The following is a 115,343-nucleotide window of genomic DNA, read 5'->3' as shown; positions in this document are numbered from 1 at the left end:
GACTATTTTTTGTTGGTAAAAAAAAGCGACCAGCGGAAGCTCTTTTTTTTCCTTACAAAAAAAGGAAGCCATGAAAAAACTTGTAACGAATAGCTGGAATAGCTCCTGAAAACAATTCAGGCCAATTAAAACAAAAGAGCGTCAAAAAAAAATTTCCTGACGCTCAAATATAAACCTTTTTAATAATTTAATATCAGTAATAAAGGCATAAAATTTAAAAAGCTTTTCGTTATTATAACATTCGGCTTTTAAACTTTTGTCTTTAAATACTAAAATTTATTCTCCGTAAGACGCAGCGATAAATTCTTCGTAAGTCACTTCTTTAGTAGTTGGGTTTGCTTTTTCTTTGAATAAATCCAATAATTTAGCAGCAACTACTTGATCAGAAATTCTTTTTACTTCTTCTTGATTAGACAATACTCTAGCCACAATTCCTTGAACTTCTTCGTCAGTTGGGTTTGTTTGTCCAAATTGAGCCATTTGTTGTTTGATTGCATTGGTTGTAAATGCTTTCAAATCTTCAAAATTAATTTTGATATCGCTTGTAGCCATTGCTTTTCCTTCGATCAATTGGAAACGTAAACCTCTTTCAGATCTAGCGTATTCTACAATTGCTTCTTCTGGAGTTAATTGTTTTTCTCCAACAGTCTGCAACCATTTGATTAAGAATTCAGATGGCAAATCGAATTTAGTATTTTCAACTAAAAAGTTTTGAACGTCAGCCAATAATTTTTGGTCTGCTTGCTGAGCAAATTGTGCTTCAGCATCTTCTTTGATTTTTGCTTTCAAATCTTCCAAAGAAGCTACATTTCCTTCTCCGAATAATTTGTCGAACAATTCTTGGTTCAATTCAGCTGGCTCAGAAACATTGATAGCACTGATAGTGAATTCAACATCAATTGCTAAATCATGTACATTATCGTGACCAACTTTTAGGTAATCCATCAATTGGTGATCGTCTTGGAACAAACCTTTTGTATTTACAGTAACCACATCTCCAACTTCTTTTCCAATGAACAAATCAGCAGTAGCTTTATCTTTAAATACGTCTAAAGAGAAAGTTGTTTGGTTATCAATTCCGTTTTCTGCATTTACAAAAGTTCCAGCGATATCAGCATCAGCAGTAACTTTTTCAACTGGATTTGCTACACCAAATTGTTTTTGGATACGTGTTACTTGTCCGTCAATTAATTTATCATCAGCAGTAACAACATATTTTACGATATCATTTTTAGCTTCAAGATCCAACTCAAAAGAAGGAACTAAACCGATTTCATATTCGAAAACTAATTCTTCAGCATCCCAATCCAATTCTTCATTTTCTTTAGCAAGAGGAGTTCCCAAAAGGTTCAATCTTTCAGACTGTACAAAACGCTCCAAAGCCAAATCCACTACTTTCTTAACTTCTTCCTTCTTGATAGCTTTACCGTATTGTTTTTCAACAAGGTCTTTTGGTACTTGTCCTTTTCTAAAACCTTTTACAGTCGCCAAAGGCATTTTTTCGTTTATTCTTTTCGCTACTTGTCCTTTGTAATCCATGTGAACAACTGTCATCACAATCGTTTCATTCACAGCGTCTATTGCTACTCTTTTGATATCCATCTTCTTCTTTAATTTACATTATAAAATTGGGTCGCAAAATTACAAAACTTTTGCAACCCAAACAAGTATTTTAAAATTTTGAATTTTAGCCGATTATTTCAAGAAATCAGGAGCTTAAATCCAATTCTAAATAACCAAATAAATACAAGTCATTTACTTCGTCAGTTCGCAAAAGATCGTGTGGGCGAGACCACATCCCGATAAAAGGGCTATTCTCTTTGCGGGTACACGCCCTTTTATCGGGATGCGGTCGGGCTATCCATGCTACTTCGGTAGCTTATTCCTATCCCTCTCGCAGATTCAGCAGACAAAAGATAGTTATGCTGTTATAAAAACTTCATCCTAAAAAATGCTTTTATTGAATTCTAAACAATTGTTCCTATATTCGCTTAACAAATCACTCAAATTAAAAAATTGACAAAGTATTTAAAATATCTCCTTTCACTCTTTCTGGCTTTTGGTCTGATAGTGAATGACGGTATTTTACATTCTGAATCAAATTCTGCGGAGTATTATCAGGTTTCGTATTTTAAGAGTAGAAATGAATTTGGTCAAAAAGATTCCAAATCATACGTTTTCCATCAAATACGTTCATCCGAAAGAATTGCATTACCGATTCTTTTTGCACACTTCAAGCTTCAGGATGTTTACACTATTCAAACCAGAATACTTTTAAAACTACAAAATTCACTTTATCAAAACATAAGCGCAACCAAAGCGCAAATTGCTTTTTTGAGCAAAGTCATCACTTCCAGCAATCACTTTTCTAATTTATACATAGCGTAGAAAATCCTTTCTAAGCATATTTATGCGGTTCAGCGCATAACGATGATAAAAAATGTATAATCATTTATCATTTACAAAATGTATAAAAACAATAACAAAACACATTTGGAGAAATCCAAACAGCCAAATCATTGGCTAAAAAGAAAACTCATGATGATTATTACCGCATTCATGATTGGAATGGCAAACGGCATGAATACTGGAGAGAATATGATTCTTAAAAATCAAAATCATACCGAACAGCATAAAAAAGATTGATTTTAAATTTAAACGCAAGGCTAACAAAAAATTTGTCAGCCTTGCGTTATATTTTTCATTAATTGAGAATTATATTATTCTGCCATTTGGCAATGAAAAATGGAATGTAGTCCCTATTCCTACCTCACTTTCAACCCAAATTTCCCCACCGTGTTTTCCAATAAATTCCTGACATAGTTTGAGACCAAAACCAGTTCCTTTTTCCTCATTAGTTCCTATTGAAGTGAACAGCTGTGCCTTGTCAAAAATTCTGCTAATATCTTTGGACGCAATTCCTACTCCGTCATCAGCAATGGAAATAACCGTTGCATCTGGATTTTTTTTACCAGATATCGTGATTTTGCCTCCCACATGAGTGAATTTTATAGCGTTCGAAATCAAGTTTCTTAATATAGTATCCAGCATGCTTTTATCTGCAAAAACCTCCAATGAATCCTCACAAAGCAATTGTATTTCAATATTTTTTGCAATTGCCGTAAATTGAAGTAAATCCACTATATCCTGGCAGTCTTTCGTAAAATTAATTTTTTGGGGATTAAATTCCATTTTGCCGGACTTTGCTGTTGCCCATAATAATACATCATCCAATAATCTAGAAGTATTCGTAGTGGATTGATAAACTAAAAGCAGTATTTCTCTGATTTCATCCATTGGCATACTACTGATATTACTATTTACAATATCCAGCAGACCAACGATTGAGTTAACCGGACCTCTTAAATCATGCCCAAGAATAAATATAAAACGGTCTTTATCTAGATTTAATTTTTGCAGCTCCAATTCCACCTTTCTACGTTCGGTGACATCTTGTACATTAATATATAAAAAGGGCTTATTGTCAATATAACGCCGTACTACTGTAAGCAGTAAATTCAAATCCATTCCCAATTTGTGACGGCCGATGATTTCCATATCTTCAATATCGACATTCTTCAAGGCTTCAATCACTTCTTTACGAACAGACACATCTTTGTACAAATTCAGTTCCACAGGCGTTTTACCAAGAAATTCCTCTTTGCTATATCCAAAAACATTTGTGGCAGAAGCGTTAACTCCTAGATATTTTCCTGTTTCTTCATCTTGTATCAAAATTGCATTAGGACTAGAATCAAAAGCAAACTCAAACTTTTCCTGCGAAACTCTCAAAGCTTCCTCTTCTCTTTTTTGATGCGTTATATCCCTGCCTATGCCAAACAACCCGACAATATTACCTTCCCCATCCATAATAGGTCCTTTGGTAGTTAAATAGACAGCTTTTCCTGTCACTGTCGTTTTTTCTTCTTCATAAGTCTGAATCTTACCAGATTTCATTATCTCGAAATCTTTCTCCAAAGTTTTATTTGCCTCATCAGGTAAAAAAAGAACATTAGTATCTTTTCCTAAAAAATCCTCAGGTTTTTTATTTACCCGTTTTGCTAGTGCAGAATTTACAAACAAGAAACATCCGTTAAGGTCTTTTGCAAAAATACTATCTGGCAGCCCTTCGGTTATACTTTCCAGTAAGAACTGATTTTGCTTTAAATCGGCCTGAGCCTTTTTTAAATCAGTAATATCAAGTTCAATTCCGTCCCAGTTTATCGAACCATCCTCCATAAGTGTTGGAGTTGAGACAAATCTGGAAACTCGGATAGTACCATCGGGATTAATCATGCGGACTTCACATCTATAAGTAGACAGGTTTGTTTTGGCTGCTGTTTCAGCATCCAATAAAAACTGAATATCTTCTTTTACCACACTGCCAAATATAATTAAAGGGTCAGCAATCCCTTCTTCTGGCGAAAATCCATATAATTTCTGGAATGAACCGCTTAAATAGGTAAACTTTCTTAAACCATTATCACGAGTAGTAAGTCGAAAAATCATTCCTCCAGTCAGATTAGTTCCTATCGCTGTAATTAGTGATTCCTTTTCCTGTATTTGCTTATTTTTACTAATATTCTCCTTAAGCATAGAAGTCATGCGATCTGCCAATTGGGAAATAGAATCGATAACAATATCTATTTCAGTACTGTGAAATAATTTTGGTTCAGTAATTTTTTCATCAGTATTAATGGATGATACCCAATCCTTCAAAGACATCAGCGGATTGATAACTACTTTTTTTAATATAAAAAACTGTATAACAGCAAGTACTAAAAAAAACATTCCTAATTCTAGAAAAAAGAGCAGTCTTAACTCTCTAATATATTGTTCCAAAGGATTTCTATTTGGATAAAGAACTACTTTTCCAATCATTTTACCTTGGTGCAAAACTGGCCTGACAACTGAATCCTGATCCAAATCCAGCAGCTGATTATGCTGCATTGGTCGGACTTTATTATCTGTACGAAGCACACCACCGTAAAGGCGGTTATTTTTATCCAAAATTTTTATGCAGCGAATGTTCTCATCCAATGCTTCAATATTAATATAAGAATGAATAGATGCATAATCATTCTTTAAAATCGGCCTTACAGAAAAACTAGCCAAACGTTCGCATACGAGAATACTATTTCGCTCTAATCTTTCTGTTTCAAATTGTGTTCTAAAATGGATACCGTAAAAATAGCGTCCAATAAAAACAACACACAAAGAGATGGAAATATAGGTTAAGATTTGATTTGAAATTGATTTCATTTAAGGGCAATTAATTATACAAACTATACTTTATTTCAAATTCTAACAGATGAAATACTAAGTTTTACTATCTGTCCTAAAGTATTTTACAAAAATTAATAAAAAAATCTGCTTTAAATATTTAAATTACCTTATCACGAATTACAGCAAACAGTATAAGGGGCTAAACCAAACATACACCATAAACATTGACATTCTAACCAAAAAAGGTTTAAAAAGGTTTAATCCTTCTTTAATAAAAAGGTTCGAAAATTAAACTTATTCCAAAAAAGGTTTAATTTTTGGACTTTATAAGGGATTTAATATGATCGATTTCCGCTTCTAAGTCGCCCACACGATCATATAATACAGTCGGGTCGGGTAACTCAAAGGAAAGATGCATTTTGACCGCCCAAATCTCTTTTATTTGTGAAGGTTCTAAAGTTGTATTCGGGTGTTCTTTTCTGTTGTCTGACTTTAAATATAAGTTTTCGTATTTTTTTAAACGATTTAAAACACGTTTAACTAGAACACCTTTATCGCTGACAACTACATATATACGGTTATCTTTCACATCTTTAATCCAGTTCTCCACCCATTCTCCAACAACATAACATCCATCACATAACGTTGGATACATCGAATGTCCTGAAACTTGAAACATTCTAAAAGTTCCGTTTTGGATATTTGGCAAACTAAACGTTGGTAACGTTTGTATAAACTCGTTATCGCCATACCCTGCTAAATATCCAGCGGCTGCTTTAACTGGAACTAAAACAACATTGTCTTTTCCGCTAGTATCTACAGTAACAACTTTTGGCATCTTGCTGTAAAGAGGCGATTGTCCCTCATTTACTGAAAGTGATACATTTTCTTTACTTTTCGTTTCTTCCGAAAATGTGACAGTTTTTGTGACATTTTCAGACTGTGACATATCCTTTACATTTGGTTTTAGCATTTCGCCATCTCCCAAAACAAACCAAATAGGATTTATATCTATATAAGCATGTAGAATTTTCTCTATAGTATCAGAGTTTAAACCAGCCGAATTCTTAATTGCTTTACCAATTAAGCCTACAGATAGACCCGCATCTACAGTAACATTATTAGGATTCAAACCTTTGAATTCCATGTATTTGCATAGTCTATGTGTAATTTTTTCTATACTCATATTGAAATAAGTCTATGTTTTTGTTTGTTCGTATTGAAAAATATCTATATTTGTATCACTCTAACGATACAAATGTATAATAATTTTTAAGATATGAGCATATTAATAACACAAGCGAGAAAATTTAAAACGTGGGAACTGCTTCATAGTATGACAGGTAAGAGCAAAGTTTATTGCAAAAAAGTGGTGATAAATGAAAGAAAGCAAGATTCAACTGCAGCCAAACTAATCATGGAAAAGTTTGCTGAGCTAGAAAAAATTCTAATCAACTAGTTCTAAAAGATGCAACTTTTACCTAACGACATCCTAATTCGTAATTATAAAGACGGTGAAACCTTATGGGTATCACAACGCCTTGTATTACAAGTTTGTCAGGTAACTGAGGAGTATTTAAGAACTAGAGCTAGAGCATTATTCAAAAAATCAATTCAAAAAGGTTACAAATACGGTGACTTTTTACCCAATACAGGAAGCGCATGGCGCTGGGGCAAAGCAAACGGAACGTTCTACTACGACTACGAATGTTTACCCGACCGAAAACCTACGCATTACCGTTCAAAATTTGGTACAAAGCACGAGCTTCTACAAGCGTATGAAGCTCTGCAAAGTTCCGATAAATCAAACAAGCAAAACCAAATTACTAACGCCATTCAGGCACAAGTAAAAACGTTCCTTGACAATACTGACATACACCATTATATGTATAAAGCTATTGTAGCATTCAATCAAAATCAGGCACAAGAAATGGCAACCGCTAAAGCTTGGTGCGTGTGGATGAATCAACAATTAGAAAACGACAATTTCAAGGCTTTAGGCATCAACAAAAAACAAGACTTCTATCAAGTTTGCACGGATATAGTTGCACCAATGAAACTAGAAGGTTTCAAAATCAATTCAGCCGCTTATTTGCGTAACAAACTAAATGATTTCGCCTTAACGGATGGCTTGGAACAATTGAACTTCTTTATTTCTAGCAAATACGGAAACGACAACGCTCTAGTTGTGGGTAAATACCCTTTACTAGACGAATCAACAGGGCAAATATTCCAGTTCGATATACACCAAGCAATGATGTTCAATTTGTATATGAATCCGGGTGCATCATCAAAAGAGTACATCCGTACACTTTGGGAGCGTGATTATTGCGAGGATGTGCAAGAATTCGACTTACAGCCTGTGGCTTATCGTACTTTTTGCCACCATTTAACACGCTTCAATAACCAAATTTTGACAGCAAAAGCACGTCACGGTGAGGAATACTATAAAAAACACGTACAGACTTATGTTACTTCCGAACCTTTAAAATTCGCTCACTCATTATTTGCTGGCGATGGTTCGGGAACTATCAATTATAAATACCAAAAAGCAGACGGCAAATGGGCCACAATGAAACTATATGTTATTCTGATTACCGATGTAGCAAGCAAATTCATAGCGGGATGGTCACACGCCCCAATGGGTTCACACAAAGAGACTGAAAAAATGACCAAAGATGCTGTAAAAATGGCAATTCAAAACGGTGGCAATCAAACGATGTTCGAATTCATATCCGATAATCACGGGGCTTTCACATCAGCAGAAAGTAAAGCATTTTTAAACCTTGCTTTCAATAAAAGACGAACTATTGAAGCGGGTAACTCACAAGCGAATCCAGCAGAAACCCAATTCCGATTGTTTAAACGTAGTTTAAAAGACATTAAAAACTTCCTTTCAACTTCGTGGGATGCAGGAATAGAAGGTCAAGTAAATCCCGATCATTTAGATATTAAAGATTTACCAACTTTTGAAGATGCCGTAATTCAAATGCACGAATTAATCAAACGTTGGAATCAAACTCCACTTCGTGATAAGGTAACACCAACCGAAAGATTTTTAAACAAAAACCCACAATGTCAACCATTAGAACCTGTAGTACTACGCTATTTGTTCGCTAAACATACCAAAGTCGATGTAAGCTATATGCGTGGTTATGTAAATGTGTATCGTACCAAAGGATATTCAGATAGTCAATTATTCCAATTCGAAATACCAAGCTATAGCGGTGCTGGAACTGAACTTATTGCTAAAGCAACTGGTTACACCACAGGAGCGGAATTAAAAGTGGTTTGGGATGAAGAAATGGCAGACCTCTACACGCTAGACGGTAAGTTTATAATGAGTTGCCCTCGTGTTATTGGTGCAAGCCAATCACATGCCGAATCTTCGGAATCTGGAACTAATGCATTAGGTAGATTGTTGAATAGAAAAAAAGAGCAAACTCAATTTGTAGATGATTTTGCAACGAGTTTAAATGAAGTTACAGAAGGATTGAACTACGTGCATTCTATGGCACTTGGTGGAAATAAAGAAACTTATAATTCAGAAAAATTAAATAACGAGAATACTAACCTTAAAAAAGCTACCAAACAGAGAGTAAATAGAGACTTTAACGACTCTGAATGGTAACATTAAATTTCAAATCTATGGCAAAGTTAACACAAATTCAGAAACTTGAACAAATACCTACAGCAATCGAGGTGTATTTGTCCGAAAACAACGCTAATCAAGTAGCATTAGCAAAATTGGCAGGCATTGATAAAGCCTATGTGAATCACATTTTAAAAGGAAATGAAAACATTGGCAAAGCAAAAATTGCCGATAAGTATTATGAAGCTATTGCTCTAGCAATTGGTTTCAAATTAGAAAAAACCTATTGGCAACACTTCAACACGTTCAATTTCAAACAATCAATTATCACTTTTGAAAATGCACGTGAAAAGAAAATTAGATTAGGAGTTGATGGCGATACAGGACTTGGAAAAAGCTACGCAGCTGCTAAATACAAACAAAAGTTTCCTTCACAAGTATTCCTAGTTAAATGTTCAGGAATCGAAAACTCCAAAGAGTTCGCAATCAATTTAGCTACCGAAGTAGGTGTGACTACTACAGGAACTAAAGGCGCAATTATCAAAAGAGTGTGCGAGAAAATCAAAAATCTAGGCAATAACCCGATGTTAATTATTGACGAATTCGAAAACTCCAAAGCAGGAAACATCCCAACCGTTAAAACCATTGCAGACGAATTACAAGGTTATGCTGCAGTAGTTGTTATTGGTATTGATGTTCAAAAAATGCTCGAAAAAGGGTCTGAAAGTCGCAAAAACGGATTTATCCAAACTAACCGTCGCTGGTCATTTGGCTGGACAAATTTAGACCCATCCATTGAGGAGGATATCACGCTTATCTGCCACGAATTGGGAATAAATAATAAACCCACAATCAACTGGCTTTTAAAAAGAGTAAAAGACTTTGATTCGCTTAAAAACATTTGTACCACGGCACTCGAAGAAGCCGAAATAACAGGTCAAGAAGTAACTATCTCATTGTTAAACGAATTATACCCATTATGATAACATTCTATCCCTCCAGCAATCTATTAATCATCAGAAATGATTTAAGCAAAATAATAAAAGCCTACAGCGGTGCAATTGCAAGAACAATGTGGCAAAGTGAAACAAAGAATGATATAACTCCTAAAATTCAAGCTATGACAGTAACTAAACAATGGTTAGAAAACAAAATTAAGGAACTCAATGATTGGCTTTTTGATAATGAAAAAGGCAATCATTTTGAATATGCTCCCAACAAACATAAACGAGATTATTATGTACGAAAGCTGATAGAACTCGAAGAAAACCAACTGGGAACGATAAAAGTTTAGTCTATGAGAGAATCATTTGTAAAAAAATCATCCAACGCCTTTTTTGAAGGCAAAAAAGCCAAAGTTTTAAATGACATCAGCAACATTGGCAAAGAAACTATCAAAGCAGGAACTACGGTAATTATTGAAGGTAAAAATTGCCGAAACCGTCTTTATCTAAACGTAAAACAAGGCGCAATACACATAAACGGAGTTGCTCCTTCAGATTTAGAACTCCTGAAAGAATCAGAAACCGAATGGCCGATAGAAGCCGATACCCTAGACTTGAGAGAATACGAATTTAACATCATAAAATAACAAAAATGGAAGCAACAAAACCAATATCAGAGTACACAGCAGCCGAATTAAAAGAACTGGCAAAACAAAAAGAAGCTGTAGAGCAAGAAAAACAAATTAAGCGTAAAAAAGCCTACGATACGGACAAAGAGAACTTTTTAAACGAGGTTGCCACAAAATTTACAGAGGTAAAAGGAATCCTTTTATCACTTAAAAACGATACCATTAGCCACTCCGAAAACTTCAATGCATTGAAGTACCAACTAGAAGATAAAGCGGTTAAAGAAGCCAAAAGTTTCGAACTTAAAAACGACAATGTAAAAATTGTAGTCGAAAATCAAGATAAGTTTGATTTCAATGACACCGCAATCGTTCATATCAATGCCATCAAGGACATTTTTAGAGAAAAATTCGAATCTAGAAACAAAGGCTTTTACAATCTTTTAGATTCAATTCTAATGAAAAATTCAAAAGGAGAATACGATGCCAAACTATTAAACAAAGCCCGCCGTCAAGCCAAAGAATTAGGAGATGAGGCATTAATGGAGGAATTCGACAAACTGAACGATTGTCTTGTAGTGGTCGGAACTGCAAAGTATGTGAGAGTTTATACCAAGGATGATAAAAACCGCTGGAAAGATGTTTCCTTGAGTTTCTCTAGCCTGTAATTTAAAAAATAATAAAGATGGGAACAACAGTTTTTTTACACCTAATGAAGCATCATATAGATTTTTTAGCTCCTGTTATAGAAGCTAGAATGAAGCTTTTAAAAAATAGAATAGTTAAACAAAATGCTGATGATTGGTACGACCTTGATGAGAGTCAAATTCATAGTAAATGTATTGATAAAAGCCTTGAGTTTGAACGGCTAAATCAAGTTTTAAACGAAATATACAAGTAAGATTAAAACAATCCCGAAGGGCATACACTTACGTTCGAGTCGTAAGCGGGAGCGAAAAATGAAAAATTAATACAAATGAAAGCAATCGGAATCACACAATTTCTGGAAAAGTCCTTCGATGTTTATGAATTGGAAGGCGAATGGTTAGACAGTTTCGGGCAAATTGAAAAAAATTTCAAGATGTCTGTAACTGGTGAATCAGGTGGCGGTAAAACCGAGTTGGTTGTCAAACTTATCAAGGAATTATGCTTAAAATTCAAAACCAAAGCAGATTATTTCTCTTATGAGCAAGGGCATTCCAAGTCGTTGCAATCCGCTATCCAACGCAATAACATGGAGGATGTAAAAGGAAAAGTAATGTTTATTACAGGCGGTACTTTTGATGAACTTCTAACAAGGTTAAAGCGTAGAGCTTCGGCAAAAATTGTAATAATTGATAGTCAGGATTATTCTGAATTATCAACCAAACAGTACAAAGAGCTTATCAAAATCTTTCCTAAAAAATCATTCATTGTAGTGAGTTGGGCAAAGAACGAAAAACCAAAGAACCAAGCAGCTAGAGACATTGAATATATGTCTTGTATCAAAGTGTTTGTAAAGGATTATAAAGCGTATCCTCGTAGCCGTTTTGGAGGCAACAAAACCTTTGTGATTTGGGATAAAAAAGACAATACACCAGTACAAGGAAAACTTTTTTAAGATGAGAGCAAAAAAACAAACATTCAACACTTTTACAGATTCAGATAGTCCTGTAAATAACTATTTCAACAACAAAAAAAGGGTTGTTGAAGCTCCAAAAAAGGAAAGCGAGCAATCTCTTTCTGCCGAAATGGAACTGATAATGAAACGTAAGCGTAGTGTTATTCTAACGATTGCAACTCATACAGGTATAAAAGAGGCTGACAGCTGGACAAAGTTTAATAACTGGATGCTGAACTCATCAGTTCACAAAAAAACCCTTAATGCTTACGATTATGACGAACTGGATGATTTAACAAAACAGTTTCAGGCATTGAAGGTAAACTTTGAAAATAGTGCCGAAAAGATGGGTACAAAAGCGTGGCATCACGCTACAGGAATCCCGAAACCATCTACTAATTAGGCATAAAAAAAGCCCTAAATAATACTATCTAGAGCCTTATCAACTTGGCGGTTGTAAGCTTCAAAGATAGTATTAAATGGCTTATACCAAAGAAAATTTTTTAAAAAGAGTTCTTGAAATTCAGACTATTGTCTTGCATCATCGCAAGCAAGAACTGTTTTTCAAAGAAATTTTCCATAAGCATATTGAAAATCAGTACCACATCTGTAAAAGAACCTTCGATTCTTATATGGGGATCAATGCCAAAAAAGAACTGCGGGAACTGCGGGAAAAGAAGCAAAATACGAACCAATTAACCCTTTTTTAAATGACACACGAACTCAAAATACATCCTGAATATTACAAAGATGTTCTATTAGGATTAAAGAAAGTAGAAATCCGATTTAATGATCGTAATTACCAAGAAGGCGACCTCTTAATTCTCAATGAATTTGACCCAAAAACAGAAAAATATTCAGGCAGTTTTGAAATTAGAAAAGTGGATTACATCATTCGTGATGTGGCGGGTTTAGCTTCTAGTTATGTGATTATGCAAATTTCAAAACCTTTGTAAGATGAGAAAAATATTAAAAGTAATAGATACATGCCATGATTGTTTTCATTGCAAAGCATTTTTAGCACAAAAAGACAACTATACGGCTACTAAAATTTGTGATTTTGCGAGTGATACTGATAGTAAAGTTCATTCACCTTTTTTATTAGAATTGACAACTTCAAAGGTTTCTACTGCATTACTCATACCTGAAAATTGCCCTCTTGAAGATTATAAAAGTGAAGCATTATGAAAATAAAATTAAACCTAACAGCCGATCAAGTTTTTGCCGTTGCAAAACTTTTACAGCAAGTGTACGACTTGTTTCCTTCTGTTAATTGTGAACAATTATCAGTACGCTCAATAGCTTTTGATTTAGATGAGAAATTCACAGCTAAACGTAAAGTATTGCTAAAGAAAAATACTCTTTTTGATGTAGGTAAAGAGTATGAATTGAGCCTAAAATATCATGAAGCGGTTGCTTTGCGAAAAATCATTTCCAACTTAATAGAAACTGTAAACGATGTTAAAGCAACCAATGATTTAAGAATGTTATATCACTTTTTACATCAAAAAACAGCCTAATGCATACTAAAAAAATAAGGTCAAAACCTCTCGACAAATCAGAATCAATATTCGAATACGAGGCACGACTCAAGAAAGAAGCAATTGAAATAGCAAAGAATTTCGTTCACACCAAACCAGTAAAGTATTTATTAAAATAGCGAGAAAATGGATTTAATCACTTACAAAGTAATCTTTAAAGAGACAGCAGACGAATGGTTATTTCAGTACCGAAAATCAGACGGTATAATTTACAATTTCATTAATCTAAAAGGGAATAGAATTATATCATTATTGGCAAATAACCAATTTCCTGAAAGTACTAAAATGATGGAAGAATGGACTAAATACAAAAAAAAGATAGACATCAAGCTTGTGCTGGATGATTATAAGTTTGAAACTTTTTGGGACAAATATGACCTCAAGCAAAAGAAAGAATTTGCAGAAAAGGCATACGACAAACTAACATTAGTCGAAAAAATAGCCTGCTTCGATAAACTAACCAGTTATGATGCTTATGTCAAAGCAAAAGGCATTAACAAACAGTTATTAGTCACTTGGATTAATCAAAAACGATACAACGATGAATTTAAAATTTAAAACTAAATACTATGTCAAAACTCACTTTTAAAACCAAGCCACCAAGAAAAGGATGTGTGAATCATCAGAGCTTTATGACTCATGAAACTGTCAATTTAAGAGATAAATATCCACCTTCTGAAGTACAGAACAAAGCTCACAAAATTGTTTCTGAAACAATGTGGGAGCTAATAAGAAATCTTAAAGAGCTTGGGTATGATGAAACAAAAGTTGGGTTTTATATACATTATTTAAACAACATTTAAACAAATGGAACAACATACTCAACTTTTGATAAAAGCAGAAAAAAAAGAATCTTTTTCGAAAGGATTATTAATCGGTTTTAGCCTTTCAGGATTTCTTTTCTCACTATTCTTACTTTTTTTGTTTTATAAATAGTTTAAAACCGCTTGTAATTCAAGCGGTTTATTTATTTTTGATAACCTTTAAAATATATTCAAATGAAAAAATTACTAATACTTCCATTAATGGCATTCTTTTTGTTCTGTAATTCAGAACCAAAATATACTAATTGCATCGAAACATCTTTCAATTTAAACAAAGAAGCTATCAATAAAGTAGTTGAAATTGATACCACAAAAGGCAATTACACCATTGAAATAGCAAACGAAATCAAGATTAACGGCTTTGATGAACAAATAATTTTGAATGATGAAGGAAGTTACCAAGCTACCAATAAAATGAGTGGCGACACTTTAATAATTCAACATTTACCGACCGAAAACACACCATCAAACGTGCTTAAATATGGTTCGGAATATAAATTTTATAACTAATGAAAAAATTACTACTCGTATTACTACTCCTTCCAACGCTTTTAATAGCGCAAAACCGCCCTGATTGGGATTATGATGTACAACAGCCAATAAGTGCTGATTTTCCGCAAAAACTCCCTTTTTACAATGAGTATTTGCCATTGCAAAATACCTATTATGAGCTAAATGTTACTCTGAATAACGTTAGAAAGCTGGTAACGGATCAGTTAAAAATGTACTCAAAACAAAACGCACCATCGGGACTAGGATTTCAATATGAAATTTACACCAACCCAACGCATAGAGAACCGCTAAAAGTGAAGTATAATACATTTACGGCTTATGGCTTGGAGGTTGTAAAATCTATCGAAATAACAGGCGATTTTAAAGATGTGGCGAAGTTGTTTGTTTATATGTACGACACTAATTATTCAGTTAATGAAATGCCAATAAATCAAGCTTCAAAACCGTACAAACAAGATTATGCAGTATTCACGGTACTGAACACTTTGAAAGCTTCAATGGTAATCACAAATACCAAATACAAAGGCGATACTGCCAGTTTTATAAAGGATTTTAACAAAGCAAAAGAAGCTTTAAAAACGCCAAACTAATCAAATTCATACGTTAGATTTTTATTTAAATCCAGTTTATCATAATCACCCGCTTGGTACTTATCAAGCGGGTTTTTTCTGCCCTTAAATGAGCATTCATAAGTCAATAAATAAATATCAACAATGCTATCCATTTTATTAAACCCCTCCGAAACAATTTCGAGTTTTCCAGTAGTTTCACTTTCGATGGTGCTGGCTATTGCATCTATAGTGGCAATGAAATCTAGGAACTTCAAACCAAGATCACGATTAAGCGAAATATTAGACGTATCACGCAATTGCTCATAACAGCAATAGAGCGTTACGGTGGCGGTTGGCGGTTGTGATTTATAATCTATATCCCAATCGGCTAACAAAGCGGGTTGGCTAAAGAGTTCAAAGTTTTCTTCAAACTGATCCTGTCCTGCATAAATGTCGATATAAAGGTTTGGTGCGATGCCAATAGCCGTAAACTTATCCTTGTTTTCTTGTTTGCCAAATTCGGCTATGAGTTTTTTGTAAAATGTATTCATTACTTTAAAATTTCAGTTATTTCACGTTGTATCAATCGTTCTAATCGTCTTCCTAATACGGCTGATTCGCCTATAAATCGCCTTTCAGGAAGCGTTATTTTACGTTTACGTCTAAAGGCTTTTACTTGATGTTCCCGCCCTTTTCGCTTACGGCTGTGGGCTTTTACATTGACAGTTGTATTGATAACAGCGCCTTCGTTGTGAGCTTCAGCATACGGAACATCAGTGCCAATGGTAACGCTATTGCGGGTTACTTTTATCTTTCGAATGGAACGTTTCAAACGCCCGGACTTTACCATTAATGAGCCTCGTGAAGCGGCTCTTTTTTGCTCTTCGCTATGCCATTCAGGCGATGGTTTACGAGCTTTCCAACGAGTAACACTTTTGTCAACCCAATTTTTACGGACAAATCTTTCCTTAGTGAAATTGACGGCTTCGATAGCGGCCATTTCAGGAAACTTTCGATACAGTTTTGAAAGGAGGTTTAATTTTCTTAAAAAATCTGGACTAATCATAATTAAGCGTTTTCTGCATTAATAATAAGTCGTATAAACATTTCTTTCATAAACGCTTCTACATCATCCTTGGTCATTCCAGCATAAGCACTTTGAGCTACATTGATACCGCCTTTATTGAACGAATCTACGTTTATAGTAATATTACGCACTTGGTTGGCTTGACCTGCTACCTTACTGATGTTTTCGCCTGTTTTTTTGTCTTTTTTCCCCGATGGCGTTAGTTTACCATCAAGAACTGGAGCTTTTAAAAGCGGACTTGCAGGAGCATTACTTACTGGTGATGTTGGTCTAGTTTTTGGGTCGGTTTCTCCTGGCGCAATTAAGTCTAAACTTTTGCGCAGGTCTTCTATTTTTTTTGCTCCAAAATTAGCAATAGTTCCCATACCCGGTATTTTAGACACAAGTTCTAAAAGCTGTTGCATAGGCATTAATAAAGCATCTAGTAATACAACGCCTATACGCTTCAATCCTCCTAAAATACCTTCAGTTTGAAAAGCTTTTTTAATACTTTCCCAATGGTCGTAGAGTGATTTGAAAGCACTTATTACCATACCCACAGGCCCTAAAAATAACATTAATGATGCACCCCAATCATCCCAATGTTTTATTGCTACAACCACAATTCCAATTAAAGCGGCAATTCCAACTATAATTAATCCGATTGGGTTCATAGTCATAGCTGTATTCCAAAGCCATTGTGCTGCAGTTACAATTTTGGTTGTTAATCCAATTCTAGTCAGCATTGGAATCATTGAAGCTCCTAAACTGATTATACCGCTTATAGCCATACTACTCATGCCTAAAGCCTGAATTAATGGCATCCAACCGCCCACGCTTCCAGCAATAGAGCTTTGTAAGTTTGCTACCCAAGTTTTAAACCCTTCATCAGCTGATTTAAATGATTGTAATTTATTCGGGTCTAGTTCCATCGTTCCTAAGCCTAAAATAAATGACATACCTGCGTCTTCTCCAGCTCCTTTGAAGATATCCGTTAGAGCTAATTGTTTAGCTTGTGCAGTTGCTCCGTTCATTGCTTTGGTAATCATTTGTACAGCTTCAAAAGAGGTTTTGCCTGCTAAATCTTTTACACCTAAACCGATGCCTTTTAATGCATCGAGCTGGGCGGGTCCCATTTCTTTTAAACTCAAATTCGCCTCTTTTATCGAATCGATGGCCTTATCCGAAAATATGCCTTGTTTGCCTGCATTTGCCATAATAGCGAGCATTTGTGAGGCATCTAAACCGAGTTCTTTTATTTGTGGACCATATTCTTTGAACTGGTCAAGCATATCGCCGTTAAGGTTTGCGCCCTTTTCATAACCCGCCTGAAGCAATGCCAAATTACTTTCAAAACTGCCTCCAATTTGTTTAGTCATCGCATTGGCCGCTTTGGCAATTTCAATACTGTCTTCATTATAAATTTTGCTTATTTCATGGATTTTAGCCCCCATTTCTTCAATATTAGAAACATCCATTTGCGACAATGCTGTTTGAGTGTTGCTGATATCATTAGTGAAATCAAGTTTTTCAGAAACGCTATCAAACAACTCCGTCATTTGATTGATTTTAACAGGGTCAAAAGCTTCTCCAATATTGGAAAACACTCTGATTTGTTGCATATTGAAGCTTTGGAGTTTTCCTTCCATCTTATCAGTTGCAGCGGATAACTTCGCCTGTACTTGTGACAGCTTGTTGTTAAAGAGCTTGTCGCTCAATTCCATCAATAGCTCTAATTTTGATTGTTTTGCCATTGTATTTTAATTTTTTTATATCTTTGTGTCAGCAAGTAAAATTATGCCTCTAACATTAGCGCTCACTGAGATAAGGAATGCAAAGCGTGAAGAGTTCAATTTAATTGAGGGTGTTATTTTACCGCTTTCCTTAAAAGCAGACCTTTACGTAAGTTTAGGTCTTCTTTTTTTGCTTCATACCAAGTTTTTACTTCCAATCCTTTTGCGTTCATTTCGCAATCAATTACTAAAATTTTATCGTTGTAAAACTTCAAGTACCTGGACTGAAATTTCCCGTCTACTTTATCTTGAGTATTATACCAAACTTCGTCAGGTTTGTTAAGAGCATCTTTGATATGCGGGAATAACTGGTGTCTGTTCTCATTCGGTTTTACATACTTCCCTTTTGTGTGAAAATCAAAGTTCTTTTCAGTTAAGATCATCTTACGTCCGTAGTAATCTTTAAAGCCCATAAAAGCCCCTGTTTTGTCCTTTTTAAACAATTCCTTTACATTGTCTGCAGTAATGCTTTCGTCAAGTGAAATAGGGTTTAAATCTGATTTAAACGAGTCCCATTTTTTTAGATCATACTTGTCAAAAGTCATGTCATTTAGCTTTTCGGGTAAACCTTTAATATCGCTGTAAAACTGTTTTTTCGTAAAAACTTCTTTTATATCACCCCGATTAATATTGAATTGACTTTCTGACCATTTCGCATTTTCAGCGTTCAGCATTTCTTGTGCGGTCTTTCCGCTCATGACTTCGCCTTCCTTTGGTGTGCGATTGTATTGCAAAAACTCACAACGGCAGCCATGACCGTTTGGCGGGAATAACTTCATAGCTTCACGGTCGCTTAAATTGAATATTTTGCCATCTAACTTGCGGTGTTCGTCTCTTACTTTGGAATCTCCTGCATCCTGATATATAACAAATGATGTTACAGTGTCCTTTTCGGATAAAAAGCGGTGATACGCTGCGGAATTTTGACCTACTGCAATGGAAAGATTGTATTCCGTAGTTAGATAGTTTTGGTTTAAATTGGCTGTTCGTTCATTGGCCAGTTTCTTAAAATCGGATTCTGATCGGATTTCGTTTTTCTCCTGGTCTATTAGCAAGTCAGTCATTGCTGCCAAACGTGCTTCCGTCTTCGATGCAGAAAATTCAAAAAGATTGTATTCCATCAATTGATATGCTAGACTATCGGGTGTATTAAACCCTGCAATAGTGCCGTAACCCGATTTTAAACCGCCTACCAGTTCCAAAGCTTCAGCAACAATTAATTGTCCTTCTGTTCCTATGGTTTTCTTTTTATTCCATATTTGACCAATCAATTGATTCGTTAAATCATCAATTATTTTTGAACTGGCTGATGCTGTAGGTACGCTAGAACCACAACAGCTATGATGAGTAATCTTTTTTCCAAGGTTTATTGGCTGGATTGTTAATTTCTTTGTTGGTATCTGATATTTCATGTTCTTTTAGTTTTGAAACGGCTTCTAAAATTGGCGTAAGCATTGCCATAAATTTGCCGTTTTCGAGTTTTGCTTTTATTTCTGATTGGGATAATCCTTCAAATTCTGACATTTGCTTTTTACCCACAATTGGAATATTGAAAGTTTCAGAAATCCAATCCTGTTCTACTTCATAATTTTGCATCAATCCCTGAACAATAGTCCAGTATTGGATTAAGTCTATTTCTTCCTTGCTTTCAATCCATTCAAAAACATCATCATCGGATAAATAGTTATAACCTTGCAATTTCAATAACGGAATCAATTCATCGTTAACTGTAAACGTAATATCACGTCTATCAGCCTGACTGATTTTATAATCTAAGGAACGTTCGTGTACTTCAGTATTCGAGCGGTTGGACTCATTAGAACCAAGTGTATTTGAACCTACAAGCACACCCGCAATTTCATTGCTATTATGTTCAATGAATTTTGAATAAACATTAAACGCATCGGTTCTGTTGGCTTCGTCAAACTTGATTGTTGTTCCTTCAGGGAATACTCCGACTGAAGCTTCAGCTAATGCCAGTAATTGTTTTTCAACATTGTCAATGTGTGTAGAGTTGTTATTATTAGTGGTTGCTGAAATTAATGGCATACCAAACTTTTCGCAAAATTCCGCCCACGATTGTGCTACGTTTCGCTTCCAAATCAAGTTAGGAATGATATCATTGATTAATCCCAAATGATTGTCGGGATTCAATTCTATAACCCACGGTTTGTAAATTGGATCATCATACTGAATGAAGTTTTTGTCTTTACCCAAATCAGGATAAATCCGCTTTTGGCTCGGTACGGTGTTACGAGGTGGTACAACTGCAAATTTGATACTATGACCATTGAACTCTAAAAACTCAATAATTCGAGTTCCTAAAATGATAGAATCAAGTTCCGTGTTTAAGTATTTGTAAAACCATTTTTGCTGAAATAGTTCAGAACCCAGTTCGTTAATTTCGCCGGTCTTTCTATTTCTAATTTGAAAGTTGATACTCAAAGTAGCCGATTTACGCAAAAGCACTTGTGTTTTGTATGTGCCATCAGTAACCAAATCATCCTGTAAATCAAAATAACGATTATAACGAGGCGTTTCGATATGCTCGATAGCCGTCAATGACATTCGCCAGGACTGAATTTGTTTTCGGCTTCGGTCTTTATAGGCTTTCGCAACCTGCATAATGATGCCGTTGGTGTTTTGCTTACCTGATTTTAGCGGTTGGGTATCGGCTTTTGCTACAGGCGCAAAATTTAGCCGTTGGTTGTTCTTAATTTTATTCAATGCGTTTCTTTTCATAAAATGTATTTTGATGTCTTACAATCGAGTTTAAACGTGTTTTAAATCGCTTTATCTACCATTTGTTATCGTTGTATGTGTTTTTGCTGGATAATCTAAAATTGTCTTTGACTTCGCCTGTAGTTTCGTCTTTCATTAATGGAAGGTCAGCGTAGCCTTTACCTTCTGCCATCATTTTGAGCCATTCGATAACATCTTGGTATCGGTTCGAGCGATGCTCTGGAATCTTGTTTGGAGCAATCGAGCAATACAAATGATATAAAGCGCAATCAATAGTTATCATTACGACATAGGCGTTACGGCTGTCCAGTTGTTCGCTGTTGTCGTCTTCAATTGGTTCTGGAAGCGGTGTAAAAATCAAAGCCACATCATAACGCCCGGCTAAATAGTTTTTGATTTGAGCAATTGCCATTTGTTCGGCACTCAATAGCTTGGTTTCGCTGTAATTTTCCAGCAATATGTTTTTGATTTCGGTTCGAATCAAAACGGCATAATCGGTGTCTTTTAAAAATCTGCTCATTAGTATCTATTTGGTTTGTCTTTTAATAATTCCTGTCTGCTTTTGGTTTTGGGTTCAAATTTGGTTACGAAAGTGATTTGATTTACTTCTACTATTGCAGATTGTAACGCATCGGGACCATCATCATTTGCACCACTTCCTTTTTCAAAAGCATACAATTGCTCGAGTAGCATATCAAAGTCAACTGATTCTTTGCATTCTTCATTAAACCAAATATTAGCACGTTCAAAATAGCCCATCATACTTTCGATACGGTCAAATTTGCCGTCTTTACTTTTTTTATCCGCTGCAACTGGAATGTACCAGCCACGCTCATCGCCTTCAAGGTCGAAATCATTGACAAACTCGTCTTGAGCAAATAAACCCTCAATTCGGTATCGGCAATTGTATTTTAAAAAGTCGTTTTGTTGTACAAAATCATACAGCCATTTAGCTACATTCATTCTCGAAGTTTTACGAACATAAGCGGCTAAAACGTGAAATTCACGCCCAATTTTACCCACTAGAATCATAGCTTTATAATCTCCAGCATCTTTATAACTTAAATCGCCATAGAAACACATTCCTTCGTATTTATCCCATTCTAATCTCCTTTTCCATTGGATTTGTTCAGGTTTAAACATTTCTCCATCTTGAATATGGACGTGCATATATTCACGCATAAAGGAGCGATAAGGAGTTTCTTCGTATTTATCACGCCAATACTGGGAGTTTGTTTTTTCTGGCCAAGTAGGTTCGAAAGTGTGTAAATCTTTTACGGCTTTGGCAGTAACTATAAAGTGTTTTATTTTTCGTTTTGCCTTTAATGCCTTTTCATTAATTTTTTCAAACTCCTTTTTTAATTGATTAATGATGGTGTTTTTATGAAAGTTATTATTAGCCACAATAAAGCGTTGTCTTTCACCTCCTTCGTCAAAACAACCTCTTAAATCCTCCCACGCCCATTCGTAAGCTTCACGAGAAAGCTTATCGTTTTTAACTCTTTTACGAGTGTCAACATCATCCATTAAGATGTAATCGGGACGGTTTTCTTCTTCACTTTCTCCACGAGGTGATTGTCCGATACTCATTGCTTTGAACTTTACACCGTCTGTTGTGGTAAAATCGCCTGATGTCCAATCGCCATAATTAAAACGCTTACCATAATCGTTGATTAATCGGGTATTCGATTTTAATTGTGCCTGAATTTTACCAATCAGTTTTTTTGCTTTTGTGTCAGTTTGACCTATAAGCATCATATAAAACAAATCTTTTGTGTAGTATAAAAACAAAGGAATTCCCATCCCTAAATGCACACTTTTTGCACCTGATCTAAATATTTCGCCAAGAAGGCTAATAATTTTATTAAATATGATTAAGAACGCCATTTCTTTATGATAAGGCGCACACGGACTTTTTGCATAGTTGGGAAAGTAATATTCAAACCACGCTATATAATCGCCTTCAAGTCTTTTGATACGGTCTAGTTTATCCTTAGGCTTTTCATTGATGTCGATGGTTGTGGCTTTCTTGATCCTAACACAATGCGCATCGTATTCCTTTATCAGTTTTTCCCATTTTGGACTCATTGCCATTATCCTTCCTGATTAATTTTAAACAAAATGAACTGTTTGTGATATTCTGTAAATAACACGGCTGTTTTTGGGTCTTGGTCTGCCATCCAGTTATCAAACTCTTTGAATACAGAAAAGACAATTTGCACACTTGTGCTACTGGATAATGTTTCGATTACCTTGTTAATCTTTGCTAGTGCATCAGCATCTATAAGCGAAACGCCGCCTTCAGCAACTGTTTTTAATTCTTTAATTAGTATTTCCCGAATTTTATGGGGCGATGCTAACATTTCGGCACGCTTGTCTTCCCAACGGCCGTCTTTTCTCCATTTTGACAAAGTTTGTTCCGATACGTCAAGTTGTTCGGAAATGGCTTTTGCCGTCATTCCGTCTTCAACAAACATCTTTTCGGCCATAACTTTTTTAGCCTGATTGGTAAGCAAATTTGACATGTTTTTATAGTGATTTAAATGCAAAAATCCCATTAAATAAAGGGTTAAGCCTTAATTGTTGCAACCCTTGCGAACAATTTTTTATGCCCTGTTTTATCCTTACATCTTTGCTGAAAAGTTTTAGAAAATGATTTTTAGAGTCCAAGAAAATACTATCACAGCTTACGGTACAATATGGTCTGGAAATGGGATGGAATTTGTTTCATTACTTTCTCTAGTAGAAGCCAAACATAAAGAGATCACTATAAAGCTTCATACTTATGGAGGTTCAGTTTTTGATGGTAACCTAATGGCAAATGCACTAAGAGATTCTAAGTCTAAAATAAGACTGGAAATTGTTGGTATTGCTGCATCAATGGGTTTTGTAATATCATTATATCTCAAAGATGTTTACATGGTTTCTAATGGTTATTTAATGGCACATGCTCCCTCTGGATATACAGAAGGAACAGCATTAGATCATGAAAACAATGCTAAGTTGTTGCGTTCCATTGAAAAAAACTTCATCAAAATTCTTATTGAGAAAACAGGGAAAACAGAAAGCTATGTAAAGAAATGGCTTGTAGGTGACAACTGGATGGATGCTGAAGAAGCTAAAAAAGAAGGCTTAATTAAAGACTTCTTAGACCCTGAAACTGAAACGGAAGATTTTAATCCTGAACAATTAGGAATGACCGAAACCTATAACCGTTTTTCTGCTTTACTAAATCCAAAAAATGATTTACATAATAATTTATCAGATACTATGAAAAAACCAATAATTGAAGCTCTAGGCCTAATAGGTGTAGATGCTAACAGTTCAGATACAGCAGTTATTGATGCTGTACGAAATCACTACGATGCAAAAATCACAAAAGCAGAAGCTGATTTGAGAATTGCCAATGAAAAAGTTGTAGTTGCTGAAGCTGCATTAAAAGAACAAAGCAAAACAGCTATTACTGCAGTAATTGAAGCAGCTAAAAAAGCGGGTAAAATTACTCAAGACCAAGTGGCTACTTATGAAAGTATTGCTGAAGCTTCAGGTATTGATGCTTTGAATACGGTTCTTGGTGCCATTCCAGCACGCAATCCTATCACTTCGCAAATACAAAATCAAGGAGGTGCTAATAACGCTCCAGTAGGTCGTGATGACTGGGATTTTGACAAATGGCAGAAAGAAGATCCAAAAGCCTTAGAAGCTATGGCCGGAAAAGAACCGGAAAAATTCAAAGAATTGTTTAACGCAAAATATAAAAAATAATGGCAGATTTAGTTGATGGATTATGGCTTGAGCAATTTGTAGAGCCTCAGCTTTTAGAAGAATTTAGAAACTATAAGGATGACTTTATAGGGACTTTCAAAGCGCCTTCTGAGGATGCAATTGATAAAGATGGTATCAAGTTCAATAAGTTAATTAATGAAATAAAATTTCATGTTAACAAGGATACTGCTTTTGAACCAGTTGACATCCCTAATAAAAAGGGTTTAGTTGAATGGGATAAATTAGATACAGACTTAACTGTAGTATCTGATAAATCAATGCGAGCTTTAGCTTTTGATAAAGAAAGTGAATTAAGAAGATTGCATAATGAAGCCTTTAGAATGGGTGTTCGAGATTATGCGTTGAGAAAAATTGCTCCAAAAGCGAATACTTCAGGAACTCCAATTTTAAGAACAACTGGAGTAGATGATGGGACTGGTAGAAAAAGAATGACGTATTCTGATATGATTAAATATTACAGCGTCCTTGAAGGTTTGAATCTTACAGATTGGGCTCAAGCCTTTATGATTCTTTGCGCTGAGCACCGTCAAGATTTGATCGAAGACAGAGGAAGTACAAATAACATTCGTGATATTGAAATTGACAAGAATACAGGAGAATTAAAGCGATTTTTCAAACTAAAGTTTTTTGAAAATAATAGCTCTGTGAAATTTACTGCGGGTGATGCTCCTGTTTCTGTAGGTGCTGTTTCTCAAACCACACATAGAAATGGTTCTTTGTTCTATTACGCTCCAAATATTGTGCATCACATCGAAGCGGTCAAAGTGCTTTACAAACCGATGATTCAAGATACGAGAAATCCTGACCCGCAATCTGAATTACGTTTGCATTGCTACGGTCTTACAGACAAAAAGCAGGAATATGGTGTGGGTGCGTTAGTTTCTGGTATTGTTGTTTAAATTTTCATGTAAGTAAGATGATAGATAAAACTACATTGAAGCAAGAAGCTGATAAGCTTTTTGCTTCTACATCCTACGAAGTGTTGTGGGGAAGTCCAGCAGGCGAATTTTTTACTTCTGAAAAAATTGGAAGTTTGAGCCTAAAGGAAGGTCAAAAGCTTATTAAGTTTGAAAAAACAGAAACAAAAGAGTTGAACGCAAACGACACTATTGCTAAAATTAAAGCAGTGACTTCATTAGAAGCTTTGAAAGAGTTTGAAGGCGATGAGCGTAAATCTGTTAAATCAGTTTATGACTGGAAACAAAAACAACTTACTGAAGCTATTAACGTAGTTGGTGCAAAAACGGTAGGAACTGCACCTGCAGTTGCAGGGAACGGAAACACAGACACCGACACCAAAAAGTAAATTTAAAACCAATTTAAACAATGTCAAATTTAGACGGTGTAAATATAGGAAAGGGCAAAGTAGGTGCTAATAGACTAAACAATGATAGACGGGTTTCGGCTATCATTGTGGGGTCTCCTGCTATTCCGGGTTTAGCATTCAAAGAGACTATTCAATTTTTTGGTTTATACGATGCTGAACAAAATGGAATTACTCCTGCCTTTGATGAAGAAAACAACGTAAACGTGTATCGACACGTGCGTGAGTTTTATAGAAACGCAGGCGAAGGTGTTCCGTTAAACTTTATGGCAGTTGCGCAAACGGAAACGTTGAAAACAATTGCTCAAGATACTGCAGGCGATAAACTGAAACGTTTGCTTATCGATTCGGATTACAAAGTACGTCAATTGGCGATTGCTTTTAATCCTATCGAGGATGAAGAAAATCCAATCGTTCACGTTGACGGTTTAGTTCCTGAAGTATTCGATAGCATTCCATTGGCACAAGGAACTGCAGAATGGGCTTATGATCAGTTTATGCCTACTCACATTTTTATTGAGGGTTATAACCTTAACGGGTTAGCTTCTGTAGTTCCTGATTTGCGAGATATTGAAAATGTTGAAGCAACAAAAGTAACCTTGGTAATTGGTCAGGACTGGCAATATGCAGAAACCAAAACAGGCGATGCTCAAAAGTTTGCCGATGTAGGTACAATTTTAGGAGTTTGCGCAGCTGCTGCTATTAATCAAAATATCGGTGACAATGAAGCTTTCAATTTAACCGATGCAACCAAACAAGCTTGGTTGGTCCCTGGACTATCAAATCACAAAACCAATAAAGAGGTGTATGCCGAATTACAGACTTTTGAAAACAAAGGTTATGTATTCGGGGTTACTTATCCTGGTCTAGCGGGTGTGAGAATTAACAATGATCACGTTTGCGCTCCTGTAAAAATTGACAGCGAAGGCAATATGAATGAGCATACCATTGCTTACGGTCGTGTGATGGATGATTGTGCTAGACAGTTGAGAACGGCTTATTTGCCAAAAATCAAAAAGACTTATCCAGTAAACGCTGCGGGAAAATTGCCTACTGGTGTACGTGTTACATTGGAAACCATTGGCGATGATATTTTTGCTGATATGGTTAACGCTGTAGAATTGTCTGCAGGAAAAACAACCGTTGATCCTGAAAGTGATTTGCTGGTAGCTAAAGAGTTGAAAGTAGCTTTCAATATACAGCCTACTGGTGTTCTTGGCTACTTAAACGGAACTATTAACCTTAAAGCGAAACAATAATGGCTACAATTACAAGAAACGGAAAAGCCTACGATAGTGCCGATTGTGAATGTTTTATGAATGCTGTACCAATTGAAATCACTACAGCTACTTACGGAAACGAGCAAGAACATCAATTAAACCACGGTTTAGGGTCTAACGCATCCAGCTGGAGTAGAGGCAAAATAACACCAAGTTGTACGATAGGAATTATGATGCACGACATCACGCCTATTGAGTTAGCGGCTAAAGGTGGCAGTATCTTGAATATTGCGCCTTTCTACATGGTTTTCACATTTACCAACGAATTCAACATCATTGTTACCGATCGTGTTTTGGTCAAGTTCCAAAACGAAGGTCGTGAAGTTACTGGCGAAATGGGGCTTAAAAAAGAATACACAATGTTCGCTCTAAAAGTAGAATTGAACGTAGCAGCATAATTACACATTCATTTTCATTTTTCACTCGAAGCCCTCTTGAATTATGGGAGGGCTTTTTTTAAATCAAATTTAAACACAATAATATAATGGCAAATTTAGAAGCTAAAAAAGATACAAAAAAGCAAGTCAGTCAAGAAGTGATTGAGAGAGTAGGCGGCGTTGAAAGATTACAGCGTATTGAACTTCCATTAGATGATGATGGTAATGATTTCATTGAGGTTATTGTTTGTATTCCAACCCGTGCGACTATGGGAGAATATCTAAAGTACAATAATGTCAATCCTGCCAAAGCTCAAGATATTTTGGTTAAAAACTGCCTGCTTACAGATAAAGAGCAAGTGCTGGCAGATGATGCTTTATTCTTGACTTGTGTAAGTGCATTGGCAGAACTGATTCCAATTAGACAGAAGGTAATAAAAAAGTACTAGCCGACTGTACAGGACTTATACAGGATGATGGCTTTGACAACTCTTTCAAAATTGATGCTATGATTAGCCACATTCTGCACATTCCATTTCCTGAACAGTTGGATGATGTTGTTTGGGCTCAAAAATGGGCTCAAGTAAAATGGTTAATTGAAAACAAGATGGTCGCTCCTAAACAACCCGTGTAATGCCTATAACTGATGCTTATAAACACGTCTTTGATGATGTGACGGCTTTTCCTAAAAATATCACTATTGATTTAGTAGCTCGCTATGCTGCTGCCTTCGGGATGATGGCAGCGGGCAAAGCGATTGAAAAGGTTTTTATTGAGAAAAAGGAAAACAGAGATTACAATTTCAAGTATTTGCCTTTGCAAGATGGAGGAATAGAATATGTAAAGTTTTATGTTCCTGGACTCGAACCTTTAGAATTTAATGCACTGTTACACGGTGCTAGAGGGACAATTTTTGCTCCTCCTTTATTGATGGGTTTTGACCAAGAAAAATCACTAATCGAAACCGAGGTCAATGATGATGATCCAATAGTAGTGGAACTCTGGGGTACAAAGCCTTGGAATATCACAATAAACGGTTTGTTGATTGATTTAGATCATCGGATTTATCCAACGGATGAAGTACGAAGGTTAAATCAAAACTGGAAAGTTAATGGAGTGATTAAAGTGGTTGGACTTCAATTTGAAGAGAGAGATATTGATAGTATCTATTTCCGTTCCATAAGTTTTACTTCAGTAGAAGGTTATCAAGACACGGTACAATTTTCGATAAATGCAAGTTCAATAAAAGCCGTGAATTTCACGCTTTTGAAACCGAATAGTTAATGAATTATCTGTATTACAACATCAGTTTGAGAATTACGATTGCTGATAAATTACAGTTTACGGTTTGCCAGTCTATTCACATCGAATCCAGCGTACAAGTGCTGGCTAATAATGCTAAACTGGAATTGCCTAGGGAATTTAGAAATGCAGTTGACAAAGTGGGTAAATCTATAAATATTTCGGGAAAATCTATTTTGGATTTTATGAAACGTGGCGATGCTGTTAAAATTGAATTGGGTTATGATGGAAAGCTTGAGACAGAATTCGAGGGCTATATTACGAAAATTGGGGCAGAAATGCCTTTGCTTTTAGAATGCGAAGATGAAATGTTTCAACTCAAGAAAGCTCCTAGAGTTACAAAGTTTATAAAGTCCGGAAAGCTAATTGACATCTTGAAAGCCGTAGTACCCGATACATATAAAATTGAGTGTAACGGAGATTACAGTATAGGAAAATGGCTTATCGAAGATGCAACTCCTTACAACGTTCTGGAGGAGCTTCGGGACAAAGCAGGAATCAGAGCCTACTTCAAAAATCCTACTACTTTGTGTGTTGGGATGATTGTAGATTTTAAAGCCGAAACGGTTCATAAATACAATTTTAGCGAAAATGTGAGACGTGGCAGTAGTTTGAAATTCGAGCAAAAAGAGAGTAAACCTATCTTTTTGACAGTCGAAAGCAAACAAGCCAATGGTTCGGTTCTAACGGTATCGGTTGGCGAAAAAGGAGGCGATGAAAAGAAAATGAAGCTTTGGCCTAATATGACTAAATCGGAGCTTGAACTTTGGGCAAACAAGCAACAAACGAGCGTTTCTTATAGTGGTTTCGAAGGAAGTTTAGACGGTTGGTGTGAGCCAAGAACCAAGCCCGGACACGCAGCGCAATTGTACAGACCTTTTTATAAAGACAGACATCAAGATGGCAGGTATTTTATTGAAAGTGTAACCATTGATGTGAATGGTAGTGACGGCATAAAACGGACTAATAAATTGAGTTATAAGCTATGAGTGAATTTGACGAATTATTTAAACTAGCCGTAAATGGCTCAAGGAATAATAAACGAAAAGGCAAATTTACCTTAACTGTTGGAACTGTTAAAGCAGTCGAAGGTGATACTTGTACAGTCGATAATTATGAGGATGTTCGATTGAATGCCATAATTGAAGATACAAATAGCCAATTTACAGTTTATCCAAAATTAGGCTCGAAAGTGATTATTGGGCGTTTAGAAAATGAAGATAACGCCTTTGTTGTTGGGGTTTCGGAGATTGAAAAACTGATTATTAAAATTGATAATCAGGTATTCGAAATGAAGGATGGAAAGTTTACGATTAAAAGCGGAAACATTAGTCTTAAATCGATTTTAAACGATGGTTTTGACCAACTGGGTAAAGCTATAATAATGACACCATCCGGACCAGGGAAATTTTCAGCTGCAGACAAATTAGTATTTGCTGATTTAAAGGATAAAACAAATCAATTACTAAGCTAATGGCATTAAACGATATCGCATTTAAAAACAAAATAATCGCTCTGCAAGATGAAATGATTCAGGCTGATGATTATGACACCGCAAAGGTTGTATATGCTGAAAAATTGATGCTAGCAATAAAAGAATACATAATGTCAGGAACTGTTAGCGTAACTGTAACCACTACAGGAACGGCAACCAATCATACAGGAACAGGAACTGGAGCAATAAGCTAAAAATGAGACAGGATATATTGAGAGACGAAAACGGAGCTTTGGCTTTTGCTAATGGCGATTTTGCTACTGGCCAAAGCGATCAGCAACACGTTATGGACATTCTGGACTTACAGCCAGGGGAATTAAAAGAATTTCCTCTAGCGGGTTTTGGAGCTATCAATTATATCAAAAGAACAATTACTGCAGATGAGTTTAAACGTGATTTAAAACTTCAGTTAAACTATGATGGTTATAACAATGCAACCATTGACACCAGTAAAGGAATTGAAAATTTAAACATTGAAATATGAGAATGATAAATTATTTTTTAAAAGGATTCGGTTTTGTCTCCTTGGATGAGTTTCTAAAGAGTGCATTCGGGTTCATTTACACATCAACTTCAATCATTAAAATCGATTTAATAGTGGCTTTTATCTTCTCAACTGTTAGTTTCTTGTTTGGTTTCAATCATTTGTTTTTAATCGCTTATGTAGTCTTATTAATTTCCGAATGGTACACAGGAGTTCAGGCTTCAATGAAAAGAGGCGAACGCCACGAAAGCAGAAAGTTTGGCAGAATGATTTTGAAAATAGCGACCTATTTAGTCCCGATTTACATCCTGAACACTTTTGCTAAAAATGCCGATTTTATCAAAATAGTGGATATTGAATTAGATCCGTTTGCGTGGTTGTATTGGGCTGTTTTACTGGGTATTATTTGGCAGTTGTTGGTTAGTTTATTGGAAAATTTAGACAGTTTAGGAGTTCGTTATGCGAAGACATTAATTCGAATAATCAATAAAAAGTTTTACAAACAATTTGAATTAGATGAGCAAGATAACAGTATTACATAATCAGTCATTACAAGACATAGCATTACAGCGTTGTGGCACAATCGAAGCTATGTCCGATATAGTGAAACTAAACAATTTAAGTTGGACACCTGATTTAGTTCCTGGACAAATCATACAGATTCCTTCCAAAGATTATGGCTTTCAGGAAGTGATTAATTTTTTTAGTGCAAATAAAATAGACCCCGCTAACGCATTAACAGATGAAAACAAAGCCTTAATAGAAGGTAATTCAGGTATTGGGTTTTGGGAAATAGAAAACAATTTTATAGTACAATAATGGCTAGAACGGTAACACAAATACATGACGGAATGCTTACTGATATTACTTCAAACGAGGTTTTGTCAGAGTATTTAAACTCAAATAGCATCTATGCCATTTATAGGCTATTTACGTTCATTATTGCTTATGCTCTTTGGGTTTTTGAAAACATTTTAGATAATCATTTTTTTGAAATCAATGACAAATTAGCCAATCAAAAAGCTGGTACATTGCCTTGGTATCGTGCTATGGCTTTACGATTTCAATATGGTTTTGATTTAGTCCAGGACAAAGATTATTTTGATAATGATTATGCTAATACAGAACAAATTGAAAATTCTAAAATTATCAAATATTGTGCTGTGAATGAAGCCACAGACAGCAGTCGTGTAATTATTAAAATTGCTGGTGAAGTTGACGGAGTTCTTTCAGATTTTACAGACCCAGCACAAGTAGAAGCAATTGAAGCCTATTTCGAAGAAATTAAAGTGGCTGGTACTAAAATAACGATTATCAATTATAAAGCTGACAAGCTATTTTTAAACCTGAGAATTAAACGGGATGCCTTAATTCTTACGGATACTGGCATGAGTAAATTAAACGGAAACTATCCAATTAATGAAGCCTTGCAGGAGTTTATGAAGGAATTGAAATTTAATGGCGAATTACAGCTGTCGGCATTGATAGACAAAATACAATTGGTACCAGGCGTTTTAGATGCCACCATATTAAGTGCAGAAAGTTCTTGGATTGAGCCCGAACTAGATGGTTATGGAATCCCTCAGCCTATTTTCATTTCAAAGGTAGCCGAAAGCGGTTATTTCAAAATAGTAACATTTGACAATATAAGCTATGTGGTTTGAAATTAACTGGAACGTATTTGGAGTGCAAAACCTTCCTAATAAATGGCGTGATGTTCATTCTATATCTTTTTTAAAAATACTGCTTCGTCCTATTGATGAACTTTATTACAAGTGGTACAATTGGCGAATAGACAACATTTACAAATTAGATCATACAAACCAAATATGCTATTTAAGAGGTTCATTGAATGACAGATTTGACCCGATAGAAAGGCGGATTTATATAGGTGATGGTCTGTTTTATGAAACGCTGTACATTTTTACTGAAGCTGAAGAAAAAACGGTTTGGTTGCATACAGAATCTGAAAACGAAACGCTATGGTTAAGAACCGAATCTGAAACGGCTGATACGGGTTTAGACTTCATTGTCTATGTTCCTGAAGAATTATATAATGATGTTTATATAATGGAAGGTTTAAAGGCTCATATCAAATTTTACAAAGCTGGCGGAAAACGCTTTAATATTTTTATAGATGAATAGTACAAATTTTATACAAACTGGGGGTTGGCCACTAGATGCCGAAAGATTGCAGGAAATGCAAACGGCTTACTCAATTTTCAATTCGTTGGGAGCATTGGCGGGTAACTTGACCATTATTTCGGGTTGTGAAACCGTTGGTACTACTGTAGGAAACGGTTTTGTTTATATAAATGGGGAACTACTAGAATTTCGGGAGGCTACTGTAGCAGTAGGTTCTACTGTTATCATAATTGAAGAAGCTGTTAATAGAGCTTTTAAAAATGGTATCTCCAAGCAGGTGCATGCAATTCGTTATGCCACATTTGGCACGGCGGGAACGTCTTGGCTGTGGACTAATTTTAAAAAAGTAGATCCACTTACTGTGATGATGGGTAAAATTGCATTGCTTGAAAAAAAGACAGCAATTTTTACGGCGGGCGGTGCAGCTTTTCCGTGGTTTAGACCTATTAGTGAAATTCCTGCAGGATTTCAGGAAATAATCGATATCCGTGGTAGAACCATCATTGGATATGACCCTACTCAAACTGAATTTAATTCAATTGGTAAAGCGGCGGGGCAAAAAAACAAAACTCTTAGTATAGCAGAAATACCTGAACATGATCATGGATTGTCAAAAATAAAAAATTACACTTCAAACTTTGGTACTCATGGATTTTATGACCGATCGAATGGTGCTGGAGATGGCGCATTAAAAACAGACAAAACGGGTGGCGGTCAGTCTTTCTCAATTCTTAACCCCTACAAAGTAGCAGCATATATTGAATTTATAGGTTAAAAAATTATGGCAACAATATCAGAAATATACAACTGGTTTATGACCGGAAAGAAACCTACACAAGCACAATTTTGGGCTTCGTGGGGTAGTTTTTGGAATAAGAGCGAACCAATACCACAAAGTGCGGTTTCAAATCTTACAACTGTTTTGAATGCAAAATCAGAAAAGACACAGTTTGATGCTCATAAAATAGACCCAAATGCACACGCTGAGTCTATAGGAATGAAAACCGATAAAGGGGATTATGAAGGCACATCGGGAGATTTAGACAGCCGAATAGCAGCTATTGAAAACCCTGACCGTGTTTTGAAATTTGGAACAATTACCGTTACAGGACTTAACGTTGATATTGCCAGCAATGCTTTTTCTTGGGTCTTGAATAAGCAAGAGTTTTTAACTCCTGCTGTTTTTAACGACACTTTAGACGCTGCAACTACTGGAATGTATCGCTCCGATGTAGTTGTCGGTACACAAACAGGAGGTTATGATATTATCACAGGAGATGAAGCCGCAACGGGTGCGGGTGCTACTGAAAAAGCACCTCCTGCAGGAACTATTAGGCTAGGTTATATATTTCTGCAGGGCAATACGGTTCTAGGTTCTGGAAGTGCTCCAGCTGAAGAAAAATCAACTATTATTGATACTGATAGAATTGTTTTTGATAATTCACAAAACAGTTACGCAAAGGCTTCTATCAAATTATCGAATTTTAAAACGGTCTTAAAAGTGTGGCTTGATTCTTTTTTTAAAGATCGATATGTAACTATTGTTGATAATGTAACTACTGCTTACACGCTTCAACTTTCGGATGGAACAAAAAACACATTGATTCGGCACAATAACGCCTCAGCAATTACCGAAACAATTCCCGCTAATGCTACAGTAGCCCTCCCTATTGGAACTGAAATAAAGTCTATTTCTATAGGTGTTGGATTAAGAACTGTTACACCCGCAGCTGGTGTAACTATTCTAAATCATGTTTCGCTGACATCAGCTCAAAATCAAATGATGCGGTTTATTAAAACAGCAACAAATACATGGGTTGTTACTGGCGATGTTGGTTTTGAAAAAGATATAAAGTTGACAAATTACCCATCGACTAGGAATGATGGCACTTTGCCGACTAATAAGACTTTTTCTGTCGATAGCACCGGCAATTTGAAATTATATTCGATGGCTATTTTGCCTGCTCCATATATTGCAGAATTAATACCTGATTCATATTTACCCTCTACAACTGGTAATATTCAATTGCTAGGTGAGTTTTTCATTCCTGCAATGTGCTTGTCTGTTAATTTGAATAACGGAAATGGCATTCAAATAACAGGTCAAACGATAAACTATGCCACATTTGTAAATTCTCAAAAAATACTTTTGAATGTAACGACTGGTTCGGCAGAGGGAAGCTTTTCGGTTACGTGTAATAATGGTCTTAGTATTACTAAAGCCAATGCTTTATTGATAGTTTTGGGAACTGTTTTTACTCCAAAATTTAGTGATTGGACCAGTCAAATTAATATAGATGTTTCTGATACTGGAGTAGCAAAAATAGCTACTTATAATTCATTAGGTACTGCAAAAGCTACAAATATAACGATTAATCATTTGAAGAATTGGGAAGTTAGATTTTCATTTCAAAGAAGTCCTTTAGGTGATGTGCAAACTGCGTACGGGATTTATGAGTTTACGTTTAATTTACAAAATAGCGTTGGTAACAATATTATTCGCCATACTTTTTATGTAAATCATGTCGCTGGAAATATATATGTAACAGGTGCAACTGCAACAGAATCTAATTCAATTATAAAACAATTTGCCGTACCCGGAGCTGACATTGATAGATTAATCGCTTTTGAAGCTAAAACAATTCAAATACGTTTTATAAGTGGTATTTTATATACATACATTGATAATACTCTAGTTAAAACATGGACACAAACAGTAATCGATGATTTATTTATTACTGTTAGCTTAAAGCAATTTGATATTAAGGGAATAAAATACATTGAACTAGCAACTTAAAACCATGAGCGCACAATTAGTTATAGAATATATAGTAGAGCAACACGGAATTAATTTAAATACTTTGACCGATCAGGATTTTGGTAATTTTTCTTGGCTTAACGAACGTGAGCCTGTCTCAAACATGAAAGGCGAAAAGGTCTCCAAGTCTTATTATTACAAGAACACAAAAGAAGCTATCAGAATTGAGTATTCTAAGATTGTTGGAGATCACGAATACAACGGAGTAACTTATCCTGACACTTATCTAGGCTGGAAAAAATTTATGTGCTGGATAGATTGGGCGGGCGAAATTGCAGTTCGAAAAGAAATGCAGCCGTATTTCTTCAATTTAGAGCCTGTTTTTATTGGCGATGGCACAGAAACGATTATCGGATTTTCAAGCCAAAAAATGCGTAAATCAATGAAAGAGGAACGTTTTGCTGCAGATGATTATTTGCAGTCAAAAAATCCAATGTTGTATGATCTATTGTATAACAGGTACACCGATGAATACAACAGATATTTGAGAACTGGTAATAAAACCAGTTTGGTAACTGCTTTGAACGCTGAAAGTGATTCGGCTATTAATGCAGTTTTCAACAATGAAGTTTTTGGCTATGAGCCAATGACAATAAAAGAATTAATAATTATGAATTTACAGTAATGAAAAAATTATTTATTGAAATCTTGTTTTTAGTTGTTGCAGCAGTGGTTTTTCCTTTGCTGTTTGTAGTTGGCTTACTATATACATTGGGTAAGCATTTCTACTATTTAGATTATTCTTTATCTAAACAACTTGTGCCAATAATCAGAAGTATCAATCTTATCCTTGACGGCTTAGCCAATGCAGGAGCTGGAGAATTAATGAACGATGTTTACAAAGTAAGTGGATCAATAAAGTATGGTAAATGGTATCAAACTATTTCGGCTGTTACTGGCTTGCTTTTACTTCATATAAAGGATATAAAGCTTCGGTTATTCCTGGACAAAGTCTTAGGAAAAAACCATTGTATTGAGGCAATTAGTGAGGAGGATAAATATTATTATTATAAAAATCATATAGAATGAAACCAGAATTATTTGTAAAAATGAATCTTCCACACGCAAAGCAAGTGGAAGCAAAAACAGGAATTTTAGCAGTTGCCACTTTAACGCAGGCAGCGCTTGAAAGTGCTTGGGGTGATGTTGCACCAGGGAATATGTTTTTTGGCGTTAAAGACACTGATGGCGTTAACGGAAATGAGCAATTAATTACTACTAGTGAATATACAAGAAGTGCCAAAAACCCGATGCCTTTCCCTATCTCATCAACTCCAATTATTAAAAATGGTGTTAAAATGTTTAAGCATAAAGGGAAGGATTATTTTAGAAAATATGCCACACCTGAAGAATGTTTTAATGATCATGCTCAGTTTTTTTTAAAGAATAAAAGATATGTAAAAGCTTTGACTGTTAAGAACGACTATAACAGGTTTTTCGAAGAAATAGCCAAAGCAGGTTATGCAACTGATCCTAATTATGCAGACACTTTAAAAGCGGTGTCCAAATCGATTGTAAAGCACATTAAATAATATGAAAACATTAAAATATATACTATTAGCATTATTTGTTTTCAGCTGTAAAACTAAAACAGTTACACTTGAAAAAACTAGAGAAAAAGAGATTTCAGAAATGAAACGGCATTTCGATTCTATGTTTCGATTGTCAATAAAACATGAATTAGACTGGAAGAAAAGCCAATTAGCCGTTAACAGCAATATGGTTTTAACAAGTTTTGTGGAACTGGATAGCTCAGGCAATAGAAAGCCTTTCCATTTCAAACATTATGTTGATGGAGATTTAAAAGAAGAAATCTATTTAGAAGGTGGCGAAATCAACACCCAAACTGAAACCAAAGAAACAAAAGCAACCGAAAAAAAGGAGGAATCCAAAGTAGAAAAAGGCAGGATTGAGGTTGATGTCGGTGAGAAAAAAGCAACCGATAAACTTAAATTAGACAAAGCCAAAAAAGCAGAAACAAAAGGTTTTCAATTTGGATTCTATGTATGGTTATTAGTGCTGATTATAGTAATAATAATTCTTTCTTGGATTGCAAAAAAGTTCAAACTTCCTGATAAGTTTGTTTCATTATTCAAGACAATAGGCGGGTTAAAAAAGCCCTCCAACATTTAAAAAAACTTCCGAGGGTAATTTTAAATAGCAACAAAGCCACAGCGTTGGAGGACTAAATAAGTCTTCTAGTGCTGTGGCTTTGCTATTATAATTAATCCCTCGGACTGCAAATATACTACTTATGAAAAGAAGATTAAAACAAAAAGCATTTGTAAATAAAGAAATTTACATTGATAACATTAGAAAAGATTATGAAAAAATTAAATTACGATTGGTCAAAAAGCCATGATTATCCTAAGTTAAATGGACTCAAGGTGTTTGGTACTTTCGTATGTGGAGGTGGCTCTACTATGGGATATAAGTTAGCGGGATTCGAACACTTAGGGGGTGTTGAAATTGATAAAAGAATGGCTTTAGTATATCAAATCAATCATAATCCAAAATACTTTTATCTTGAAGATATTAGAGAATTCAATAATAGAACTGACCTGCCTAGAGTACTTTACGATTTGGATATTCTGGACGGTTCGCCACCTTGCAGTACGTTTTCAATGTGTGGAAAGCGTGAAAAAGGCTGGGGTGTTGAAAAGGTATTTAAAGAAGGGCAAAAACTACAGACATTAGATGATTTGGTATTTGTTTATTGCGAAACGATTGACAAGCTAAAGCCAAAGGTCGCTATACTTGAGAACGTTCCGGGCATTGTAGCTGGAAATGCCAAAGGCTATACCATTGAAATAGTGGAAAGGCTTAATGAATCGGGCTATGATGTTCAGATATTCCAGTTAAATAGTGCTACTATGGGAGTTCCTCAAGCGCGTGAAAGAGTGTTTTTTATTGCTAGACGAAAGGATTTAGGTTTCAGTCCATTGGTGTTGGACTTCCAAGAACCGCCAATACTCTTTAGTGATATTGTTGAAAAGAATTCGACAACTCATAAGCCTTTGTGGCCATCAATTAGCATAAGATGGCCGTATATAGAAAAAGGCGATCAGAATATGAAATTTGCCGATGCTAAATACCGAAACAAAACAACATATAATGCTTTCTTTAGTACAACAATACTTTATGATAATGTTGTAGCACCTACCTTAACGAGTTCGGGAACTACAGTGTATTATGATGAGGTTAGGAACTTAAATGATGAAGAATACAGAAGGATGAGCAGTTTTCCTAAAGATTATGATTTTAACGATATGGACGCTAGATATGTTTTAGGAATGAGTGTACCGCCATTAATGACCGCACATATAGCAAGTGAAATAAAAAATCAGTGGTTTTCTAACTGCTAGAATACTACATAAAGATACAATAAAACAACAGATTACACTAATATTTAATTAATAAAATGACGCTAAAAAGCAAAAGATTTACACAAGCCCCATTACCTTTTATGGGGCAAAAGAGACGGTTTTTAAACCAAGTTAAAACAGTTTTAAGCAATTGCCCGGACAATGCAATTTATGTTGATTTATTTGGTGGTTCGGGGCTATTATCCCATACAATCAAACAGCATTACCCTAATGCAAATGTGGTTTACAATGACTATGATAATTATAGGTTACGGCTTGACAATGTTAGCAATACCAATAAGCTAATAAGTGACATTCGGGCAATTGTTGCTGAATGTCCAAAGGATAAAAGGATTTTAGAACCTCAAAGGAGTTTGATTATTAAAAGAGTACAGCAGGAAGAGCAAACTACTGGCTATGTTGACTACATTACTTTGTCTAGTAATGTGCTTTTTAGTATGAAGTACGTGCAATCATGCGCAGAACTGGAAAAGGAAACGCTGTATAATTGTATTAGAATGAGTGATTACAATGCTGACAATTATCTTGATGGAGTCATTGTCGAATCCCTCGATTACAAAGAACTTTTCTCAAAGTACCAATATCAAAATAATGTGGTGTTTTTAGTTGACCCACCATACCTTAGTACAGAGGTCGGGACGTATAAGAATTACTGGAAACTAAAGGATTACCTAGATGTTCTTGACGTGCTAAACGGCACGAATTACATATATTTTACATCCAACAAATCAAACATAATTGAGTTGTGCGAATGGATGGCTAATAAGCCTGCATTGTACAATCCTTTCGCTGGGTCAACTACCAGTACAGTCAATAACCAAGTTAATTACAGTGCGAGTTATACCGACATTATGCTGCACAAGGTAAATTATGAATTTAAATAGGTTTTAAACCATGTTTAAACTAAAAAAGAAAGCTCTCAAATCGAGAGCTTTCTTTTTGTATTTTTGGAGGGAAACCTGTTTGCGATTTTTGCATTTTTGGTTTTGCCGATTATAACAGTCTATCGCCGTCAATTATTTTATACAAAACGAAGCAAACCAGAATTTATAATTCTCGCAGATAACTACAAGTTACGAAAAAACAAATAATCTGTATTCCTTTTTTGTTTGTTTTAACAACTCTAAATTATTTCTGTTTACTATTAGTCAGCACCTTAACTTCATCTCCAACCGATACAATTCCTACTTCAAGCCCAATTACATTTTGTCCAAACAGCACTTTATTGCCAAAATTTCTATACTTTGCTAAGGTTTTCAAGGGATCTTTTCCAGCTACAATTCCTTTTTCCTGATCCACGGTAGTCATAACGCAGCGATCACAAGGTTTTACTCCAACAAAAGAAAGATTTCCAATAGTAAAATCTCTCCAAAAGTCTTCTTCGAAAGCTTTCCCATTAGTAAAAACAAAATTGGGCCTGAATCGATTCATAGGAACTTTTACTCCCAAACGTTCATTCAAATCCTCCAGCGAACTTTGTCCTATAATTAAAAAAGGATATGCATCCGAAAATGAAGTAATTTCATTTCCAGAAATTGCGTAATCGGGATCCAATTTTCGTTTACTTTCTTCGGGCATATAGACCAATCGAGCCGAAATCTTCAGGAACTTCGAAAACCACTGTGTAATTGAAGGACTTACTTCAAAAGCATCAATAGTATCATCCCAAACAGTTACTAAGATTTTAGCCTCGGAATCATTAAAGACAGGCCGAAGCGGTATATCAATAGATTCTAAAAGCACTTTATGTGTGATTTTTAAATTATCACCAGCAATTTCTGGACGAAAAAGCGCCAGCTCGGGATACTCTCTCTGCGACAAAAACCGGCCATCATCATCTACCAGCAGCCAGCGTCTATCCAATTCTAAACCTCGATCCGTAACTTGAGATTTCTGCAATGAAATACCTCCTAATGATTTTACTGGGTAAACCCAAATTTCCGAAAGTTTCAACATAATTATACTTTTATTCAAATTTACAAATTAACTCCCCTCTATGTCTTTGGCATAACCGACAAAAAAAGCAGCCTTATAAAAAGGCTGCTGTAAAACTTATCGAATTGTGTTTTTTACTTTTTTTCAGGTTTTCTTTCTATCATCGCCATGCCGCATTTAGGGCATTTTCCGGGTTTTTCAGATGTGGAATCATCCATAGTACAAAAATATTTGCTTTTTTTAGCCACAGGCGCTTTCCCTTTGACTGGTACTAAATCCATTCCGCATTTAGAACATTCCCCCTTCTTGTCGCTAATGACCTTAGGATGCATTGGACAAGTGTACATTGTTTTTTGAACTTCTTTTTTAGGAGAAGCAGTTGTTTGGGCAACAATATTTCCCATTGCAAAGAATACCGTTAATATAATAAATACTGTTTTCATTATTTCTGTTTTTTATGATTTATAGTCTTAAAACACTGTTCATGTTACTTTATATTTTCTAAAAAAAGAAAGCTGTATTTGGCATCAATAGAAACCCAATACAGCTAAACTAATAAATTATCTCATTTTGATTTTTCTATTTATACTGATGAATATACAAATACTGCCACTCAAAAAATCTATTTATCGCCTCCAATAATAGAATAAGCAATTGACTGTGTCAAGGATAATACAATACTAAAAAACATTGCTACCCAAAAAGTATCTACAGTAAAACCGCCAACAATTTTGGTACACAGCAGAATCACCAATGCATTCACTACCAATAAGAACAATCCTAAGGTTAGTATTGTAAAAGGCAGCGTCAATAATACCATTATGGGTTTAATAAAAATATTAAGCAATCCCAAAACTACCGCAACAACCATTGCTGTAAAAGGCCCGGCTACATGGACTCCCGGTAAAAAATGAGCAATCCCAAAAACCAGTCCAGCGGTAATAATTATACGTATAATCAAATTCATAACTACGTCTTTTAAAATTTCAATAAATATAATAATTTTTTAATAGCATTATTTATTTTTTTAAAAAAACACTTACTAAATCATAAAACATTTTAGGATTTTCGGCATGCAACCAATGACCGGCATTAGGAATTGTGGCAAATGAAGAATTAGTAAAATGTTCTTTTATACCATCAAAATCTGTATCAAATATATAATTGGAATTCCCGCCACGGATAAAAAGCGAAGGTCTCTCAAAGACTAATCCCGAAGGTAATGCTTTACCAATTTCATCTATCTTTTCATTAAAAACCTTCAAATTAAATCGGAAACCTAATTGTCCCGGCTCTAACCAAAATAAACTTTTCATCAGAAACTGACGTGTTCCAAAATCGGGAATATAACTTTTCAATATTTCTTCCACATCATTGCGGCTAGGTTTTATAGAAAAATCTACTGCATTCAATCCTGCCAAAATATCCTGATGATGAGGCGGATAGAACTTAGTACCAATATCAGCAACTATTAACTTATCAACCAAATTTGGATATAAAGCTGCCAGCAGCATTGCCGTTTTACCTCCCATCGAGTGACCAATAACATCAAGCGATTGCAGATCATTTGCCTGGCAATAGTCATAAACATCCTGAACCATCAGTTCATAACTAAAATCATCCGAATGGAAACTGCGTCCATGATTGCGGAGATCCAGCATATGAACCTCAAAACCATCGGCTGCAAATTGTGTCCCTAATGTTTTCCAATTATCCGACATTCCTAAAAATCCGTGCATTATAAGCAAAGGCTTTCCAGAACCTTCTATTTTTGAGTAGAGCATTTTAATATGTTTAATTTCTGCAAAGGTAAAGAGATATCATTCAATCTTTCATAAAAACAATCATAGAAACAGTTCCTATTGATTACTAAAAAATTATATATAAAATTATTCATTTTTTTACAAAACAACTAGCCAAAATTCCTACCTTTCGCCTCTAAAAAATTAAATAAAAAACTTTAAACTTAAATCATGATTAAAAAAATCGCTTTAATGTCTTTAGTTCTATCTCAATTAGCAATATCATGCTCTAGCGACGATAGCAGTGACGGAAACACAACTGAAACAGAACAATCATTATCAGAGCAAATTGCCAACATTGTGAAGCAGCCGTATTCCAAATTAAGTCCTGCCGATCAAAAAACTAAACTAGAGGCTGAAGCTAATGAAATGTTAGTCCAGTTAGATAAAACAAAAAATTTAAGTGCTCTTGAAACAATAGAGAACTTAAACAGATTACTTGACATAAGTACACCAGACATTTTTAGTGGGCTAAACGATAATGAAGCAGAAGATATCATTAACACTGCAGGTGTTTACGGTATTTATACTTGGAATAACACCGAAGAAACATGGATTAAAACTTCTTCAACATCTGAATTAAAATTTGTTTTCCCTGCTAAAGAATCTCAGACTGCAAATAATGCAAGTTTTTCTACAAACAGTGTTTCTTCTGATATAAAAGTTGCGGTTGAAGACAGTTATAACTGGCAGACTGACACTCAAACAAATGACTATTTCTTTTTACCAACATCTGCAGATGCCGTACTTACTATCGATAATGTAAAAGCAGCGACTTTCTCTCAAAATGCAAAGTACACAAACGGTAATGAAACTCCTAATGAGTTTGGGTACAAAATGAGCCTTAACGATGGATACTCTTGGGAAATCAGCAGCAAAAAAGCCTCTGAAAATACTGCCAAAGCTTTATTCGCTTATAACGGTAAAAATTTAATTGAATTTAATTCTGGAAGTACAGCTAATATCGATGAATTATTACAAGGAGATGCTCTTGCTCAATATAGAGGCAAAGCGAATGGATTAATCACTTTGATGGACAATTTTGTTATTGTTGCTGAAATGGATTTCGCTGCTGAAGCTGCAGATAAAGCTGCATTAAAGACTAGCAATGTTTATCCTGAATATCCTGATAATACAGATCCTAACTCTGATTTCAAAGCTTTCTTCAATGCTGAAAACGCATACCGTAAAAAGCTGTCTGAAGGAACAGTTGCAAATGATAATAAAAACATGAAATTAATTTTAGTTTCTAAAAAAGACGGAACTAAGATTGCAGACATTGTTCAGCGTTCAGAAAGTGATGGTACAGACCAAATCACTTTACCAGTTTGGAGTGCAGATGATAACTTCTGGTATAACTGGACTGACGAAGGAGAAGCTTTTACCAAACAATATTACACAGAAGTTAGCTATTTAAAATTTGGTGATAACACTGAAGTAGAAATGGGCGTTTATTTCTCAACTGGATTCGATACTTTCAAATCAAAATTTGATGATTTCATACAGTCATTTCAAAAATAATATTTTTTAAAAAGTTTTATAAGCCAGTTTGATAATTTTCAAACTGGCTTTATTTTTTTGGAGGAGTTTTTACAACTACGGTACTTTGCCCATAACCAGCCCAAATACCTATTGCTCCTTTAATATTGGATTTCAAGCTAGTACTAGCAGGAAATATGGGGCTTCTGCCATTAACTACTTCATTTTGCCAGCTATTCCAAAAATCAAAACCTGGTTTACTCATAGTCCTTAATTTTACATAAATCAAATCTCCATCTGTAAAATAAGGTTTATATTTAGTTTTAGAAAAAACATAAATTCCACGAGATACCTGTAATGAAACGGATGAAGAAGAAAAATTTTCATCATTTAAATTACCATACAAAGCGGGCACAAAAATGGGTTCAACAGTATCCAGTCGAGTTTCTATTTGATAATAATTCTTTTCATTTACTAGATCGTCGAATTCCAAATAAACAAAGCCAGTTGTATCTGCCGGATTCGCTTTTACGTATTTTGCTGATTTAATTGACACTACAGAAGGTATACTTGTAGCTGCTTCTATGTTTCTATTGAGATACTGTACTTTCAAAACATAGGTCTTTCCTACTTCACCAATCATTTTTGAGCCAGAATACACATAAGGAGGCACTCTGTCTTCATTGCTTTTCACGCTTAAAACCTCTTCCTTTTCACCATCAGACACGGTGACTTTTGCCGAACGAATAAAATAGTCAAAAATAGTTGTCGAATCGATAACAGCATCAATTGGAATACTTCGAGACAATATTACCTGAGGAACATCACCTTGTTCAATCCAGCCCTCAATGACTATTTTCGACTCTCCTTCAGTACTTTCCACATAGTTCTCTCTGCTGCACGAAATCATTACAATCAACAAAGGCAATAATAACAAACAAATTTTCTTCATGACTTAAAATTTAAATCTCCAACTAACTGAAGGCAATATTGAGTACATTTTTTTTTCATCAGTGTCTACACTAATTTTTTTTCCATTCACAGTGACACGCTGAATAACATAAATAGGATTGCTAATATTAAAAGTGTTGAAAATAGAAAAGTTCAAAATACTTTCTTTTTTTTGGGTTTTCAAAAAAGAATAATTAACAGAAACATCTGTACGAATGTAATTTGGCATTTGTGCATTATTATAGCTTCCAAACTCCCTTACTGGAGTATTATTTACAAAATACCAGGAGTCAGGCATTGTAAACCGATTCCCTGAGCTAAAAAGCTGTGTTAAACCAACGTTCCATTTCTCATTAAAATTGTAAGTCCCAACAATAGCAAGATTATGTCTCCTATCATATTTCGAATAAAATGTCTCGCCATTATTAAGTTCATCAAATTGACGTGTTGACCAGCTTAAAGTATAACTTATCCATCCGTTAAATTTTCCATTATCTTTTTTTAACATCCACTCCAGTCCATAAGCTTCGCCGTTTCCAATCAAAATATCGTTTTCTAAAGTAGTCGTTTCATTGAATTGAGTGAGTCCGTAAGGATACTCAATTAAGTTGTTCATAGAACGAAAATATCCATTTAAACAAGTACTAATTTGCCTTGAAATTATTTTGTTGCATCCTACAGAATAATTATTAGACGATTGGCGCGGAATACCATCTGAAGCTGCAATCCAAAAATCGGTTGGAATACCGACAGTTGAAGCCGTTATTAAATTTATATATTGATTTTGCCGTGTATAAGAAGCAAAAAAAGATAAATCGTGCTTTAGCAGATAATTAAGCATTATTCGGGGTTCATAATCTAAATAAGAAACAGCTTTTGAATCGGCAGCATAATAATTCAGTCTTAGCCCAAATTCAGCACCTAGTTTATCAGAAAACTTAGGTTTTAGGCTTGTAAAAAAAGCAATCTTATTGGCATGAACCCCTGATGAATTTATATCATTTACAATAACACTCAGATTATCAGCCTCAATTTTTTGTGGCACCAAATCATGGAATGCAAATTCAAATCCCGACTCGACAGGAACATTTTTTAGAGCATACTGAATTGAACCCGTATAACCAATATCTTTTATATTGGATGAAATTTTCATTTGTATATCTGCCTGATTCATAGACAAAACATTCTCATATCGGGTAAAATAAAAAGAATTTCTTAAAGTCGTTTTTTCGTTAATCAAGTAAGTCCACGCAGGAGATATCACTTGATTACTCCATTTCAAATTGGCATTTAACGAAGATTTTGAATCGATCGCTTCAAATTTATCCCCACTTACGAAAGCATCAATCGTTAAAATGTGTGATTTTGAAATTTCTGTAACAAAAGTCAAATTACTATCAAAAAATCCATATCCGAAATCGTCATTCTCCTTTTCCCCTTCTTTACTGTCCGATTTTAAAAGTGTCCCAACTATCTCATCAATATATGTTTTCCTTCCCGAAATGTACAAACCAGTTTTTTTACCCATGGGTAAAGAAAATGTAAGCTGAGAAGATAATAAACCCAAATTGCCCTGCACAGAAAATTCTTTTGGAGCAACTTGATAAGGCAAAACATATACAGTAGAACTCAAACGCCCTCCATATTTGGAATTTAAATTGTTTCGATCAAACTGAACCTCAGTAACATGATCTGCATTATAAAACGGAAAAACACCTAATAAATGTGACATTCCATAAACTGGAGCATCTGCATACAGCATTAAATTATGGCCTGGATCCCCGCCACGAACATATAAATAACCGTTTGCATCACCAGAATTTTGTACGCCAGGTGTTAACTGCAGTAATTTTACAATATCTGGTGTTCCAGAAAGAGATGGGACGTTGCTCAATTTTTGGGGACTAAAAGATAATTTGCCCCCAATCCCAATAGTAATTGGCTTTTTGTCGTTATTAATTATGACTTCTTTTAATTCTAACTCACTTTTCCTTAAGGTAAAAAAAAGCAATGTATCCTTTTTTATCTCGAACTGTAGAGACTCTTTTGTGTAGCCAATATTTTCAACATCAATTTTTACTTCGCCAGAAGGAATCACAATAGAAAACTTTCCCTGTGCATCAGTAAAAGCATGAAATTTTAAATTCGTGTGTGTCAAAAACGAGACAGCAGCACCAACAATAATTTGCTCAGTATTATCTTTTACAAGACCATTTACCGTAACTTTCGATTGTGCTATTAAATTAGAAAAACAAAATAAAAAAAAAAGAAGAATGGATTTCAAAATATTACATTTATAAAAGAAAAAACATAGACAATCCAAAACCAATCTCTTTAAATATTGACTCCACAATCCTCTAAAACTAATTTAAACTATTTTAATTTCTGCAAATACATATTCACAACATTATCTAAACCAAGATAGATTGCTTCAGAAATAAGTGCATGTCCAATTGAAACTTCCAATAATCCCGGAATATTTTGTTTAAAAAACTTAACATTATCCAAACTTAAATCATGTCCGGCATTTATTCCTAAATCTAATTGGTTAGCCAAAACTGATGCTTTAACATAAGGCTCGATTCCATTTTCATTTCCTAAAGCATATTGATGTGCAAAAGCTTCAGTGTACAATTCGATTCTGTCAGTTCCCGTTTTTTTAGCTCCTTCAATCATTTCATTGATTGGATCAACAAAAATAGAAGTTCTAATTCCGTTTCGCTGAAATTCCTGAATAACTTCTGCCAAATACGATTGGTTTTTTATAGTGTCCCAGCCCGCAGACGAGGTAATTGCTCCAATGGCATCAGGAACCAAAGTAACTTGGTCTGGTTTGCATTCTAAAACTAAATCAATAAAATTATGCTGCGGATTTCCTTCAATATTATATTCTGTAGTGACAATCGATTTTAAATCCCGTGCATCCTGATAGCGAATATGACGCTCATCTGGACGCGGATGGATCGTTATTCCCTGACCTCCAAATTTCTGAATATCTGTAGCAACTTTAAGCAAATCAGGCACATTTCCGCCTCGGGCATTACGCAACGTGGCAATTTTATTTATATTAACGCTAAGTTTTGTCATAAAAACAAGTATTAGTTGAAAGTATTATTATTTTGCGAAGACAAAAATACAAAGTAAAAGGCAGCATATTTTGTATATTTTTGATTATTTTGCGTCGATTATTGATCAATGATTATGACAGATTTAAAAGACTACATCTCAAACGACTACAAAGCAATTGACACCCAAGAAACTATCGAGGCTGTTCAAGATTTTTTTGATGATTTAACCTTTTCTCATTTTCCTATTACAGAAGAAGGAATTTATATTGGAAGCATCTCTGCTGATGATATTGAAACTTTTGACGGTGATAAAAAAGTCACTGATTATAAATATACGCTAGAGCATTTTTTTGCCAGAGCCAATATGATCTGGTTAGATGTTTTAGAAGTCTTTGCCAAAAACCACACTAATTTGGTACCGATATTAGATGAAAACAATACCTATATTGGCTACTATGAAATTGAGGATGTCATTAAATTTTTTCACGAAACAACCTTTTTAAAAGAACAGGGAGCTATTATTATTGTGAGTAAAAATGCAATAGACTACTCGATGAGCCAAATTGCACAGATTGTAGAAAGTAATAACGGCAGACTTTTAGGTCTTTTTATTTCCAATTCAGATTTAAATACTATCGAAGTTACCCTTAAAATAAGTGTTGGTTCATTAAACGAAATTATCCAAACTTTCAGAAGATACAATTACGATATCATTTCGGAGCATAACGAAGACAATTATATTAACAGCCTGAAAGAACGTTCAGATTATTTAGATAAATATTTGAATATGTAGTTATTGAATACAAACCCCAAATCAATAACAAACAAAAAAATATCAAAAAAATGAAAGTAGCTATTTATGGCCAATATTATTTGGTAAGCACAGAACCAATTATAAAAGACATTTTCGTGTTTTTCAACAATAATAATGTAGAAATGGCTATTGAATCCGATTTCTTAAACATGTTATATGAAAAAAAAATCATCCAAAAAGAATACAAAACCTTTTCCTCACAGGATGTATTAGATTCCAGTTTTGACATGCTTATTAGTATTGGCGGCGACGGCACCATGTTAAGGGCGGTTACGCTTGTACGTAATTCCGGAATACCGATTTTAGGAATAAATGCTGGCCGATTAGGCTTTTTGGCAACTGTACAAAAAGAAAATATAGCTGCGTTTATGCAGATTGTTATTGACAAAAAATATAAAATCTCAAAAAGAACACTATTAAGCATAAGCTGTCTGCCCGAAAACACAGCTATTGAGGGACTTAATTTTGCTCTAAACGAAATATCAGTCAGCAGGAAAGATACTACATCGATGATAACTATTGACACGTACCTTGATGAAGAGTTTTTAAATTCATACTGGGCAGACGGACTAATTGTAGCCACTCCCACGGGAACTACCGGTTACTCTTTGAGCTGTGGCGGACCAATATTGACTCCCGATGTAAAAAGCTTAGTCATTACTCCTATAGCTCCGCATAATTTAAATGCAAGACCACTAGTAGTTCCTGACACAACCGAAATCAGGTTAAAAGTCTCTGGCCGAGAAGAACAATATTTAGTTTCCTTAGATTCCAGAATAATGAGTGTTAATAATGATTCTGTTTTATGCATAAAAAAAACTGATTTTGAAATAAACATGGTTGAAATACCGGGAGAAACATTCTTTAAAACTCTGAGAACAAAATTACTTTGGGGAGAAGACAGAAGGAATTAATTACATAATAACTATACAGATTACTGCTTTTTTATCGTTATAACCTCAATGATACCTTTATAAAAAGAATTCATCTTTCAAAAAAAGACAGTATTCTTTATATGCGTATTGAATACTATTGATTATTATTATATTTGCAGGCAATTTAAAAATTTATGAGCAAGATTTTTATTTCATTTTTATGTTTTTTCACATTCAATTCCATTCATGCTCAAATTCATGAAATAGGACTTTTTCTGGGAGGCAGTAACTATATAGGAGACGTAGGTTCGACAACTTATATCTCCCCAAATGAACCTGCGTTTGGAATTTTATATAAATGGAATAAGAGTCCAAGACATGCTTATAGATTTTCGTATACCCAGTCACAAATTTCAGGAAATGACCATGATTCTAAAGAGCCTAGCAGACACAATAGAGGATATAGTTTTACAAATAATATAAAAGAACTATCAGCTGGATTAGAATTTAATTTTTTTGATTTCAATCTGCATGAAGAAAGACCAAAATTTACACCTTATGTATATTCAGGCTTAAGCTATTTCATGTATAACAACCTATATATAAACGCTGGAGAAACCCAAAAAAAAGGCACCAAAAGTGCTATTGCAATTCCGATGACCTTGGGTGTTAAAACAAGTTTTGCAAGAAATTTTGTTTTAGGACTAGAGACAGGAGCCAGATACACGTTTACTGATAATATTGACGGCAGCAACCCAAGCGACAGCAGTCTGCCAAAATTTGGAAATTTAAATAATAATGACTGGTATGTTTTCACGGGTATAACATTAACTTACACTTTTGGAAAAAAACCATGTTACTGCGCAGATTAAAAAGATGTTAAAAGACGAAATAAATAAAAACAATATCCCCAAGCATATAGCCATCATAATGGATGGCAATGGCCGTTGGGCAAAACAGCAGGGATTTCTTAGAGCGATTGGACACAAGAGCGGTTCAAAATCTGTAAAAAAAATTATTAAAGAATGCAACTCTCTCGGAATCGAATACTTAACATTATATACTTTCTCCACAGAAAATTGGAACAGACCAAAATTAGAGGTCGAAACTTTAATGAAAGTATTGATAAGATCATTAAAGAAAGAACTTGTGACAATGCAGGAAGGCAACATCAAAATGAATGCGATTGGCAATTTAGAGCAGTTGCCTAAAAATGCACAGACGCAGTTATTCGATGTTATTGATAAAACAAAAGAAAATACCAAAATGACAATAACTCTTGCCTTAAGCTACGGATCTAGGGAAGAATTAGTAAATGTTGTAAAGAAAATAAGCGATAAAGTTAAAAATAATATAATTTCAATAGACAGTATTGACGATTCAATTATTAATGAGCATCTTTACACGCATAATTTACCAGATGTTGATTTATTAATAAGAACCAGTGGAGAGCATAGAATAAGTAATTTTTTGTTATGGCAGATCGCCTATTCGGAATTATACTTTACTGATGTGCTATGGCCAGACTTTAAAGAACAAGATTTACATGAGGCTATTATTAGTTATCAAAAAAGAGAGCGTCGATTTGGAAAAACAAGTGAACAAATTAAATAATTTTTTAGTGTTACATAAAAGCATAAAACTAGTCCTTACCTTTATAATATTAGGATCTTTTACTCAAATTAAAGCACAAGACAGAGTACCGTTTGACCAAGGTAAAAAATATATCTTAGGAGATGTAAAAGTAGTTGGAGATATCAGTTTCAACCCTCAGACTGTTGTTACATTTGCTGGCTTAGAAAAAGGGCAGGAAATCACTATTCCTGGAGAACAAATAAGTAATTCAATAAAAAAATTAGGAAAACTTGGTCTATTTGATGAAATCTCTTTTTATGTAAACAGAATAGAAAATGACAGCATCTTTCTTGATCTAAACATAAAAGAATTACCTAAAATAAATGAAGTAAGATTCGTAGGAGTATCCAAAAGTAAAACTGAAACTTTTATTAAAGATAATGGTCTTACTAATGGCAAAATTGTAACCGAAAACCTTTTGACAACTACCAAAAACTATATTGAGAAAAAATATAAGAAAGATGGTTTTTTCAACACAAAAGTTCACATAACAACAACCAAAGACACCTTGGCGTCCAACCAAGTTAATATGCTTGTTAAGGTAGACATTGGTAAAAAAATAAAAATATACAAAATTGATTTTGAAGGAAATAAAGAAATCAAAAGTAGTAAGCTTCTGAGTTCAATGAAGAATACAAAAGTTAAAAACTCAATTAACTTTTTAAAGAGATCAAAATATATTGAAGATAAATATCAAGAAGACCTAGAAAAAATAGTTAGCGACTATAAAAAAATAGGATACCGAGATGCGCGTATTGTAAATGATTCAGTTGCTTATAACGAAGAAAAAAATGCAATTTACATTAAAATAAAAGTTGAAGAAGGTTTAAAATATTATTTTGGAAATATCAAATTTATTGGTAACACGGTCTATTCAGATGAATTATTGAAAAGCTTCCTAGGTATTCAGACCGGCGATGTATACAATGGCGTATTACTGCAGGAAAGAATTGCAGATAAATCAAAACCAGATGGTGAAGACATAACCAACTTATATCAAAACAATGGATATTTATTTTCAAACATAAATGCAGTAGAAACCAAAACTATAGATAATAAAATTGATTTTGAAATTCGGGTTACCGAAGGTCCAATTGCTTATTTTAACAAAATTACAGTAGTTGGAAATGACAAAACAAATGACGAAGTTATCTACAGAGAGTTAAGAACAAAACCGGGAGAGAAATACAACAAAGGAGAATTGGTTAGAACAATCAGAGAGATTGGTCAATTAGGCTTTTTTGATCCTGAAAAAATAGAACCAAAATTCAAAAATGTAGATTCTGGTGCTGGTACAGTAGACATTGAATACAATGTTGTAGAAAAAGGAGCTAGTCAGATAGAACTTCAAGGAGGATACGGAGGAGGTGGTTTCGTAGGAACTTTGGGATTGTCTTTTAACAATTTTTCAGCAAGAAATATGTTTAATAAAGACGCTTACCGTCCAGTTCCAATGGGTGATGGTCAAAAAGTAGCATTACGTTTACAAGCAAGTTCATACTATAAAACATATAGTTTATCTTTTTCTGAACCTTGGTTTGGAGGAAAAAAACCTGTTTCATTCAGTACTTCATTTGCTTTTAGTCAGCAATACAGCTCAAATTATCAAACACAAAGAATTGATAAATCAAAATACATTAACATTATATCATTGTCTGTCGGATTGGCAAAAAGGCTGACTGTTCCAGATGATTTTTTCACACTTTCACAATCACTTAGGTTCCAACAGTATGATCTGCATAATTACTATTATGGATTATTTACTTTTGCCAATGGAAGCTCAAAAAATTTATCTTACAATATAGGATTAACCCGTAACAGCAAAGGTCTTAATCCAATATTCCCGACATATGGTGCTGAATTTTCAGTAACGGGTGAATTTACTATTCCATATTCACTTTTCAACGGAATTGATTATGCGACATTAGGGGAACAAGAAAAATATAAATATAAATATACTGGTAACTCATACAGAGACAGCAATTACAGAGTGGTTAATTCAGGTGATTACTTAGACAAACTGCCTTCCTCAACAACTGTAGCAAATAAAGTAGACAATTATCAAGATGCTGTAGCCGATCCCGGAAAAGTAGATCAGGAAAAATACAAATGGCTGGAATACTATAAGGTTCAATTTACTGGCGATTGGTATACCACTTTATATAAAAAACTCGTACTACGAAGTGTGGCACAATTTGGATTTCTAGGAGCATACAATCAAGACCGAGGAGTTATACCTTTTGAAAGATATTATTTAGGAGGAGATGGTATGGCTGGAAGTTCGATCGATGGAAGACAAAATATAGGATTAAGAGGGTATGAAAACGGGTCATTGACGCCGGCAAACACCAATGGTGACTCGTATGGAGCAACTATTTACAACAAATTTTCATTAGAAATGCGTTACCCGATTACATTAAAAGCTTCTGCTTCAATTTACGCGTTAACTTTTGCTGAAGCCGGACAGGCGTATGCAACATTATCAGACTATCAACCTTTTAATTTGAATCGTTCCGTGGGAATAGGACTAAGAGTATTTATGCCTGCCTTTGGTTTATTGGGGATAGATTACGGTTATGGATTTGACGTTGTTCCCGGGCAGAAAAACCCAAGCGGATGGCAACCGCATTTCATAATAGGACAGCAGTTTTAAAAAATTTGGTTTAAAATTTCTAAAATTAAAAATTATGAGAAAAGAATTTTTATTTATAATTTTATCCGCAATTGTTTCAACGGCAATTAACGCACAAACCAGAGGAAATAAGGTCGGCTACATTGACATGGAATACATATTGCAAAATGTACCTAACTATACCGAAGCAAAATCTCAATTAGAGCAAAAAGCCCTAAAATGGAAACAAGAAATAGAAGCTAAAAAACTAGAAATAAACAAACTAACTGAAGCATTAAAAGCTGAAAGACCTTTATTGACAGCTGAATTGATAGAAGAAAGAGAAACCGAAATAAAGTTTCTTGAAACGGAAAAATTAGATTATCAGCAAAAAAGATTTGGTGCGAATGGAGATTTAATAATACAAAAGGCGGGTTTAGTGAAACCCATACAAGACCAAGTATTTACTGCTGTTCAAGATATTGCTGAAGCCAAAAAATATGATTTTATATTTGACAAATCTTCACATTTAACTATCCTATTTGCTGCAAAAAGATTCGATATTAGTGATCAGGTAATTAGAGTATTGAATCGAACTGAAAAAAGAGAACAATTAACTAAAAAACAGTTAAAAGAAGAACAGTTAAAGGAAGAAAAAGAAGATGCTTTAGATGAAAATCCTGAACTGGCAGCAAGAGAAAAAGCACTGTTAGATAAACAAGCATCACGTGAAAAACTAGTAGCTGATAAAAAAGCGGCACAAGAAGAAGCAAAGAGAAAATACGAAGAAAAAAGAAAACAATTATTAGCTGAAAGAGAAGCTAAAAAAAATGGCACAGTTGTTGCACCATCCAGTACAGAAACCAAAACAGCAGATACTGTTACAGATACATCTAAGACAGTAACTGAGGAGGTTAAACCAAATGCACAGGAAGAACGTAAGAAAGCTCTAGAAGAAAAAAGAAAAAAAATACTAGAAGAAAGAGAAGCAAACAAAAAGGCTCTTGAAGAAAAAAGATTAAAAGAAATTCAAGAAAAAGAAGCGCTTAAAAAAACTAATGAAGTAAAATAAAAAAATACAAATACTAATTAATTACTAAATATTTTAAAACAATGAAACAATTCAAAACTTTACTAATTGCTGCAATACTTATTATAGGAGCTACCCAAATTACAAAAGCTCAAACTAAAGTAGCTCATGTTGATGTAAGCGAAATTATGGGGAAAATGCCAGCTATATTAGATGCTCAAAAGCAATTACAAACGTTAAGCACTACTTACGACGCTGATTACAAAAAAATGGTAGATGAATATCAAACAAAATTAAAAAAATACGGAGAAGAATCTGCAAAAGCTGGTGATGCTGTAAACGAAGAACGTTCTAAAGAAGTTCAAGACATGCAGAAGAGAATTACTGACTTTAGAGACAATGCTCAAAAAGAATTACAAAATAAAGAATCTGAAATCATGAAACCAATTATGGAAAAAGTGAAAGCTTCTATCCAAAAAGTTGGTAAAGCAAAAGGATTCCAATATGTACTTGACAGCTCTACACTTTTACTTGCAGACGGAACAAACATTACTGCTGATGTAAAAAAAGATTTAGGTTTTTAATCTAAAAAGAATATTTAAAACTGCTCATTCTAGATTATTTTTAGAATGAGCAGTTTTTTTTTACACTATAAAATGTAGTATATTTAATTTCGGAAATTTCAAATTAAAAAAGCATCGTTTCTTAAAAACACAATCCTTAATAAAGTATCTATAAACAATACTTTATCTTAAACATAAAAGCATGATAAACGATAATCCTATTGGTGTTTTTGACTCTGGAATTGGAGGAACCTCTATCTGGAAAGCTATTCATGATTTATTGCCTAATGAAGATACTATTTATTTAGCGGATAGCAAGAATGCTCCCTATGGACAAAAATCAAAAAACGAAATCATTGCATTAAGCATGAAAAACACGGATTTATTGATTAAAATGGGATGTAAATTAATTGTAGTAGCCTGCAATACTGCGACAACAAATGCTATTCAGGAATTAAGAGCAAAGTATAGTATTCCGTTCATTGGTATAGAACCTGCCATAAAACCAGCTGCGACAAACTCCAGGACTCAAACAATAGGAATTTTGGCCACCAAAGGAACATTAAATAGTGAACTTTTTAATAAAACAACAGAAAAATTTCAAGACACAAAAATTATCGAACAAATAGGTCATGGCTTAGTTCAATTGATTGAAGAAGGCAAAATCGATTCTCTCGAAATGACTCAATTACTGTATTCCTATCTCACCCCAATGATTGAAGCAAATATCGATTATCTAGTATTGGGCTGCAGTCATTATCCATATTTAATTCCGCAGATAAAAAAAATCATTCCCGCGCATATCCAGATTATTGATTCGGGTGAAGCAGTAGCAAAACAAACCCAAAATATACTCAGAGAAAAAACAGGTTTTTCAAGTGGAACAAAAGGAAATTCTATTTTTTACACCAACGCTAATCCTAAAGTTTTAAGCGACATCTTAGAAAATAAATACAAAGTCGAAATAAAAAATTTTTAAACTATTCTAATTTCTTTCTAATAAACCAAATACCATCTAAATTAAGATTTAGTGTCAATTTATGATAATTCTCCTGAATTAGTGAATTGGTAATTTGGCCTTTGCTTCCATAAGTATACGAAATAAATAAAGCTGAAGATAGATGATCCAAAGGCAAAGAAGCGCCTATGGAAAGATTCTTATCGTTTACTTTTTTATTTCCAATATCTAGATAGCCCGTATCATAGTGTGCCCCTACTCCATATTTTATACGATCAAAATAATTTCGGGATACTTTTGTTTTTTGATATGAAAATCCTAGCGAAAATTTTTCCTGATCGGAAAAACCGCCATATAAATCAGATTGATTGACAGCATTCCAAAAACTTTTTTCATAATCAAAAGTCATACTAAATTTGTTCTTAAATGATTTATTGACTCCAAATCCGATATTTAAAGGCAGGTAAAAATCATCTGTATCAGATTGCTCATCGGTTTCTAAAGAAGAAGAATCAGAGGAATTTGAGACAGTAACCGACTGAATTTTTGATGCATTTACTCGTGTGGGAGATTTTACATTCATTCCAAAAGTTAGAGATGGATTCATCTTAAATTGTGAACTTAGGATAGGCCGTATACCGCTATAACTTACTTTTTTATCAATGCTTGCTGATGAACTCCCAATGACGTAAGTTCTCTCATCTGTAGTACTGCCAAAAAGGACTGAAGCTGAAAATCCCAGAGATAATTTATTTCCCAATCTGTAAGCATAGGACAAATCCAAATTATTTAATCCTCCTGTTCCTAATACATCCAAATAATAAAACTCATTATTACTGTCTATAATTGGAATTTTTAACCCTGAAATTTTAAAAGAAGAACTTGAATAAGGCATCAGTGCTAAGCTGAATGCAGATTTCTTATTTATTGGAAAAGCAAAAGCAAAATGAGAAAACTGAAAATTATTTCTATTTTCTTTTTTAAGATTATCTTCAAAAGAGGATTGAATTCCAGTACCGCCAATCTCAAAAAAGAAATTATTTGCAGGAATATCAACTAGCGAAGCCGCATTTTTATTATTAATAAAACTATCCGAAGATAATGCTATTCCAGTCGTACCTATAGCAGCACTAAATCCAAAATTAGATTCATACAAACTTCCCAAGCCGTAAAGAGAATAAGGCGATGTTGCAATGCTTTGGGAATAGGACCAAAAACAAGTAAAAAAAACTAAAACCAAAAACGAAACTCTATTTTTCATTTAATATGTTATATAATAAATTTGTAATTTCATTTTACTCTCCTTTTCTGTTTGATCTCCCAAAACAACTCTATCTACAATTTTGGACAAAGTGGGCAGAGTAAAAAGCAAACCGCTTTCAGAATCAGATTCTTTAAGCATTTCTTTTTGAAGAAAAGCTCCTAAAGACAATTCATAAGTTACATTTTCATCAAATTCATCATTCGCATTAGTAAGTGTCGCTACAGCAGTAGTCCCATCTGCATTTGTCAAGGATGTTTTATATCGATTCAATTTATCAACTACATAGACACTCAACTTTTCTGGTAAAGGAAACATGTCTGAAAACGAATTTTTGACTGGCCTCATTATTAGCTTTGCATCTACAATAGCACCTTTTTCTGTTAGGTACTGTAATTGTTTGATGTTTGGAAAATCTACTCTGCATGCTATACCAGTACCTGACTGAATAAAACTCTTATTACCGGTAGAAACACTCGACAAACTTGTTTTAGACAAGAGTAAATTTTCAATTAAGGTTCCGCCTCTATCAGATGAGACAGCATTAAATTGCTTGCTTAAATCTAAAATTGTAAAATCCTTTGTATAGTTATCATCAGTACCGCCTATCCCCTTTGAATAATACAACCGCAGTACGCTGGATAAATTAAATCCCACAACACTTGAAGACGCATTAGAAGGCGACCTAATCACGAAGCCTTTTAAATAATCCGTAAAATCTGTGGCGTTTTCAATTTGATTATTTTTAAACTTATTAAAAAGTTCCTTTCCAAATTCATTATCTAATCTTATGTTAATACTGTCCCCTCCTTTTGGTTTAGGCCTGTAAGCTATAGTTCCAAGACTAATTTCATCATAGGATAAACTAGAACTGTTATAAAAGCTATTATCATTTACAGTAGGCTTAAAATTCTTTAATACCCTGTGAATATTTAAAGTTTGAACCTTAGTCGTGTCGGCATAATAGTAATTATCATACCTCATAATCATAGCAATGGAATCGAATACATATCCCGTAGCATCAGTATCTGAATTTTGACTATACAGATTAAAATAATCTGTCGCAACTTGAAAATAACTATCAGATTTCACTTTCCCGAAAAGAGGATCATCATAATTTCCAACCAAAATTCTGCTTTCACTAGAAGTAATCAAAGAGTCCAATTTTACAGTTGAAACATCAATAGTAAGTGTATCTATTAAAAGCACTTTATTTTTAAGCGCTAAGTAATCGGATCCAACAGTAAACTCACCTGTATCAATATCAGAATCACATGAAATAATTAATAACCCGGAAAAAATTAAAAACAAAAACTTGTACATAACTATTTTTTCCGCAAATATATAAGCCGCCATTCAAGCAGTCCTAATAACATATACCACTTGGCTTAATTGATCTATAAAAGCAAAAAAACAGTCTACATTTCACAGTTAAGTTTCAAATCGAGACTCAGCCTAAGTAATTGCCAGTTTGTCTATGAAATACCGCCATACATATATATTCTTTTTTATTAATTGACAACACAGCTACTTTTGAACCAATTAATTAAATAATGAGAATAAACAAATTTATTACGCTTTTGATTCTGATTCCAATATTTAGCATGCATGCACAAAATGGATATACATTTGAATTTAATACCAAAACGGAACCAATTGATAATGGCTCTATAAAACAAACCGAAATTGGAATGCAGTTTTTTAAAGATATTAGTAATGCTAATAAACTGGTAAATACTTTTAAATATAAAAGCACAACTATTACTGATGAAATAGAAACCTATTTATTGGCAGATTACAGCTCCAATTACATCAGTACTCATTTTAATAGTTTAGGAAATGCTTTTGAGTTTTCACATCAGCTAACGGAAAAAACAAAATTAAATTTAACCATTGAACCAACCATTAATTTCGTAAATACTATCAGCATTGCTGATGTTACTATTTTGGGAGGAATAGAAGTTAGTCAACAGATAAATAAAAACAGCAGCTTCAATGTGGGATTAAAAAGGATGACAATTTTCGGGAAACCGCAAATACTGCCAACATTCTCACTCAGCCATCAATTTAGCAAAGATGCATATTTGCAATTAGGATTTCCAAATTCCGTTCTATCATATTCCAGTTCCATTCACGATTCCTTTAGTTTAAGAAATGACTTTAGCGGGAGCATTTATAATCTCAATCCTTCCATTATTTCGGATGACAAAAATGCCATGACCAAAGTTGGATTTTCACAGATAGAATCCACATTGCAATATGAGCGAAATATTGATACTTCTTGGTTTGTTACTTTCAAAGGAGGGTATTCGGCCAATAAAGAATTTAAATTTTCAGACGAAAATAAAACAACAGAAATAAATAAGGCTTTAAAAAACGGAAGTGTCTTTTCGATTAGCATTAAATACAAACTTTAATAAACACCATGCACATTATGAAACATTTAAAAAAAGGTCTATTTATTACCACATTACTTATTAGCTTACTATTCATTGGCTGCAGTAATGATGATGACGATGATGATACATTAGGAAATTGGGTAAAAAAATCAGCCTTTGACGGTCCAGCACGATCTGGCGCAGCTAGTTTTGTCATTGACACCTATGCTTATGTAGTTACAGGCTATACTGGAGATGAATACTTAAAGGACTTATGGGCATATAATTCTACAGGCGACTATTGGGAACAAAAAGCAGATTTTATAGGCATAGCGAGAAGTTCTGCATCAGGATTTGAACTGGATGGAAAGGGATATGTAGGCCTTGGCTATGACGGAACCAATAAGTTAAAAGATTTTTATCAATACAATCCAGACTCTAATTCCTGGTCACAAAAAACAGACTTTGCAGGCACTGCACGATATGGTGCAGTAGGCTTTCAAGTTGGCGGTAAAGCTTTTTTTGGAACAGGATATGATGGTAATTATTTAAAAGATTTTTATCAATACAATGCTGCAGATAATACCTGGACACAAGTAAATGGATTTAGCGGTAATAAAAGAAGAAATGCCACAGTATTTGTAATTAACGATATTGCCTATTTGGGAACAGGAATAAACAGCGGCGTGAATCAGGTTGATTTTTGGGCCTTTGACCCGAGTACTGATGTATGGACCAGAAAAAGAGATTTAGATGACGACGAAAGCGATCACGACACTTATTCAATCTCAAGAGCCAATGCTTCGAGTTTTTCAATGGATGGTTTAGGTTACATTGCCTGCGGATCAAGCGGAAATACAATCTGGGAATACAATCCAGCCACCGATATATGGGATTCCAAAACATCTCTGGAAGGATCTGGCAGATCTGATGCTGTCGGGATAACCATAAACGGAAGCAGAGGCTTCATTTTACTTGGAAAATCGGGAACTTCATACTTTGATGATGTCTGGGAATTTAAACCAAAAGAAGAACAAAATGACGATGATAATTAATACCAATAACAAATTCTTCTGGAACAGAATCCAGAAGAATTTGTCTTTTACTTTAAATTTATTTCTAACCATGGTACTGATTCTATTTCTGATCGGGATACTGGCAGAAGCTTTCTGGGCCAAAGAACAAGACTTAAAAATTTATTCTATAAAATGTGGCGATGGCTGGGGCTACATAATTAAAAACGACGATAAAATAATTATAAAACAAACAATTATACCCGTAATCAGTGAATCCAAAAGTTTTAAAACCGAGGATGAAGCTTTATCTGTAGGTCAATTGGTCATCAAAAAACTGGATTCTAATAAATCGCCCTCCATTACAAAAAATGATTTAATTTTATTAAAAATAAAAATGTAGATGAACTTCGTGTCAATAAAAAACAGCGCCTCCAATAAAATACCACTTCATACTATCATCTGGTGCTTTTTTATTAGTACCTCGCTTATTCAATTTTACGAAAGTCCTTACCGCATCAGCACTGATTTTTATGTCCAATGGATAACGGGAATAGTTTTATTTTATCTTAACTATATTTACCTTGTAACACATTTTCTTTTACAAAAAAAATATGCGTATTTTATAGGTATCATACTGCTTTTGATTATAATTTTCATGGTTTTTAGACATGCCTTTTTCATACCTGAATTTAGAGAAATCAGAATTCAAAATGGTGGAAATTTTCCAAAAATACCATATAATAATGGAAATTTTGATCATCGAATCCATAAGAGAGAGCAGCCTTTTTTCTTTAAAATTGTACCCTCTGTTTTTTATTTATTAATTGTTGCTATCAGCACAATCATTAAAATTTTATCAGAGTTTTATAATGACCAGCAAAACAAACTGATCGCTGAAAGCCAAAGAACGGCAACAGAATTGAACTATTTAAGAACTCAGACAAATCCTCACTTTTTATTTAATTCATTAAACAGCATTTATTCATTAGCTCATAAAAAATCAGATTTGGTTCCTGATGCTATTGTTACGTTATCGGAAATGATGCGGTACATGCTTTATGAAACTGATAATAAACATGTTTTACTCGAAAAAGAAATTGACTACATTAAAAACTATATTGAGTTACAAAAATTAAGACTAAACAATATTGAAAATATCAGTATCAATATACACGGCAACACCAAAGACAAGTATATAGAACCTATGCTGTTAATTTCATTCATAGAAAATGCTTTCAAATACGGAACCGATTATAAAGGAACAGCTTATGTCAAAATTGTAATAAAAATCGAAGAAAACATATTTACCTTTTGGATAGAAAACAAAATTGAAAACATCAGGAAGGATCCTGAAAATTCAGGAATTGGCTTGGCGAACATCAAAAATAGACTTACTTTGCTTTATCCAAACACACATCAGCTGGATTTAATAACAGCAAATTCAAATTACACGGTTAATTTAGTTTTGCAATTAGATCAAATTCAGTCGCAGGCAAATTAAGCATTTGTAACAATATTATAAATAAGGAAAACATGAAATGTGTTATTATAGACGATGAGCCATTAGCAGTAGATTTACTGGTAGAATTTGTTGGCAGAGTAGATTCGCTGGAACTAGTGACTACATTTACAAATGCAATAGATGCAATATCAATGATTAATCAATCAGAGATTGATTTAATATTTTTAGACATAGAAATGCCTCATTTTACTGGAATTGATTTTATAAATGCAATCGAAAAAAAACCATTACTAATATTTACAACTGCCTATTCTAATTATGCAGTCGAAGGCTTTAATCTTGGAGCAGTAGATTATCTGGTAAAGCCAATCCCTTTTAACCGATTTTTAAAAGCTGTATTGCGTGCGCAGCAGGCATTTACTCCAAAAAGTCTTCCGCAAACCAATCAAGCAATAAGTTCTCCCGAAATTGAGCATGATTTTATGTTCGTCAGAGCTGAATACGAAAATGTAAAAATTAACTTTTCTGATATTTTATTTATCGAAGGATTGAAAGATTATGTCAAAATATACACTACCGATAATAAATATACCTTAACATTGATAAGTTTAATAAAATTAGAAAATCTCTTATCTTCCAAAGGCTTCGCCAGAATTCACCGATCTTACATTATCAATATTAAACATGTAAAATCTATTCAAAAAAACAAAGTGCTGATTGCAGAAAAAAGAATTCCAATTAGTGAAAGCTATAAGGCTTCCTTTTTTGAAAAAATAAATATTTAGCAAAAAATTAGTTGTCCTCTTTGAACCAGCTCGAATACATCACATAATTATTAGATATGCGTTCTATCTCTCCAGCAAAATTGGATTGATCAATATCCTTAACTTTTTTAGCTGGCACACCAGCCCAAATGGTACCAGATTCCACAACTGTATTTTGTGTAATTACAGATCCTGCTCCAATAATTGAATTACTTTCTACAATACAATTGTCCATAACAATAGCTCCCATACCTATTAACACATTATCATGAATTGTGCATCCATGAACGATTGCATTATGCCCAATAGAAACATTATTTCCGATAATGGTAGGATGTTTTTGATAGGTACAATGAACAACTGCGCCATCTTGGATATTTACTTTATTGCCAATAGTAATAAAATTTACATCTCCTCGAATTACTGCATTAAACCACACACTGCACTCAGTGCCAAAAGTAACATCACCAACAATTGTAGCATTTTCGGCCACATAACAATCCTCGGGTATAGTAGGTGATTTTCCGTTAACAGGTTTTATTATCATTGTGAAAATTGTAATTAATTAATTGCAGGACAGTTACACTCATATTTTTGAGGTTTACACAAAAAGTTGAAACCTAAAGTTAGCTGATGAAATCCCGAACTTTCATATTGTACCTCTCCCAGCAAATGCGTATAAGAGTAAGCGAACATAAAGTTTTTATAATTAAACCCGACAAGAGGATTTATATAGTTTAATTTTTGACTGCCTGTTCCGCTTCCGTTAAGATATTCGGCACCATCAAAACTTTGTCTATAAGACACACCTGCCCACAATTGTCCCAATTCAAGATTTTTATAAGCTTTTAAATTCATATCTAAGGCACTTTCCCTTGTTTTATCTACATATTGATACAGTAAAGAAGGCTCCCATAAAATTTTGTCAGCATTACCAAAAACATAGCCGCCACTAACAATAAATTTTCTTAAATTGTCACTTTCGTATTCAGTATATAGTTTCTGACGAGTTTCTAAAACATTTTTTACAACTGCATTAAAGCTAAAATCAAGCAGATTATATGATGCACCAATATCTAAATTAAAATAAGAAGCACGCTGTTCTATATTCCCTAAAGCCGGATCATAGTCCCCAGAATTCTGGAAATCGGTTTCGTCTAACTGGCTTTGATTAACGCCAACGTTAACACCAAAAGACAACTGATTCAAATCGACTTCATCTCGGGAAAACAAAATATGATGGGCATATGTAGCTTTAAAACCAAACTGCGAATGATATCCATTCACATCGTTAAAAAGTATTGCGCCAACTCCAGACCGCTCGCCTACTTTACCATTATAACTCAATGTCTGAAGAGCCGGAGCATCTTCCTGATCAAACCATTGTTTTCTTGCAGTTAGCCTCAGTTTGCTGCAATTTGACGCACCTGCCATAGATGGAAAAATCAAATAATAATTATCCGATAAATAATCTGAATATACTGGTATTCCTTCTTGCGAAAAAGTACTTAAACTGATAAAAAAGAGAACAATTACTAACTTGATTCTAGTATACATTTATAGAATGATTTATAAAATTAATTGTGCAGGAAAAACATTTTGTTAATTTATTCATTAAAAAGTCAAATATAGTTAATCGTAGAAAATAACTTTAGTAAATTTGCAAAAAATAACAAAACTCATGACTAAAGTTACTATAAAAGACACGCAAAACCCTACTATAATAAAATTTGAATTTCCAGACTTTATCACTCAAAATGAAAGCTTTGAATTTAAAAATATAGACGAAGCTAAAGCCTCTCCATTGGCACAGCAGCTTTTCTATTTACCTTTTGTAAAAACGGTATATATTTCTGGGAATTTTATTGCCGTTGAACGATTCAGCATTGTAGAATGGGATGATGTAAAAGAAGCGGTTGCCGAGCAAATCGAAGCCTATGTAAATAAAGGCGGTGTTATCATTATTGCTGATGAAAACAAACCAAAAAAACAGGCGATTACTGTTTATGGCGAGTCAACTCCCAATCCTGCCGCACTCAAATTTGTAGTTAACAAAATGATTACAAAAAATGCCGTTGAATTTAAAAACATTGATCAAAGCGCACCTTCACCGCTGGCAACGGAATTATTCAAATTTCCTTACGTAAAAGAAATATTTATTGATGAAAATTATATTTCGGTGACAAAATATGACATCAACGAATGGCAGGACATAACATTAGAATTAAGAACTTTTATCAAGCAGTTTATTGAAAACGGCGGAACCGTTCTTGACGAAAATTTAATTCAGACTATTGTTAAAGACGAAAAAGCGAAAGACGAATCATTTGATTCCCTTGACGAAACTTCACAAAAAATCATCAATATCTTAGAGGAATATGTAAAACCAGCAGTTGCTGCAGATGGAGGAAATATTCTTTTTGACTCTTATGATGACACCACAAAAACTGTAAAAGTAATTATGCAGGGAGCATGTAATGGCTGTCCGTCATCTACTTTTACCCTAAAAAGCGGTATCGAAAATATGCTGAAGAGCATGCTGAATGATGAAGGAATTAAAGTAGAAGCTGTTTAATTGCTGAACAAATTAAAATAGTAAAAGCGTTTTCATTTTGGAAACGCTTTTTTTGTCTTAGCCTAAACATTAAACACCAAACTAACAAATAAAAAATACTGATTTCCAATATTTTAAACAAAAAAACACTTATTTTTGATAACCTAATCAAAAATTAAAAAACCAATGGGAGTATCATCATTTTTTAAAAATTTATTTGGCTCGGCCAAAGAAACAGCAAACGAAATAATTGACCATGCTGAAGCAGCTATTGACGAGACCAAAGTAAATGCACAGCCTTATGTAGAAAAAGCTGAAGCTTTTATCGAAGAAACTGCAGACAAAATAAAGGAAACAGTAACTCCGCATGCAGAAAAAGCAGAAGCATTTGTAGACGAAGCAGTGACTAAAATAAAAGAAACTGCGGCTCCCATATTAGAAAAAGCTGAGGCTTTTATCGAAGAAACTGCAGTCAAGGTAAAAGAAACTGCAGGTCCTCATGTTGAAAAAGCAGAAGCCTTTGTAGAAGATGCTGTTGCTAAAGCAAAAGAAACGGCGAGTCCGTATATCGAAAAAGCGGAATCTATTATAGACGATGCAAAAGCAAAAGGTGCTGAAGTCTTGAATAACCTAAAAGAAAAGTCAGTTCCTTCTGATTCTGACACTCTTGAAACTACAGCAAAAAAGGAAGAAGAAGATTCCGAATAGCTTTTTATAAAAAATATAAAATCGTATTTTTGCAGTTCAAAATACAACTCTCATTATAGAGAATTTCATGAATTAAAATATGACTTTAGATCCAAATTACATTGCCAATTACGCTAATACTTTTATTACAACACTGATTGATTATTCTCCAAAGGTTATTTCTGCCTTAATTATTCTGTTTATTGGCTTATATGCCATTCGAATAATCAATAGACTTATCCGAAAGATAATGGTTAAAAGAAACTTAGATGCTACTCTTAGCAAGTTTCTAGCCGATATTTTACTTTGGGTCTTAAGAGTATTATTGTTTGTGACCTTTATCGACAAACTGGGAATTGGAACCTCTTCATTTGTGGCCATTCTTGGGGCGATGGGACTTGCAGTGGGTCTGTCTTTACAAGGTTCGCTGTCTAATTTTGCCGGAGGAATGCTTATCATTCTTTTCAAGCCTTTTAAAGTAGGGGATACGATAGAAGCGCAGGGTGTGCAGGCTACTGTTTTGGAAATTCAGATTTTTGTAACGAAATTAATCACTTCAAATAATCAGACCATATTTATTCCGAACGGTACTTTATCAAATGGCACAATCATCAACTATTCAATGCAGGGGTCAAGAAGAGCTGATTTAACAATTTCAATCTCTTATGAGACGAATTTAAAAATAGCAAAAGACACCATAACGGCAGTGCTAAAAAACAATCCTAAAGTACTGACCTCCCCAATAGCAGAGGTATCTGTAAAAAATATAACTGACAACGCTATCCAAATAGCCGTAAGACCTTGGGCAAAAAATGAAGATTTTAGTTCGGTTGTATCTGAAACATTAGAGAATTGCAAATTAGCTTTCGACACAGCTGGAATTACTTTTCAGCCTTATGTTACGGAGGTATCTAAAAACAACAAATAGTACAATAAAATTTATTCTGCTTTTTTATTTTTAGAAGTGGTTATCAAAAAATCTTTCAAATAATAAGGTTCAAAATAAGCGACATCTACTGTGTCGCTTTTTTTGTATTTATCAAAACTCAAAGAACTCATTTCGTTGGCTGATGGATACTTAATTTCATCTAAAAAGATAAAATTTTCCTTTGCCAAGACAATTTTACATTTCTCATTACAGTCTCCAATAAAATATAGTTTTTCTGCAAAATCTTTAAAAGAGTCCTCATCGATAACTTCGGCCAAAACTTCCCGCTTTTTTTCTAGAGCAGCAGAAAAAACAGCGCTGTATACTTCCATTCTGCGGGCATCAATCATTGGAACAATTAATCCTTCCGTTATAGTAACCTTTGAAGCCAGCGCTTGTAAAGTATCAACGGCGATCAATGGTATATTTAAAGCATAGCATAAACCTTTAGCAGCCGAAACTCCAATTCGAAGCCCAGTGTAGGAACCAGGTCCTTGGCTTACGGCAATTGCTGCTAAATCTTTCATTTGAATTCCAGCTTCATTAATGATTTCTTCAATAAATACATGCAATCGCTCAGCATGAGAATAACCTTCTTCGGCAATTTCTTTGCACAATACAGTTTTTCCATCTTTTGCCAAAGCAACAGAACAATTTTTGGTAGCTGTTTCAATATTGAGGATATAGGACACTTTTTAGTTTTTTTTAACATAAAGCCTTTCAACACTAGAACATAGTGGTCAACTTTATTGGTACAAATGCAAATTTACACCGATTTTTCAAAAATCCTTAATAAAAACAAAAACACGTGTAGAAAAAAATCTACACGTGTTTCACATATTTAAAAAACTGAAATTGACAAAAAACAGTTTTAAAAATCTAATATTATTTTTTCTGATTTTCGTCTTTTTGAACAAATATCTTATCACCAGAATTCAAGTCCTTAGAAACCGTTGTATAAGGTCCTGTGATAATTACTTCACCTTTCTTAAGTCCGGTCAATACTTCAATATTTGTATCATCTTGAATACCTGTTTTTATAATTCTAATCTTAGCTTTATCGCCAACTTTTATAAAAACACATTCTAGTTTTTTATCACTTTTTGGAGCTGGTTTATTTCCTTCAGATTCTGCACCTTCCATCTGACCAATTTTAACCGCTGTTGTATCAGACTTCACTACAACAGCGCTAATTGGAACTTTAATAACATTTGTTCTTGTTGTGGTAATAATATCTACAGTAGCCGTCATTCCAGGGCGAAATGGAGAATAAGTGGCAGGTTTCCCAGCAATCAAATCTTTATAAGAATCTTTTAAAATTCTCACCTTTACCTTAAAATTAGTAACTTGATCTGCTGTCAAAGCGGTACTGGCTGAATTAGAAATGCTGGTAACAACTCCTTTAAATTGTTTTTTCAAATAAGCGTCCACTTCAACATTAGCTAAATCACCAACTTTAATCTTTACAATATCATTTTCATTCACATCAACTTCAACTTCCATATTGTTTAAGTTAGCTACTCTTAAAAGTTCGGTACCAGCCATTTGCTGTGTTCCCAAAACCCTTTCGCCAAGCTCAACATTTAAAACAGAAATTGTCCCGTCTGCAGGAGCATAAATTACGGTTCTGCCCAAATTATCTTTAGCTTCAATTACAGAAGCAGAGGCACTTTGTACATTATAATAAGCAGATTGTTTATTAGCTTTTGCTACTTCAAAAGAAGAAACAGCTTTGTCCCAATCTGATTTGGAAATAATCCCTTTCTCAAAAAGAGTTTTATTTCTTTCGTAATTTGCCTTAGCTTCATTATACGATGCATCAGACTGGCTTAATCCTGCTTTAGAACCAGACAAGTTTGCTACACTTCTATTTAGTCCAGAAGTATACAAATCAGGATTTATTTTCACTAATAGTTCTCCTTTTTTTACTACCTGCCCTTCTTTAATAGGTAAATCTATGATCTCACCAGAAACCATTGATGCAATTTTCACTTCAATTTCAGGCTGTATTTTACCAGTTGCCGAAACAGTTTCAACTATTGTTCCAGTTTCTGCATTAGTAATTTCAACTTCTTTGCCTGAGTCTTTATTTCCAATAACTCCTGCTTTTGTAAGTCCAATTAATAACCCTATAATTACTAATGCTGCTCCTAATAAAATGTAAATTGTTTTTTTTGACATAATAAATTTAGTTTTTGATAATTGGAACAATTGGAATACCAAAGTAAAATTCAAGTATCTTTATTCTGAACATGTATTCATATTTTGTTCTAATAACATCTGATTGAGCATTAGCCAATAATGTCTGTGTCTGCGTAAAATCAAAAGAATTCATTAATCCCACATCGTACTTTTCTTTTGAATAATTATATGACTGCTGTCTCGCTTCTAGCGTTATTGTAGCCGACTCATAAGTATTCAAAGCCCCTTTTGCATCTGTAAAAGCGGTATAAACGTTACGCTGTAAGTCTAAACTTTTCTGCTCCAAATCAATTTTAGATTTTTCTAAACTTACTTTATTGCGTTCTACATTATTTCTAACAGAAAATCCATTAAAAATTGGCACACTCAGCTGAAGACCAAAATTGTGTCCTTTATTATCACTAAATTGATCAAATATAGGATCTGCAGCTACATAAGTTGGATTACCGGCACCATCTACTCCAGATAGTATATGACTGTAACTAGCACTTGTACCAAATGAATAAACCCCTCTAAGTGTTGGCTGATATGCTCCTTTAGCAATAGCAACATTCTTTTCAGCGATTTCAAGATTAGTCTGTGCCAACTTCAATTCAGTTCTTGTTTCTTTTGCTTTATTATAAATATCGATTGGTTTTTGAGACATAATGTTATTTTCATCAGTAACATTTGTATCGTCTACAACATCAAAATCGGCAAACTCTTTTAGTTGTAAAAGCTGCGCTAAACTTAATTTAGAAATAAGCAGATTATTCTCAGAAACCGTTATATTCTGCTTATCTGTTGCTATAGTTGCCTTTAAATCAAATAAATCACCTCGTGGAATTGTTCCAGCAGTTACCATTTCCTCAGAACGTTTTAAACGTTTTTCATCTATAGACAATTGCTCTTTTTTTACTTTTAAATCTTCTTTAAAAGACAAAATTTGAAGGAAAGCATTTGCTACATTCAGCGAAACATCCTCCTGTATTTTTAATAATTGATATTGTGATGCAATAATTGCCAATTTTGCTCTTCTATATGTATTTTGATTTTGCAGACCTTTATATATATCTACACCTGAACCAATTCCTACTTGTGAATATTGTGTCGTTTGTGTAGTAGCGATATTTGTAACTGGATTCACATTCCTACCAATATTCCAAGAATGAGATGCACTACCGTTTACAGTTGGAAGATAGCTGCCAAAAGCATCTTTTTTATCAATATCAGCATTCTTTAAATCTAATTCAGAGTTTTTTATGGTGATATTATTTTCCAATGCATACCTCACACATTCTTCTAAAGTCCAAACTTTAGTCTGCGCCTGCGAGGAAAATCCCAACAGCAAGAACAAAGCTATATTTATGTAATTTATTTTTTTCATTTTTTATCAGAATAAAGCATAGTCAAAATACTATGCGTAATTAACTTATTTTGTTTGTTCAAAACTATTTCTTACCTCTTAATTTGGTTTTGGCGCTTCATTGATTAAACCTTGATTCCAAATTTTTATTTTATCAGAAGCTTTGATACCGCTTTTAACCTGAACATAAATTCCATCGCTAACTCCCAAAACCAGATCTTTTCTTTGAAACTTCTGCAAAGCAGTTTCCACTTCCACATATGGTTTTTGTGTTTTTTTATCAAATTGAACCAATGATTCTTTTATTGCCAGAACTTTATCTGCTTTTTCTAAAATAATAGAAGCATTTGCGCTTAATCCAGCTCTGATAAAGGTTGCATCTCTATTCTCTAAAGAAGCTTTAATTTCAAACTGGATTGCACCATTTTCTGTAACACCCTTTGGAGCAATATAAGTTAATTCGGCTACGAATTTTTTATTTTCAATTGCACCGACAGTAATTTCGATAGGCATTTTTTCCTTTATTTTACCTACTTCTGACTCGTCAATTTTACCAATAAAAATCATTCTCCCAACATCTGCTACACTCGCAATTGTCGTTCCTTCATTAAAGTTATTACTCTCAATAACCTGATTCCCTACTTTTACAGGAACATCTAAAACCATTCCGTTTACTGTAGAACGAATTAAAGTATTTGCATAGCTTCCTAATGATGATGTTGTTCCTGTTTTCACGATATCCAAACTTTGTTTGGCAGACAGATAATTTTGTTTTGCCTGTTTGTATGCCAATTGAGCAGCATCAAAATCGTTTGCTGAAATTACATCTTTATCAAATAATGTTTTTTGTCTCTGATAAATTTTCTCTTGATTGTCTAAAGCAATTTTAGCAGTCTGCACTTGATTTTGTGTACTGCTTACACTAGAAACATTAGCAACAACTCTAATTTTTGCAATCATATCGCCGGCTTTAATTTTCTCTCCGGCTTTGATGTATACTTCTTCAATAATACCCGAAATATTAGGTTTAATTAAAACCTCTTCATCTGGCTGAATGTTACCTGTTGCAATAGTATTTTTTACGATTGTTTTAATTTCTGGTTTTTCAGTTTTAAAGACAATAGGTGATTCTTGATTTTTAGCATACAAATAGTATAGTGCGCCAAAAAAAACTAAAGCGATAAAAATTAAAATGGTTACGGTTACTCCTTTTTTCATTTTGTTATTGGTTTAATCGATTATTTTTTTGATTGAAAATTTATTCTGTTCGTAGGGCATCTACAGGCTTTACGTTGATAGCAGTTTGAGCTGGAATAAATCCTGCTAATAAACCTGATCCTACTAATATTAATAATGCAACAAATACAACTCCTAAGTCAACACTTGGATTAGCAAACATCGTATTGTTTCCAGGCGGCATGGAATCTAATATCATATTCAAAATGACAATAATTCCAGTGGCAACAGCAATTCCAAACATACCCGAAATAATAGTCAGAAATATAGATTCTGATAGAATCTGTCCTCGTATAGCAGCTGGTGTTGCACCTAATGCTCTACGGATACCTATTTCTTTAGTACGTTCTTTTACTACGATTAACATTATATTAGAAATTCCGATTACACCAGAAATCAAAACTAATGTTCCTACAAAATATGCAATTATTTTTAAAATATTAAACAAACTCTGCACTTTACTAAATTGTTCGAATAGATCAAAATTCCCAACGGCCCGATCATCTTCAGGATTAATAGAATGCAGCGCTTTTATCTGATCTAAAATCATGGGCTTCAAATCAGTAATTGATTTTTCATCTTTTGCTGTAAGCGCCATCCATCCCACTTTATCACCGTAATTAAATGCCTGCTGAAAAGTTGTAAAAGGCGTGAAAATATTTTTCTGTTCCTGCTCAGCATTCCCGCCTTGCTGTTTAGAATTATAAACTCCAACTACCATGAAATTAATTCCATTAATTTTCACATAAGTCCCAACTGCCTCTTCCTCTTTTCCATAAAGTTCAGAAATAACTCCTTTACCAATTACTGCTATTTTTCTTCTTTCCAGAATGTCCTGCTGATTTATAAAACGCCCTTTTATGATATCCATCGGCTGCTGTTTAATCAGCTCTGGATAATCACCGTAAACAGTAAAGGCTGAAGTTTTTGTTCCTCGAACGACATTATTTGTACCATTAAAATCTCCCAATTGATTTCGTGGTGAAACATATAATAAATCTGGAAACGCTTCTTTTAAAGCCATGACATCACTGTTTCTAAAATCATAGCGACGCATTTTTGGCAGACCTTTATACGCTTTTGATGTTGTTTGGCTCCACATAAACATTGTGTTTGTTGCTATTCCATCAAAACCTTTTTTTACGCCATTTTCTAAACCTTTTCCTGCCGCAAGTAATATTACCAAAATAAATATTCCCCAAAAAACACCAAAAGCAGTCAGAATTGTTCTGAAAACATTGGCAGTTAAAGCCTGTAAAATCTCATCCCAATTATCTTTTTTAAACATAATTATTCGTCTCTAAGTGCTACAATAGGTTTAATTTTGGCTGCTCTGAATGCTGGAAAAAATCCAGCCATCGCTCCGGCAAAAACCAGCAAAAACAATGTTGATAAAGCCACGTTAAAATCGACTTCAGGATGCTGAAAATATTCACTTTGAACCATTGGCCCTACAAATTCTAGTAACAGCAAACTTGCTAATAAACCAGCAAAACCAGAAATTGTCGTTATAAAAATTGACTCATGAAGAATCATAAAAATGATAGAAAATGGTGATGCTCCCAGTGCTTTTCTAATACCAATTTCTTTTGTTCTTTCCTTTACAATAATCAGCATAATATTACTGACACCAACGACTCCGGCTATTATAGTACAAATACCAACCCACCAAAAGAATAATCGGATATAAAGATTTAAATCATAAAATTGTTTTGCATCTTCAACCGAATTATAAACACCGACACCGCTGTCATCATCAGGCGCAATTACATTTTTACCTTTCAAAAGATCTTTTAAATCTTGTGTGAATTTTTTCGATTGAGCCAAAGCTTCATCATAATCATCCGTCTTTTTTAAGGTAAAAAACATATTACTGATTTTATCGCTTCCCCCGAAAGTTCTCTGAACCGTACTTTTTGGCAAATAAGCTCTAGCTTCTTCCCTTTCCCCTCCTGGATCAGTAAAAACACCTACTACTTTAAAATTAATATTGTTTATTAAAATCTCTTTTCCGAGTGCCTCTTTTTCTTTAAACAAATCGGTTTTAATTTTCATCCCAATAACAGCTGCCTTCTCATAGTTGCTAAGATCTTTACTGTTTATATATCGTCCTTCTACAATGGTAAGATTTTCTATCTGTCCGTATTCTGGATCAACACCTCGATATTGATAAGTCCCTGATTCTTTTCCATATGAAATCAATCCTCCCCAAAAATTATAAGTGGAAGCTTTTATATCTAACTTATCATCAAATTTCTGGACAGACTGGGAATAATCACTATTTCTAAACTGTATTTGACGTCCAGGATTTAATCCTTTATATTCTTTTGTCGTTACGCCGCTCCAAACTTCTATAATTCCCGCAGCATCACGCTCAAATTGTTTTTCAATTCCGTTTTGAAGGCCTTTACCGGCACCTAACAAAATCACCAAAATAAAAATACCCGAAGCCACAGAAACACCAGTAAGAAATGTTCTCAGCTTATTTTTAGAAATTGACTCAAATATTTCCTGCCAACGCTCAATATTAAACATATGATGAAGCTCTAACTTGTTCTACCATTTTATCATCTATGATTAGTCCATCTTTTAAGACTACATTTCTTTTGCACATAGCGGCAATATCAGGCTCGTGTGTTACTATCAAAATAGTTTTACCTTCATCATTAATCCCCTGTATCAATTCCATCACTTCATAAGAAGTTAGTGTGTCCAATGCTCCGGTAGGTTCATCGGCTAACAATACTTTTGGATCAGAAGCTAAAGCTCTGGCAATTGCTACACGCTGTTTTTGCCCTCCGGAAAGTTCACTTGGCAAATGATGTGAATGCGAAGCTAAACCAACTTTTTCAAGATACTTCATTGCAATAGCATTGCGCTCTTTTCTTTTTACTCCTTGATAATACAAGGGCAAAGCCACATTATCCAGTGCACTTTTATAATTAATTAAATTGAAAGACTGAAAAATAAAACCAAGAAATCTATTTCTATATCTGGAAGCAATAGTTTCGTTTAGATTTTTAATAGGCACTTTATCCAAAGTATAAACCCCAGAATCAGCTTCATCAAGAATCCCTAATATGTTCAATAATGTAGATTTACCAGATCCTGATGACCCCATAATAGCAACCAATTCACCTTCTTGAATATTGAAATTAATTCCCTTTAAGACATGCAGTTCTGTATGTCCCATTTTGTATGATTTATGTAAGTCTTTAATTTCAATCATAATTGCATATATTTTAAAATCAACAATAGTATCTTCTTAAAAAATAATAAGAGAAAAAACAATCTGCTTATCAATTCAATATATAAGACTTATTTCCGACAAAAATGTTACACCTACATTTAAAAAATATATTTGTTTGGTTACATTTGCTCTCAAAAAATCGGAACAAATGCAAAAATCTTTTTTATATCTAACTATTTTCACATCAATACTAATATTAACAACAAGCTGCTCTTCTACTTTACAAAAAATTGAAGCTTTAAAACCTGAACCTGATGATGCGGTGCCACTGACATATACAAGTATCCCTTCATTCATTAATCTTCCGGTAAGCGTTAAACTAAAGGATATTGAAAACCAAACAAACACTTTATTGAACGGATTAATCTATGAAGACAACAAGATTGAAGATGACAATATTGAAATAAAAGTCTGGAAACAGGCTCCAATAACCATCGTCAATGATCATGGCAAAGAGGGCGAAAAAATAAAAACTGTTTTACCGTTAAAGGTTTGGGTAAAATACCGAATTGGGACAAAAACAATGGGTGTAGATTTATACAAAAACCAGGAATTTAATCTAAACGGAGTAATCACATTGCTAAGCAGTGTAAGTTTAAATAATTGGAAACTCAGCTCAAAAACAAATCTAAAATCTCTTGATTGGGTAGAAAGCCCATCAATGACAGTTTTTGGAAAAAATATGCCTGTAACTTACCTTATTAATCCAGCCGTAAGCCTTTTCAAATCTCAAATTGAAAAGAGCATTGACACTGCTATAGAAGAATCTATGGATTTCAAACCGAATGTTTTAGAAGCAATTTCTAAAATAAGCACACCTTTTGAAATGAGTCCGGAGTATAAAAGCTGGCTGAGAATTGTTCCATTAGAAGTATACTCAACAAATGCTAAACTTAAAAATGATGCATTTTTACTCAATATGGGAATGAAATGCAATATGGAAACTTTGATTGGCAAAAAACCCGAATCTAAATTTGAAAAAAACAAAATTATACTAAAAGCTGCTGATAAAATTCCAGAACAAATAACAGCCAATATTGCTGCCGTTTCTACTTACCAAGAAGCTTCAAGCATAATGACTGCAAATTTTGCCGGACAGGAATTTGGATCAGGAAGCAAAAAAGTAAAAGTTCAAAATGTGGCTATTTGGCACAAAGACGGCAAAATTGTAATTGCTTTGGATCTTTTGGGAACAGTAAACGGAACTATTTATCTAAATGGAATTCCGCAATATAATGAGACTACCAAAGAAATCTATTTTGACAAATTAGATTATGTTTTGGACACCAAAAGCAGATTAATGAGAACTGCAAACTGGCTGGCTCAAGGAATTATACTGAAGAAAATGCAGGAAAGCTGCCGATATTCTATCAAGCAGAATCTTGATGAGGCTAAACAAAATATGGCTGTTTATTTAAAAAACTATTCTCCTATGCCTGGTGTTTTCATTAACGGAAAAATGGATGATATTCAGTTTGAAAAAACACAGCTTACAAATCAAGCGATTATTGCTTTTATAAAAGTTAACGGCGTTATAAACGTTTCAATTGACGGACTTAAGTAAGAATAAACAGGTTTCAGTATTTATTCGCAGTAATAAAAAAGTCGGTGTCAAATAATGTTATTTGACACCGACTTTTTTATGGAAACTGCAATTGATTTTTTGATATTGTAATAACCTTACTGCTTTTTCTTTTTCATTCTATAAATGTAATACCCAAGTGCGCCAACAAGTACATAGGGTATAATCATCAAATAAACGATTCCGTCATTTATTGCCTCGGCTTTAACTTTATTATCCTCACCATTTAAAGCCGCACGGCACATAGCACACTGCGAATAAGAACTAACTGAAAACAGAAAAAATAGAACTGTACACAAAACAAATTGCGCCTGCTTTTTAACTTTAGATTTAACTAACATAATAAGGGGAAATCATTAGATACACAATTACTCCGGTCACGGCAACATAAAGCCAAATTGGAAACGTGATTTTTGCAATTTTTCTATGTTTATCAAATTTACTTGCTAATGCACGAACATAAGTTATAAGAACTAATGGAATTATAGCAACCGACAAAAAGATGTGCGTAATTAAAATAAAGAAATACACATATTTCAATATCCCTTCTCCACCATATTTAACAGATTCGGCGGTCATGTGATAGGCAACATACATTGCTAAAAAAGCAACTGAACATCCAATAGCCATTTTCATTAATAGTTCATGACGTTTTCTATTTCCATTTTTAATTGCAATGACAGCTGACACTAGCAGTATTGCTGTTATTCCGTTTATTGCAGCGTAAATAGGAGGCAAAAACGTTAATGGAGCTACATCAAATCCAAAATCCCTTAACTTTACTTTAAAAAGAACAGCGACTACAACAGGAATTGCGATTGATAATAACACAATCCATTTATTATATTTTTGTTCTACGGTATTATTTTCCATTCTAATTTTAATTTCTTTATTCTAAATTTTTATCTCCTCAATCCCAATTTATTCTTTCAGCAAAGCCTGAATATCCTGCTGAATTTCCCTAACTCCTTTTTTCTCCAGCCCGTCATAATATAAAATCGGATTTCCATAATCATCTTTTCTACATCGAATGTTACCCTTCTTGTCTATTAAAGCAAAAAGTCCTGAATGTTCAAAACCACCGCTCACTTTGCTATTTTCCCCTACGTAGATATTAAAACCTTTATTTGACAAATTATAGATATAATCCTTATCACCTGTTAAGAAATTCCAATTTGCCGATTTTGCACCTAATAATTCACCATGCTCTTTTAACACAGCTGGAGTATCATGCAATGGATCTATAGTAATTGAGACAATACCAAAATTTGGATTTCCAAAAAAAGCATTCTGTAGCGTAACCATATTAGCATTCATTTTTGGACAGATAGACGGACAAGTTGCAAAGAAAAACTCTAACACATACACTTTCCCTTTATAAAAATCATTAGAAATTTTTACATTGTCTTGATTTGTCAGTTCGAACTTTGGGGCAGGGCCTACTTTAACAAGCTTTTGATCAACTTCCTTAGAACCACTCACTTTATCCAAACGATCCCCTTGAACAATACTATTATTTTGAACTCTATCGACAATTTTCGGAATAGCATATATTCCAAAAACCAGAATTACAAACGAAATTCCTATGTATGATTTATTTTTTAACATCTAATTGTTTTGTTGCGTTATGGTTCTTTTTGAGAGCAGCTCTATATTCATAAAGAATAATTTTAAAATCATCCAGCATTTCATTGCTTAATTCAGCAGGATGAAATGTACTATATCCTTCTTTATATTCTTTCTTTTCTTTTCTGCCTCTCAAATTCCGCTCTTTGTCTACAATATAAACATTCGGAGTTCCATAATCAGCATTCAAAGTTCCTTTTAATTTTAATTGACTATAGAAAAGTTTAATTTCTGCAGGAGTGGTAAAAACAAAATGCCAATGGCTTACATCTGTAAAAGTACCTAAAGAACCGAGTATACCTTTAACATCCTCTTCGGTTCCTAAAGGAGCTAAAACAACGAACTGCAGATCTTTGAAATCATGGTAACGCTGGTAAATTTTTTCGTTTAAATTAAAATAATTCCCTCTGTTTTTAAGAACTTCAGTTCCCGAAAAACCAAGAATGGTAATTTTATTATTTAAAGTGACCTTTTCACCATTTAATGATTTCCATTCACCAAAATCAGGAATCTTCGGTGTTATTACAGGCAGTTTTGTAAAGCTGTTAATTCCCGAGGCAAAAAACAAATATGCTACGATAGGTAATATAAACAGCACAAAAAGAACAATATTTTTTTTCATTAGATATTATAATATTTATTGCATTAAAATAAAAAAAGGCATCCGCCAAAACGGATACCTTTAATGTTGAATTAATATCTAGTTAAAAATTCCATTTAATTGTAGAATTTTTAAAAACCTCAAATACATAATCTCCTTCTGTTAATAAAATAAAAAGCAAATAACAAACTAAGAAAATTAAAGGATAAACAACTGCATTTCTTAATGATCTTTCTTCACCTTCCATGTGCATGAAAGCCCATACAATATAGTAAGCTTTAACTAATGTCAATATGATAAACAACCAGTTTAACAAATTCATTGTTAAAAAATTGTGCATATATAAAGCATCTGGTCTAATGATACCAAAAGCAACCTCAACAGTAGTGATTAAAGACAGGATACCAAAAACAGTCCAAATTCTTTTTGTGTTAGAAACATGTTCGTGTGACATAATAATAAATCTAAAATTAAACTAAATAGAAGAATGTAAATACAAATACCCAAACTAAATCAACAAAGTGCCAATACAATCCCACTTTTTCAACCATTTCATAACTTCCTCTTTTCTCATAAGTTCCTAAAAGAACATTAAAGAAAATGATGATATTAATTACGATACCTGAAAATACGTGGAATCCGTGGAAACCAGTGATAAAGAAAAAGAAATCAGCAAAAAGCTTACTTCCATATTCATTATGAGTTAGATTAGCTCCTTCAATAACTAACTTAGCTTGATCTAAACGCGCTAAAGATTCTTCTCTTGAAAGTACAATTTTCTCTTTGTTTTTGTTTAGTGTTTCAATTCTCACCAAAACATCAGGGTGTGCTTTAAAACCAGCTTGCACCTCAGCAACTGTATATGCAGGAATCGAAGCCTCTGACATAAACCATTTTGCTTTATCTCTAGACAACTGCTCTCTTTCAACAGGCAATTTAGCTGCAAAATCTTCTAAAGCAACACGGTGTCCTTCTTTATCAACAAACTGTAATAAACTTCCGCCAGCAGTTTCAACAGCGCCATATTCTCCTTTAATAAAGTTTTTCCATTCCCAAGCTTGAGAACCAACGAAAATAAGACCTCCAATAATAGTTAAAAACATATAAAGGGCTACTTTATCTTTTTTCATTTGGTGACCAGCATCAACAGCCAAAACCATTGTTACAGACGAAAAAATCAAAATAAAAGTCATTAACGCTACATAATACATAGGTGCAGATACACCATGTAAAAATGGAAAGTGTGTAAACACTTCATCGGCCAAAGGCCAAGTTTCAATAAATTTAAATCTAGAAAACCCGTAAGCTGCTAAAAATCCAGAGAACGTTAAGGCATCTGATACGATAAAAAACCACATCATCAATTTACCATAACTTGCTCCCATTGGCTCATTTCCGCCTCCCCAAGTTTTTTCATTATTTGCAGTAGTAACTGTCGCTCCCATAAAAGTTATTCGTTAAAAAGTTCCCAAATTTACGTTTTTTTCTTATTTAAAGAAATATAAAAATAAAAATAAATAAACCCACAAGAAATCAAGAAAGTGCCAGTACATCGCACCTAGTTCTATTCCAAGAGTTTGAGTTGAATTATATTTTTGTTTAAAATGATTATAAATAATAATTAACAATGATATCATACCGCCCGCCAAGTGCAGTAAATGTACAATTACTACAATATACAAAAACGTAGTAGTTATAGAACTAGCGCTTCCAGTAAAATAATATCCATTTTCAACTATCTGCCTAAAACCGACAAACTGCAGTACCACAAACGAAATCCCTAAAGCTAGTGTCGCCAAAAGAAGTACGGTAGTTTTACTTTGGTTGTCTTTTTGAATCGCTTTTTTGGCCAAATGAAATGTAATACTACATCCAATAATAGCAATAGTACTAAAATAAAAACCAGATGGCAATTGAAAATCTTTCAGCCAGTCTGCTCTTGACTGACTTACTACATAGGCACTTGTGAGACCAGCAAACATCATTGTCATACTCACCATTGCAAATAACAAAATCAATTTGTAGGATCTTGCCGTTCTTGATTTATAATCTTCGGCTGTCATTGTAACTTCCATAATTATCTTAAAAATTTATCTACTATATATACTAATTGTAACAGCGATATATACGAAACACTAACCAACATTAATGTTCGTGCCGCTTTTGCTGTTTTTATCTGATACAAACGAACTGAATAAAATAATACCCAAAGCCCAAGCAGCAACACTAAAACAGCAGCAATTGGAGAAAGAAATAAATGCCCGGTACGGCCCAATGCTGGCAGCAATGAGGCAATTATCAGCCAAACGCTGTATAAAATAATCTGCAGTGAAGTTCCTTTATCTTTCTTACCTGTAGGCAGCATAAAAAACCCAGCTTTTTCATAATCTTCATATAAAAACCATCCTATTGCCCAAAAATGCGGGAATTGCCAGAAAAACTGAATCAAAAACAAAGTTCCAGCTTCGATTCCAAACTCACCTGTAGCAGCAACCCAGCCTAACATAAAAGGAATAGCGCCAGGAAAAGCACCAACAAAAACCGAAAGTGGTGTAATGGTTTTAAGCGGTGTATAAATACTTGTATATAAAAAAATAGAAACAGCACCAAACATAGCTGTTTTTGGATTAATTGTATACAACAGCACTAAACCAAAAACAGTCAGCATACTTGCTGCCAAGAGTGCCAAACGAGGCGACATTCTTCCAGATGCTACAGGACGGTTTTTAGTACGGTCCATCAAAGCATCTAAATCTTTTTCTATAACCTGATTGTATGCATTTGAAGCACCAACCATGCAATATCCGCCTATAGCTAGTTTCAATAACACAAACCAGCTAAAAGGATGTGCATCATTAAAACCAAGAACATAACCTGCAATTGATGAAAAAACAACACTTATAGCCAATCCAGCTTTAGTAATTGCCTTAAAATCAATATAAATAGACTTGAACGAAGTGGGATTTGATGTTGTACTCAATGCAGATTAAATTGGTGTATTTTTTGAAAACTGCTGCAAATATACAAAGTAAGATTCAAAAATAGTCTATGAATTAAACATTTGAAATAACAGTATTTTTTTTAATCGGTTTTTACAGCATAATTAGAAAAACAAAAAATTAAAATCTAAAACACTAATAATCAAAATACCAATTAAACACATCCGATCTAAAACCTACAGAAAACCAAGTAGTCTGTTCCTTAAAAACAGCAGCAGTATTTGTTGTTGGATCAAAATTTCTAAATAGGAAGTTCCCAAAAAACTTAAAATTAGTAGCCGGATTTACTAAATATCCTACTTGAACATCAGCAATAAAAATACTGGTTTTATTTCCCTGCCCCACTTTTACATCTTTCTCATAAGGCTTGTTATCATCATAATCTTTATAGATATTCTGCCCATAATTGAATGTATTATCAGCTGTATCAAAATCAAACCCGCGAGTACCTATAGTAAATTTGGTATTGGCATAAAAACGGTCTTTATTGTAATATCCTAACAGAATCAATTCTTGAAAATTTCCGCCCCATTGGTGACCTAAACTCTGATTATTATGGGCATAATTAGTAATGGGTTCACTATGTGAATACACATAAGGACGAACATGATTGAATTCTAATTGCAATGTCAAATTATCCACATTAAATGCCTTGAAATATTTGGCACCAAACTGATAGCCCAATTTATTTTTCCAGCTCCCTTCTCCCCCCGCAATATCGCTAGTAGAAAATTCATCAATAAGAAACTGTGCATAGAGATTAACCTGATTATTCCATTTGTATTTAGAAGTCAACCCCAAAAGAGCATTACCGCTTTTAGAAGAAGACGAAAACTCAACTGCACGATAAAAAACAACTGGATTAACAAAATTAGCATCAAAACCTCTGCCATTAGTATTGGTCCAAACCACAGATTCAAAGAAACCCAAGTTTAATCTATTTGAAACATTCCAGCTCAAATAATGGTTTACAGCATATTTCGAAGCATAGGTTTTATCAACTGTGACTTCGGGACGCACATCCTTTAACCAAACATAATCTACTGTGTATTTTATTTTCCAGAAATTAGCATTAATCTTAAAAAATGGGTAAGGACTGCTTCCGTCACTTAAAAGTAAGGAACGGTATCCATCACCAATAAAATTTTTCCCATATCCCAATTGCAGATCTAAAAACTTAGCTGCATTATAAGTTATATTAGCATCTGCCAAAGGAAAATCATAAGAGTCTGACTTGAACTGTTTCGCTATTCCTATCCCGGGGATAATAGCAGGATTACCACCTGAAGGCTTGATTGAATTTGCGTAAGCATTATAATAATCAGCAAAACGCCCCTGACTTTCGTAGAAAGTTGTTGTAAAATTCAATCGAGCACCAAGACCTCCTTTAAAATTAAGAGCTCTAGTATTTACATATGTATAATCACTTTTGCTGGGATTAGAAATTCCGCCTTGAACATTAAATAAAAAATTCAGAGCAAACCAATATCCTTCACCTTGTATTTCTGCCAGATTTTCATTCCATGTTTTTCTTCCTAACCAGCTTGTTTTATTCTTCATTAAGCTGGCATTAACCTTCTGAAAATTATAATATTTTTCAACTTCAGCATATGTATAAGGTTTTGAAGCCGTATGATTATTACTCCCCACCTTATTCATTTCCATATCAAATTCGGCGTAATAACTATGAGAAAAAGGAATATTTAAGTGACTTGTAAATTGCGGATTATCAAATCGCTTGTAAACTATACTGTCTAATTCTGTCAATCCGGCATTAACATTGATATTATCATTTTTTGCTTTAGCGGCAGCTGCAATTTCTTCAGGTGATAATAATGGAATCGCAATACTAAAATTAAACTTAGAATAAGTAGGATTGCCATTATAAGTAGGAGGCTCAATTTTTGGCAGACTGCCAAAAACTCTTTTTGTTTCAGCAATTAAATCTTCCTTATTTGAATTCACAAATAACACTTTAAAAGTACCAGCTGCATCCACTTCAAAAAGAACTTTTACTGTTCCTTTGTACTGATTCTGTTTCAAATTTTCGGATACTTTAAAATTTTGATATACAAATTGCTGCACTTCAGAATAAAAACAATTTTCTAACTCTTGTCTTTCTAAATTTTTACAATTCGGAAAAACAGGAAAACGCTCATCTGAAGATTCGGAGGATTTTGTATTCAATGTCTGTGCATCCATAACAGATGCAGCAAAAAGTAAAAGAAGAATTAGGGCTTTTTTAATCATTTTTATTTTGTATCAAATCAATATTCTAGAGAGGATTTATCTCCATTTGCGATAACTTTTGCTCCCGATGTTCCTATGCGAAGCACACCCATATCAATCATTATCTTCGCTTCCTCATATGTTCGCACCCCGCCTGCAGCTTTTACGGGAAGAGGCGATGCGTTTTCAAGCATGATTGCAATTGCTGAAACTGTAGCTCCATTTGGTAAATCATTTTCTGTTTTATAAAAACCTGTTGACGATTTTACAAAGACTGAACTGAATTCCTCTGGTTTAAAATTAGAAACTACAACATTTCTAATAAGCGCTGTCAGGTCTGCAATTTGTGCATTATTAAGAGCTGCCACTTCGATAATCCATTTTACTATTCGATTATTATCAAGACCGAGCTGAGTCCCTTTCAAAATTTCATACTCAACCAAATCAATATTACCAGCCTTAAAAGCTTCATAATTGCATACAAAATCTAATTCATCAGCACCATTTTGAATACATACAAGTGCTTCCTTTAATTTTCCAGCGACTGAAGACGTACCTCCCGGAAAATCGATAACTGTACCTATTAAAACTTTTGAATCAGCGTTTTCAATCAATTCTTTTGCTAAAGCAACTCTGTCCGGCCTAATCATTATCAGCTTAAATTTTTCGTCTATAGCTTCCTGAATAAAACCTTTGGCTACAGCTTCATTTTCACTCTCTGTCAAACCAGCCTGACTATTTGTTTTTAAATACGTAGAATCCAAATATTTTTTAATATCCATTATCATTATAATTTAAAAAGGAAAAAAGCGTAAAATTACATTATTCGAGTGAAATGACATCTATCAAATACCACTTGAATCAAAAAACCCACCGAAGTGGGTTCTTAATTTTTCAATACTATATTTAAAACATTGTTTTTATAACAAATTACAACTGTAAAAACTGACATTGCTGCTCCAACTAAATTAGCAACAGCGTCCAATACATCTGCACTCCTTGTTGTTGTAATAATTCCCTGCAATATTTCAATACCTGCTCCAAACACAAATGAAAATAGAAACGAAATCAGCAAAGGTCTGAATATAGAATCCGATTTTAATTGTTTATAAAAAAACAAAAACCAAAGAAATGTAAACACGAAATGAAAAAAAGCATGAATACATTTATCTAAATTTGGGATATTTACGGTAGGAAGATCACTTGATTGTACCAAACAAAAATAAGCAACTATTCCTGTCCATAATAAAGCAGCTATAAGCAGAAAATATTTAGGCACCAATAAGTTCTTTATAAGCTTCACCCGAAAGAAGTTCTTCTATTTCTGAAGGGTTAGAAATTTTAATTTTAATCATCCACCCGTCACCGTATGGATCTGCATTTACACTTTCAGGAGTACTTTCTAAAGCATCATTAAAAGCAATAATTTCTCCAGATAACGGAAGAAACAAATCAGATACTGTTTTTACTGCTTCAACAGTACCAAAAACTTCATCTTTATCTAAAGTCTGATCCAATGTCTCTACCTCTACATATACAATATCTCCTAATTCTTTTTGCGCAAAATGTGTAATTCCAACTGTAGCAATATCGCCTTCAAGACTAACCCATTCGTGATCTTTTGTGTACTTTAAATTTGCTGGTATGCTCATAAAATGATAATTGATAATTAATAATTATTTTTTGCACAAATGTAACAATCTTATGTACAATTATAGGTTAGATTTTCAAAAAATTAATTTCCAAAATTATAGCGGAATGTAAATCCTGAACTAATATTAGTCAAAGGAAATGAAGTCGAAATAATTGGTTTAGAAAAAGAGTGATTGTAATAAAAAATGATTGTCAGGTTTTTGCTCAAAGAATAATCGGCAGTAGTATTCAATGTCCAGATATTTTGTCCGCCTCCCAATTGATTGTTATCATAATCTAAATAGCGAACAATAGTCTGGCTGTCTCTATAAGTTAGATCAGCTTTGATATTGATATCACTTTTTATAATTCCTGTTGGATTATCTGCCAGTTTAGAAGAAAAAATTACATCTTTAATTCTGTATCCCAGCCCAACAACATATTCAACACCATGTACCTCTGTTAATAAATTATTGTCAAAACTCATAGACAAAGCTCTATCTCTATTTATTTGAGTTAACACCTTAAATGAATTTTTTAATTCAAAATCAATACGGACTAAAGGATTAAACTGTTCAACCAAAGTAACATTAGACATAATAGTAGGACTGAAAAAATTATTACTGTCATCTACCCCATTTGGATTATCATCATATTTATAGTTCGATCTAAATGAATTGACAGTATAAGACGCTCTGTAATTTTGCTGCAAAGAGAATCGTTTAAAGGTTTTCTTAAAAAATTCATACCGCATTAATCCATTATATTTAATTGCCCAATTGGGAATTGGAAATTTTTTAAATATATCTAATGAAACATCATTAGCACTTGTTCCCGAATAGGCGGCTAAAAATGATGGTAATAAGACAGCCTGACTGTTTTTCCCAAATCCAACTGGATAGCCATTATTTGCGATAGTGGTTTTTCTAAATGGATTGTTTGGATTTGCCGGACTATCAATCGGCGCAGTATTATCTTCCGGAGGCAGTGAAGTAATATCATATCGAGGTACTGGCTCTCCAGCATAATGATCATTAGCCAAGCGATCTGCAACAGAGAGCCTGTTGTTTCTAAACTGATCAAAAGCTGTTGATCTCACTTCATTACTTGTTGAAAATGAAGTACCAATCAATACTGTCGATATCGAAAATATACCATAATTATATGGTGATCGATGGTTATAAGTACCGTCCTCTGAAACATCATATTGTTCTGAAAAATTTTCAGAATAGGAACGATCCGCTAATAAGTCAATTTTAAGATCTGGAATTATTTCTAAATTGGCAGACCCTTTGAATGTTTGAGTATTTATAGTTGTATAATTTTGATTAAACTCTTCATAGTTTGTCAGCCAGCCTTTTTTAGCTGCCTCATACCGTATATCACTTTGGCTTCCAAAAATAAAACCTAATGTTGGTTTAGATGACCCGAAAAAACCAATACCCGGCGTAAATCCAGGCAAAACAGTTCCCTGATTTTCCGTAAACGTCATCTGGATACTTTTTACACTTGTTAATACTCCTTTCAAACCTTCGACAAACTGATTTTGATTAATTTTTTTCAGAGGGTCTTTTTTGACAATTTTTTCACCGGGTTTAGGCGGTGCCACTGGTTTAGGAGCACTATTCACAGAACCCTTACCAATCCCTATATACTTATACAGAGTCTCCATATTGAAGGTCGTATTAAAAGTAGTGGATTTAGCATTTTGTATAGTATTCCCTAAATTATAGGACACTCCCTCAATAACAGCATTGCTTAAAGCAGTAGAAGCCTGCTGCCAGCTATAATCTCCTGTATAGGAATAATTCGCTTTGATAAATCCTAAAACAGGGATTTTATTCAAAGGGATTTCATAATTTAAAATAAACTGCTGCATATGAAAATTTGGCGTTCCTGTATCCAGATATCCATCCCAAATCGTTACACCATCAATAGGATTATCATCTTCATCCAAATAATTTTTCACTAAATTACGAGATGCCGCTGTATAATTTATTTTTAAAGATTTAGTCAGATTATAATTAAATCCGTACTGATAATTAAATCCAAAATTTCTTCTAAACAAAGGTTCAAAGCCAATACCAATGTCTTCAACCTGTCTAAACTGCTGTTCGTTACTTTGTCTAACCACATTGGTGCTAAAAGTGACATTAGAAGGCAAATAGTTAAAATTAAGATCACTTAAAAACTTCCAGTAACTGCTTTTCTTCATGAACTTCGTTTTTTGAAAAGGTTCTACCGGCTTTGGCTGAAATGCAAAAGCATAATCCAATGTTGTTCTTGACTGCTGATCTATATTTTTTTCTATTTCAAAATCATGGCGTGCTACTTCATTATAATATTGCGAGAAAGTGAAGTTTTCCACATCATAAGGCATAGGTTTTTTCTCTGCATCTCTGTCTTTTCGCACACCAATTAAGTTGATACTTTTTCGTTTAGTATAATCTATAGCCTGATTCAATTTAGATTTTCTTTCCTCTTTAGAATCAGCATCATCCAAAACTTGTTTCAGTTTAATATCTTCATAAATAGGATCATACTCCGGTTTAATAATTTCTTCACCTATAGAATAATTAAAAGGTAAATTAATCCCCCATTTTTTAGGCAGAAACCTTCCAAGATTAATATTAGTCACGATATTATACTGCTGAATATCTTCTCTGCTTCTTTCATTTGGACCTTGCTCTATAGTTCCAAAACCAAAGTTTTTTATATTCCCGGTCATTGAAACTGTAGCTAAATCAGCAAAATTAGTATCAATATTTAATAAAGCTGCCATACCTCCTTTATTATCCATATCGGCCAAGCGAAGCTCATTGAACCATACTTCACCCTTTATATTCTTTTCTGGCTCATTACTTTTTAGCCCAAGCATAATATTCCGAATCAAACCTAAATTGGGATTACCCTTTATACCCAATCGTAACTTGTTATCTCCATCTCCATCTTCTCCTGCTAAATCAGGATCATCATCTGCATAATAAATTCCATCTGCCGGCAAACTGGACTTATCTTTTTTAATATATTTTAATTTTAAGTTCGTTAATGATGCTAATGACAAATCTATTTCATTTTCTGATGGCCACACTGCATCAGCACTTACACTACAACCACCTGAAGACTTAGTTACTTTTAGAGGAATTTCAATTTGATAAAAATCTGTAGAATAATCGGCACCAATACGCAGGAAAGCAACCATCTGATTATCATCTAATTCTATTTCATCTTTTAAAGATTCTGCATGCAGAAACATTTTAAGATTTTTATACTGGCGCATATCAATATTGAAATTTTTGAAAGCACCACGACTATTTTCCGAAGACGACAAGCTTTTAAGAGGTTTTAAACCACCTCCTGAAACCCGCATAGATAGTGATTGCTCATCCTGATTGATAACAGTATTATTATTGTACAATTGCTCTCTTTGTACACTTGGAGGACTGATATAATTTATAGGACATTTATTGGAATTTTCTTCAAGGTTGACCGAAGCAGTTTCAAAAACAACGGCATCATCCTTTACATTCAAATCATCAGGATTTAATGAATTTGCATAACGACGCCATTCTCCACGCATTAAATCTAAAGATCCAAAACGCAACGTAACCTGATCCGTAAAGTTGGTCAGAAACATTCTCATAAAACGGATAGACATTAAATCTACAGGTTTCCCTTCTACATTTTTTCCGATTTTATTTTGTGGCAGAGAAATAGGAATTTTAAACTGAATCCATCTCGCTTCGGTCGTAGTACCATTTGCCAGAGTAACCGTCGTGTTACGCACATCCGAAACATATTTCTGCCCTATATCCATATTTGCATTTATGTCTACGCTATATTCATAATAAGCATTTATGGTATTCATGGTATTATCTCTATTGACATCTTCTACATCAGGAATTGTTGTAGAACCTCTATTTGGCGAATTAATACTCACATTGGAGTTATTTTCTACTCCATTATAATTTTTATATCTGTCAAGTACGCTTCCCGAAGTATTTAAATAATAAATATAATCATCTCCTGCAGGATCAGGATCTGAAGCATAATTTGTATACTTACTTCCTTCCTGGCCTGAAGCAAGCCCGTCAAAACCTATATCCTGATTAACACGATTACTTTCATTATTGTCAAAAGCATAAATTAATGATTGCGACGCTGGAGCATTACCCCAAGCCGGAGCCGGATTTACCATCACCTGATCAGGTCCAAAACCATTTTCATATACTTTATAATCATCTTTCAGCACATCTTCGGAAATTTCTCCAAGATTAAAATAAATTTTACCTGTATTAGTATTTGATGTTTTACCTTGTCCCACATAAGGATCCATAACCCAGAATTGGATATATTCTACGTTGCTTTGTTCAAAATTCGTTGCACTTAATGACCTTACAATTCCTCCAAAATTTTCATTCGGAGCATCGGCCACATTTAAGTTATTATTATACGGACCGCGTTCTTTAGGATAATAACTCATATCCAATGTATTTACCACAAGGGACTGTCCTTGAGCAATATCAGTTAACGGATACAATTCTTCACTATAAACTCTCCTTGTGGCATTTGTAGACAAATCATCATTAGATATTCCCGATGGTTTTGAGGTATAAAAAACGGGATCTATAGAATACCATGCTAATTTTGCTCTTTTAAAACCAGAATCAAGACCATCTAATTTACCATTAAAGTCATAAGTACTGATATTGTTATCTTCAGGAGTGGAAGATAAAGTCCAGGCAAAAGGAGACCGTAAATCTATTGATGTCTGTGAACTTTCAAAATCATCAACATAGATTGTAGATTGGCCCTCAAAACTATCTCCTTTCGATGCGTTTGGCATTAAATAAGCTAATTCACCACTAACAGCAATTGATGAGGGAGCATCCGTATCTATATTAGGCAGTTTATTAACCAAACGTGTAAAAAATGGAACTTCAGAAGAAAAATTACCATGAAACCCAAAAATACTATTATTAACTGATTCTTGTCCATAACTGGATTTTTGAGTAAACGGCTTTTCTTTCATATTCAAAAAAGTAGCACCGACCATAAAATTTTCTGAAATTAAATGATCTACATTCACACCAAAAAACCTTCTGGTCTGCTGGCCAAATATTGAATTATTTTCTAATGAAATTTCAATTGGTGTGTTCGAAGCCTGCAGCGAAGGATCAAGAATCTGAACTTTTCCTAATTGATAATTTACGCTATAATCTACTCCTTCGACCAAAACCCTGCCCGCAGCTGTAACTTTAACAGAACCTAACGGAACATTAAACGCACCTATTGGAATTCCGTCCCCGCCCACAGATTTATATTTTCCCCGCAAAAGGAATTTATTCAGCTCAGGATATTGTATAGCTTTGGCCTGCGTGACACGGTACATATATGGATTTACATATTTTTTCTGATTATCGTTATAGGTCGTTACATCATTATAATTTTCTGTAGGGTCACCTGTTCCCAGCTTAGAAAACAGTAATTCACCAAAAGGCTCTTTAGTGGTAAAAATCAATCTTCCATTTTGACTGTCAACGGTCATACCAGGAATAAAATCAAAAAAACCGTCTCCTCCTGCTTGCGGGTCGTTGTTATAATTAAGTTTATCTACATCAAATACTTTCAATAAGGTAGTATTGGTAACAGTATAAGGTTTTGGCGGATTTAAATTTTGATTATCCTCGTCAGGAAAAGGAGTTCCTGCAACAGGTGTTATATAATTTAATGCCGATGGATTTTTATATAAAATGTTTAATCTAAAATCCTCCTGAATCAATTGGTAAGCTCCCTGTATCTGATAAATGTTTTTCATCATCAGATTCCAAACAGGATTTGCTACATTTGTCAGACTGCTTTTTAGCATTTTCAAAATTAAAGTCTGAGAAATTACCGTTTGATTAGAAGATTGATTTCCTCCAACGACTGTTGCGTCTACTCCGTCATTTGCAAACTCTCCCACTTGATATACTTTATCGCCAATGGAATATTGATATGCCACAGCCAAAATTTCATCATTTCCCAATCGCTGCTGCAAAGAAATATAACCCAATTGCGCATTAAAAGTATACTCATTTGGCAATAGCTTCCTTGCGTTTTCTAATTTTGAGTAATCCTGTCCTTCATTAACATCAATTGAAGGCGAGAATCCAGATTTTGCCGTAACAATTTCACGAATATTACTATTTAGATATCCTGTATTAGAACTAATTAAAGCTGGGTCATATTTATTATTCTTATTATCTGATGGATAGGATTTTTTTAAATTTGGCTGGTTAATGAAAAAATCTGACGGAATAGGATCCAAAACTACTACCTCATTTTGCCTGCCAATTATTGGATTACCTTCCGAGTCTGCCAACTCCCCTTCCCCTAAATCCTGAAGTGCAATAATATTTCGTAAATTATTGCTTGTTGCATTTACCCTATTCTGTTTATTGGTGACCCAAACTTCTATTCTTGTAATCTGAACCCTAGAGCTAATTAGCGGATAACTTTTTAAAGAGGCATCATATTTATCTCTAAAATATTGAGATAGGAAAAAATGCCGGTCATTATCATAATCTAATCCATACATTTCAAACTCCTGAATAGTACCGCCGCCTTGTGCCGTAACGCTTTTGGCCTGTGATTTTTGTTCCGAGAAAACACCTGTTACAGTAGTTTTTCCAAATTGCAATTCGGTTTTTACTCCAAATAAACTTTGCGCCCCTTGAATCAAAGTACTATTCAAAGGCATGCTGACATTTCCAACTTCAATTTTGCGGACAATATCATCATCTGCAGGCGTGTATTCCAGTTTTAATAAATTTTGAAAAGCAAAAGTAGACTGAGTATCAAAATTAGCATTCACCTGAAGTCTTGTACCAACTTTCCCCAGCAGACTCATACTTATTCGCTGATTAAAATCAAATGAGGTATTGGTTCGATTTCTAGATGAAAATGCAGGATTATCTTGTTTGGTATAAAGCAATCCTAAATCCACTTCGATAGACCCTGTAGGTTTAACGTCAATAGTATTACTTCCAAAAATAGATTCAAACAATCCTGATTTTATATAATAACGAGGTAATAAATCTTTTTTAGCAGCGTCACTTCCTTTTTTATTACCATCAATTGCATCCAGTTTTTGATTAAAATATTGACTCATTGATTCTTTCAGCCGAATTTTTTCATACTCTGCTGGAGTCAGTACAATTGGGTAATTGATATTAAAATCGTCTACTGAATTGGTATAAATATAGGTATTAGTAACGGGGTCATAAGTATAAGCAGACAATATGCTCTGAGGATTTGCTAATTGAATTTCACCAACATCATATCCTTTTTTTATCGTATCCTGAACAGCATCTTGCACTTGAGCCTGAGACACAAAGCCACAAAAAAACACCAGCAAAAAAAAGTAGATTTTATGCATATCAATCAGGCTAGTAAATGACCTCTTATAAATTTTTTAAAGCTTTTTTAATTATAGTTTCCACAGTAGCCTCTGGATCTTCTTTGATGATCTTTTCAATAACTTTTTCAGAAGTTTTTCGAACAAAACCAAGAACTTCTAAAGCAGATAACGCCTCATCTTTATTTGTATTGCTTTGCAGCATTGAAACTTCGTCCAAATCATACAATTTTAACACTTTCTCTTTTAAATCTAGAATTACCCTTTGTGCAGTTTTACTTCCAATTCCTTTTATTTTCTGAATAGTTACGACATCTCCAGATGCAATTGCATTAATAATCTGTTTGGGTTCCAAAGAAGAAAGCATTGTTCGGGCAATACCAGCACCAATACCAGATACTGACAATAACATTTTAAAAATTTCTCTTTCAGATTTCTCGACAAAACCGAACAATACATGCGCATCTTCCTTTATCTGCAGATATGTAAACAGCTTTATAAAATCAGTATTAGGCAGTAAAGAATAGGTGTGCAAAGATATATTCACATGGTAACCAACTCCACTACAATCGATCACAACTTCTGTAGGGTTTTTTTCTACTAATTTTCCTTGTAAATGTGCTATCATAAATAAATTATAGGCCCAAATATAATAAAATTTGAGATTAAAAGATAATCAAAACACTAATGGTCTACACTTTATAAGCACGAACCAATATAACGCATTTCTAATCTTAAAATCTCAAATCTTAGTAAGTCGGAATTTCGAGTTTATTTCCCTTTTAATCTCATGCTTTTTTCTTGGGCATCGATAACTGCAATAGCAGCCATGTTCACCATTTCCTCAACACTGGCGCCTAATTGAAAAACATGAACTGGGTGTTTCATTCCCATCATAATTGGTCCTATTGATCCATTTTTATTCAGTTCTTTCATTAATTTATAAGTAATGTTAGCCGATTCAAGATTTGGAAAAACCAAAGTATTTACTTTTTTTCCAGCTAATTTTGAAAAAGGAAACTTAGCAGACAGCATATCTGGATTCAAAGCAAAATCAGCTTGAACTTCGCCGTCTACAATAATCTCGGGATGATGCTGATGCAGATATGCAACTGCTTCTTTTACTTTTGAAGCACTTACATTTGCCGATGAGCCAAAATTAGAATATGATACCATAGCTATCACAGGCTCAACACCAAACATTTTTGCAGTATTAGCAGTCATAACAGCAATTTTTGCCAATTCTTCTGCCGTTGGATTAACATTTATTGCAGTATCCGATAAAAACATTGGACCTCTGGCGGTCATCATAATATTGGTCGTAGCCACCAGCGAAACATGAGGTGCTTTCCCTATTATCTGCAATAACGGTTTAACCACAGATGGATAACTTCTAGAATGTCCGGAAACCATTGCATCTGCCTCTCCTGTATTGACCATCATAGCTGCAAAATAGTTACGCTCTCTCATGAACTTTTCAGCATCGAATAGCGAAGTACCATTTCTTTTTCTTGACTCCCATAATTCGGTAGCGTATCTGGTTCTTCTTTCTTGTTCTTCTTCCAGTTTTGGATCTATAATCTGCACATCGGCATCAAACCCTAACTCTTCTTTTAATTCTAAGATAATTTCTTTATTTCCTAATAAAATTGGGAAACCTATACCATCTTCATAAACAATCTGAGCTGCTTTTAAAACATCCAATTGTTCTGCTTCGGCAAAAACAATTCTTTTAGGATCAGTTTTGGCTCTGTTAGTAATTAAGCGAACCATTTTGTTATCGTTCCCCAAACGTTCCAATAATTCCTCTTTGTATTTATCCCAATCTGTTATTGGATTTAATGCAACACCAGAGTCCATAGCCGCTTTTGCAACCGCAGGAGCAACTTCAGATATTAATCTAGGATCGAAAGGTTTTGGTATAATATATTCTCTGCCAAATACCAGTTTTTTAGCACCATAAGCAATATTCACCTGCTCTGGAACATTCTCTTTTGCAAGTGCGGCAAGAGATTTTACAGCAGCCATTTTCATGGCTTCATTTATTTTTGTAGCACGAACATCTAACGCTCCTCGAAAAATATATGGGAAACCAAGTACATTATTAACTTGATTAGGATGATCCGAGCGTCCTGTTGCCATAATTACATCCTTACGGGTAGAAACGGCAAGATCATAGGCAATTTCAGGATTTGGGTTTGCCATAGCAAAAACAATTGGATTGTCTGCCATTGACAATAACATTTGAGAACTCAAAACATCGGCAGAAGACAGACCAATAAAAACATCAGCATTTTTTACAGCCGATTCTAAACTAATTCGCTCCCCTTCTACTGCATATTTTTGCTGTAATTCAGACAAAGACGAATTATCTTTAGTTAAAAGTCCTTTACTGTTGTACATTAAAATATTCTCTTTTTTCACTCCTAGTAAAACATACAAATCAGTACAAGCAATCGCTGCTGAACCTGCCCCAGAAACGACCATTTTTACATCTTCAGCTTTTTTATCAGCCAATTCCAATGCGTTAATTAAAGCTGCAGAAGATATAATTGCCGTCCCATGCTGATCATCATGCATCACAGGAATATTCAATTCTTCAACTAGTCTGCGTTCGATTTCAAATGATTCAGGAGCCTTAATATCTTCTAAATTAATTCCGCCAAATGTTGGCGCTATGTTTTTTACAGTCTGTATAAACTCTTCAACATCTTCGGTACCAATTTCAATATCAAATACATCGATATCCGCAAATATTTTAAACAAAAGGCCTTTTCCTTCCATTACTGGTTTTCCAGCTTCTGGTCCAATGTTACCAAGTCCTAAAACAGCTGTCCCATTTGAGATAACAGCAACTAAATTTCCTTTTGCAGTGTATTTATAAACATTATTTATGTCTTTGGCGATTTCCAAACACGGTTCAGCAACTCCAGGAGAATAAGCCAAAGACAAATCTCTTTGGGTTGCATATTTTTTGGTAGGGACTACTTGTATTTTTCCTGGAGTTGGCTCAGCGTGATACAATAACGCTTCTCTTCTTTTACTGTCTTTGTCCATTTTTTTAATTTATTTTTTCAACAAACAAATATAGTTTACTTCAATCAAAACAGGCACTATTATATTATCCTATTCTTATATTTTATTTTCAGATAATCTATTTTAAAAAAAATAGCTGCGTAATACCGCAGCCACTTTTTTTTAAACAATATGATCGATAACTACTTAACGCGATATATAAGAATCCAAATGCTTAATGGTTTCTTTCTGCACTTCAATTATGGCTTTTACCACATCTCCAATAGAGACAAGTCCAATTATTGATCCATTTTCAATCACTGGCAAATGTCTAATTCTTCTTTTACTCATTATCTCCATACAAAATTCCAAATCATCAGAAGGTTTGACAGTTACCACATCGCACTCCATGATTTCACTTACTGGTGTTTTTTTGGAAGACTTATCTTTTAAAACTATTTTTCTAGCATAATCTCTCTCCGATAAAATTCCTTTTAACTCACCATTTTCAATTACGAGGACAGCTCCTATATTTTTTTCACCCATGACTCTCAGCGCTTCAAATACAGTAATGGTTGAAATAATAGAATAAACTTCCGCTCCTTTTGTTCTTAATATCTGATTTACAGTCATAATAGATGATTTTTAGAAAGTTAAATTTAGAAAAAAAAGATATACAAAAAGCAAAAAAATAAAATTATTTAGCCCTTTAAAACATAGCTGAGACTTAAAAAATTATAAAACCTTAAATAAAAACAGTCTTTAATACCATAAAAGATAATGATAAAGCTGCATCAATATTACGATTTATTCTAAGAAAAGAATATTCCGCTGTAGACCATTAAATTTAGATCGTTTAAGAGGAGAATCCTTAAACACTTTTTTAAAAGTTTCTTCGGTAATTTCTATCCAGTCTTTTTTGGACATTGAAAGTAATTCGGAGTTTGCATTTAATAAAGGTTCATCATGCGGTTTTGAAAAACGGTTCCAAGGACAAACATCCTGACAAACATCGCATCCAAAAGCCCAGTCATCAAATTTGCCTTTCATTTCCATTGGAATATTATCTTTCAGTTCAATTGTAAAATAAGAAATGCATTTACTGCCGTCAACCACATACGGAGCAACAATTGCCTGTGTAGGGCAAGCATCCAGACAAGCGGTGCAGGAACCACAATGATCCGTAACTGCGTGGTCGTATTCCAAATCAAGATCAATAATAAGCTCAGCTATAAAATAAAAAGAGCCTGTTTTTTGAGTCAGCAGATTACTGTTTTTGCCAATCCATCCTAAACCGCTTTTGGCTGCCCAAGCTTTATCAAGAACAGGAGCTGAATCTACAAAAGCACGCCCTGAAACTTCACCAATATTTTGCTGAATTGAAAACAAGAATTCATTGAGTTTTTCTCTGATGACGAAATGATAATCCTGTCCATAAGCATATTTAGAGATCTTATATGAATCAGGATTTTGGGTTTCTGAGGGATAATAATTTAATAAAAGTGACACCACGCTTTTGGCATCATCTACCAATAAAGTTGGATCCAAACGCTTATCAAAGTGATTTGCCATATAGGCCATCTGCCCATTATAATTATTATTCAGCCAATTTTCCAAACGCGGTGCTTCTTTTTCCAGAAAGCCAGCTTTTGATATACCACAAGATAAAAAACCGAGGCGCTTGGCTTCGGACTTTATAAACTTTGAATATGATTCTTTGGAATTTATCATTATCTTTTGGCAAATAAAACTTCAACTCCAACTGGTTTTAAAGTAACCAACGGATTAAATTGAACCTCACCGCTAACTGGTTTTATCTCGTACTTTTTTACAATTTTAAAAAGCGTTATACACATTTCATAAATAGCAAAACCAGTACCTATACACATTCTGGGACCTGCCCCGAAAGGATAAAAATACTGCATAGAATGTTTTTTTTCTTCACCCAAAAATCGCTCCGGATTAAATTCATCGGGATTTTTCCAATATTTTGGATTGCGGTGTAACTCATACAATGAAATACCAATGAGTGTTCCTTTTTTTATATAATAAGAAGTGATAGTATCATCCACAACATTTTGCCTGTCAACAATCCAAGCTGGCGGATAGAAACGCATTGATTCATTCAAAACTGCATTGATATAAGTCATTTTCTGCAGCTTATCGACAGTTTCGCCTTCTTGTGATTCAATCTCTGCAATTTCCTGCCATACTTTTTGCTGAACATCAGGATGCTTTGCTAAAAGGTAAAGCGTAAAAGTCAAAGCATTTGCAGTTGTTTCATAACCTGCTACAAAAAGAATTTTTATCTCATCAATTAATTGAGTCACCGGCATCCCTTCACCTGTATCTTCATATCTCGTTTCAAGAAGCATCTGCAGCAAATCATTAGTCTGCACATCTGAAGCAATTCGTTCCTCAATAATTCCCTTAATTATGTTGTTATTTTCTAAAGACAATTGAAAATGCTTTTTAGTCTGCCCGCTTAAAGAAAACCACCAGCCTTTATGAGGAAGTCTTACTTCTTTGATTAAGAACTGCTGTACTTCATCTATAATAAATTTTATTCTATTTAATGTTTCAGCAGAAGTAGAAAGCTGAAACAATGATTTGGCAACAACATTATACGCCAACTGACTCATTACAGGAAATATATCGACTGGTTTTTCTTCAGCAAGTTCCTTCAATTCTGAATCGATAATCTGTTCCATATTGGCAACCAGCTGATTCATTTTCTGTTTATGAAAAGCAGGCTGAATCAATCTTCTTTGTTTTAGCCAAAAGTCTCCATCGGATGTCAAAAGTCCTTTACCAAGATATTTTGACAAATACACTGTTTGAATATTAGACTTATGATAGTTTTTATGATTTTTCTGTAATATATAAGTCGCTACTTCATTATCCCTTGACAGCATCAAATGCTTAGTCCTGCCTATTCTTACAGAAAAAGTATCGCCTAATTTATCAAAATATTTTTTATGAAACGGAATAGGATTTCTTCGAATACCTTCTGCATCTAAAAAGAAATTAACTATTGAAAGTTTTTCAGGATAATTATATTTCTTATTCATTGCAAATGATACTAAATTTTAAAAAAGTCCGCCTTGTATATTAGTTTTAATTTTACCCAAATGCTTATAGGCTTTTTCAGTTACTTCCCTTCCTCTAGGGGTTCTCATAATAAAACCTTCCTGAATCAGAAAAGGTTCGTAAACCTCTTCTATAGTTTCACTGCTTTCGGATACGGCTGTTGCCAAAGTCGTTAAACCTACAGGACCGCCTTTGAATTTATCAATAATAGTATTCAGAATTTTATTATCCATTTCATCAAGACCGTGAGCATCAACATTTAATGCTTTCAAGGCATATCTTGCAATTTCAATATCGATTGTTCCATTTCCTTTTATCTGCGCAAAATCACGAACACGACGCAATAATGCATTAGCAATACGCGGAGTTCCTCTGCTTCTGCCTGCAATTTCTATCGCCGCTTCCATAGTAATTGGCATTTTAAAGATCATAGCACTTCGTTCAACAATAGTCGTCAAAAGTTCAGTTGTATAATATTGCAATCTTGATGATATACCAAAACGGGCACGCATAGGAGCTGTCAAAAGTCCAGAACGGGTTGTCGCACCAATAAGCGTAAAAGGATTCAGATTAATTTGTACTGTTCTGGCATTTGGCCCAGACTCAATCATGATATCGATCTTGAAATCCTCCATAGCAGAGTATAAATATTCCTCAACTATTGGACTCAAACGGTGGATTTCATCTATAAACAAAACATCCCGTTCCTCAAGATTTGTAAGCAATCCAGCCAAATCACCAGGCTTATCCAAAACAGGGCCAGAAGTAATTTTAATACCTACTTCTAATTCATTAGCCAAAATATTCGCCAAAGTTGTCTTACCCAAACCTGGAGGTCCGTGGAAAAGAGTATGGTCAAGTGCCTCTCGCCTTTGATTAGCAGCTGCAACAAAAACCTTCAGATTTTCCAATACCTGATCCTGACCCGAAAAATCATCAAAAGACAGTGGCCTTAATCTTTTTTCAATATCTATCTCTTCTGGGCTAAAATTATTATTCGTAGGATCTAAGTTCTCGTTCATTTGATAAAGATAAAAAAAGTAATCATTGTAATAAAAAAATGCCTCTCATTTAATGAAAGGCATTTATATAATTTTATTGAAATTTTAGTGATGTAAAACTACTTCTCCTTCTTTCATTGGAACTGTCTGAGGTACAAAATCCTCTTCATGTCCAGGATTACTGTAATCATAAGGCCAACGGTGTACGTGAGGAATTTCTCCTGGCCAGTTACCGTGGATATGCTCTACTGGAGTAGTCCATTCTAAAGTATTAGATTTCCATGGATTTTGAACTGCTTTCTTACCGTAGAAAATACTAACGAAGAAATTGTACAAGAATACTAATTGGAAAGCTCCACCGATCAAAGCAAAAGTTGTAATCAATACGTTTACATTTTGCAAATCATCAAAAAGTGGGAAGTTTGTATTTGTATAATAACGTCTTGGCAAACCAGCTAATCCAATAAAGTGCATTGGGAAGAAAACTCCATAAGCACAAACCGCAGTTACCCAGAAGTGAACATAACCTAAATTCTTGTTCAGCATTCTTCCGAACATTTTTGGATACCAGTGATAAACACCCGCAAACATACCGTATAGTGCAGATATACCCATTACCAAGTGAAAGTGAGCAACAACAAAATAAGTATCGTGAACGTTAATATCCAAAGTACTGTCTCCAAGAATAATTCCAGTTAAACCTCCAGTAATGAAAGTAGAAACTAAACCAATAGAAAACAACATCGCTGGATTCATTTGAAGATTACCTTTCCAAAGTGTAGTGATATAGTTAAATGCTTTTACAGCAGATGGAATCGCAATCAATAATGTTGTAAAGGTAAATACAGATCCCAAGAACGGATTCATACCAGAAATAAACATATGGTGACCCCAAACGATTGTTGACAAAAATGCAATAGCTATAATTGACATAATCATCGCTCTATAACCAAAGATAGGTTTACGAGAGTTTGTAGCAATAATTTCAGAAGTAATACCCAAAGCAGGCAAGATTACGATATATACCTCAGGGTGACCTAAGAACCAGAACAAGTGTTCGAAAAGTACTGGAGAACCACCTTGGTAATGTAAAACTTCACCAGCAATATAAATATCAGATAAGAAGAATGAAGTACCAAAACTTCTATCAAAAATCAATAATAAAGCTGCAGATAATAAAACAGGGAAAGAAACAATACCAATAATAGCTGTTACAAAGAAAGCCCAGATAGTAAGTGGCATTCTTGTCATTGACATACCTTTTGTTCTTAAGTTAATAACTGTAACAACATAATTCAAAGATCCCATTAAAGAAGAAGCAATGAATATTGCCATAGAAACCAACCATAAAGTCATACCCAGTCCTGAACCAGGGATAGCTTGAGGCAAAGCACTTAATGGAGGATAGATCGTCCAACCTGCAGAAGCTGGTCCAGCTTCAACAAAAAGAGAACAAATCATGATTACACTTGATAAAAAGAATAACCAATACGATATCATATTCATAAAACCGGAAGCCATATCTCGGGCTCCAATTTGAAGTGGTATCAGTAAATTACTAAAGGTTCCACTCAAACCGGCTGTTAATACAAAGAATACCATTATAGTACCGTGGATTGTAACTAAGGCCAAATAAATATCATTAGCCATTACACCGTTTGGCGCAAATTTATCACCCAACAAAACATTAAAAATTTTGAAAGACTCTTCTGGCCAAGCCAATTGCATTCTAAATAGCAAAGACATACTTACACCGATAACACCCATTATGATACCAGTTAACAAATATTGCTTAGCAATCATTTTGTGATCAATACTAAAAATATATTTAGTAATGAAAGTGTCTTTATGGTGGTGTTCGTGTTCGTGATCGTGTCCGTGATCGTGACCTTCTGCTGACATATATTTATACTTTAAATTTTCTTAATAATAATTATTTCATTGCTATTTTCGCAACAGCTGCAGTATCCTTTGCAACAGTTGTATCTTTCGCTGAAGAAGCATCAGGTGCAGCTGGCTCAGCTTTAGAAGCCTTTACTTCAGCAACTAAATTAGTTTTTTCGCTTAACCATTTTTTATAGTCTTCAGGTGTATCAACTACAACTTTCATTTGCATGTTATAGTGAGAAGAACCACAAATCTTGTTACACAATAACAAATATTCAAAAGTGTAAGGATCTAAACCTGGCTCACCTTTAGCAACTAATTCTAAACTTTTCTTAGCTCTGATTGCATTAATATTAGCAACTTTCTCAACCATATAAGGTAATGCTTGATATTCTGCCGTTGTATAAATTGGTGTAAAAGCAAACTCGGTAACCATACCCGGAACACAGTTCATCTGCGCTCTGAAATAAGGGAAGTAAGCTGAGTGCAACACATCTTGTGATCTCATCTTGAAATGTATCTTTTTACCTTTAGGAATATGTAATTCAGAAACTACAATATCATCCTGAGCATAAGGATCTGACAAATCAACACCTAAAGTATTAACTCCTTCAATTAATCTAACATTTGCTTTACCTAAAACATTATCAGCACCGGCATATCTTGCAGTCCATTTAAATTGCTGAGCATATAATTCAATCACTACAGTGTCATCATCCTCATCAATAAACATAATATTTGTCCAAGCATATAATCCATAAAGAATCAATCCAGCCAATACTACTGCAGGAATAACACTCCAAATTGCTTCTAACTTGTTGTTATCAGCAAAATATAAGGCTCTTTTATCTTTATTACCTCTGTATTTGAAAGCGAAGTAATGCAATAAAACTTGTGTAATTGCCTGAACTGTAAAAATTAACACCCAGGTAATATTCATTAGACGATCAATTGTAGCTCCATGATCAGAAGCTGGAGTATGGAGCACTAAGTGCCCCCATGTATAAACTCCGTATATTGTAAAGATATAAATGAATGCTAAAAATCCAAACATCAAATACCCTTGTACATTATTATCATCATCATTTGCAACCTGTGAATCGTCCGAATCCAAAGAAACTTGCGTCAAATCGAATATCTTCGTCAATTGCCATATTGCAACAGCTAATAAAACTAAAACTATAACTACCAACAAACTTGTCATCTGTTTATCCTTTAAATATTAATAATGAAAATGTTTACTCTCGTCAATGAATGGATTTCTTTTTGCCAACAAAGGAGCTTTAGTTAATGCTGAAAATACAACAAAAATAAATAATCCAAGGAAGAATAAAACGGATGCAATTTCTGGAATACCAATAAACCAACTACTTCCTACAGTACCAGGCATAATCATATTAAAGAAGTCAATATAATGACCTAATAAAATTACAATACCTGCCATAACCAAAACCCAAGTGATACGTTTGAAATCTGTATTGATCAAAATTAAAACAGGGAATAAGAAATTCATAACAACAGCACCAAAGAAAGGCAAGTTATACTCTTGAATTCTTGTAATGAAGTAAGTAATCTCCTCAGGGATATTAGCATACCAAATCAACATAAATTGAGAAAACCATAAGTAAGTCCAAAACACACTAATACCAAACATAAATTTAGCTAAATCATGAACATGACTAGTATTTACATGCTCTAAATATCCTCTAGATTTCAAGTAAAGAGTAACCATACAAATCATAGTAATACCGCTTACAAAGAAACTTGCGAATACATACCATCCAAACAATGTACTAAACCAATGCGGATCAATTGACATAATCCAATCCCAAGACATAATAGACTCAGTAACGATGAAGAAAACCAAAAATCCAGCGGAATAATTAAAATTCTTTTTATAGAAACTATTATCATTAGACTCATCTTGAGCTAAACAATTTTTTCTTGAGAAATAACGATATGCATTCCAGCCAGCTAAAAATATTGCTGCTCTAACTATCCAAAAAGGAAAATTCAAGAAACCAGATTTAGTTTGGATTAATTCGTCATGTTTTACAACTTCAGGATCTAACCAAATAAACAAATGATTAAAGTGAAGACCGCAAAGTACAAGTATTATAAAGAATATAACAGAACCTACTGGCAAGTAAGCAGTAATCCCCTGCATTACTCTAAACAAAACTGGAGACCATCCAGCTTGTGCAACTTGTTGAATAGCATAAAAAGCCAAAGTTCCCAAAGAAAGCAGCATAAAGAAAATACAAGCTACATATAATGCTGCCCAAGGTTTGTTACTTAATTGATGAAGTACATGCTCTAAATGCTCTTGATGCTCAGTATCAGCTTTAACCTCATGCTTTCCTGCCTCAGCTTTTGCGTGTTCTGGTGCTTCTGCTTCATGAGCAGCTTCAGAACCATGAGCAGAAGAAACTGCTTCATGATGCCCTCCATGTGAATCAGCTGCAAGAAGAGCTTCAACTTCTTGAATATTTTTAGGTGCACTCAAAAAACCATATCCAATTCCTAAAAGACCAACGGCCATTAAGACGAAAGAAAAAGTTTTTAATTTACTTGAAAATGTATACATATCTATTACGATCAGTTTGTTCAACAATTATTATTGTGCTTTTAGTTTAAGAACATAGTCAGCTACTAACCAGCGTTCGTGAGCACTCATTTGATTAGCATGTGAACCCATAGCATTCAAGCCATAAGTTTCTACATAAAAAATACTTCCTTCAGTAAGCTCTCTATCTTTATAATTAGGAACACCAAGAAATTTTTCTCTTTCAACTAATTTCCCTTTACCATCACCAGCAGCACCATGACAGCTAATACAATAAATTTCAAAAAGCTCTTTTCCTTTATCAGAGTTTCTATCTAATGAATCTAAAGGAGATTTTAAATTGGCTTTAGCTAAAGCATATCCTTCTGGAGTATTTTCATATTCAAAAGGCTCAAAACCTCTATTGATAGAACCTGCAGCAGGAAGCTGCCCTTCTTTACCATTTTTAAACACATCAACTGGAGCCGTACTATAAGTTTCAGCACTTACTGCCTCGTACATATTAGGCATATATTGATAATTTGGACTGTCACTATGACGACATGACGAAACCATTACCATTAAACCAAATACAAATGTTATTTTATATAAACTTTTCATATCTACAATTAATGCTTTTCAATTACTTTAACTTCTACTGCACCTGTTCCTTCGAAAAAAGAAACTAATTCCTCTTCATTATTATTAACGGCAACTTCCATTAAAAAATGATCATCAGTAGTTCTTACATCTGGGTTTTCAGCTTCTTTAAACGGCCATAATCTACTTCTCATATAAAAAGTGATAACCATTAAGTGAGCTGCAAAAAATACAGTCTCTTCAAACATAATAGGCACAAAAGCCGGCATATTATCAATATAACTAAAACTAGGTTTTCCACCAATATCTTGAGGCCAATCCTGTATCATTATATAATTCATCATCCAAGTTCCAAAAGACAAACCACACAACCCGTAAATAAAAGCACATATAGCTAAACGTGTAGGTGCAAGTCCCATTGCCTTATCCAACCCGTGAACTGGAAATGGCGTGAATACTTCTTCAATATGATGATGAGCTGCGCGTGTCTTTTTTACAGCATCCATCAAAATATCATCGTCATTATAAATGGCGTATATAACTTTATTACTCATGATGTGAATGTTTATTAGCTTCTCTTTCTTTAATATAATTTTCTCCTGTAGCTTTCAATATTGTTTTAACCTCTGCTTGTGCAATAACAGGGAATGTTCTTGCATACAATAAGAATAACACAAAGAAGAAACCTATTGTTCCGATAAAAATTCCGATGTCAACAAAAGTTGGAGAGAACATAGTCCATGAAGATGGTAAATAATCTCTATGCAATGAAGTTACGATAATTACAAATCTTTCAAACCACATTCCAATATTTACTACTATCGAAATAATAAAAGAAAACATAATACTTGTTCTTAATTTTTTGAACCACATGAATTGCGGAGAAAACACGTTACAAGTCATCATTGCCCAATAAGCCCAAGCATATGGTCCAGTTGCTCTATTCAAGAAAGCGTATTGCTCATACTCTACTCCAGAATACCATGCGATGAATAACTCCGTAATGTAAGCAACCCCAACGATAGAACCTGTAATCATGATTACAATGTTCATCAATTCGATATGCTGAATAGTGATATAAGCTTCAAGATTAATAACTTTTCTCATAATAATAAGCAAAGTATTTACCATCGCAAATCCAGAGAATACCGCTCCTGCAACGAAGTAAGGAGGGAAAATTGTAGTATGCCATCCAGGAATTACCGAAGTAGCAAAGTCCATAGATACAATAGTATGCACAGAAAGTACAAGAGGAGTTGCTAAACCAGCAAGAACCAATGAAACTTCTTCAAAACGCTGCCAGTCTTTAGCTCTACCACTCCATCCAAAACTTAGGATAGAATAAACTCTCTTATTGAAAGGTGTAATTGCTCTATCACGCAACATTGCAAAGTCAGGCAATAATCCAGTCCACCAGAAAACTAACGAAACAGATAAATAAGTAGAGATTGCAAATACGTCCCAAAGCAATGGTGAGTTAAAATTCACCCAAAGAGATCCAAACTGGTTCGGAATTGGTAATACCCAATATGCTAACCAAGGACGCCCCATGTGAATAATTGGAAACAAACCTGCTTGAATTACAGAGAAGATTGTCATCGCTTCTGCAGAACGGTTAATCGCCATTCTCCAACGTTGACGGAATAATAAAAGTACTGCAGAAATAAGTGTTCCTGCGTGACCAATACCAACCCACCAAACGAAGTTAGTAATATCCCAAGCCCAACCAACTGTTTTATTTAATCCCCAAGTACCAATACCTGTAGACACTGTGTATATAATGCAGCCCAATCCCCAAAGGAAGGCTATTAATGCGATTGAAAATACAATCCACCATTGTTTGTTTGCTTTACCTTCGATAGGTGCTGCTACATCAACAGTTATATCGTGATATGATTTATCACCTATAACTAAGGGTTTTCTAATGGCTGCTTCGTAGTGAGACGACATAATCCTTTATTTGATTCTTAATTAATAATTTTTGTACTAGGTATTTCTAACTTTAACGTGGTATACAACATTTGGTTTAGTACCAACATGCTCTAATAAATGATAACTTCTTTCGTCTTCTGCCAATTTAGCAACCGCAGCTTCTTTATCATTAACATCTCCAAATATCATTGCTCCAGAAGAACAAGCATTTGAACAAGCAGTTTGGAATTCACCATCTTTTACTGATCTTCCCTCGTTTTTAGCTTTCAAAATTGTTGCTTGTGTCATTTGAATACACATAGAACATTTTTCCATTACTCCACGAGAGCGAACATTAACATCAGGATTTAAAACCATACGTCCTAAATCATCATTCATATGATAATCAAATTCACTGTTTTTGTTGTATAAGAACCAGTTGAAACGACGTACTTTATAAGGACAGTTGTTAGCACAGTAACGAGTACCAACACATCTGTTATAAGCCATTTGATTTTGACCTTGGCGGCCGTGTGAAGTTGCAGCAACAGGACAAACTGTTTCACAAGGAGCGTGATTACAGTGCTGACACATTACTGGCTGGAAAGAAACCTGTGGATTATCTCCTGCTTTTTCCATTTCATTAAAAGTAGACAATGAACTAGATAAACCAGCTATATTTTCTTTTCTTTCGTTATCACCTTCAAAAGTGCTTTCAGAAGAATAGTATCTATCAATACGCAACCAGTGCATATCCCTGCTTCTTCTTACTTCATCTTTACCAACTACAGGTACATTGTTTTCAGCATGACATGCAATTACACAAGCACCACAACCAGTACAAGCATTTAAGTCAATAGAGAGATTAAAATGATGTCCAGTAGAACGGTCAAATGAACCCCATAAATCTACTGAAGTAGTTGGAACTTCTTTATGATCTAAAGACACCATAGGTTTTTCGTTCCAAATCTCAGCATCTTCCTCATTAAAAATTTTAAGAGTAGTTTCTTTAATGATATCTCCTCTACCCATTAATGTTTTCTGACCTTGAACACAAGCAAATTCGTGTTCTCCTCCAGCTTTTACAATTGTAGCAGTTTGTACATTATTGAAACCAGCATATAAAGCATAGGCATTAATACCTACCTGCATTTCTTCTTTTAAAGCTGCCTTACGACCATAACCTAAAGCCATACCAATAGTACCAACAGCTTGACCTGGCTGTACAATTACAGGAACATTTTCAAGTTTTACGCCATTAGCAGTCAAAGTAGCATAACTACCGTTTAATCCTCCATTAGCAACGATTTCATTTGTCAATCCCCATTTTTTGGCATCAGCATTAGAAACAGTAACATAGTTGTCCCAAGATACTCTTGTTAATGGATCAGGAAATTCTTGCAACCAAGGGTTATTGGCTTGCTGCCCATCTCCCATTCCAGTTTTAGTATACAATACTAATTCTAAACCAGCAGATTTAGATTGTGCCAATGCATTTGCTGCACCAGTATAATCAGCAGTACCACCTGCAGCAGCAGGAACTACACCAACATACACACCATCATGTAAAACTTTATTCCAAGAAGTACCTACAGTTATTGAAGCTGAAAAAGCTTTCAAATAATCGTAATATGTACCAGAAATACCGTTTATTGATAATAAGATATCTTGAAATTGTTTTGTATCGAATAATGGACGAATAGTTGGCTGAGTCAAACTATAAGTACCTTTTGTCAAAGCTAAATCCCCCCAAGCTTCCAAGTAATGAGGAACTGGAGCTGCGATTGTAGACAAAGAAGCAGTTTCATCTTCTTTTAATGATAATGCAACTGAAGTTTTTACTTTTTTCAATCCCTCAACAAATGATTTACTATCTGCCAAAGTATATACTGGATTAACTCCGCTCATAATTAATGTATGAACACTTCCTGCATTCATATCTTTTAATAATTGAGCAACTTTCTCGTTTGATCCTTTACGTATTTGTCTCGTTCCAGAAGTGCTAAAAGATTCACTTGCCAAAACCTGATTAATTGCCAATACTAATAATTGGGCATTTTTATCCTGAATACCTGATACTAAAACCCCTTTAGATCCAGCAGCTTTAAGCTGTTGAGCTGCTTTAGTCACATCTGCTTTGAAAGCAGCATCCAATGAACTAGCAACTGATCCACCAGTTACCACATTATATATTTGAACTAATGCCTGTTTTTGATTAGCTGTTGACATTGCAATACGCTTATCAGCAGCAGCACCAGATAAAGTCATATTAGACTCTAATTGTATGTGTTTTGATATTGTTTTCTTTCCAGCAGAACCCGATGGAATTCTACCTTTAGCATAACCAGCATCATATCCGCCACCTTGCCAATCCCCAAGGAAGTCAGCTCCAACAGAAAGGATTAATGAAGCTTTTGAAAAATCATAATCAACTAAAGCTCTTTCTCCGTATACAGTTTCAAAAGCATCTAAAGCTTCAGAAGAAGAAACAGCATCATATACAACATGTTTAGCATTTGGATTTTTACCAATAAAGTCAGCAATTAACTTTTCAGTAGATGGACTTGCCAATGTATTTGTTAAAAATACAACTTGTCCTCCTTTTGCTTTAGCATCAACAATACTAGATTTAATTTTTGAATCTACTGCAGACCAAGAAGCTTTTTTAGCATCAAGTTTAGGCTCTTTCAAACGCATATTATCATACAAAGACAATATAGAAGCATGAATTCTAGCATTTGCAGAAAATTTAGCACCCGCAATAGTGTTATTGTCTATTTTAATTGGACGTCCTTCACGAGTTTTTACCAATAGATTTGCAAAATCAAAACCATCAAAAACTGAAGTTGCATAATAATCAGCTACTCCAGGAACGATTTGTTCCGGCTGCAAAACATAAGGAATTGATAAATGCACAGGACCCTCGCAAGCAGCAAGAGAAGCTGCAGCTGTACTAAAACCAACGTACTTTAAAAAGTCACGACGTGTAGTTGAAGAAGAAGACAAAGCCGCTTCATTTCCTAAAAACTCATCAGTAGGAATCTCTTCAACAAATTCGTTATTTCTAAGCGCCTCAACAATAGAACTATTTCCGTCTAGCTCTTCAACACTTTTCCAGTATTTTTTGTTTGATGACATATTATATATAAATATTAATCTTAATAATTTCTTTTTTGCTCTTTCCTTTAATTTCAATCACTTTTACGTGATACAATTAAATTCTTAATAGTGACATTTACCACACTCTAAACCACCCATCTGCGCAGCTGTAAGCTTGTCGACACCATACTTTTTAGAAAGTTCTTCATGTATTTTTTTGTAATACTCATTACCTTCCATTTTAACATCAGTTTTTCTGTGGCAATTAACACACCATCCCATTGTTAATGGAGAGAACTGTTTCATTATTTCAAATTCCTGAACAGGACCGTGACAAGTTTGACATTCAATACCAGCTACAGTAACGTGCTGAGAGTGATTAAAGTAAACAAAATCAGGTAAGTTGTGGATACGAACCCATTTCACAGGTTCAGTTTTTCCAGTATAAGACTGCGTACCTGCATCCCAGCCAACAGCTTTGTATAGTTTTTGAATTTGAGCATCGTAAAAAGCTTTGCTGTATTCTGGAGTCGCAGTAGTTTCAGCAACTTCACTGATACTTTTATGACAGTTCATACAAACATTCAACGAAGGAATACCAGCAGTCTTGCTTACACGAGAAGCAGAGTGACAATATTTACAGTTAATCTCATTGTCACCAGCATGAATTTTATGAGAGTAGTGAATTGGCTGAATAGGCTGATAATCCTGATCTACACCAACCTGCATCAAAAAGCCATACACTAAATAAGCCCCTGCAAGCAGCATAAATATTGCCGATACCAGAACTAAAAATTGATTTTTCACAAAAGCTTTCCAAATTGGCAATGTCGGCTCTTTTTTAGCAACTTCAATACCATTTGCAGCAGCTACTTTACGCAGTACTTTGTTTACCAAAACCAACATTACAATAAGTATTGCCATCACTAATGACAATGCACCTAAAATAACATTATTAGAAACACCATCTTCTTGAGAAGCACCAACAGCAACAGTTGCAGCACCACCAGCTGGAGCAGCCGCAGCTTCTGCCTTTGGCTCAGAAGTATAAGCTATAATATTATCAATATCTCCTTCGGACAACTGAGGAAATGGAGTCATTGGAACTTTATTGTTTTCTTCAAAAACTTTAACAGCAGCAGCATCACCAGATTTAATTAAATCTCCACTATTATGAACCCACTTGTAAATCCAAGCCATATCATGTTTAGCAGATATACCTCTTAAAGCAGGACCAGTTGATTTAGCATCAAGCTTGTGACATGCAGCACAATTGGTGTTAAAAAGTTCTTTACCTTTTGCCGCATCACCTCCAGAACTCGCTGCTGGAGCTGCTGTAGCATCCGCAGCCGCTGGAGCTGCATCCTGAGCAAATGAAGCTACGGAAATACTCAACATTAATGCTAAGCTTAAAAATAATTTCCTTGAATTCGAATTATGGTTACCCACCTTTTTCATATTAATATATTGATTATCTACTAAAAATTGTTCGCTTATTGTCAAATAAACTAGAAGACGAAACCCTCCTTATTTTAAAAACTGCGACAAAAATACGACTTAAGAACTATTCTCAAAACCTTAAAATAATCTTAATTATAATTTATATCAAATCTAAATAAGAAATGTAATTTCAATTTCCTGTTAAAATGTTACTTTTGTAAAATAAATAATCAGATTATGAGATTTTTAAGACCAGCCCTACCATTATTATCAGCAGTTTTATTTTGCAGCACTGCTATGAAAACTGTAGCCCAAAATTCGAATTTAACACTAAATCAGGATCAAAAATTCGAACAATTACTGACAGAAAAAAGAAAATCGAACCCTAATTTATCCTATAACGATCGATACAAAATTCAAATTTTCAATGGAGTAAGCGAAACTGCAAAAAAAACTTTATCTGAATTCAAACAAGAATTCAAAAACCTTGACGGAACTATTATTTTCAACACACCTAATTATAAAGTTTGGGTTGGAAATTTCAGAACTAGAATGGAAGCAGAACGCAATCTTGTTGATATTAAAAAAAGATATAAAAACGTTTTTTTAATAAAGCCCAGCAAATAGATTTTAAGCAATAAGCAACACTTAAAGCCATTCTTATTTTGTAAGTTTTTTAATGATTTCCAAACCAAATTTAGAAGCGACCTGCGATATAAACTCATTGAAATCTATTACAGAATTCTCATTTGCAGCATCAGAAATAGTGCGGATAATTACAAAAGGTATACCATACTCAAAACACACCTGAGCCACAGCTGCTCCTTCCATCTCTACACATAAAACATCTGGAAGGACAGCTAAAATATTTTCTTTTTCAAGATTACTGGAAAAAAATTGATCACCGCTTGCAATTTTCCCGATCATTACTTTTTGACTTGTCAATGAAAATTTTTCCTGTTGTATTAAAGAAAGCAGATTAATCAGATTTCCATTTTCAACTAACTCACCAATCCTTACAATTGTGTTATCCAAAACTTCTTTTGGAGGATAGAGCTCTGTTATACCTAGGAGCGGAATTTCAAATCGTTTCATAATTGGCCGAGCATCCAAATCATGCTGCACCAGACTATTTGCAATAACAATATCACCAATATTAAGATCTTTACTAATTGCTCCCGCAACTCCAGTAAAAATTAATTCAGTAATACCAAATTCAACAATTAAATGAGTTACCGTAGTTGCAGAAGCCACTTTACCCCAACGGGAAAACACTACTACAGCCTCAACATTATTGATTGTCCCTGTATAATAGGTCCGCATTCCTTTTACTATTTCTTTTTTATCTTTTAGCAGGGAAACAACTCCATTTATTTCTTCGGGCATTGCACCCAGTATTCCAATTCGTTTTTCTTTCATTATAAAAAAATCATTTTAAATTATTAAACTTTTAATCTAGACGGGAGTACAGTTACAAATAATCACAAAGAAACAATACACCTACCCTTAGCCACCAATCTTTTGCAAATTCACATTTTTTAAGTGAACAAAATTCATCGCAGCTTTCGCAAAGAAATCGTAACATATATCAGGAAACTCGATTCATAAAAGCATCTTGTTATTCGCCTCAAAAAAATTAACGATCTAGTTCAGATTATAAACAAAAAAATCCCAACGAATTGGGATTTTAAATTATATAAACTGATTATTATTTCAATTTCTTTTTGATGGCAACTTCATGATAAGCTTCAATAACATCCCTTTCTTCGATGTCATTATATCCTTTTATCTGAATACCGCAATCGTATCCTTTAGCAACTTCTTTCACATCGTCTTTAAAACGTTTCAATGCAAGAAGTTCTCCAGTAAACACAACAACTCCATCTCTAATAATTCTGATTTTAGCATTTTTGGCAATTTTACCATCCATAACCATACAACCAGCGATAGAACCAACTTTAGAAATTTTGAATATCTCTCTAATTTCTGCAGTACCAAGAACTTCTTCTTTCATCTCAGGAGCTAACATTCCTTCCATTGCATCTTTCAAGTCATCGATAGCCGCATAAATAATAGAGTAGTAACGGATATCAATTTCTTCTTTATCAGCCAGCTGTCTCGCATTACCTGCAGGACGAACATTAAATCCGATAATAATTGCATCTGAAGCAGAAGCTAACATAACATCAGTTTCAGTAATCGCTCCAACTCCTTTATGAATGATATTAATTTGAATTTCTTCAGTAGATAATTTAGAGAACGAATCAGATAAAGCTTCAACAGAACCATCCACGTCTCCTTTAAGGATAATATTTAATTCTTTAAATTGACCTAAAGCAATTCGACGTCCAATTTCATCTAGGGTAATGTGTCGTTGTGTACGAACAGATTGTTCACGCATTAATTGAGAACGCTTAGCCGCAATTTGTTTTGCTTCTTTTTCGTCTTCAAAAACATTAAACTTGTCA

General features: G+C 34.2%; 119 protein-coding genes (1 of these 119 cut by a window edge). 61 read left to right on the top strand and 58 right to left on the bottom strand.

All coding sequences use genetic code 11. The features are described from left to right. Positions 1-276: 276 nt before the first annotated feature. A complete protein-coding gene (locus C8P67_RS06405; RefSeq protein ID WP_115811531.1) occupies positions 277-1,602 on the bottom strand; it encodes a trigger factor in 1,326 nt (441 codons plus the stop codon). Between the two features lie 414 nt (positions 1,603-2,016). On the opposite strand from C8P67_RS06405, the gene C8P67_RS06400 reads away from it, so the two are divergent. Next, positions 2,017-2,388, top strand: coding sequence for a hypothetical protein (locus tag C8P67_RS06400; protein ID WP_147298203.1), 372 nt, complete (start codon positions 2,017-2,019; stop codon positions 2,386-2,388). 327 nt (positions 2,389-2,715) lie between these two features. Here C8P67_RS06400 and C8P67_RS06390 read toward each other — a convergent pair whose 3' ends face one another. Beyond that, a complete protein-coding gene (locus C8P67_RS06390; RefSeq protein ID WP_115811525.1) occupies positions 2,716-5,262 on the bottom strand; it encodes a PAS domain-containing sensor histidine kinase in 2,547 nt (848 codons plus the stop codon). A gap of 274 nt (positions 5,263-5,536) precedes the next feature. Continuing rightward, entirely contained in the window at positions 5,537-6,373 is an 837-nt protein-coding gene (locus C8P67_RS06385) for a S24 family peptidase (protein ID WP_170141420.1), read from the bottom strand. Positions 6,374-6,505: 132 nt separating this feature from the next. On the opposite strand from C8P67_RS06385, the gene C8P67_RS06380 reads away from it, so the two are divergent. From C8P67_RS06380 to C8P67_RS06300, 17 genes are all read left to right on the top strand, one after another. After that, the gene (locus C8P67_RS06380; protein WP_115811521.1) at positions 6,506-6,685 is read left to right on the top strand and encodes a hypothetical protein; all 180 of its coding nucleotides are present in this window, start codon (positions 6,506-6,508) and stop codon (positions 6,683-6,685) included. Positions 6,686-6,694: 9 nt separating this feature from the next. Beyond that, complete coding sequence (locus C8P67_RS06375; protein WP_115811519.1) at positions 6,695-8,857, top strand: DDE-type integrase/transposase/recombinase; 2,163 nt, start codon at positions 6,695-6,697, stop codon at positions 8,855-8,857. Between the two features lie 17 nt (positions 8,858-8,874). Next, positions 8,875-9,801 (top strand): ATP-binding protein, encoded by a 927-nt coding sequence (locus C8P67_RS06370; protein ID WP_170141419.1) that lies wholly within the window; start codon positions 8,875-8,877, stop codon positions 9,799-9,801. Then, on the top strand, positions 9,798-10,112 hold the full coding sequence (locus C8P67_RS06365) for a hypothetical protein (RefSeq protein WP_115811516.1): 315 nt from the start codon (positions 9,798-9,800) through the stop codon (positions 10,110-10,112). Before C8P67_RS06370 ends, C8P67_RS06365 begins: the two co-directional genes overlap by 4 nt. Positions 10,113-10,115: 3 nt before the next feature. Then, complete coding sequence (locus tag C8P67_RS06360) at positions 10,116-10,409, top strand: hypothetical protein (RefSeq protein WP_115811514.1); 294 nt, start codon at positions 10,116-10,118, stop codon at positions 10,407-10,409. A gap of 5 nt (positions 10,410-10,414) precedes the next feature. Then, positions 10,415-11,056 (top strand): DUF3164 family protein, encoded by a 642-nt coding sequence (locus C8P67_RS06355; RefSeq protein WP_115811512.1) that lies wholly within the window; start codon positions 10,415-10,417, stop codon positions 11,054-11,056. Positions 11,057-11,073: 17 nt separating this feature from the next. Then, entirely contained in the window at positions 11,074-11,289 is a 216-nt protein-coding gene (locus C8P67_RS06350; protein ID WP_115811510.1) for a hypothetical protein, read from the top strand. Between the two features lie 75 nt (positions 11,290-11,364). Next, positions 11,365-11,988, top strand: a complete 624-nt coding sequence (locus C8P67_RS06345; protein WP_115811508.1) for a hypothetical protein — start codon at positions 11,365-11,367, stop codon at positions 11,986-11,988. A 1-nt stretch (position 11,989) separates the two neighbouring features. Further along, positions 11,990-12,391: a hypothetical protein gene (locus C8P67_RS06340; protein WP_115811506.1), complete on the top strand. Its 402-nt coding sequence runs from the start codon at positions 11,990-11,992 to the stop codon at positions 12,389-12,391. A gap of 76 nt (positions 12,392-12,467) precedes the next feature. Continuing rightward, on the top strand, positions 12,468-12,698 hold the full coding sequence (locus C8P67_RS06335) for a hypothetical protein (RefSeq protein ID WP_115811504.1): 231 nt from the start codon (positions 12,468-12,470) through the stop codon (positions 12,696-12,698). After that, complete coding sequence (locus tag C8P67_RS06330) at positions 12,699-12,944, top strand: DUF3850 domain-containing protein (protein WP_115811501.1); 246 nt, start codon at positions 12,699-12,701, stop codon at positions 12,942-12,944. 1 nt (position 12,945) lies between these two features. Then, positions 12,946-13,176 carry a hypothetical protein gene (locus C8P67_RS06325; RefSeq protein WP_115811499.1) on the top strand — a complete coding sequence of 77 codons (231 nt, stop codon included), beginning with the start codon at positions 12,946-12,948 and terminating at the stop codon, positions 13,174-13,176. Beyond that, on the top strand, positions 13,173-13,508 hold the full coding sequence (locus tag C8P67_RS06320) for a hypothetical protein (RefSeq protein WP_115811497.1): 336 nt from the start codon (positions 13,173-13,175) through the stop codon (positions 13,506-13,508). The genes C8P67_RS06325 and C8P67_RS06320 overlap by 4 nt, the downstream gene beginning before the upstream one ends. Before the next feature lie 147 nt (positions 13,509-13,655). Then, entirely contained in the window at positions 13,656-14,087 is a 432-nt protein-coding gene (locus tag C8P67_RS06315; RefSeq protein ID WP_115811495.1) for a hypothetical protein, read from the top strand. An 11-nt stretch (positions 14,088-14,098) separates the two neighbouring features. Next, on the top strand, positions 14,099-14,332 hold the full coding sequence (locus C8P67_RS06310) for a hypothetical protein (RefSeq protein ID WP_115811493.1): 234 nt from the start codon (positions 14,099-14,101) through the stop codon (positions 14,330-14,332). A 195-nt stretch (positions 14,333-14,527) separates the two neighbouring features. Next, positions 14,528-14,863, top strand: coding sequence for a hypothetical protein (locus C8P67_RS06305; protein WP_115811491.1), 336 nt, complete (start codon positions 14,528-14,530; stop codon positions 14,861-14,863). Further along, positions 14,863-15,456: a hypothetical protein gene (locus tag C8P67_RS06300; RefSeq protein ID WP_115811489.1), complete on the top strand. Its 594-nt coding sequence runs from the start codon at positions 14,863-14,865 to the stop codon at positions 15,454-15,456. The genes C8P67_RS06305 and C8P67_RS06300 overlap by 1 nt, the downstream gene beginning before the upstream one ends. Here C8P67_RS06300 and C8P67_RS06295 read toward each other — a convergent pair. The 8 genes from C8P67_RS06295 to C8P67_RS06260 form a co-directional block, all read right to left on the bottom strand. Next, the gene (locus C8P67_RS06295; protein ID WP_115811487.1) at positions 15,453-15,968 is read right to left on the bottom strand and encodes a hypothetical protein; all 516 of its coding nucleotides are present in this window, start codon (positions 15,966-15,968) and stop codon (positions 15,453-15,455) included. The genes C8P67_RS06300 and C8P67_RS06295 overlap by 4 nt on opposite strands. Then, a complete protein-coding gene (locus tag C8P67_RS06290; RefSeq protein ID WP_115811485.1) occupies positions 15,968-16,483 on the bottom strand; it encodes a phage virion morphogenesis protein in 516 nt (171 codons plus the stop codon). The genes C8P67_RS06295 and C8P67_RS06290 overlap by 1 nt, the downstream gene beginning before the upstream one ends. 2 nt (positions 16,484-16,485) lie before the next feature. Then, the gene (locus C8P67_RS06285; protein WP_115811483.1) at positions 16,486-18,237 is read right to left on the bottom strand and encodes a phage tail tape measure protein; all 1,752 of its coding nucleotides are present in this window, start codon (positions 18,235-18,237) and stop codon (positions 16,486-16,488) included. A 113-nt stretch (positions 18,238-18,350) separates the two neighbouring features. Further along, positions 18,351-19,688 carry a PBECR2 nuclease fold domain-containing protein gene (locus C8P67_RS06280; RefSeq protein ID WP_115811481.1) on the bottom strand — a complete coding sequence of 446 codons (1,338 nt, stop codon included), beginning with the start codon at positions 19,686-19,688 and terminating at the stop codon, positions 18,351-18,353. Continuing rightward, positions 19,615-21,018: a phage portal protein family protein gene (locus C8P67_RS06275; protein WP_115811479.1), complete on the bottom strand. Its 1,404-nt coding sequence runs from the start codon at positions 21,016-21,018 to the stop codon at positions 19,615-19,617. The genes C8P67_RS06280 and C8P67_RS06275 overlap by 74 nt, the downstream gene beginning before the upstream one ends. Before the next feature lie 55 nt (positions 21,019-21,073). Then, positions 21,074-21,538 carry a phage protein Gp36 family protein gene (locus C8P67_RS06270; RefSeq protein ID WP_115811477.1) on the bottom strand — a complete coding sequence of 155 codons (465 nt, stop codon included), beginning with the start codon at positions 21,536-21,538 and terminating at the stop codon, positions 21,074-21,076. Then, complete coding sequence (locus C8P67_RS06265; RefSeq protein WP_211319893.1) at positions 21,538-23,112, bottom strand: hypothetical protein; 1,575 nt, start codon at positions 23,110-23,112, stop codon at positions 21,538-21,540. Before C8P67_RS06265 ends, C8P67_RS06270 begins: the two co-directional genes overlap by 1 nt. After that, positions 23,112-23,543 (bottom strand): transposase, encoded by a 432-nt coding sequence (locus C8P67_RS06260; RefSeq protein WP_170141418.1) that lies wholly within the window; start codon positions 23,541-23,543, stop codon positions 23,112-23,114. The genes C8P67_RS06265 and C8P67_RS06260 overlap by 1 nt, the downstream gene beginning before the upstream one ends. 127 nt (positions 23,544-23,670) lie before the next feature. Between C8P67_RS06260 and C8P67_RS06255 the strand changes: the two genes are divergently transcribed. From C8P67_RS06255 to C8P67_RS06145, 24 genes are all read left to right on the top strand, one after another. Continuing rightward, the gene (locus C8P67_RS06255) at positions 23,671-24,783 is read left to right on the top strand and encodes a Clp protease ClpP (protein ID WP_115811473.1); all 1,113 of its coding nucleotides are present in this window, start codon (positions 23,671-23,673) and stop codon (positions 24,781-24,783) included. Beyond that, entirely contained in the window at positions 24,783-25,703 is a 921-nt protein-coding gene (locus tag C8P67_RS06250; protein ID WP_115811471.1) for a hypothetical protein, read from the top strand. The genes C8P67_RS06255 and C8P67_RS06250 overlap by 1 nt, the downstream gene beginning before the upstream one ends. A gap of 17 nt (positions 25,704-25,720) precedes the next feature. Beyond that, positions 25,721-26,110: a hypothetical protein gene (locus C8P67_RS06245; RefSeq protein ID WP_115811469.1), complete on the top strand. Its 390-nt coding sequence runs from the start codon at positions 25,721-25,723 to the stop codon at positions 26,108-26,110. Between the two features lie 20 nt (positions 26,111-26,130). Next, positions 26,131-27,387, top strand: a complete 1,257-nt coding sequence (locus C8P67_RS06240; protein ID WP_115811467.1) for a DUF2586 family protein — start codon at positions 26,131-26,133, stop codon at positions 27,385-27,387. Then, positions 27,387-27,806, top strand: coding sequence for a hypothetical protein (locus tag C8P67_RS06235; protein WP_115811465.1), 420 nt, complete (start codon positions 27,387-27,389; stop codon positions 27,804-27,806). The genes C8P67_RS06240 and C8P67_RS06235 overlap by 1 nt, the downstream gene beginning before the upstream one ends. An 86-nt stretch (positions 27,807-27,892) precedes the next feature. Next, positions 27,893-28,234, top strand: coding sequence for a hypothetical protein (locus tag C8P67_RS06230; protein ID WP_115811463.1), 342 nt, complete (start codon positions 27,893-27,895; stop codon positions 28,232-28,234). A gap of 59 nt (positions 28,235-28,293) precedes the next feature. Further along, positions 28,294-28,419, top strand: coding sequence for a hypothetical protein (locus tag C8P67_RS22410; RefSeq protein WP_262511445.1), 126 nt, complete (start codon positions 28,294-28,296; stop codon positions 28,417-28,419). Next, a complete protein-coding gene (locus C8P67_RS06225) occupies positions 28,419-29,069 on the top strand; it encodes a DUF6046 domain-containing protein (protein ID WP_115811461.1) in 651 nt (216 codons plus the stop codon). Before C8P67_RS22410 ends, C8P67_RS06225 begins: the two co-directional genes overlap by 1 nt. Beyond that, entirely contained in the window at positions 29,069-30,076 is a 1,008-nt protein-coding gene (locus C8P67_RS06220) for a hypothetical protein (protein WP_115811459.1), read from the top strand. The genes C8P67_RS06225 and C8P67_RS06220 overlap by 1 nt, the downstream gene beginning before the upstream one ends. Beyond that, a complete protein-coding gene (locus tag C8P67_RS06215) occupies positions 30,073-30,561 on the top strand; it encodes a hypothetical protein (RefSeq protein ID WP_115811457.1) in 489 nt (162 codons plus the stop codon). The genes C8P67_RS06220 and C8P67_RS06215 overlap by 4 nt, the downstream gene beginning before the upstream one ends. Then, on the top strand, positions 30,561-30,776 hold the full coding sequence (locus tag C8P67_RS06210) for a hypothetical protein (RefSeq protein WP_115811455.1): 216 nt from the start codon (positions 30,561-30,563) through the stop codon (positions 30,774-30,776). The genes C8P67_RS06215 and C8P67_RS06210 overlap by 1 nt, the downstream gene beginning before the upstream one ends. A 2-nt stretch (positions 30,777-30,778) precedes the next feature. Then, on the top strand, positions 30,779-31,066 hold the full coding sequence (locus tag C8P67_RS06205) for an oxidase (RefSeq protein ID WP_115811453.1): 288 nt from the start codon (positions 30,779-30,781) through the stop codon (positions 31,064-31,066). After that, positions 31,063-31,608: a phage holin family protein gene (locus C8P67_RS06200; RefSeq protein WP_115811451.1), complete on the top strand. Its 546-nt coding sequence runs from the start codon at positions 31,063-31,065 to the stop codon at positions 31,606-31,608. The genes C8P67_RS06205 and C8P67_RS06200 overlap by 4 nt, the downstream gene beginning before the upstream one ends. Further along, positions 31,583-31,885, top strand: a complete 303-nt coding sequence (locus tag C8P67_RS06195; protein WP_115811449.1) for a LysM peptidoglycan-binding domain-containing protein — start codon at positions 31,583-31,585, stop codon at positions 31,883-31,885. The genes C8P67_RS06200 and C8P67_RS06195 overlap by 26 nt, the downstream gene beginning before the upstream one ends. After that, positions 31,885-32,730, top strand: a complete 846-nt coding sequence (locus C8P67_RS06190; RefSeq protein WP_115811447.1) for a nucleotidyltransferase — start codon at positions 31,885-31,887, stop codon at positions 32,728-32,730. Before C8P67_RS06195 ends, C8P67_RS06190 begins: the two co-directional genes overlap by 1 nt. Then, positions 32,720-33,211, top strand: a complete 492-nt coding sequence (locus C8P67_RS06185) for a hypothetical protein (RefSeq protein ID WP_115811445.1) — start codon at positions 32,720-32,722, stop codon at positions 33,209-33,211. The genes C8P67_RS06190 and C8P67_RS06185 overlap by 11 nt, the downstream gene beginning before the upstream one ends. Next, entirely contained in the window at positions 33,204-33,986 is a 783-nt protein-coding gene (locus tag C8P67_RS06180; protein ID WP_115811443.1) for a hypothetical protein, read from the top strand. The genes C8P67_RS06185 and C8P67_RS06180 overlap by 8 nt, the downstream gene beginning before the upstream one ends. Positions 33,987-33,992: 6 nt before the next feature. Continuing rightward, positions 33,993-36,008 (top strand): hypothetical protein, encoded by a 2,016-nt coding sequence (locus C8P67_RS06175; RefSeq protein WP_115811441.1) that lies wholly within the window; start codon positions 33,993-33,995, stop codon positions 36,006-36,008. 4 nt (positions 36,009-36,012) lie between these two features. Continuing rightward, positions 36,013-36,654 (top strand): hypothetical protein, encoded by a 642-nt coding sequence (locus C8P67_RS06170; protein WP_115811439.1) that lies wholly within the window; start codon positions 36,013-36,015, stop codon positions 36,652-36,654. Next, a complete protein-coding gene (locus C8P67_RS06165; RefSeq protein WP_115811437.1) occupies positions 36,654-37,058 on the top strand; it encodes a hypothetical protein in 405 nt (134 codons plus the stop codon). Before C8P67_RS06170 ends, C8P67_RS06165 begins: the two co-directional genes overlap by 1 nt. Then, entirely contained in the window at positions 37,055-37,561 is a 507-nt protein-coding gene (locus C8P67_RS06160; RefSeq protein ID WP_115811435.1) for a glycoside hydrolase family 73 protein, read from the top strand. Before C8P67_RS06165 ends, C8P67_RS06160 begins: the two co-directional genes overlap by 4 nt. A 1-nt stretch (position 37,562) precedes the next feature. Then, on the top strand, positions 37,563-38,162 hold the full coding sequence (locus tag C8P67_RS06155) for a hypothetical protein (protein WP_115811433.1): 600 nt from the start codon (positions 37,563-37,565) through the stop codon (positions 38,160-38,162). 254 nt (positions 38,163-38,416) lie between these two features. Continuing rightward, positions 38,417-39,394 carry a DNA cytosine methyltransferase gene (locus C8P67_RS06150; RefSeq protein ID WP_211319892.1) on the top strand — a complete coding sequence of 326 codons (978 nt, stop codon included), beginning with the start codon at positions 38,417-38,419 and terminating at the stop codon, positions 39,392-39,394. Positions 39,395-39,450: 56 nt separating this feature from the next. Then, a complete protein-coding gene (locus C8P67_RS06145) occupies positions 39,451-40,299 on the top strand; it encodes a DNA adenine methylase (protein ID WP_115811429.1) in 849 nt (282 codons plus the stop codon). Positions 40,300-40,543: 244 nt separating this feature from the next. Here the strand turns inward: C8P67_RS06145 and C8P67_RS06140 are convergent, their stop codons facing one another. The 4 genes from C8P67_RS06140 to C8P67_RS06125 all read right to left on the bottom strand — a co-directional run bounded on the left by C8P67_RS06140 (position 40,544) and on the right by C8P67_RS06125 (position 43,134). After that, the gene (locus C8P67_RS06140; protein ID WP_115811427.1) at positions 40,544-41,371 is read right to left on the bottom strand and encodes an MOSC domain-containing protein; all 828 of its coding nucleotides are present in this window, start codon (positions 41,369-41,371) and stop codon (positions 40,544-40,546) included. A gap of 113 nt (positions 41,372-41,484) precedes the next feature. Further along, entirely contained in the window at positions 41,485-41,793 is a 309-nt protein-coding gene (locus C8P67_RS06135; RefSeq protein ID WP_115811425.1) for a heavy metal-binding domain-containing protein, read from the bottom strand. Between the two features lie 179 nt (positions 41,794-41,972). Next, positions 41,973-42,317 carry a phage holin family protein gene (locus C8P67_RS06130; RefSeq protein WP_115811423.1) on the bottom strand — a complete coding sequence of 115 codons (345 nt, stop codon included), beginning with the start codon at positions 42,315-42,317 and terminating at the stop codon, positions 41,973-41,975. 52 nt (positions 42,318-42,369) lie between these two features. Then, positions 42,370-43,134 carry an alpha/beta fold hydrolase gene (locus tag C8P67_RS06125; RefSeq protein ID WP_115811421.1) on the bottom strand — a complete coding sequence of 255 codons (765 nt, stop codon included), beginning with the start codon at positions 43,132-43,134 and terminating at the stop codon, positions 42,370-42,372. A gap of 189 nt (positions 43,135-43,323) precedes the next feature. On the opposite strand from C8P67_RS06125, the gene C8P67_RS06120 reads away from it, so the two are divergent. Continuing rightward, complete coding sequence (locus C8P67_RS06120; RefSeq protein ID WP_115811419.1) at positions 43,324-44,673, top strand: hypothetical protein; 1,350 nt, start codon at positions 43,324-43,326, stop codon at positions 44,671-44,673. A gap of 49 nt (positions 44,674-44,722) precedes the next feature. Here C8P67_RS06120 and C8P67_RS06115 read toward each other — a convergent pair whose 3' ends face one another. The 3 genes from C8P67_RS06115 to C8P67_RS06105 all read right to left on the bottom strand — a co-directional run bounded on the left by C8P67_RS06115 (position 44,723) and on the right by C8P67_RS06105 (position 48,669). Beyond that, entirely contained in the window at positions 44,723-45,583 is an 861-nt protein-coding gene (locus tag C8P67_RS06115) for a DUF4249 domain-containing protein (protein WP_115811417.1), read from the bottom strand. Between the two features lie 3 nt (positions 45,584-45,586). Continuing rightward, entirely contained in the window at positions 45,587-47,866 is a 2,280-nt protein-coding gene (locus C8P67_RS06110; protein WP_245980383.1) for a TonB-dependent receptor, read from the bottom strand. 89 nt (positions 47,867-47,955) lie between these two features. Continuing rightward, the gene (locus C8P67_RS06105; protein WP_115811415.1) at positions 47,956-48,669 is read right to left on the bottom strand and encodes a pyridoxine 5'-phosphate synthase; all 714 of its coding nucleotides are present in this window, start codon (positions 48,667-48,669) and stop codon (positions 47,956-47,958) included. Positions 48,670-48,783: 114 nt separating this feature from the next. Between C8P67_RS06105 and C8P67_RS06100 the strand changes: the two genes are divergently transcribed. The 8 genes from C8P67_RS06100 to murI all read left to right on the top strand — a co-directional run bounded on the left by C8P67_RS06100 (position 48,784) and on the right by murI (position 57,157). After that, on the top strand, positions 48,784-49,443 hold the full coding sequence (locus C8P67_RS06100) for a CBS domain-containing protein (RefSeq protein WP_115811413.1): 660 nt from the start codon (positions 48,784-48,786) through the stop codon (positions 49,441-49,443). Positions 49,444-49,493: 50 nt separating this feature from the next. Then, complete coding sequence (locus C8P67_RS06095; RefSeq protein WP_115811411.1) at positions 49,494-50,378, top strand: NAD kinase; 885 nt, start codon at positions 49,494-49,496, stop codon at positions 50,376-50,378. A gap of 155 nt (positions 50,379-50,533) precedes the next feature. Continuing rightward, positions 50,534-51,211: a type IX secretion system protein PorG gene (gene porG / locus C8P67_RS06090; protein ID WP_115811409.1), complete on the top strand. Its 678-nt coding sequence runs from the start codon at positions 50,534-50,536 to the stop codon at positions 51,209-51,211. Positions 51,212-51,215: 4 nt separating this feature from the next. Then, positions 51,216-51,953, top strand: coding sequence for an isoprenyl transferase (locus C8P67_RS06085; RefSeq protein WP_115811957.1), 738 nt, complete (start codon positions 51,216-51,218; stop codon positions 51,951-51,953). After that, positions 51,886-54,627, top strand: a complete 2,742-nt coding sequence (gene bamA / locus C8P67_RS06080; RefSeq protein WP_115811407.1) for an outer membrane protein assembly factor BamA — start codon at positions 51,886-51,888, stop codon at positions 54,625-54,627. The genes C8P67_RS06085 and bamA overlap by 68 nt, the downstream gene beginning before the upstream one ends. Before the next feature lie 34 nt (positions 54,628-54,661). Continuing rightward, positions 54,662-55,657 (top strand): OmpH family outer membrane protein, encoded by a 996-nt coding sequence (locus tag C8P67_RS06075; protein WP_115811404.1) that lies wholly within the window; start codon positions 54,662-54,664, stop codon positions 55,655-55,657. A 41-nt stretch (positions 55,658-55,698) separates the two neighbouring features. Further along, the gene (locus C8P67_RS06070; RefSeq protein WP_115811402.1) at positions 55,699-56,199 is read left to right on the top strand and encodes an OmpH family outer membrane protein; all 501 of its coding nucleotides are present in this window, start codon (positions 55,699-55,701) and stop codon (positions 56,197-56,199) included. Positions 56,200-56,380: 181 nt separating this feature from the next. Then, complete coding sequence (gene murI, locus C8P67_RS06065; RefSeq protein WP_115811400.1) at positions 56,381-57,157, top strand: glutamate racemase; 777 nt, start codon at positions 56,381-56,383, stop codon at positions 57,155-57,157. A gap of 1 nt (position 57,158) precedes the next feature. On the opposite strand, the gene C8P67_RS06060 is transcribed toward murI, so the two are convergent. Both C8P67_RS06060 and C8P67_RS06055 read right to left on the bottom strand, forming a co-directional pair. Continuing rightward, the gene (locus C8P67_RS06060) at positions 57,159-58,397 is read right to left on the bottom strand and encodes a PorV/PorQ family protein (RefSeq protein ID WP_115811398.1); all 1,239 of its coding nucleotides are present in this window, start codon (positions 58,395-58,397) and stop codon (positions 57,159-57,161) included. Next, positions 58,398-59,720: a DUF4270 family protein gene (locus tag C8P67_RS06055; protein WP_115811955.1), complete on the bottom strand. Its 1,323-nt coding sequence runs from the start codon at positions 59,718-59,720 to the stop codon at positions 58,398-58,400. It lies immediately after the preceding gene. 230 nt (positions 59,721-59,950) lie between these two features. On the opposite strand from C8P67_RS06055, the gene C8P67_RS06050 reads away from it, so the two are divergent. Genes C8P67_RS06050 through C8P67_RS06030 form a run of 5 tightly spaced genes read left to right on the top strand, consistent with a single transcriptional unit; the run spans position 59,951 to position 64,038 of the window. Continuing rightward, positions 59,951-60,814 (top strand): DUF6268 family outer membrane beta-barrel protein, encoded by an 864-nt coding sequence (locus tag C8P67_RS06050; RefSeq protein ID WP_115811396.1) that lies wholly within the window; start codon positions 59,951-59,953, stop codon positions 60,812-60,814. Positions 60,815-60,831: 17 nt separating this feature from the next. After that, a complete protein-coding gene (locus tag C8P67_RS06045) occupies positions 60,832-61,830 on the top strand; it encodes a Kelch repeat-containing protein (protein WP_115811953.1) in 999 nt (332 codons plus the stop codon). Continuing rightward, positions 61,814-62,191 carry a DUF4907 domain-containing protein gene (locus C8P67_RS06040; RefSeq protein ID WP_245980382.1) on the top strand — a complete coding sequence of 126 codons (378 nt, stop codon included), beginning with the start codon at positions 61,814-61,816 and terminating at the stop codon, positions 62,189-62,191. Before C8P67_RS06045 ends, C8P67_RS06040 begins: the two co-directional genes overlap by 17 nt. After that, a complete protein-coding gene (locus C8P67_RS06035) occupies positions 62,192-63,292 on the top strand; it encodes a sensor histidine kinase (RefSeq protein ID WP_115811392.1) in 1,101 nt (366 codons plus the stop codon). Positions 63,293-63,324: 32 nt separating this feature from the next. After that, complete coding sequence (locus tag C8P67_RS06030) at positions 63,325-64,038, top strand: LytR/AlgR family response regulator transcription factor (protein WP_115811390.1); 714 nt, start codon at positions 63,325-63,327, stop codon at positions 64,036-64,038. Positions 64,039-64,045: 7 nt separating this feature from the next. On the opposite strand, the gene C8P67_RS06025 is transcribed toward C8P67_RS06030, so the two are convergent. Continuing rightward, positions 64,046-64,564: a gamma carbonic anhydrase family protein gene (locus tag C8P67_RS06025; RefSeq protein WP_115811388.1), complete on the bottom strand. Its 519-nt coding sequence runs from the start codon at positions 64,562-64,564 to the stop codon at positions 64,046-64,048. 14 nt (positions 64,565-64,578) lie between these two features. Further along, positions 64,579-65,574, bottom strand: a complete 996-nt coding sequence (locus C8P67_RS06020; protein WP_115811386.1) for a PorP/SprF family type IX secretion system membrane protein — start codon at positions 65,572-65,574, stop codon at positions 64,579-64,581. 124 nt (positions 65,575-65,698) lie between these two features. On the opposite strand from C8P67_RS06020, the gene C8P67_RS06015 reads away from it, so the two are divergent. From C8P67_RS06015 to C8P67_RS06005, 3 genes are all read left to right on the top strand, one after another. Continuing rightward, the gene (locus C8P67_RS06015; RefSeq protein WP_115811384.1) at positions 65,699-66,592 is read left to right on the top strand and encodes a NifU family protein; all 894 of its coding nucleotides are present in this window, start codon (positions 65,699-65,701) and stop codon (positions 66,590-66,592) included. 165 nt (positions 66,593-66,757) lie between these two features. Next, positions 66,758-67,279 (top strand): hypothetical protein, encoded by a 522-nt coding sequence (locus C8P67_RS06010; RefSeq protein ID WP_115811382.1) that lies wholly within the window; start codon positions 66,758-66,760, stop codon positions 67,277-67,279. A gap of 79 nt (positions 67,280-67,358) precedes the next feature. Beyond that, complete coding sequence (locus C8P67_RS06005) at positions 67,359-68,186, top strand: mechanosensitive ion channel family protein (RefSeq protein ID WP_115811380.1); 828 nt, start codon at positions 67,359-67,361, stop codon at positions 68,184-68,186. A gap of 11 nt (positions 68,187-68,197) precedes the next feature. On the opposite strand, the gene tsaB is transcribed toward C8P67_RS06005, so the two are convergent. From tsaB to C8P67_RS05970, 7 genes are all read right to left on the bottom strand, one after another. Next, a complete protein-coding gene (tsaB, locus tag C8P67_RS06000) occupies positions 68,198-68,878 on the bottom strand; it encodes a tRNA (adenosine(37)-N6)-threonylcarbamoyltransferase complex dimerization subunit type 1 TsaB (RefSeq protein WP_115811378.1) in 681 nt (226 codons plus the stop codon). 193 nt (positions 68,879-69,071) lie between these two features. Further along, entirely contained in the window at positions 69,072-70,367 is a 1,296-nt protein-coding gene (locus tag C8P67_RS05995; protein WP_115811950.1) for an efflux RND transporter periplasmic adaptor subunit, read from the bottom strand. A 7-nt stretch (positions 70,368-70,374) separates the two neighbouring features. Beyond that, positions 70,375-71,754 (bottom strand): TolC family protein, encoded by a 1,380-nt coding sequence (locus C8P67_RS05990; RefSeq protein ID WP_115811376.1) that lies wholly within the window; start codon positions 71,752-71,754, stop codon positions 70,375-70,377. A gap of 78 nt (positions 71,755-71,832) precedes the next feature. Next, a complete protein-coding gene (locus tag C8P67_RS05985; RefSeq protein ID WP_115811374.1) occupies positions 71,833-72,951 on the bottom strand; it encodes an efflux RND transporter periplasmic adaptor subunit in 1,119 nt (372 codons plus the stop codon). A gap of 40 nt (positions 72,952-72,991) precedes the next feature. Then, positions 72,992-74,257, bottom strand: a complete 1,266-nt coding sequence (locus C8P67_RS05980) for an ABC transporter permease (protein ID WP_115811372.1) — start codon at positions 74,255-74,257, stop codon at positions 72,992-72,994. A gap of 2 nt (positions 74,258-74,259) precedes the next feature. Continuing rightward, a complete protein-coding gene (locus C8P67_RS05975; protein ID WP_115811370.1) occupies positions 74,260-75,504 on the bottom strand; it encodes an ABC transporter permease in 1,245 nt (414 codons plus the stop codon). Continuing rightward, the gene (locus C8P67_RS05970; RefSeq protein WP_115811368.1) at positions 75,497-76,198 is read right to left on the bottom strand and encodes an ABC transporter ATP-binding protein; all 702 of its coding nucleotides are present in this window, start codon (positions 76,196-76,198) and stop codon (positions 75,497-75,499) included. The genes C8P67_RS05975 and C8P67_RS05970 overlap by 8 nt, the downstream gene beginning before the upstream one ends. A gap of 169 nt (positions 76,199-76,367) precedes the next feature. On the opposite strand from C8P67_RS05970, the gene C8P67_RS05965 reads away from it, so the two are divergent. Continuing rightward, on the top strand, positions 76,368-77,783 hold the full coding sequence (locus C8P67_RS05965) for a DUF4403 family protein (protein ID WP_115811366.1): 1,416 nt from the start codon (positions 76,368-76,370) through the stop codon (positions 77,781-77,783). 116 nt (positions 77,784-77,899) lie between these two features. Here C8P67_RS05965 and C8P67_RS05960 read toward each other — a convergent pair whose 3' ends face one another. From C8P67_RS05960 to C8P67_RS05830, 27 genes are all read right to left on the bottom strand, one after another. Next, positions 77,900-78,142 (bottom strand): hypothetical protein, encoded by a 243-nt coding sequence (locus tag C8P67_RS05960; RefSeq protein ID WP_115811364.1) that lies wholly within the window; start codon positions 78,140-78,142, stop codon positions 77,900-77,902. Next, positions 78,132-78,674, bottom strand: a complete 543-nt coding sequence (locus C8P67_RS05955) for a DUF420 domain-containing protein (protein WP_115811362.1) — start codon at positions 78,672-78,674, stop codon at positions 78,132-78,134. The genes C8P67_RS05960 and C8P67_RS05955 overlap by 11 nt, the downstream gene beginning before the upstream one ends. A gap of 48 nt (positions 78,675-78,722) precedes the next feature. Continuing rightward, positions 78,723-79,409 (bottom strand): SCO family protein, encoded by a 687-nt coding sequence (locus tag C8P67_RS05950; protein WP_115811360.1) that lies wholly within the window; start codon positions 79,407-79,409, stop codon positions 78,723-78,725. Continuing rightward, complete coding sequence (locus tag C8P67_RS05945; protein ID WP_115811358.1) at positions 79,396-80,049, bottom strand: hypothetical protein; 654 nt, start codon at positions 80,047-80,049, stop codon at positions 79,396-79,398. Before C8P67_RS05945 ends, C8P67_RS05950 begins: the two co-directional genes overlap by 14 nt. 82 nt (positions 80,050-80,131) lie before the next feature. Next, positions 80,132-80,482 carry a cytochrome C oxidase subunit IV family protein gene (locus tag C8P67_RS05940; protein WP_115811356.1) on the bottom strand — a complete coding sequence of 117 codons (351 nt, stop codon included), beginning with the start codon at positions 80,480-80,482 and terminating at the stop codon, positions 80,132-80,134. Between the two features lie 16 nt (positions 80,483-80,498). Beyond that, complete coding sequence (locus C8P67_RS05935; RefSeq protein WP_115811354.1) at positions 80,499-81,473, bottom strand: cytochrome c oxidase subunit 3; 975 nt, start codon at positions 81,471-81,473, stop codon at positions 80,499-80,501. Positions 81,474-81,515: 42 nt separating this feature from the next. Then, entirely contained in the window at positions 81,516-82,103 is a 588-nt protein-coding gene (locus C8P67_RS05930) for a cytochrome c oxidase subunit 3 (protein ID WP_115811352.1), read from the bottom strand. Positions 82,104-82,105: 2 nt separating this feature from the next. Beyond that, entirely contained in the window at positions 82,106-83,008 is a 903-nt protein-coding gene (cyoE, locus tag C8P67_RS05925; RefSeq protein ID WP_115811350.1) for a heme o synthase, read from the bottom strand. Positions 83,009-83,162: 154 nt separating this feature from the next. Next, complete coding sequence (locus C8P67_RS05920; RefSeq protein WP_115811348.1) at positions 83,163-85,277, bottom strand: gliding motility protein RemB; 2,115 nt, start codon at positions 85,275-85,277, stop codon at positions 83,163-83,165. 17 nt (positions 85,278-85,294) lie between these two features. Then, the gene (deoC, locus tag C8P67_RS05915) at positions 85,295-86,038 is read right to left on the bottom strand and encodes a deoxyribose-phosphate aldolase (protein ID WP_115811346.1); all 744 of its coding nucleotides are present in this window, start codon (positions 86,036-86,038) and stop codon (positions 85,295-85,297) included. Positions 86,039-86,142: 104 nt separating this feature from the next. Continuing rightward, entirely contained in the window at positions 86,143-86,535 is a 393-nt protein-coding gene (locus C8P67_RS05910) for a VanZ family protein (RefSeq protein ID WP_115811948.1), read from the bottom strand. Further along, a complete protein-coding gene (gene gcvH / locus C8P67_RS05905) occupies positions 86,528-86,908 on the bottom strand; it encodes a glycine cleavage system protein GcvH (protein ID WP_115811344.1) in 381 nt (126 codons plus the stop codon). Before gcvH ends, C8P67_RS05910 begins: the two co-directional genes overlap by 8 nt. An 83-nt stretch (positions 86,909-86,991) precedes the next feature. Beyond that, positions 86,992-94,308, bottom strand: a complete 7,317-nt coding sequence (gene sov, locus C8P67_RS05900; RefSeq protein WP_115811342.1) for a T9SS outer membrane translocon Sov/SprA — start codon at positions 94,306-94,308, stop codon at positions 86,992-86,994. A 25-nt stretch (positions 94,309-94,333) separates the two neighbouring features. After that, positions 94,334-94,915 carry a Holliday junction branch migration protein RuvA gene (gene ruvA, locus C8P67_RS05895; RefSeq protein WP_115811341.1) on the bottom strand — a complete coding sequence of 194 codons (582 nt, stop codon included), beginning with the start codon at positions 94,913-94,915 and terminating at the stop codon, positions 94,334-94,336. A gap of 143 nt (positions 94,916-95,058) precedes the next feature. Beyond that, the gene (locus C8P67_RS05890; RefSeq protein ID WP_115811339.1) at positions 95,059-97,344 is read right to left on the bottom strand and encodes an NADP-dependent malic enzyme; all 2,286 of its coding nucleotides are present in this window, start codon (positions 97,342-97,344) and stop codon (positions 95,059-95,061) included. A 165-nt stretch (positions 97,345-97,509) separates the two neighbouring features. Beyond that, positions 97,510-97,935: a CBS domain-containing protein gene (locus C8P67_RS05885; protein WP_115811337.1), complete on the bottom strand. Its 426-nt coding sequence runs from the start codon at positions 97,933-97,935 to the stop codon at positions 97,510-97,512. A gap of 174 nt (positions 97,936-98,109) precedes the next feature. Continuing rightward, positions 98,110-99,033, bottom strand: a complete 924-nt coding sequence (gene queG / locus C8P67_RS05880) for a tRNA epoxyqueuosine(34) reductase QueG (RefSeq protein ID WP_115811335.1) — start codon at positions 99,031-99,033, stop codon at positions 98,110-98,112. Next, the gene (locus tag C8P67_RS05875; protein ID WP_115811333.1) at positions 99,033-100,373 is read right to left on the bottom strand and encodes a cytochrome P450; all 1,341 of its coding nucleotides are present in this window, start codon (positions 100,371-100,373) and stop codon (positions 99,033-99,035) included. The genes queG and C8P67_RS05875 overlap by 1 nt, the downstream gene beginning before the upstream one ends. 18 nt (positions 100,374-100,391) lie before the next feature. Then, the gene (gene ruvB, locus C8P67_RS05870) at positions 100,392-101,414 is read right to left on the bottom strand and encodes a Holliday junction branch migration DNA helicase RuvB (protein WP_115811331.1); all 1,023 of its coding nucleotides are present in this window, start codon (positions 101,412-101,414) and stop codon (positions 100,392-100,394) included. Between the two features lie 84 nt (positions 101,415-101,498). After that, the gene (locus tag C8P67_RS05865) at positions 101,499-103,295 is read right to left on the bottom strand and encodes a cytochrome c oxidase subunit I (protein WP_115811329.1); all 1,797 of its coding nucleotides are present in this window, start codon (positions 103,293-103,295) and stop codon (positions 101,499-101,501) included. Positions 103,296-103,326: 31 nt separating this feature from the next. Continuing rightward, complete coding sequence (locus C8P67_RS05860; RefSeq protein WP_115811327.1) at positions 103,327-104,484, bottom strand: cytochrome c oxidase subunit II; 1,158 nt, start codon at positions 104,482-104,484, stop codon at positions 103,327-103,329. Between the two features lie 18 nt (positions 104,485-104,502). Then, on the bottom strand, positions 104,503-105,867 hold the full coding sequence (locus C8P67_RS05855) for a quinol:cytochrome C oxidoreductase (RefSeq protein WP_115811325.1): 1,365 nt from the start codon (positions 105,865-105,867) through the stop codon (positions 104,503-104,505). Positions 105,868-105,897: 30 nt separating this feature from the next. Next, a complete protein-coding gene (locus C8P67_RS05850) occupies positions 105,898-106,446 on the bottom strand; it encodes a c-type cytochrome (protein ID WP_115811323.1) in 549 nt (182 codons plus the stop codon). 8 nt (positions 106,447-106,454) lie between these two features. Next, positions 106,455-106,979: a DUF3341 domain-containing protein gene (locus tag C8P67_RS05845; protein ID WP_111409729.1), complete on the bottom strand. Its 525-nt coding sequence runs from the start codon at positions 106,977-106,979 to the stop codon at positions 106,455-106,457. Continuing rightward, on the bottom strand, positions 106,972-108,375 hold the full coding sequence (gene nrfD / locus C8P67_RS05840) for an NrfD/PsrC family molybdoenzyme membrane anchor subunit (protein WP_115811321.1): 1,404 nt from the start codon (positions 108,373-108,375) through the stop codon (positions 106,972-106,974). The genes C8P67_RS05845 and nrfD overlap by 8 nt, the downstream gene beginning before the upstream one ends. Positions 108,376-108,411: 36 nt before the next feature. After that, on the bottom strand, positions 108,412-111,474 hold the full coding sequence (locus tag C8P67_RS05835; RefSeq protein WP_115811319.1) for a TAT-variant-translocated molybdopterin oxidoreductase: 3,063 nt from the start codon (positions 111,472-111,474) through the stop codon (positions 108,412-108,414). 84 nt (positions 111,475-111,558) lie between these two features. Further along, positions 111,559-112,893, bottom strand: a complete 1,335-nt coding sequence (locus tag C8P67_RS05830; RefSeq protein ID WP_115811317.1) for a cytochrome c3 family protein — start codon at positions 112,891-112,893, stop codon at positions 111,559-111,561. Positions 112,894-113,112: 219 nt separating this feature from the next. Here C8P67_RS05830 and C8P67_RS05825 point away from each other — a divergent pair, with 219 nt between their 5' ends. Further along, positions 113,113-113,502: an SPOR domain-containing protein gene (locus C8P67_RS05825; protein ID WP_170141417.1), complete on the top strand. Its 390-nt coding sequence runs from the start codon at positions 113,113-113,115 to the stop codon at positions 113,500-113,502. A gap of 33 nt (positions 113,503-113,535) precedes the next feature. Here the strand turns inward: C8P67_RS05825 and C8P67_RS05820 are convergent, their stop codons facing one another. Continuing rightward, positions 113,536-114,294, bottom strand: coding sequence for a 5'-methylthioadenosine/adenosylhomocysteine nucleosidase (locus C8P67_RS05820; protein ID WP_115811315.1), 759 nt, complete (start codon positions 114,292-114,294; stop codon positions 113,536-113,538). 289 nt (positions 114,295-114,583) lie between these two features. Then, positions 114,584-115,343, bottom strand: partial view of a translation initiation factor IF-2 gene (infB, locus tag C8P67_RS05815; RefSeq protein ID WP_115811314.1) — the 3' portion only. Its footprint extends 2,150 nt past the window's final position; 760 of the gene's 2,910 nt are visible here — the last part of the coding sequence; its start codon lies off the right edge, out of view; the stop codon is at positions 114,584-114,586.

The organism is Flavobacterium aquicola (genome assembly GCF_003385115.1).
GTDB classification, from domain to species: Bacteria; Bacteroidota; Bacteroidia; order Flavobacteriales; family Flavobacteriaceae; genus Flavobacterium; species Flavobacterium aquicola.
This window is presented reverse-complemented; position numbering and strand designations above follow the sequence as displayed.

Coding starts and splice junctions, on each gene's coding strand:
- C8P67_RS06405 (WP_115811531.1), bottom strand. CDS start 1,602: ATGGATATCAAAAGAGTAGCAATAGACGCTGTGAATGAAACGATTGTG.
- C8P67_RS06390 (WP_115811525.1), bottom strand. CDS start 5,262: ATGAAATCAATTTCAAATCAAATCTTAACCTATATTTCCATCTCTTTG.
- C8P67_RS06385 (WP_170141420.1), bottom strand. CDS start 6,373: ATGGAATTCAAAGGTTTGAATCCTAATAATGTTACTGTAGATGCGGGT.
- C8P67_RS06380 (WP_115811521.1), top strand. CDS start 6,506: ATGAGCATATTAATAACACAAGCGAGAAAATTTAAAACGTGGGAACTG.
- C8P67_RS06375 (WP_115811519.1), top strand. CDS start 6,695: ATGCAACTTTTACCTAACGACATCCTAATTCGTAATTATAAAGACGGT.
- C8P67_RS06370 (WP_170141419.1), top strand. CDS start 8,875: ATGGCAAAGTTAACACAAATTCAGAAACTTGAACAAATACCTACAGCA.
- C8P67_RS06365 (WP_115811516.1), top strand. CDS start 9,798: ATGATAACATTCTATCCCTCCAGCAATCTATTAATCATCAGAAATGAT.
- C8P67_RS06360 (WP_115811514.1), top strand. CDS start 10,116: ATGAGAGAATCATTTGTAAAAAAATCATCCAACGCCTTTTTTGAAGGC.
- C8P67_RS06355 (WP_115811512.1), top strand. CDS start 10,415: ATGGAAGCAACAAAACCAATATCAGAGTACACAGCAGCCGAATTAAAA.
- C8P67_RS06350 (WP_115811510.1), top strand. CDS start 11,074: ATGGGAACAACAGTTTTTTTACACCTAATGAAGCATCATATAGATTTT.
- C8P67_RS06345 (WP_115811508.1), top strand. CDS start 11,365: ATGAAAGCAATCGGAATCACACAATTTCTGGAAAAGTCCTTCGATGTT.
- C8P67_RS06340 (WP_115811506.1), top strand. CDS start 11,990: ATGAGAGCAAAAAAACAAACATTCAACACTTTTACAGATTCAGATAGT.
- C8P67_RS06335 (WP_115811504.1), top strand. CDS start 12,468: ATGGCTTATACCAAAGAAAATTTTTTAAAAAGAGTTCTTGAAATTCAG.
- C8P67_RS06330 (WP_115811501.1), top strand. CDS start 12,699: ATGACACACGAACTCAAAATACATCCTGAATATTACAAAGATGTTCTA.
- C8P67_RS06325 (WP_115811499.1), top strand. CDS start 12,946: ATGAGAAAAATATTAAAAGTAATAGATACATGCCATGATTGTTTTCAT.
- C8P67_RS06320 (WP_115811497.1), top strand. CDS start 13,173: ATGAAAATAAAATTAAACCTAACAGCCGATCAAGTTTTTGCCGTTGCA.
- C8P67_RS06315 (WP_115811495.1), top strand. CDS start 13,656: ATGGATTTAATCACTTACAAAGTAATCTTTAAAGAGACAGCAGACGAA.
- C8P67_RS06310 (WP_115811493.1), top strand. CDS start 14,099: ATGTCAAAACTCACTTTTAAAACCAAGCCACCAAGAAAAGGATGTGTG.
- C8P67_RS06305 (WP_115811491.1), top strand. CDS start 14,528: ATGAAAAAATTACTAATACTTCCATTAATGGCATTCTTTTTGTTCTGT.
- C8P67_RS06300 (WP_115811489.1), top strand. CDS start 14,863: ATGAAAAAATTACTACTCGTATTACTACTCCTTCCAACGCTTTTAATA.
- C8P67_RS06295 (WP_115811487.1), bottom strand. CDS start 15,968: ATGAATACATTTTACAAAAAACTCATAGCCGAATTTGGCAAACAAGAA.
- C8P67_RS06290 (WP_115811485.1), bottom strand. CDS start 16,483: ATGATTAGTCCAGATTTTTTAAGAAAATTAAACCTCCTTTCAAAACTG.
- C8P67_RS06285 (WP_115811483.1), bottom strand. CDS start 18,237: ATGGCAAAACAATCAAAATTAGAGCTATTGATGGAATTGAGCGACAAG.
- C8P67_RS06280 (WP_115811481.1), bottom strand. CDS start 19,688: ATGAAATATCAGATACCAACAAAGAAATTAACAATCCAGCCAATAAAC.
- C8P67_RS06275 (WP_115811479.1), bottom strand. CDS start 21,018: ATGAAAAGAAACGCATTGAATAAAATTAAGAACAACCAACGGCTAAAT.
- C8P67_RS06270 (WP_115811477.1), bottom strand. CDS start 21,538: ATGAGCAGATTTTTAAAAGACACCGATTATGCCGTTTTGATTCGAACC.
- C8P67_RS06265 (WP_211319893.1), bottom strand. CDS start 23,112: ATGGCAATGAGTCCAAAATGGGAAAAACTGATAAAGGAATACGATGCG.
- C8P67_RS06260 (WP_170141418.1), bottom strand. CDS start 23,543: ATGTCAAATTTGCTTACCAATCAGGCTAAAAAAGTTATGGCCGAAAAG.
- C8P67_RS06255 (WP_115811473.1), top strand. CDS start 23,671: ATGATTTTTAGAGTCCAAGAAAATACTATCACAGCTTACGGTACAATA.
- C8P67_RS06250 (WP_115811471.1), top strand. CDS start 24,783: ATGGCAGATTTAGTTGATGGATTATGGCTTGAGCAATTTGTAGAGCCT.
- C8P67_RS06245 (WP_115811469.1), top strand. CDS start 25,721: ATGATAGATAAAACTACATTGAAGCAAGAAGCTGATAAGCTTTTTGCT.
- C8P67_RS06240 (WP_115811467.1), top strand. CDS start 26,131: ATGTCAAATTTAGACGGTGTAAATATAGGAAAGGGCAAAGTAGGTGCT.
- C8P67_RS06235 (WP_115811465.1), top strand. CDS start 27,387: ATGGCTACAATTACAAGAAACGGAAAAGCCTACGATAGTGCCGATTGT.
- C8P67_RS06230 (WP_115811463.1), top strand. CDS start 27,893: ATGGCAAATTTAGAAGCTAAAAAAGATACAAAAAAGCAAGTCAGTCAA.
- C8P67_RS22410 (WP_262511445.1), top strand. CDS start 28,294: ATGATTAGCCACATTCTGCACATTCCATTTCCTGAACAGTTGGATGAT.
- C8P67_RS06225 (WP_115811461.1), top strand. CDS start 28,419: ATGCCTATAACTGATGCTTATAAACACGTCTTTGATGATGTGACGGCT.
- C8P67_RS06220 (WP_115811459.1), top strand. CDS start 29,069: ATGAATTATCTGTATTACAACATCAGTTTGAGAATTACGATTGCTGAT.
- C8P67_RS06215 (WP_115811457.1), top strand. CDS start 30,073: ATGAGTGAATTTGACGAATTATTTAAACTAGCCGTAAATGGCTCAAGG.
- C8P67_RS06210 (WP_115811455.1), top strand. CDS start 30,561: ATGGCATTAAACGATATCGCATTTAAAAACAAAATAATCGCTCTGCAA.
- C8P67_RS06205 (WP_115811453.1), top strand. CDS start 30,779: ATGAGACAGGATATATTGAGAGACGAAAACGGAGCTTTGGCTTTTGCT.
- C8P67_RS06200 (WP_115811451.1), top strand. CDS start 31,063: ATGAGAATGATAAATTATTTTTTAAAAGGATTCGGTTTTGTCTCCTTG.
- C8P67_RS06195 (WP_115811449.1), top strand. CDS start 31,583: ATGAGCAAGATAACAGTATTACATAATCAGTCATTACAAGACATAGCA.
- C8P67_RS06190 (WP_115811447.1), top strand. CDS start 31,885: ATGGCTAGAACGGTAACACAAATACATGACGGAATGCTTACTGATATT.
- C8P67_RS06185 (WP_115811445.1), top strand. CDS start 32,720: ATGTGGTTTGAAATTAACTGGAACGTATTTGGAGTGCAAAACCTTCCT.
- C8P67_RS06180 (WP_115811443.1), top strand. CDS start 33,204: ATGAATAGTACAAATTTTATACAAACTGGGGGTTGGCCACTAGATGCC.
- C8P67_RS06175 (WP_115811441.1), top strand. CDS start 33,993: ATGGCAACAATATCAGAAATATACAACTGGTTTATGACCGGAAAGAAA.
- C8P67_RS06170 (WP_115811439.1), top strand. CDS start 36,013: ATGAGCGCACAATTAGTTATAGAATATATAGTAGAGCAACACGGAATT.
- C8P67_RS06165 (WP_115811437.1), top strand. CDS start 36,654: ATGAAAAAATTATTTATTGAAATCTTGTTTTTAGTTGTTGCAGCAGTG.
- C8P67_RS06160 (WP_115811435.1), top strand. CDS start 37,055: ATGAAACCAGAATTATTTGTAAAAATGAATCTTCCACACGCAAAGCAA.
- C8P67_RS06155 (WP_115811433.1), top strand. CDS start 37,563: ATGAAAACATTAAAATATATACTATTAGCATTATTTGTTTTCAGCTGT.
- C8P67_RS06145 (WP_115811429.1), top strand. CDS start 39,451: ATGACGCTAAAAAGCAAAAGATTTACACAAGCCCCATTACCTTTTATG.
- C8P67_RS06140 (WP_115811427.1), bottom strand. CDS start 41,371: ATGTTGAAACTTTCGGAAATTTGGGTTTACCCAGTAAAATCATTAGGA.
- C8P67_RS06135 (WP_115811425.1), bottom strand. CDS start 41,793: ATGAAAACAGTATTTATTATATTAACGGTATTCTTTGCAATGGGAAAT.
- C8P67_RS06130 (WP_115811423.1), bottom strand. CDS start 42,317: ATGAATTTGATTATACGTATAATTATTACCGCTGGACTGGTTTTTGGG.
- C8P67_RS06125 (WP_115811421.1), bottom strand. CDS start 43,134: ATGCTCTACTCAAAAATAGAAGGTTCTGGAAAGCCTTTGCTTATAATG.
- C8P67_RS06120 (WP_115811419.1), top strand. CDS start 43,324: ATGATTAAAAAAATCGCTTTAATGTCTTTAGTTCTATCTCAATTAGCA.
- C8P67_RS06115 (WP_115811417.1), bottom strand. CDS start 45,583: ATGAAGAAAATTTGTTTGTTATTATTGCCTTTGTTGATTGTAATGATT.
- C8P67_RS06105 (WP_115811415.1), bottom strand. CDS start 48,669: ATGACAAAACTTAGCGTTAATATAAATAAAATTGCCACGTTGCGTAAT.
- C8P67_RS06100 (WP_115811413.1), top strand. CDS start 48,784: ATGACAGATTTAAAAGACTACATCTCAAACGACTACAAAGCAATTGAC.
- C8P67_RS06095 (WP_115811411.1), top strand. CDS start 49,494: ATGAAAGTAGCTATTTATGGCCAATATTATTTGGTAAGCACAGAACCA.
- porG (WP_115811409.1), top strand. CDS start 50,534: ATGAGCAAGATTTTTATTTCATTTTTATGTTTTTTCACATTCAATTCC.
- C8P67_RS06085 (WP_115811957.1), top strand. CDS start 51,216: ATGTTAAAAGACGAAATAAATAAAAACAATATCCCCAAGCATATAGCC.
- bamA (WP_115811407.1), top strand. CDS start 51,886: ATGAGGCTATTATTAGTTATCAAAAAAGAGAGCGTCGATTTGGAAAAA.
- C8P67_RS06075 (WP_115811404.1), top strand. CDS start 54,662: ATGAGAAAAGAATTTTTATTTATAATTTTATCCGCAATTGTTTCAACG.
- C8P67_RS06070 (WP_115811402.1), top strand. CDS start 55,699: ATGAAACAATTCAAAACTTTACTAATTGCTGCAATACTTATTATAGGA.
- murI (WP_115811400.1), top strand. CDS start 56,381: ATGATAAACGATAATCCTATTGGTGTTTTTGACTCTGGAATTGGAGGA.
- C8P67_RS06060 (WP_115811398.1), bottom strand. CDS start 58,397: ATGAAAAATAGAGTTTCGTTTTTGGTTTTAGTTTTTTTTACTTGTTTT.
- C8P67_RS06055 (WP_115811955.1), bottom strand. CDS start 59,720: ATGTACAAGTTTTTGTTTTTAATTTTTTCCGGGTTATTAATTATTTCA.
- C8P67_RS06050 (WP_115811396.1), top strand. CDS start 59,951: ATGAGAATAAACAAATTTATTACGCTTTTGATTCTGATTCCAATATTT.
- C8P67_RS06045 (WP_115811953.1), top strand. CDS start 60,832: ATGAAACATTTAAAAAAAGGTCTATTTATTACCACATTACTTATTAGC.
- C8P67_RS06040 (WP_245980382.1), top strand. CDS start 61,814: ATGACGATGATAATTAATACCAATAACAAATTCTTCTGGAACAGAATC.
- C8P67_RS06035 (WP_115811392.1), top strand. CDS start 62,192: ATGAACTTCGTGTCAATAAAAAACAGCGCCTCCAATAAAATACCACTT.
- C8P67_RS06030 (WP_115811390.1), top strand. CDS start 63,325: ATGAAATGTGTTATTATAGACGATGAGCCATTAGCAGTAGATTTACTG.
- C8P67_RS06025 (WP_115811388.1), bottom strand. CDS start 64,564: ATGATAATAAAACCTGTTAACGGAAAATCACCTACTATACCCGAGGAT.
- C8P67_RS06020 (WP_115811386.1), bottom strand. CDS start 65,574: ATGTATACTAGAATCAAGTTAGTAATTGTTCTCTTTTTTATCAGTTTA.
- C8P67_RS06015 (WP_115811384.1), top strand. CDS start 65,699: ATGACTAAAGTTACTATAAAAGACACGCAAAACCCTACTATAATAAAA.
- C8P67_RS06010 (WP_115811382.1), top strand. CDS start 66,758: ATGGGAGTATCATCATTTTTTAAAAATTTATTTGGCTCGGCCAAAGAA.
- C8P67_RS06005 (WP_115811380.1), top strand. CDS start 67,359: ATGACTTTAGATCCAAATTACATTGCCAATTACGCTAATACTTTTATT.
- C8P67_RS05995 (WP_115811950.1), bottom strand. CDS start 70,367: ATGTCAAAAAAAACAATTTACATTTTATTAGGAGCAGCATTAGTAATT.
- C8P67_RS05990 (WP_115811376.1), bottom strand. CDS start 71,754: ATGAAAAAAATAAATTACATAAATATAGCTTTGTTCTTGCTGTTGGGA.
- C8P67_RS05985 (WP_115811374.1), bottom strand. CDS start 72,951: ATGAAAAAAGGAGTAACCGTAACCATTTTAATTTTTATCGCTTTAGTT.
- C8P67_RS05980 (WP_115811372.1), bottom strand. CDS start 74,257: ATGTTTAAAAAAGATAATTGGGATGAGATTTTACAGGCTTTAACTGCC.
- C8P67_RS05975 (WP_115811370.1), bottom strand. CDS start 75,504: ATGTTTAATATTGAGCGTTGGCAGGAAATATTTGAGTCAATTTCTAAA.
- C8P67_RS05970 (WP_115811368.1), bottom strand. CDS start 76,198: ATGATTGAAATTAAAGACTTACATAAATCATACAAAATGGGACATACA.
- C8P67_RS05965 (WP_115811366.1), top strand. CDS start 76,368: ATGCAAAAATCTTTTTTATATCTAACTATTTTCACATCAATACTAATA.
- C8P67_RS05960 (WP_115811364.1), bottom strand. CDS start 78,142: ATGTTAGTTAAATCTAAAGTTAAAAAGCAGGCGCAATTTGTTTTGTGT.
- C8P67_RS05955 (WP_115811362.1), bottom strand. CDS start 78,674: ATGGAAAATAATACCGTAGAACAAAAATATAATAAATGGATTGTGTTA.
- C8P67_RS05950 (WP_115811360.1), bottom strand. CDS start 79,409: ATGTTAAAAAATAAATCATACATAGGAATTTCGTTTGTAATTCTGGTT.
- C8P67_RS05945 (WP_115811358.1), bottom strand. CDS start 80,049: ATGAAAAAAAATATTGTTCTTTTTGTGCTGTTTATATTACCTATCGTA.
- C8P67_RS05940 (WP_115811356.1), bottom strand. CDS start 80,482: ATGTCACACGAACATGTTTCTAACACAAAAAGAATTTGGACTGTTTTT.
- C8P67_RS05935 (WP_115811354.1), bottom strand. CDS start 81,473: ATGGGAGCGACAGTTACTACTGCAAATAATGAAAAAACTTGGGGAGGC.
- C8P67_RS05930 (WP_115811352.1), bottom strand. CDS start 82,103: ATGGAAGTTACAATGACAGCCGAAGATTATAAATCAAGAACGGCAAGA.
- C8P67_RS05920 (WP_115811348.1), bottom strand. CDS start 85,277: ATGATTAAAAAAGCCCTAATTCTTCTTTTACTTTTTGCTGCATCTGTT.
- deoC (WP_115811346.1), bottom strand. CDS start 86,038: ATGGATATTAAAAAATATTTGGATTCTACGTATTTAAAAACAAATAGT.
- gcvH (WP_115811344.1), bottom strand. CDS start 86,908: ATGAGCATACCAGCAAATTTAAAGTACACAAAAGATCACGAATGGGTT.
- sov (WP_115811342.1), bottom strand. CDS start 94,308: ATGCATAAAATCTACTTTTTTTTGCTGGTGTTTTTTTGTGGCTTTGTG.
- ruvA (WP_115811341.1), bottom strand. CDS start 94,915: ATGATAGCACATTTACAAGGAAAATTAGTAGAAAAAAACCCTACAGAA.
- C8P67_RS05890 (WP_115811339.1), bottom strand. CDS start 97,344: ATGGACAAAGACAGTAAAAGAAGAGAAGCGTTATTGTATCACGCTGAG.
- C8P67_RS05885 (WP_115811337.1), bottom strand. CDS start 97,935: ATGACTGTAAATCAGATATTAAGAACAAAAGGAGCGGAAGTTTATTCT.
- queG (WP_115811335.1), bottom strand. CDS start 99,033: ATGATAAATTCCAAAGAATCATATTCAAAGTTTATAAAGTCCGAAGCC.
- C8P67_RS05875 (WP_115811333.1), bottom strand. CDS start 100,373: ATGAATAAGAAATATAATTATCCTGAAAAACTTTCAATAGTTAATTTC.
- ruvB (WP_115811331.1), bottom strand. CDS start 101,414: ATGAACGAGAACTTAGATCCTACGAATAATAATTTTAGCCCAGAAGAG.
- C8P67_RS05865 (WP_115811329.1), bottom strand. CDS start 103,295: ATGTCAGCAGAAGGTCACGATCACGGACACGATCACGAACACGAACAC.
- C8P67_RS05860 (WP_115811327.1), bottom strand. CDS start 104,484: ATGACAAGTTTGTTGGTAGTTATAGTTTTAGTTTTATTAGCTGTTGCA.
- C8P67_RS05855 (WP_115811325.1), bottom strand. CDS start 105,867: ATGTATACATTTTCAAGTAAATTAAAAACTTTTTCTTTCGTCTTAATG.
- C8P67_RS05850 (WP_115811323.1), bottom strand. CDS start 106,446: ATGAAAAGTTTATATAAAATAACATTTGTATTTGGTTTAATGGTAATG.
- C8P67_RS05845 (WP_111409729.1), bottom strand. CDS start 106,979: ATGAGTAATAAAGTTATATACGCCATTTATAATGACGATGATATTTTG.
- nrfD (WP_115811321.1), bottom strand. CDS start 108,375: ATGTCGTCTCACTACGAAGCAGCCATTAGAAAACCCTTAGTTATAGGT.
- C8P67_RS05835 (WP_115811319.1), bottom strand. CDS start 111,474: ATGTCATCAAACAAAAAATACTGGAAAAGTGTTGAAGAGCTAGACGGA.
- C8P67_RS05830 (WP_115811317.1), bottom strand. CDS start 112,893: ATGAAAAAGGTGGGTAACCATAATTCGAATTCAAGGAAATTATTTTTA.
- C8P67_RS05825 (WP_170141417.1), top strand. CDS start 113,113: ATGAGATTTTTAAGACCAGCCCTACCATTATTATCAGCAGTTTTATTT.
- C8P67_RS05820 (WP_115811315.1), bottom strand. CDS start 114,294: ATGAAAGAAAAACGAATTGGAATACTGGGTGCAATGCCCGAAGAAATA.